This is a genomic window from Clostridium beijerinckii HUN142 (assembly GCF_000621745.1).
GTDB lineage: Bacteria > Bacillota > Clostridia > Clostridiales > Clostridiaceae > Clostridium > Clostridium beijerinckii_A.
This window is the reverse complement of sequence record NZ_JHXK01000011.1, coordinates 1-115343: the sequence shown is the minus strand read 5'-3', so window position 1 is coordinate 115343 and position 115343 is coordinate 1. Positions and strand designations below refer to the sequence as shown.

General features: G+C 29.4%; 103 protein-coding genes and 2 pseudogenes. 87 read left to right on the top strand and 18 right to left on the bottom strand.

The window, feature by feature from the left end; genetic code table 11:
• Positions 1-279: 279 nt before the first annotated feature.
• The 6 genes from T483_RS0106100 to T483_RS0106075 all read left to right on the top strand — a co-directional run bounded on the left by T483_RS0106100 (position 280) and on the right by T483_RS0106075 (position 6929).
• Positions 280-1266, top strand: coding sequence for a polysaccharide deacetylase family protein (locus T483_RS0106100; RefSeq protein ID WP_026886045.1), 987 nt, complete (start codon positions 280-282; stop codon positions 1264-1266).
• Between the two features lie 187 nt (positions 1267-1453).
• Positions 1454-2155: a hypothetical protein gene (locus T483_RS0106095; protein ID WP_026886044.1), complete on the top strand. Its 702-nt coding sequence runs from the start codon at positions 1454-1456 to the stop codon at positions 2153-2155.
• Between the two features lie 203 nt (positions 2156-2358).
• The gene (locus tag T483_RS0106090; RefSeq protein WP_026886043.1) at positions 2359-3612 is read left to right on the top strand and encodes a hypothetical protein; all 1254 of its coding nucleotides are present in this window, start codon (positions 2359-2361) and stop codon (positions 3610-3612) included.
• Positions 3613-3623: 11 nt separating this feature from the next.
• Positions 3624-4310, top strand: a complete 687-nt coding sequence (locus tag T483_RS0106085; protein WP_026886042.1) for a response regulator transcription factor — start codon at positions 3624-3626, stop codon at positions 4308-4310.
• Between the two features lie 4 nt (positions 4311-4314).
• Positions 4315-5694, top strand: coding sequence for a sensor histidine kinase (locus T483_RS0106080; RefSeq protein ID WP_026886041.1), 1380 nt, complete (start codon positions 4315-4317; stop codon positions 5692-5694).
• A 143-nt stretch (positions 5695-5837) separates the two neighbouring features.
• Positions 5838-6929, top strand: coding sequence for a leucine-rich repeat domain-containing protein (locus tag T483_RS0106075; RefSeq protein WP_026886040.1), 1092 nt, complete (start codon positions 5838-5840; stop codon positions 6927-6929).
• Between the two features lie 585 nt (positions 6930-7514).
• On the opposite strand, the gene T483_RS32055 is transcribed toward T483_RS0106075, so the two are convergent.
• Positions 7515-7829 carry a hypothetical protein gene (locus tag T483_RS32055; RefSeq protein ID WP_242841812.1) on the bottom strand — a complete coding sequence of 105 codons (315 nt, stop codon included), beginning with the start codon at positions 7827-7829 and terminating at the stop codon, positions 7515-7517.
• 409 nt (positions 7830-8238) lie between these two features.
• Between T483_RS32055 and T483_RS0106050 the strand changes: the two genes are divergently transcribed.
• Positions 8239-8976, top strand: coding sequence for a hypothetical protein (locus T483_RS0106050; RefSeq protein WP_026886039.1), 738 nt, complete (start codon positions 8239-8241; stop codon positions 8974-8976).
• 299 nt (positions 8977-9275) lie between these two features.
• Here T483_RS0106050 and T483_RS0106045 read toward each other — a convergent pair whose 3' ends face one another.
• From T483_RS0106045 to T483_RS0106030, 4 genes are all read right to left on the bottom strand, one after another.
• Positions 9276-10205, bottom strand: coding sequence for a metallophosphoesterase (locus T483_RS0106045; RefSeq protein ID WP_026886038.1), 930 nt, complete (start codon positions 10203-10205; stop codon positions 9276-9278).
• A 103-nt stretch (positions 10206-10308) separates the two neighbouring features.
• Positions 10309-12048, bottom strand: a complete 1740-nt coding sequence (locus tag T483_RS0106040) for an ABC-F family ATP-binding cassette domain-containing protein (protein ID WP_026886037.1) — start codon at positions 12046-12048, stop codon at positions 10309-10311.
• 373 nt (positions 12049-12421) lie between these two features.
• Positions 12422-13138, bottom strand: a complete 717-nt coding sequence (locus T483_RS0106035) for a hypothetical protein (protein ID WP_026886036.1) — start codon at positions 13136-13138, stop codon at positions 12422-12424.
• A 558-nt stretch (positions 13139-13696) separates the two neighbouring features.
• Positions 13697-14788 (bottom strand): glycerol dehydrogenase, encoded by a 1092-nt coding sequence (locus T483_RS0106030; RefSeq protein ID WP_026886035.1) that lies wholly within the window; start codon positions 14786-14788, stop codon positions 13697-13699.
• A gap of 454 nt (positions 14789-15242) precedes the next feature.
• On the opposite strand from T483_RS0106030, the gene T483_RS0106025 reads away from it, so the two are divergent.
• The 24 genes from T483_RS0106025 to T483_RS0105905 all read left to right on the top strand — a co-directional run bounded on the left by T483_RS0106025 (position 15243) and on the right by T483_RS0105905 (position 39850).
• Complete coding sequence (locus T483_RS0106025) at positions 15243-18638, top strand: DUF4132 domain-containing protein (protein ID WP_026886034.1); 3396 nt, start codon at positions 15243-15245, stop codon at positions 18636-18638.
• An 85-nt stretch (positions 18639-18723) separates the two neighbouring features.
• Complete coding sequence (locus T483_RS30915; RefSeq protein ID WP_155268455.1) at positions 18724-18894, top strand: hypothetical protein; 171 nt, start codon at positions 18724-18726, stop codon at positions 18892-18894.
• Between the two features lie 301 nt (positions 18895-19195).
• Positions 19196-19894: an ankyrin repeat domain-containing protein gene (locus T483_RS0106010; protein ID WP_035790042.1), complete on the top strand. Its 699-nt coding sequence runs from the start codon at positions 19196-19198 to the stop codon at positions 19892-19894.
• A gap of 148 nt (positions 19895-20042) precedes the next feature.
• Positions 20043-20588 (top strand): hypothetical protein, encoded by a 546-nt coding sequence (locus T483_RS0106005; protein WP_026886032.1) that lies wholly within the window; start codon positions 20043-20045, stop codon positions 20586-20588.
• A 68-nt stretch (positions 20589-20656) separates the two neighbouring features.
• A complete protein-coding gene (locus tag T483_RS0106000) occupies positions 20657-21178 on the top strand; it encodes a metallophosphoesterase (protein ID WP_026886031.1) in 522 nt (173 codons plus the stop codon).
• A 134-nt stretch (positions 21179-21312) separates the two neighbouring features.
• Entirely contained in the window at positions 21313-22524 is a 1212-nt protein-coding gene (locus T483_RS0105995) for a hypothetical protein (RefSeq protein WP_026886030.1), read from the top strand.
• Positions 22525-22567: 43 nt separating this feature from the next.
• On the top strand, positions 22568-22723 hold the full coding sequence (locus T483_RS32050; protein ID WP_242841811.1) for a hypothetical protein: 156 nt from the start codon (positions 22568-22570) through the stop codon (positions 22721-22723).
• Between the two features lie 82 nt (positions 22724-22805).
• Entirely contained in the window at positions 22806-23243 is a 438-nt protein-coding gene (locus T483_RS31520; RefSeq protein WP_026886029.1) for a hypothetical protein, read from the top strand.
• 164 nt (positions 23244-23407) lie between these two features.
• Positions 23408-23569: a hypothetical protein gene (locus T483_RS30910; RefSeq protein ID WP_155268454.1), complete on the top strand. Its 162-nt coding sequence runs from the start codon at positions 23408-23410 to the stop codon at positions 23567-23569.
• Positions 23570-23742: 173 nt separating this feature from the next.
• A complete protein-coding gene (locus T483_RS0105975) occupies positions 23743-27249 on the top strand; it encodes a DUF4132 domain-containing protein (RefSeq protein WP_026886028.1) in 3507 nt (1168 codons plus the stop codon).
• Positions 27250-27312: 63 nt separating this feature from the next.
• Positions 27313-27963 (top strand): suppressor of fused domain protein, encoded by a 651-nt coding sequence (locus tag T483_RS28775; RefSeq protein ID WP_051560299.1) that lies wholly within the window; start codon positions 27313-27315, stop codon positions 27961-27963.
• A gap of 57 nt (positions 27964-28020) precedes the next feature.
• The gene (locus T483_RS28770; protein WP_051560298.1) at positions 28021-28302 is read left to right on the top strand and encodes a DUF6892 domain-containing protein; all 282 of its coding nucleotides are present in this window, start codon (positions 28021-28023) and stop codon (positions 28300-28302) included.
• A 149-nt stretch (positions 28303-28451) separates the two neighbouring features.
• On the top strand, positions 28452-28634 hold the full coding sequence (locus T483_RS0105960) for a hypothetical protein (RefSeq protein WP_026886027.1): 183 nt from the start codon (positions 28452-28454) through the stop codon (positions 28632-28634).
• Between the two features lie 29 nt (positions 28635-28663).
• Entirely contained in the window at positions 28664-29467 is an 804-nt protein-coding gene (locus T483_RS0105955) for a DUF2262 domain-containing protein (protein WP_026886026.1), read from the top strand.
• A 168-nt stretch (positions 29468-29635) separates the two neighbouring features.
• Positions 29636-30850, top strand: a complete 1215-nt coding sequence (locus tag T483_RS0105950; protein WP_026886025.1) for a hypothetical protein — start codon at positions 29636-29638, stop codon at positions 30848-30850.
• Positions 30851-30997: 147 nt separating this feature from the next.
• Positions 30998-31492: a DUF6097 family protein gene (locus T483_RS0105945; RefSeq protein ID WP_242841810.1), complete on the top strand. Its 495-nt coding sequence runs from the start codon at positions 30998-31000 to the stop codon at positions 31490-31492.
• A 68-nt stretch (positions 31493-31560) separates the two neighbouring features.
• A complete protein-coding gene (locus T483_RS28765) occupies positions 31561-31764 on the top strand; it encodes a hypothetical protein (RefSeq protein ID WP_026886023.1) in 204 nt (67 codons plus the stop codon).
• 141 nt (positions 31765-31905) lie between these two features.
• A complete protein-coding gene (locus tag T483_RS28760) occupies positions 31906-32112 on the top strand; it encodes a hypothetical protein (RefSeq protein WP_035790053.1) in 207 nt (68 codons plus the stop codon).
• Positions 32100-32843 carry a hypothetical protein gene (locus T483_RS0105930; RefSeq protein ID WP_035790039.1) on the top strand — a complete coding sequence of 248 codons (744 nt, stop codon included), beginning with the start codon at positions 32100-32102 and terminating at the stop codon, positions 32841-32843. Before T483_RS28760 ends, T483_RS0105930 begins: the two co-directional genes overlap by 13 nt.
• A 46-nt stretch (positions 32844-32889) precedes the next feature.
• On the top strand, positions 32890-34005 hold the full coding sequence (locus T483_RS0105925) for an ATP-binding protein (protein WP_035790038.1): 1116 nt from the start codon (positions 32890-32892) through the stop codon (positions 34003-34005).
• On the top strand, positions 33980-36427 hold the full coding sequence (locus tag T483_RS0105920) for a DUF5682 family protein (RefSeq protein WP_026886020.1): 2448 nt from the start codon (positions 33980-33982) through the stop codon (positions 36425-36427). Before T483_RS0105925 ends, T483_RS0105920 begins: the two co-directional genes overlap by 26 nt.
• A 137-nt stretch (positions 36428-36564) precedes the next feature.
• Complete coding sequence (locus T483_RS0105915; protein ID WP_026886019.1) at positions 36565-37695, top strand: VWA domain-containing protein; 1131 nt, start codon at positions 36565-36567, stop codon at positions 37693-37695.
• Entirely contained in the window at positions 37671-39437 is a 1767-nt protein-coding gene (locus tag T483_RS0105910; RefSeq protein WP_026886018.1) for an SWIM zinc finger family protein, read from the top strand. Before T483_RS0105915 ends, T483_RS0105910 begins: the two co-directional genes overlap by 25 nt.
• Before the next feature lie 116 nt (positions 39438-39553).
• Entirely contained in the window at positions 39554-39850 is a 297-nt protein-coding gene (locus T483_RS0105905; RefSeq protein ID WP_026886017.1) for a hypothetical protein, read from the top strand.
• A 508-nt stretch (positions 39851-40358) separates the two neighbouring features.
• Here T483_RS0105905 and T483_RS30395 read toward each other — a convergent pair.
• The gene (locus T483_RS30395) at positions 40359-40499 is read right to left on the bottom strand and encodes a DUF3784 domain-containing protein (RefSeq protein WP_080696929.1); all 141 of its coding nucleotides are present in this window, start codon (positions 40497-40499) and stop codon (positions 40359-40361) included.
• A 139-nt stretch (positions 40500-40638) separates the two neighbouring features.
• On the bottom strand, positions 40639-41127 hold the full coding sequence (locus T483_RS0105895) for a GNAT family N-acetyltransferase (RefSeq protein WP_026886016.1): 489 nt from the start codon (positions 41125-41127) through the stop codon (positions 40639-40641).
• Between the two features lie 379 nt (positions 41128-41506).
• On the opposite strand from T483_RS0105895, the gene T483_RS0105890 reads away from it, so the two are divergent.
• The 7 genes from T483_RS0105890 (at position 41507) to T483_RS0105860 (ending at position 51088) form a co-directional block, all read left to right on the top strand.
• A complete protein-coding gene (locus T483_RS0105890; protein WP_026886015.1) occupies positions 41507-42658 on the top strand; it encodes an ABC transporter ATP-binding protein in 1152 nt (383 codons plus the stop codon).
• On the top strand, positions 42651-43514 hold the full coding sequence (locus T483_RS0105885) for a carbohydrate ABC transporter permease (protein WP_026886014.1): 864 nt from the start codon (positions 42651-42653) through the stop codon (positions 43512-43514). The genes T483_RS0105890 and T483_RS0105885 overlap by 8 nt, the downstream gene beginning before the upstream one ends.
• Positions 43514-44413 (top strand): carbohydrate ABC transporter permease, encoded by a 900-nt coding sequence (locus T483_RS0105880; protein WP_026886013.1) that lies wholly within the window; start codon positions 43514-43516, stop codon positions 44411-44413. The genes T483_RS0105885 and T483_RS0105880 overlap by 1 nt, the downstream gene beginning before the upstream one ends.
• Before the next feature lie 121 nt (positions 44414-44534).
• Positions 44535-45887, top strand: coding sequence for an ABC transporter substrate-binding protein (locus T483_RS0105875; RefSeq protein WP_026886012.1), 1353 nt, complete (start codon positions 44535-44537; stop codon positions 45885-45887).
• 165 nt (positions 45888-46052) lie between these two features.
• The gene (locus T483_RS0105870; protein WP_026886011.1) at positions 46053-46784 is read left to right on the top strand and encodes a glycerophosphodiester phosphodiesterase; all 732 of its coding nucleotides are present in this window, start codon (positions 46053-46055) and stop codon (positions 46782-46784) included.
• 569 nt (positions 46785-47353) lie between these two features.
• The gene (locus T483_RS0105865) at positions 47354-48823 is read left to right on the top strand and encodes a leucyl aminopeptidase (RefSeq protein WP_026886010.1); all 1470 of its coding nucleotides are present in this window, start codon (positions 47354-47356) and stop codon (positions 48821-48823) included.
• Between the two features lie 231 nt (positions 48824-49054).
• Positions 49055-51088: a Na+/H+ antiporter gene (locus T483_RS0105860; protein ID WP_026886009.1), complete on the top strand. Its 2034-nt coding sequence runs from the start codon at positions 49055-49057 to the stop codon at positions 51086-51088.
• Between the two features lie 138 nt (positions 51089-51226).
• On the opposite strand, the gene T483_RS0105855 is transcribed toward T483_RS0105860, so the two are convergent.
• Complete coding sequence (locus T483_RS0105855) at positions 51227-52480, bottom strand: DUF4179 domain-containing protein (protein ID WP_026886008.1); 1254 nt, start codon at positions 52478-52480, stop codon at positions 51227-51229.
• Between the two features lie 530 nt (positions 52481-53010).
• On the opposite strand from T483_RS0105855, the gene T483_RS32045 reads away from it, so the two are divergent.
• From T483_RS32045 to T483_RS0105765, 19 genes and pseudogenes are all read left to right on the top strand, one after another.
• Positions 53011-53265 (top strand): hypothetical protein, encoded by a 255-nt coding sequence (locus tag T483_RS32045; protein WP_242841809.1) that lies wholly within the window; start codon positions 53011-53013, stop codon positions 53263-53265.
• Between the two features lie 116 nt (positions 53266-53381).
• Positions 53382-53789, top strand: a complete 408-nt coding sequence (locus T483_RS32040) for a CPBP family intramembrane glutamic endopeptidase (RefSeq protein ID WP_347460303.1) — start codon at positions 53382-53384, stop codon at positions 53787-53789.
• A gap of 368 nt (positions 53790-54157) precedes the next feature.
• Positions 54158-54481, top strand: coding sequence for a hypothetical protein (locus T483_RS0105845; RefSeq protein WP_026886007.1), 324 nt, complete (start codon positions 54158-54160; stop codon positions 54479-54481).
• A gap of 133 nt (positions 54482-54614) precedes the next feature.
• Positions 54615-54929 (top strand): hypothetical protein, encoded by a 315-nt coding sequence (locus T483_RS0105840; RefSeq protein ID WP_080696926.1) that lies wholly within the window; start codon positions 54615-54617, stop codon positions 54927-54929.
• A gap of 469 nt (positions 54930-55398) precedes the next feature.
• Entirely contained in the window at positions 55399-56838 is a 1440-nt protein-coding gene (locus T483_RS0105835; RefSeq protein ID WP_026886005.1) for an ATP-binding protein, read from the top strand.
• 134 nt (positions 56839-56972) lie between these two features.
• The gene (locus T483_RS0105830) at positions 56973-58916 is read left to right on the top strand and encodes an NAD(P)/FAD-dependent oxidoreductase (RefSeq protein WP_026886004.1); all 1944 of its coding nucleotides are present in this window, start codon (positions 56973-56975) and stop codon (positions 58914-58916) included.
• A 346-nt stretch (positions 58917-59262) separates the two neighbouring features.
• Entirely contained in the window at positions 59263-60894 is a 1632-nt protein-coding gene (locus T483_RS0105825) for a thiamine pyrophosphate-binding protein (protein ID WP_026886003.1), read from the top strand.
• A gap of 4 nt (positions 60895-60898) precedes the next feature.
• On the top strand, positions 60899-61267 hold the full coding sequence (locus tag T483_RS0105820; protein WP_026886002.1) for a carboxymuconolactone decarboxylase family protein: 369 nt from the start codon (positions 60899-60901) through the stop codon (positions 61265-61267).
• Positions 61268-61906: 639 nt separating this feature from the next.
• Positions 61907-64144 (top strand): RNA polymerase recycling motor HelD, encoded by a 2238-nt coding sequence (helD, locus tag T483_RS0105815; protein ID WP_026886001.1) that lies wholly within the window; start codon positions 61907-61909, stop codon positions 64142-64144.
• 375 nt (positions 64145-64519) lie between these two features.
• Positions 64520-65551, top strand: a complete 1032-nt coding sequence (locus T483_RS0105810; protein WP_026886000.1) for a helix-turn-helix domain-containing protein — start codon at positions 64520-64522, stop codon at positions 65549-65551.
• 177 nt (positions 65552-65728) lie between these two features.
• Positions 65729-66097, top strand: a complete 369-nt coding sequence (locus T483_RS0105805; protein WP_026885999.1) for a YkvA family protein — start codon at positions 65729-65731, stop codon at positions 66095-66097.
• A 258-nt stretch (positions 66098-66355) separates the two neighbouring features.
• Entirely contained in the window at positions 66356-67102 is a 747-nt protein-coding gene (locus tag T483_RS0105800; RefSeq protein ID WP_026885998.1) for an alpha/beta fold hydrolase, read from the top strand.
• Between the two features lie 143 nt (positions 67103-67245).
• Positions 67246-67653 (top strand): MerR family transcriptional regulator, encoded by a 408-nt coding sequence (locus T483_RS0105795; protein ID WP_026885997.1) that lies wholly within the window; start codon positions 67246-67248, stop codon positions 67651-67653.
• A gap of 125 nt (positions 67654-67778) precedes the next feature.
• Positions 67779-68588 carry an EFR1 family ferrodoxin gene (locus tag T483_RS0105790; RefSeq protein ID WP_026885996.1) on the top strand — a complete coding sequence of 270 codons (810 nt, stop codon included), beginning with the start codon at positions 67779-67781 and terminating at the stop codon, positions 68586-68588.
• A 68-nt stretch (positions 68589-68656) separates the two neighbouring features.
• Positions 68657-69264, top strand: a pseudogene (locus tag T483_RS28750) (GyrI-like domain-containing protein).
• 62 nt (positions 69265-69326) lie between these two features.
• Positions 69327-69785, top strand: a complete 459-nt coding sequence (locus tag T483_RS0105780) for a hypothetical protein (RefSeq protein WP_026885995.1) — start codon at positions 69327-69329, stop codon at positions 69783-69785.
• A 106-nt stretch (positions 69786-69891) separates the two neighbouring features.
• Positions 69892-70653 carry an EFR1 family ferrodoxin gene (locus tag T483_RS0105775; protein WP_026885994.1) on the top strand — a complete coding sequence of 254 codons (762 nt, stop codon included), beginning with the start codon at positions 69892-69894 and terminating at the stop codon, positions 70651-70653.
• Between the two features lie 214 nt (positions 70654-70867).
• Positions 70868-71323 (top strand): AraC family transcriptional regulator, encoded by a 456-nt coding sequence (locus tag T483_RS0105770; protein ID WP_026885993.1) that lies wholly within the window; start codon positions 70868-70870, stop codon positions 71321-71323.
• A 382-nt stretch (positions 71324-71705) separates the two neighbouring features.
• Positions 71706-72674 carry an alpha/beta fold hydrolase gene (locus T483_RS0105765; RefSeq protein ID WP_026885992.1) on the top strand — a complete coding sequence of 323 codons (969 nt, stop codon included), beginning with the start codon at positions 71706-71708 and terminating at the stop codon, positions 72672-72674.
• A 371-nt stretch (positions 72675-73045) separates the two neighbouring features.
• Here T483_RS0105765 and T483_RS0105760 read toward each other — a convergent pair whose 3' ends face one another.
• Entirely contained in the window at positions 73046-73384 is a 339-nt protein-coding gene (locus T483_RS0105760) for a hypothetical protein (RefSeq protein WP_026885991.1), read from the bottom strand.
• A gap of 239 nt (positions 73385-73623) precedes the next feature.
• On the opposite strand from T483_RS0105760, the gene T483_RS0105755 reads away from it, so the two are divergent.
• Both T483_RS0105755 and T483_RS0105750 read left to right on the top strand, forming a co-directional pair.
• Positions 73624-73911, top strand: a complete 288-nt coding sequence (locus T483_RS0105755) for a putative quinol monooxygenase (protein ID WP_026885990.1) — start codon at positions 73624-73626, stop codon at positions 73909-73911.
• Positions 73912-74476: 565 nt separating this feature from the next.
• Positions 74477-75922 (top strand): lipase family alpha/beta hydrolase, encoded by a 1446-nt coding sequence (locus T483_RS0105750; RefSeq protein WP_026885989.1) that lies wholly within the window; start codon positions 74477-74479, stop codon positions 75920-75922.
• 206 nt (positions 75923-76128) lie between these two features.
• Here the strand turns inward: T483_RS0105750 and T483_RS0105745 are convergent, their stop codons facing one another.
• Both T483_RS0105745 and fliB read right to left on the bottom strand, forming a co-directional pair.
• The gene (locus T483_RS0105745) at positions 76129-76335 is read right to left on the bottom strand and encodes a DUF5808 domain-containing protein (RefSeq protein ID WP_026885988.1); all 207 of its coding nucleotides are present in this window, start codon (positions 76333-76335) and stop codon (positions 76129-76131) included.
• Between the two features lie 326 nt (positions 76336-76661).
• Complete coding sequence (gene fliB / locus T483_RS0105740) at positions 76662-77822, bottom strand: flagellin lysine-N-methylase (RefSeq protein WP_026885987.1); 1161 nt, start codon at positions 77820-77822, stop codon at positions 76662-76664.
• A 373-nt stretch (positions 77823-78195) separates the two neighbouring features.
• Here fliB and T483_RS0105735 point away from each other — a divergent pair, with 373 nt between their 5' ends.
• The 5 genes from T483_RS0105735 to T483_RS0105715 are packed head-to-tail and all read left to right on the top strand — an operon-like array spanning position 78196 to position 83884.
• Entirely contained in the window at positions 78196-80592 is a 2397-nt protein-coding gene (locus tag T483_RS0105735) for a BglG family transcription antiterminator (protein WP_026885986.1), read from the top strand.
• A 58-nt stretch (positions 80593-80650) separates the two neighbouring features.
• A complete protein-coding gene (locus T483_RS0105730) occupies positions 80651-80965 on the top strand; it encodes a PTS fructose transporter subunit IIB (protein WP_026885985.1) in 315 nt (104 codons plus the stop codon).
• Between the two features lie 30 nt (positions 80966-80995).
• Positions 80996-82075 carry a PTS fructose transporter subunit IIC gene (locus T483_RS0105725; protein WP_026885984.1) on the top strand — a complete coding sequence of 360 codons (1080 nt, stop codon included), beginning with the start codon at positions 80996-80998 and terminating at the stop codon, positions 82073-82075.
• 27 nt (positions 82076-82102) lie between these two features.
• Entirely contained in the window at positions 82103-82957 is an 855-nt protein-coding gene (locus T483_RS0105720) for a class II fructose-bisphosphate aldolase (protein WP_026885983.1), read from the top strand.
• A gap of 60 nt (positions 82958-83017) precedes the next feature.
• Positions 83018-83884: a ketose-bisphosphate aldolase gene (locus T483_RS0105715; protein WP_026885982.1), complete on the top strand. Its 867-nt coding sequence runs from the start codon at positions 83018-83020 to the stop codon at positions 83882-83884.
• A gap of 128 nt (positions 83885-84012) precedes the next feature.
• On the opposite strand, the gene T483_RS0105710 is transcribed toward T483_RS0105715, so the two are convergent.
• The gene (locus T483_RS0105710; protein WP_026885981.1) at positions 84013-84549 is read right to left on the bottom strand and encodes an NAD(P)H-dependent oxidoreductase; all 537 of its coding nucleotides are present in this window, start codon (positions 84547-84549) and stop codon (positions 84013-84015) included.
• Between the two features lie 165 nt (positions 84550-84714).
• On the opposite strand from T483_RS0105710, the gene T483_RS0105705 reads away from it, so the two are divergent.
• From T483_RS0105705 to T483_RS0105650, 12 genes are all read left to right on the top strand, one after another.
• A complete protein-coding gene (locus T483_RS0105705; protein WP_026885980.1) occupies positions 84715-85080 on the top strand; it encodes a winged helix-turn-helix transcriptional regulator in 366 nt (121 codons plus the stop codon).
• A gap of 532 nt (positions 85081-85612) precedes the next feature.
• Positions 85613-86779 carry a stalk domain-containing protein gene (locus tag T483_RS0105700; protein ID WP_026885979.1) on the top strand — a complete coding sequence of 389 codons (1167 nt, stop codon included), beginning with the start codon at positions 85613-85615 and terminating at the stop codon, positions 86777-86779.
• 581 nt (positions 86780-87360) lie between these two features.
• A complete protein-coding gene (locus T483_RS0105695; protein WP_026885978.1) occupies positions 87361-87852 on the top strand; it encodes an RNA polymerase sigma factor in 492 nt (163 codons plus the stop codon).
• Positions 87839-88981: a hypothetical protein gene (locus T483_RS0105690; protein WP_026885977.1), complete on the top strand. Its 1143-nt coding sequence runs from the start codon at positions 87839-87841 to the stop codon at positions 88979-88981. The genes T483_RS0105695 and T483_RS0105690 overlap by 14 nt, the downstream gene beginning before the upstream one ends.
• Positions 88982-89312: 331 nt before the next feature.
• Positions 89313-89705: a bleomycin resistance protein gene (locus tag T483_RS0105685; protein ID WP_026885976.1), complete on the top strand. Its 393-nt coding sequence runs from the start codon at positions 89313-89315 to the stop codon at positions 89703-89705.
• A gap of 105 nt (positions 89706-89810) precedes the next feature.
• Positions 89811-90158 (top strand): TIGR04076 family protein, encoded by a 348-nt coding sequence (locus T483_RS0105680; RefSeq protein ID WP_026885975.1) that lies wholly within the window; start codon positions 89811-89813, stop codon positions 90156-90158.
• A gap of 194 nt (positions 90159-90352) precedes the next feature.
• Positions 90353-90868: a GNAT family N-acetyltransferase gene (locus T483_RS0105675; protein WP_026885974.1), complete on the top strand. Its 516-nt coding sequence runs from the start codon at positions 90353-90355 to the stop codon at positions 90866-90868.
• Positions 90869-91638: 770 nt separating this feature from the next.
• Entirely contained in the window at positions 91639-92457 is an 819-nt protein-coding gene (locus T483_RS0105670) for a MerR family transcriptional regulator (protein WP_026885973.1), read from the top strand.
• 379 nt (positions 92458-92836) lie between these two features.
• Positions 92837-93652, top strand: a complete 816-nt coding sequence (locus tag T483_RS0105665; RefSeq protein WP_026885972.1) for an MBL fold metallo-hydrolase — start codon at positions 92837-92839, stop codon at positions 93650-93652.
• Positions 93653-94035: 383 nt separating this feature from the next.
• Entirely contained in the window at positions 94036-94800 is a 765-nt protein-coding gene (locus tag T483_RS0105660) for a CPBP family intramembrane glutamic endopeptidase (protein WP_026885971.1), read from the top strand.
• Positions 94801-95321: 521 nt separating this feature from the next.
• On the top strand, positions 95322-95951 hold the full coding sequence (locus tag T483_RS0105655) for an HD domain-containing protein (RefSeq protein WP_026885970.1): 630 nt from the start codon (positions 95322-95324) through the stop codon (positions 95949-95951).
• Complete coding sequence (locus T483_RS0105650; RefSeq protein WP_026885969.1) at positions 95930-96625, top strand: alpha/beta hydrolase; 696 nt, start codon at positions 95930-95932, stop codon at positions 96623-96625. Before T483_RS0105655 ends, T483_RS0105650 begins: the two co-directional genes overlap by 22 nt.
• 88 nt (positions 96626-96713) lie before the next feature.
• Here the strand turns inward: T483_RS0105650 and T483_RS0105645 are convergent, their stop codons facing one another.
• Positions 96714-97271, bottom strand: a complete 558-nt coding sequence (locus T483_RS0105645; RefSeq protein WP_026885968.1) for a DUF5662 family protein — start codon at positions 97269-97271, stop codon at positions 96714-96716.
• Between the two features lie 589 nt (positions 97272-97860).
• Between T483_RS0105645 and trxB the strand changes: the two genes are divergently transcribed.
• Entirely contained in the window at positions 97861-98769 is a 909-nt protein-coding gene (trxB, locus tag T483_RS0105640; RefSeq protein WP_026885967.1) for a thioredoxin-disulfide reductase, read from the top strand.
• A gap of 45 nt (positions 98770-98814) precedes the next feature.
• A complete protein-coding gene (tpx, locus tag T483_RS0105635; RefSeq protein WP_026885966.1) occupies positions 98815-99300 on the top strand; it encodes a thiol peroxidase in 486 nt (161 codons plus the stop codon).
• A 403-nt stretch (positions 99301-99703) separates the two neighbouring features.
• Here tpx and T483_RS28745 read toward each other — a convergent pair.
• Positions 99704-100293 (bottom strand): annotated as a pseudogene (locus tag T483_RS28745) (acetate uptake transporter family protein).
• A gap of 689 nt (positions 100294-100982) precedes the next feature.
• Here T483_RS28745 and T483_RS0105625 point away from each other — a divergent pair.
• Both T483_RS0105625 and T483_RS0105620 read left to right on the top strand, forming a co-directional pair.
• Complete coding sequence (locus tag T483_RS0105625; protein ID WP_026885965.1) at positions 100983-101999, top strand: pirin family protein; 1017 nt, start codon at positions 100983-100985, stop codon at positions 101997-101999.
• Between the two features lie 139 nt (positions 102000-102138).
• Entirely contained in the window at positions 102139-102429 is a 291-nt protein-coding gene (locus tag T483_RS0105620) for a hypothetical protein (RefSeq protein ID WP_026885964.1), read from the top strand.
• Positions 102430-102751: 322 nt separating this feature from the next.
• On the opposite strand, the gene T483_RS0105615 is transcribed toward T483_RS0105620, so the two are convergent.
• Positions 102752-103369, bottom strand: a complete 618-nt coding sequence (locus tag T483_RS0105615) for a hypothetical protein (RefSeq protein ID WP_026885963.1) — start codon at positions 103367-103369, stop codon at positions 102752-102754.
• A 409-nt stretch (positions 103370-103778) separates the two neighbouring features.
• Here T483_RS0105615 and T483_RS0105610 point away from each other — a divergent pair, with 409 nt between their 5' ends.
• The 5 genes from T483_RS0105610 to T483_RS0105595 all read left to right on the top strand — a co-directional run bounded on the left by T483_RS0105610 (position 103779) and on the right by T483_RS0105595 (position 109147).
• A complete protein-coding gene (locus T483_RS0105610; RefSeq protein WP_080696924.1) occupies positions 103779-104987 on the top strand; it encodes an aldo/keto reductase in 1209 nt (402 codons plus the stop codon).
• A 706-nt stretch (positions 104988-105693) separates the two neighbouring features.
• Positions 105694-106569, top strand: coding sequence for a discoidin domain-containing protein (locus tag T483_RS32035; protein ID WP_242841808.1), 876 nt, complete (start codon positions 105694-105696; stop codon positions 106567-106569).
• A complete protein-coding gene (locus T483_RS32030) occupies positions 106512-107900 on the top strand; it encodes an adenylyl cyclase (RefSeq protein ID WP_242841807.1) in 1389 nt (462 codons plus the stop codon). Before T483_RS32035 ends, T483_RS32030 begins: the two co-directional genes overlap by 58 nt.
• Before the next feature lie 185 nt (positions 107901-108085).
• On the top strand, positions 108086-108262 hold the full coding sequence (gene rpsU, locus T483_RS0105600; RefSeq protein WP_012058882.1) for a 30S ribosomal protein S21: 177 nt from the start codon (positions 108086-108088) through the stop codon (positions 108260-108262).
• Between the two features lie 252 nt (positions 108263-108514).
• Positions 108515-109147: a YkgJ family cysteine cluster protein gene (locus T483_RS0105595; RefSeq protein WP_026885961.1), complete on the top strand. Its 633-nt coding sequence runs from the start codon at positions 108515-108517 to the stop codon at positions 109145-109147.
• Between the two features lie 684 nt (positions 109148-109831).
• Here T483_RS0105595 and T483_RS31515 read toward each other — a convergent pair.
• Together T483_RS31515 and T483_RS0105580 are read right to left on the bottom strand one after the other, a co-directional pair.
• Entirely contained in the window at positions 109832-109969 is a 138-nt protein-coding gene (locus T483_RS31515; protein WP_196244851.1) for a hypothetical protein, read from the bottom strand.
• A 440-nt stretch (positions 109970-110409) separates the two neighbouring features.
• Positions 110410-112665, bottom strand: coding sequence for an SPFH domain-containing protein (locus tag T483_RS0105580; RefSeq protein ID WP_026885959.1), 2256 nt, complete (start codon positions 112663-112665; stop codon positions 110410-110412).
• A 559-nt stretch (positions 112666-113224) separates the two neighbouring features.
• Between T483_RS0105580 and T483_RS0105575 the strand changes: the two genes are divergently transcribed.
• Together T483_RS0105575 and T483_RS0105570 are read left to right on the top strand one after the other, a co-directional pair.
• Positions 113225-114145, top strand: coding sequence for an ATP-binding cassette domain-containing protein (locus T483_RS0105575; RefSeq protein ID WP_026885958.1), 921 nt, complete (start codon positions 113225-113227; stop codon positions 114143-114145).
• The gene (locus tag T483_RS0105570) at positions 114142-114867 is read left to right on the top strand and encodes an ABC transporter permease (protein WP_026885957.1); all 726 of its coding nucleotides are present in this window, start codon (positions 114142-114144) and stop codon (positions 114865-114867) included. The genes T483_RS0105575 and T483_RS0105570 overlap by 4 nt, the downstream gene beginning before the upstream one ends.
• A 187-nt stretch (positions 114868-115054) precedes the next feature.
• Here T483_RS0105570 and T483_RS0105565 read toward each other — a convergent pair.
• The coding region (locus tag T483_RS0105565; RefSeq protein ID WP_026885956.1) for a transposase at positions 115055-115343 on the bottom strand (289 nt) is incomplete at its 5' end.

Sequence of the window (115343 nt, the reverse complement as noted above, 5' to 3'; positions counted from 1 at the left end):
TTATTATGATCTATTAATATTTTTGAAATAAAATCATTTATTGATTGAACGGATGAATTTAATGAAAAGTTTCATAATAATATTGTAACTTTTTTTGATTCATTTAGTGTGGAAAACTTTTAAGCTTTATATAGGTTATATAAGTGTAGGAATAATGAATCCAATATAGTTGCATATTAAATAGTATAAATACAAGTACACTATTAAATTTTCCTATGCGGCATACAAGTATAGTTAAAAATTAAATAGTATTTAATTTCAACTAAGGAGGAGAAGTCAATGAGAAAACAGAGACGATATAAAACAATGAGGAATAAGAATACAAAACTCGCGAGGCTAATAGTCTCATTTATATTTATAGTTTTATTTGTAGTATCTATAAGATCATTAATTGATATAAAAACATTATACAATGGACAAGAAGCGCAAGCATTTGATTTGAATAATATTAATTCAAGTTCAGAGAATAAAATAAATGAAATTTCTAATAACCTAAATAGAGATTTAGGAACTAGTTATAAGAAAGAAAGTACAAATGGTTCTTTTACTCAAAAAAATAAGTTTGAAGTTGAAGATGTTGCTTATTTAGAAAGCTATCTAAGCAAAGAAATAAAAGGAGAAAAATGTGATAGATCATATGGTAAAAAGGTTGTTTATTTAACCTTTGATGACGGGCCATCAGTAACAGTTACTCCTAAAATATTGGATATACTTAAGCAAGAGAACGTACATGCAACTTTTTTTCTTGTAGGAAAAGCTATAGATGATAATAATAATGCTAAGAATCTTGTGAAAAGAGAGGTTGCTGAAGGGCATGCAATAGCAAATCATACATATTCTCATAACTATGATTATTTATATCCAGGTAAAAAGGTTAATTTAGATAATTTTATGTCGGAGATTGAAAAAACAAATCAATCTTTAAGAAAGATACTCGGTGATGATTTCTCGACTAGAGTAATTAGATTACCAGGAGGGCGTATGACATGGAACATTAAAGATTCTGATGGAGTAGGTAAATTAGACAAGTTTTTACACGATAAAGATTATCATGAAATTGATTGGAATTCACTATCTAAAGATGCTGAAGGGCAGCACAAAAATGCAGAGCAATTGAAACAAGAAGTTATAAAATCTGTGGATGGAAAAGAAAAAGCTGTAATATTAATGCATGATACATATGGAAAAGAAGAAACAGCGAAAGCATTATCTGGTATAATAAAATATTTAAAAGATCAGGAATATGAATTTAAGATCATTAGATAAATTAGCATTTAAAGTAAAGAACAAAAAACTGTAACTTTTTTGTAACGCTTTTAGTTTAGAAAACTTTTATACTTTAGGTGGGTTATAAAAAATATTAAAGTATATATATTACGAATTTATAGGTAAATTAATTAAATAAATTTTACTTATGTATAAAAAATAATGAAGATTAGTTAGGAGAATAAGTATGATAAATAAAGTTGAAAAGAGATTTAAAATATTGTTTGCAGCAGCTATAATAGGTGCTATCACTATAAGTTCTGCAAGCATAGTGGGGTGCAGTGCTAAAAAGTCACCTGAAATAGATGCTGAAAATAAGGGAATAGTAGCTGAGAAAGTTTCAGAAAATAGTGATGAAATAGAAGGTGAAAATATATCAGAAGAAGTAGTCCGTATTGATAAATCCTCCAATAATGATGATAATAAAGAAATAACAGATTTACAAGTAAAAAAGAAAAATGATTCAGTTAAGATAACTAAAAATGACAAGCCTATAGCTGTCTCAAAGTCAGACGCTGAAAAGAACAATTTTACAGAATATATAGATCTATTAGGTATGAGCAAAGAAAAACTTGTAGGTACATTAAATGAAAAGCCAAGTTCCATTGGAGAAGGTGGAATAGAATTTGAAAAAGCTGGCATTAGAGTTTGGTTTGATAAGAAAAATAATAATCAGGTAGAGCAAATATTTACTATGAGAAATGATTTGAATTTAAATGGTGCTAAGATTGGTGACAAGATAAGTATATTTAAAGAAGTCTTTGGAAATCCAGTTAGCAATAAAAATGGAGATGCACATTTTAAGTATAACAATATATTTTTATTTGTAAATTATGATACAAATACTGAACAAACGTATGCCGTATATATTTTAAAGAACGATTTTTAGTAAATTGAAAACAGCTTTCCTATTTTAAAATTATAGAATTATAGTTGTAGGTTAAGCATTGAAGCACAGAGAATTTACTGAAAAATACAATAAAAACGCAATACTGTATCTAAATGCTAAAAATTATGGATATGAAGCAATTATATGTCATGAATAAGGTGAAAATAAATAATAATCAGAATGAAAAGTGGGGTATATAAGTTATGAGGAAATATGCAAGAGTTGTAATACTGATTATTTCTTTAGGGAGTATTCTAACAGGTTGTGGGAATATTGTAAATGCAGCTAGTTTAATTCAAGCTCCTATTCTTTCAAATGTGAAAGAAAATGAAATTAATAAAGAGCTAAAAGAAATCTTACTTCCTGGAAGCGAATTCTTGGTTCCTAAGAATTCACAAGAAAAACAAAGCGTTTTTGTAGATGATGTAGATAAAGATGGTAAAAGCGAAGCCTTTGTATTATACAGGGATATGAAAGAAAATAGACAAGTTCATCTATTGATACTCAAAGAAGAAAATGGAAAATGGAATAAAATGCTTGATATAGCTACTAATTTTAATATTCTTGATTATTTTAGGCTTGAAGATCTTGATGGAGATGGGAAAAAAGAAGTGATTTTAGGTGCTTCAATATCAGATTCTGAGCCAAGTAAGCAGTTATTTATATATGAAGTAAATGGAAAAGAATTAGTTGATAAAGTTAATCGTACTTACGAATGGATAGATATATCTGATTACGATGAAAATAAGAAGCCTGATATTCTCATTCTCGATGGAGAAATAAATAAATCGCAAATAGTAGAAATGTCTAATTATGAAAACAAGCAGTTAAAATCTAGTGCATTTATAAACATAAACTCTGAGGGTTTAATTGAAAATGTCGTTAGTGGAAAATTAGCTGATGGGAAGAAAGCGTTATTTATTGATAGTGCACTAGGAGCGCATTCTATGCTAACTGAAATTGTTGCATACGATAGTGGAAGGTTTATTAAAATTGGAGATGAAAATGACGGTATTTTATTTAAGGCATATCCATTATATAGCAGAGATATCAACAACGATGGTATTATAGATGTCGGAGGAATGTATATTCCTAAAGGTTTTGAAGATGCAGCGATGGCGGAAATTCCTTTTATGTATATTTACTCTGATTATAGAGAAGATGGAACACATGAAATTGTAGAAGAAAGATATACAGATAGTGTACAGCATTTCTATATTACAATCCCTTCCAAGTGGCATGGGAAAGTTACAATTAAGAAACTTGATCAAGGTGTTAGACTTATAGATAATGAAAGCCAAGAAAATTTATTTGAGGTAAAATGGATAAATAAAGGTTCATATGGTGAGAACAAAACCAAGCTTGGAGAAACGAAGGATATTATATTTTATGCGGATATTAAAGAAGAACAGTCTATTTCAAAGGAGAATTTTCATTTACTTAAAGATGAATTTTAATGGAGGAAAATATGGAAACAATTCTTGTTGTTGAGGATGAACTATCAATTAGAAGTTTTATCTGTCTAAACTTAAGAAAGAAAAAGTATGAAGTTCTAGAAGCTGAGAATGGAGAAGAGGCGTTATCTATTTTTAACAGTAAAAAGATTGATATTGTTTTGCTAGATTTAATGCTTCCAGGTATCGATGGATTTGAGGTATGTAAGGAAATTAGAAGAATAAACCAATCTGTTGGTATAATTATGCTTACTGCTAGATCTCAGGAGGAAGATAGGGTTAAAGGACTTGTAGAAGGAGCGGACGATTATTTGCTAAAACCTTTTAGTATGGTTGAGCTAGAGGCAAGGATTATCTCTTTAGCGCGAAGATTGAATTATGTATATATAAAGAAAGAAAGTTCAATTATTAAATCGGGACCATTCGAGCTTAATGTAATAAACAAAAAAGTATCTTACCTTGGAAAAGATATTAAAGTAACTCCAACAGAATATTGCTTACTTCAATTTTTAATAAATAATAAGAATAAGGTATTTACACGAAATGATATTTTGGATGAAGTTTGGGGAATAAATTACGTTGGTGATGTAAAAGTTGTTGATGTAAATATAAGACGTATACGAAGGAAAATTGAGAATGATCCATCAGCTCCAAAGTATTTATGTACGGATTGGGGATATGGGTACTTATGGAAGGAGTAAACCTATGAAGCGAAAGATCATTGCTTACTTTATGATCATTAGTTTACTTACATTAAGTCTTGTAATGATAGGGTTTGGAATTGGAATAAGACAATATTATTATCAGGGAATTGCTAATACATTTCAAAGCCAAGCAGAGGCAGTTCCTTCTATATTCACAAAAGAAACTGATTTTACTAATAGTAATTTGATGAAATTTAGCGATAAAATTATCAAAGCTTATCAGTTTAAAGGAGCGGAGTTACAACTACTGAAGAGAAGTGGGAAAGTGATTCAATCATCTACAGGTTTTTATGATGATAAAACTTATTCGGTTGATTCTGATGTGCTAGATTTGAAAACTACGTATAAAATTGAGAAAAATTCATATTCAGGTCAGAAAATTATGGCGATATATACTCCTCTTGTTTTCGATGGCCAAGTGTTGGGGATTTTGCGATATACAACATCATTAACACAAGTGAATGCTTTAATTATGAATCTGTTGATCTATGGGGGAATAATATGCATTTTTATTGCTGTTATTGTATTTCTTGTGAGCTTGCGTTTAGGGAATATAATTGTAGAACCATTAAATGATATTATCAATTTTACAAAGAAAATAGCAGAGGGGAAATACAAGGAAAAAATTAAAAATACTTATCCAAATGAACTTGGGGAAATAGCGAAAACACTTAACTACATGGGTGATGAAATATTAAAAACTGATCGTTTAAAGAATGATTTTATATCATCAATTTCTCATGAGCTTAGGACACCTTTGACAGGAATTAAGGGGTGGATTGAGACAATGAGAGATCCAGACGAATTATCTGATGAGGAATTTCGATTTGGTTTAGCGATTATTAATGATGAATCAGATCGCCTTATCAGTCTAGTGGAGAATCTTTTGGATTTTTCAAGATATCAATCAGATAGAATTAAACTAATTTTATCAGAGGTTAAGATAGAAAAAATTATTAGTGAAGTAACATTTCAGCTCCAAAAGAAAGCGGAAAAAAAAGAAATTAAATTAATTTTGGAAACACATCCAGCAATTATTAAAGCAGATGGTGATAGGTTAAGGCAAGTAATACTAAATGTATTAGATAACGCAATTAAGTTTTCATATAAAAATAGTAAAATTTATGTTATTCAATCAGTTAACGAAGACTCTATTTCTATTAAAATTAGCGATACAGGTATTGGAATTAAAAAGGAGGATATAAAGCATGTTATGGAGTCATTCTATAAAATTGACCCTAAATCTATTGGTGCAGGACTTGGATTGGTCATTTCTAGCAATATTGTAGAGATGCATAATGGCATTCTTAAAATTGATAGTGAATATGGAAATGGAACAACAGTGACAATTTCACTTCCCTTAGAAAAAGTCAGGGGTTAAGAATAAGCCATTAGAATTTACAAAATACTTTACATAAATTATTTTAATAATAGAGATCTAAACAATATTGTGGAATATTATTAATAGTTATGTTAACATACAATAAATTGGAATTTTATGACTTTAAAAGAATGGGGGATAATATGAAAAAATTAAAATTAACAAAAGTAATAGCTAGTGCTTTAGTAGTAGCTTCAGTATTAATGTTAAATCCAATAAGTGCAAGTGCAGAATGGAAACAGAATAAAACAGGTTGGTGGTATTCAGAAGGAAATTCATGGGCTACAGGCTGGAGAGTAATTGATGGAAGTTTATATTATTTTGATATAAGAGGCTATATGTTAGGTAGTACGCCAAATGAGTTTGGGGATGAACATGTAGTTAATAGTAGTGGTCAATTTCAAAATGTCACGATTGAAGGCGCATGGGCTTTTTGTAAAAAAACTGGTGTAATAGTGGCTTATGTAGGTAATGACAGCAATGTTGTAATTCCAGATAAAATTGATAACGTTGCAATAACAGGTATAGGGAATAAAGCATTTTATTTAAATAAGAATATAACAAATATAACTATTCCAAATAGTATAAAAGCCTTAGGAAGATCAGCACTTTTTGGATGTACAGGTTTAACAAGCATAAACATTCCTGCCAGCGTAAAAAGTATAGATGGATATGCATTATCAGGATGCACAAACTTAAAAAATATATCTGTAGATAGCAACAATATAACTTTTAAGAGCGTTGATGGATTATTGTATAGCAAAGATGGAACTAAATTGTTAAATTATCCTGCTGGGAAAGTTGACGAAAAATACGCAATTCCAGATGGTGTGACAGATATAGGGTGGAATGCATTTTCTGGAGGAGTAAATTTAAAAAGCATAGAAATACCTAGCACTGTAACAAGCATAGGAAGTAGTGCATTTGAGGGATGTAAGAATTTAAGCAGTATAACTATTCCTGATGGAGTTATAGATATAGGAATTGGTACTTTTTATGGATGTACAAACTTAAGTAGTATAAAAATTCCTAATACTGTTATAACAATAGAGCATAGTGCATTTCAAAACTGCATTAGCTTAACAAAAATAGTTCTTCCTGACAGTATAACTAAAATAGGAAAAGGAGCATTTAATGGGTGTAAAAATACTTTGTTTAATGTAAAAAGTGAGTCAGTGAAGCAACTTTTAATTAAAGCTGGTGTAGATTATAATAAAATTGTAGGGAATTCCTAAGATTAAACAGTGAGTAGTAAATTAGTTAGTTTTATAGAGTGGTGCAAAAGCTACTCTATTTTTGTTTGATTAAATTAAAATAGAGAATAAAAGATGATTAAACAGAAGAGTAGTTCTTAGTATCTATAAATTAATCTTTTTGAAAAACAATATATTGGCTATTATCATAAAAATGTGTTGCGGTTATTATGCAGCACATTTTTATTATTGGTTTACTTATACATTATCTATGTTTTCGACAAACGACTTATTTTCTATACCATGATTTCTCTTCTTATCACTAAATAATGCAAAAAGTATTCTTGGTAAAAAATTGAAGCACCCACCTTAAATGTAAAACTAAATGATTTAACAGTATATGTCAAAAAAGTATCTTGGATATTAGATACTATTTCTTGTATTTCTTTCTTTTGAGCCTCAAAACTTTCTTTGATTTAATTTTCATCTATTGTTGGCGATAAGGCTAACACAGCAGTTTCTTTTTCATCAATTGTATTTAATATTTCTGAAAGACTAACGTTTTTATTACTACTTACTTTGATAGAAGAAATCATCTGTAGTTTAGCCTCATCATCAAATACAGTATCATTTATTTTGTATTGTTTGAACGACAGATTCCTTAGCATCAGACATCTGGATAGTTATATTTGATGTAAATATAGTTAAAAATAAAGTAACCCCGAGTATAGTTCCAAGTGTTCTTGTCATATTGTTTATTCCAGAAGCTATTCCTATTTTGCCTACAGGAACGTTAGCCATTGTAGAGGCTATTAAGGTTGCGATACTTAAGCCTGTACCAGAGCCAGCAACAATTAATCTTAAAATAATATCTATATTTAAAGAATTTTGAGTAAGAGAACTATTTAAGTAGCAAGAAATACAAAGCAGAAGGATTCCCAATTCACTAGATGCTAATCTATTTTCTAAATATTAATGGGGCACATATAGGGGATATATTAATAATATAAAACTTCTAGTTTACTTCTATGTCTCAATAAATATTACTTAAACAGCAGGATTATATATGGAAGTTCAATGCTAAAAGACTAAAGTTGTATATAAATCTAAAGCGGATGGCTATTATAAAGTGAAATTCTTATGGTTAATTATCTTATGTAAATATATGTTATAATAAATATAAGAAGCTAGAAAAATCTGAAGAGCGGATTCGATGAAAGAAATAATAAATAGAATAAAAAGATTTAAGGAGAAACTTGCAGATGTTATGCCTTATTATATACAGATGTCTGATATTTTAAGTGTAATGAGCTATCATATAAATTATTATTAAAATATGAGGAAAATAAATATGAAATATAAAAGTTATAAAAGATTCAAAGGAAAACTCAAAAGAATTCTAGAAGCACTTAAGATGCTGTTATATTTTATTCTTACTGGAATATTTGTCTTGATAGTATGGCTAATAGAAGAGGCATTGAGAACAAAGGTAACACATATATCTGAATTAAATTTTTCAAAATTTGATACATTAGTTTTTCTTAGTAATTCTTTAAGGTATGACTTTATAGTCGCTATCAGCCTGGGAATTATCTTTGTAACAATTGGATGCTGTTTTTTGAAAAGACGTATATCAAAGTTAGCTGTGACATTGACTTTGATTTGCATTATAACAGGAACAATTGGACTAAATAGCATGCTACATTCATATATAAATATAACTTATGATGGGTTTTATGTAGGGGGAGCTGTATCAAAAGAGAAGAATTATAAATTTGAAAATGTTGATAAAATACAATCATACTGTACAAAGAGAACAGGTAAAAATGGCTCATCATATGAGTTTAAATATTTTATTATAATGAACGATGGAGATACAATTGAATTATCAAAAGATATAGATGAGAATCAAATTTATAAACTTGATAAGGTTCATAGATTATTTGTAGATAAATATAAAATTACTTATTATTGTACAGGCGTAAATGATCCATACTATAATTTATTATTAGATAGACTTTATAATGATGATAATAAAAAGGCTATTAAAGATATATTTGAAGATAAAGTTCAAAGGCCATTAGTATAATAGTGAGAAAATTATAAAATTTAAGTAGAAATCTAATTTATAAAATTGGATGAAGATAGAAGAGCATATATTGTAGTATATTTTATGTATGTAAAAATACTTTGTTTAATGTAAAAAGTGAATCAGTGAAACAACTTTTAAATAAAGCTGGTGTAGATCATAATAAAATTGTAGGGAATTCTTAAGATTAAGCAGCAGTCAGTAAATTAGTAGTTTTATAAAGCTGATATTTTCTTTTATTTAGAAAGTCTCAGCTTTAATAAATAACATGTTTTAGAAAAACTTGATGATGTTATGGTTTATTTCATACTTGTTTTATTATTTCTTAGATCAAATTTTTCAATTTGCTCTGGACCTCTTAATATTTTTCTTTTTATATGAAGAACACCCTCTGAATCAGTTCTGATTCTCCATTCAATCAACATTATTTTTCCATCTACTATTTCAATGCCTTGTATCCCGCTTGCTCTAACACATGATCCGTCATTGAAGTAAGGCAACTCCTTAACTTTTGGAAAATGGGGTCTATGAGTATGTCCGCAGATGATCATAATTTTGTTCATTTTAATCCAATGACTATAAATACGCTCGATTTTATGAATCTTTTCGGAACTCTTTACAGGGCTTGCAGGATTTATGAATCCTATTGAGTGAAGAAATTTCCAAAAATATCTTACTGTAAGCATATTAAAACGCCACAAATTGTCATTCATTCTGTCTCCCTGATGACCATGAACAGTTAGTATTTCCTGTTCAGTATTTTTATGTTTAAAGACTACTGCCTCATATGGTGTAATCCCAGGAAACAACTCTATTTCTTCTTCGTTATATTCATCGTAGAATTTATAATAATTCTTTTCTACAAAATTGCTATATTTTAAGTGTACATTATGATTACCATATAACATAATCAATCTATCAGAATCAAAGAATTTTTTTAATAGAGCATATACTTCATCATGTGCAAGTCTTATATGTTTAAAGTTAGAGTGTTCCCAAAGTTCATCTCCATCCCCAACTTCAACATAAGTATATCCATTATTAAAATAGAATTCTAATGCGAATAAAAAGATATTTTGATTTTTTGCAAATTCATCAGAGGGTGTACCATCACCTCTATGGCAATCACTGAAAAATATGTATTTAGAGTTGTTATCAAAATATTCAATTTTAGCATTCTTATAAGCTTCTGTTAATCGCTTTTCTGCGAGCTTTTTTTCCGCTATCATAGTACACCTCTTTTATGATATTTAAAATTAATTTGATTATATGTAGTTAATCTGCCCTTTTAAAGAAGAATATATGTTAGTGAGATACCATTTTTTATCATGATTAAAGCGATTTAATCAGTGCTTCTAACTCTTCAGATAAGGCTTTTGCACGTTCAAAATCTGTGTTTCTTAGAGAGATGGCTATTTTCATTTCTAAATCTCTTTTCTTTTGTTCAATTTCTAAATAGTCTTTATCAAAGTATTTCGCATAAATCATCTTTCTAAATTTTCTCATATTCATTTTTCTGATTGTTTTATCTTCAATGAGTAAAACATAATCTACGCAATTAATTATAGAATAGTAATCATGAGATATCATTAAAATAGCACCATTATATTTTTCTATGGCTTCTTCAAGGGCCATTTGTGAATATATATCTAAATGGCTTGTTGGCTCATCTAAAAGCAGCATATTTGCTTTGCTTGCAGAAATTTTAGCTAGTTGAAGTATATTTTTCTCTCCACCAGATAAATCTTTTATTTTTTGGTTGATTCTTTCTTCTTCAAAATCATAGTTTGAAATGTAAGTTTCAACATCATCATAAGTTTTAAATCCTGCATCTAGGAATTCTTCAAGTATTGTATTAGACTCATTTAATATTTCTCCTTGAAGCTGTGATAAATATGCAACTTCAATTTCAGAATCTATTTCAATAGCAGGGTTGCCATTTTTATAGATGTCTCTAAGCAAAGTAGTTTTTCCAGTACCATTTAACCCAACAATAGCTACTTTATCGTTAGATTTAATCTCAAAATTAACATTTTCTAAAAGTATCTCATCAAAGCCAGCACTATAATTGTTAACTTTTAGAGCTACTTTTTCTTCAACTTGATTGTTAGTAGTTAAACGGATATAAGGCTGCTTAATCTCAACAAAAGGTCTTTTTATTCTACGTGCTTCTAATCTTTCTAGGAATTTCATTTTACCTTTTAGATACCTTCCAGCAGCAGTTTCCCCTGTAACTTCAGCTCTATCTCTTAGTCGCTTTATTATGCGTTCATTTCTCTCAATTTCTTCATCATCAGCAACAGACAGTTCTTGAAGCTCGATTTTAGTTTGAAGCAATGTGAAGTTATAGTCTATATAGCTTCCATCAAATTCTTGGAGTTCATGATTTTCTAGATGAATAATTTTATTAAAACAATTATTTAATAGATATCTATTGTGAGTAATAACTAACATTATTCCCTTATGAGAATTTATTAGGTTTTTAAGAGAATTAAGATTTTCAAAGTCTAAAAATACATCAGGTTCATCCATAATCATTAAGTCTGGACTATTAAGCATTTCCCTAATTACTTGGATAAGCTTAAATTCTCCACCACTTAAATCAGATATCTTTGAATCCTTAAGTTTACTTAGGTTTGCAAGATTTAATTTCTTACTAAGAGTGCTTTCAAAATCATCTCCACCGATTACGTCAAGAGCATCTAAAGCTTCCTGATATTTTTCTAGTAGGGCATCAATATCAGAAGAGGTTTCCATTAAGCTACAAATAGAAGTTATCTCATTTTGTAGTTTAATATAATCTTCACATAAATATTCGAAAACTGTTGTTTCTTTTGTGTTGTCTACCTCACAGAACTGACTCACATATCCAATCCTGCAATTTGGATCAATCTCTAGAGTACCATCAAACATATAGTTCTCAGGATCCATGATTATATCTATTAGTGTACTTTTTCCACTACCACTAGAACCTATAAAAGCACAATGCTGATCATTTTCTAAAGTAAATGAAATATTATGATATAGATCCTTATTTGGAAATGAGTACGACAAGTTATCAATTTTTATCATTTTATTACCTCGTTTTTCATATGATTAAATTTTATAATCATTTATATTATGTTATATATCGTAGAATTTTACACTTGATTGTATCATAGATTCGGAAGTTTATAAACATTTGTGAAAGATATATTGTATGATATTCTCTTAAAGGAACATTGTTTTAAATAAAACTTTTTCACAATTTAAAAAGTTAAGAATTTAAAAGGACGAAATGTTTTTTGATGGCATGTTTTACAAAATATAGATAGCACATAAGTATTATATTTAATCATATCTATATCCACATTGTAGTCATAGATATGATTATATTATATCAACCAAAGCGTAGCTTATTAAGAAAAAAAGGGATGTACATAGTTTGAATCAATAAGTGGTGTTATTAAAAAATTGCCACATACTGATTATCTAAAATAAACATATTATTCTTCCACTTTAGGGTATTTAAAACATAACCTAAAGAATCTGCGTTATATCTTCCAGCTATCCTTTGATAGGCTAGCAGCTCATAAACATTATTTGAATCAAAATCTACTGGATATAAGCCACTCAAAGGATTTACAAATCCACTAATTGGACTTTTAAGCTTACCGTTCTCATAATATATTTCATGTAAATATTCATCATCTCTACTATTGGATATATCTATAATGTAGTTTTTATCATTTTGTCTACTGACAACCTCAACCTTATAGTTATCCTTATAAGTAACATTATAGTCGTATTCCTCATTGTATGAATTAAAATCAAACAGCAATTGTGGATTATTGTCTATAAAGGAATAAATATAGTAATACATTATTCCGCCACTTCCACCTGAATTAATACTTATGAAAATATCATATATACCATTATCGGTAAATTTACCTAAAGAAAGCTTTGGACTATATTCTGAATTGTCAATGAGAGGAACGCTTATAAATCTGCTTGTTTTTCCATCCTGTATTACAAGGGTAATGTTTTGAGTAAATGGACTATCTGATGTTTTTATACCTGTTAAATACACATTATCAGGTATTCCATCACCATTTACATCTCCACGTACTAAAGAAACAATACTGGGAGTTGCCATATCATCCCTCAAATAACCATTATGCATAATTACTCCTTTACATTATAGTTTTTCATATAAGTAGTTTATGAACTAAGAGGTGATATGCTACAGATTTTAATTTTTAGGAACCTATACATCTTTTCTGGAAATGAATGTAGTAATCGTAGGAGTGAATTTGCTCAAACGAATTTATAGATGCTTTCAGTCTGAGCTGAGAAAGATGGTATGTCTTATCCTAAGGCGGAAATCGATTTAATATGTAAGACTTTTTTAATTAATCTGTTCCATGATATTTTGCCAGAATCAGCTATTAAAGAAACATACGGTGTTATAAAACTTAAGTATGAATAAATTAAGAATAAAGTTGAAGATTTAACTAATGAATGTTTAAATAATATATATAAAATTTCTGAAAGATGTGTTTAGGCTAATATAAAGAAGACTTAAAGTGAGCAAATATTTACTTACTTTAAGCCTTTTTTTATTTTATAGGAATTTATATTCTAGTAAAACCTATAGACAACTTAAAAAAATTTATTGAATAATTTTTATATTCCAAAAAGAACAAAAAAGAAATCTTATCCGCCTACAGTTTTTTAATTCTTACATGTATTCATGTCCTAATTTGTTAGCTGTTAAAATAGCAGCGTAAACATCTTCAGGGGTAACTTCAAATGGCATGTTATGTGCAGTATCTTCTTTTGAAGTAGCAGCTCTTGCAACTTCCATAATTTCTTCTGGTTTTATTTCATCGATACCTAATTGTTTTAAAGTAACTGGAAGACCAACCCTAGTACAGAAATCTAATACTTCTTCAATTTCATCCATTGGAGCATTTTCAAGTACTAATTGAGCTAATGTACCAAATGCAACTTTTTCACCGTGGTACATATGATGGCAAGCTGGCAATACAGTTAAACCATTATGGATAGCATGAGCAGCTGCAATACCACCGCTTTCAAATCCAAGACCACTAAGAAGAGTATTAGCTTCAACTATTTTTTCTACTGATTTTGTACAAACTCCTTCTTCTACAGCAAGTTTTGCCTTATATCCTTCAGTAATTAATGTATCATAGCATAGTCTAGCTAATGCTTGAGCTGTAATAGTAGTAGTACCAAAAGCACATGTTCCAGCATTGGATTTTTCACAAGCTCTTGCTTCAAAATATGTCGCTAAGGCATCACCCATACCAGATACTAAAAGACGAACTGGAGCTTTTGCAATAATACCAGTATCAACCAAAACTATATTAGGATTTTGCTTTAAGAATAAGTATTTATCAAAGACGCCATCATCAGTATATAAAACTGATAAAGCACTGCATGGAGCATCTGTAGCAGCTATGGTAGGTACAATTACAACAGGAAGATTTGCATAATATCCAACAGCCTTAATAGTATCAATAATTTTTCCACCGCCAATACCAATGAGAACAGTTAATTGATTTTCATCACAAATTTTGATAATACGATTTACTTCAGTTATAGAGCATTCTTCGTTAAATAAATCATATTTTACACCTATATTTTCAGTCTCAAAACTTTTGTCTATAGTATCTTTTACCCTTTTTAAGCCACTTTCACTAATCAAGCATAATGCTTTTTCACCAAGTACAGATACGTATTCTGCAATATTTTTTAATTCACCATTACCTTGAATGTATTTACTTGGTGCAATCATAATTTTTGCCATAAAAACTCCCCCTTAACTCTTTAACAATGTATATTAATTATTATGTCTTAAATTATACCATTTTTATCAATTATGGTAAAGTTTACATGTGTTAAAAAGGTAGTAATTAAATGGATGTTACATAATGGAATCATCGATAATCAAATATTAAGTGATAATGAGGCTTTGATTGAGTAATAATGCACATTTATTTCGTAAAACTTACTGAACTTACTATAGACATGCTATTTTTAAACAAGACAAACTATATAGAAATTTATAGGAAAACCATTGAGAATTTAAGAAAGAACAATTTAACATATTTTAGTTTAAACTACAATTATTATGATAAATAGAAAGGTATGGTATAATTTTATTCATATAAATATCTCAGATTAAACTTGAACTTATGAATATAGTTCGCTGAAATAAGATTTATTTTAAATTTTAGAATAAATAAATGGGGGAAAAATAAATGGATGAATTATTAAATTTACTAAAGGTTAAGCTTTGTAACTGTACTATAAAAGATGAAGAAATTATAAAGATTAAAGCTTATATTGAAAGTGAAGAAAATTCTTTAAATTTAGAAGAATTTCATAAATATAATATGGAAAAGGCTCTTAGAAGTCACTATAACATAAGAGCAGATTTTTGGAAGCTAATGGACGGTTTTATAGAGAAAGAAGAAATTTTTAATAGAATAATAAATGTATTCTTTGCTATAGGAGGAGAAAGCTTCTTTCAAATAATAAATGGAAGATTTTATTCTGTATCTAAAACTGTAAATTATTTAAAACCTATGGAACATAAAGAAAAGCTTCTATTATGGCTTATAAAAAATTGTCTTTATCGTAGAAATGTAATAGAAGTAATTACAATCGTTGAAGAAATGGTATCAGAAGACAAGGAAATATTATCAAAAACTTTTTTAGAAGCAGAAGACGAGTTTACTAAATTGTCATTAGCAGCCTTAGCAATTAAAAATGGCTGTAGTTTACCAGAGAATGAAGAAGAATTTATAAAACATAATTTTGAAGATGCAGATAATATAAATAAATATTTAAAAGATAAGCAAACAGCTCTAATTGATTTTTTCTCTTATGCTTGCGATAAAAATGAGGATTTAAAGGAAGTTGTCAGCAATATCATTAGTAAAAGCACTAATAGAAGAATGTTATTTTATGAATTAGTAGAATTTATTTGTTTTTATGATAAAACAGCACAAAGTTATGATATTGCAAATAGATTTAATATTGATAAAAAGCTATATGTACATAGATTAATAAGTATATATGTTAGAGAAGAAAATAAGAAGATACGTGAAGAGATAGAAGAAAGGATAAAAGAAATACCTTTAGTTTTTAGAGAAACTTTTGAAGCTTTAAAGAAAAAGAAGCTTGGTCAAGATAATTTTCATGATTTAGAAGTATTCTTACTTGCTTATTTTATTTATAGCTACTCTAAGGAAGAAGCAGATCTTGAAAACTTAAAAAATGTTATAGGAATAATTTTGAATCTTTTCATATGTACTGATAGAACATTAGAAATTTTAGAGAGAAAAGAAAAAGCTAAAATACTAGAGTATGTATTAGAAGGCAAAAATGAAGATTTATTAGAGGACTTTTTTCATAGGACTGAGAAATTTGATGGACATAGTGGTTATATATGGCGATATCATGGTCTCTGTTTTCAATTAATGTATTCTATAGATGAAATTAGAGATATTATACATAGATTTATATATATATCAGTTAATATTGGAGAATATGCCTTAGTAGCTTCAGTTATATCATATGTAACTGGATATAATGATATAAGTTACATAAGTTTTGCAAAAAAACTTTTAAGTGAAGGGATAAATGAAAAGCACTTAATTCTAGTTGCTGATGCAGTTTTAAATCCAAAAGCCAAGGAATATTTAAAAATGTTATGTCATGAAGAAAATACTGAGATTATAAATATTGCAGAGGATTTAAAAGGTGAGTCAAAAGAAGTTGTACTTGAGGCTTTATTTAAAGTTAATAAGGAAAAATATTCTGAGATTTTAGTTAGAAGTTTATCAGATAATTCAAAGTTTATTAGAGATAAAATTGCAGGACTACTTAGTTCTTATGAAGGATGCAAAAAGCAAGTTTTATGGATATTAGCAAGCAAAAAGACAGCAACCCGAGAAATTGCTGCCAAAATATTAATGAATTTTGATATGAGAGAATTTAAAGCAGAAATCGAAAAATTTGCGGAGAAAGAAAAAAATGAAAAAGTTAAGATTTTACTTTTAAACATTGTAAATGCAGATTATTTAGACGCCAAAATACTTGAAAGTGCTAATAGTATAAGTAGTTACTGCAGTGAGAGGCTCAAGAAAACTTCGTATACTGCACCAGAATGGATGGTTGTAGAAGGTTTCACAGACGTAAAGTATGAAGATGGAAATGTTTTATCAAAGGATGTAATAACTTATATTATAAGTAAATACTCTCTTGAAAATGTGGTAGAACGAAATCTTATAGCAGAAAAGGTAATAGAAATGTGCAATAAGGCTGATTTAGATGCCCTTGGAAGTGAAATTCTAAACCTTTGGATTAATAATGGTGCAGATACAAAACAAAAATGGGTACTAGCTCTAGTTTCAGCAATTGGAGGCTTCAATGTAGTAAACACATTAAAAACTCAAATAGATGTTTGGTCAAAAACTTCAAGAGGAGCTATCGCTTGTGAGGCGGTAAAAGCTTTAGCTTTAAATGGCAGTGATGATGCCTTGATAATAATAGATAGTATAGCTAGAAAATTTAAGCATAAACAGATTAAAAAAGCAGCAGCAGAAGCTTTTGTGTCAGCAGCAAAGATGTTTAATTTAACTGAAGATGATTTAGCAGATAAAATAATACCAGATTTAAGTTTTGACAAAAGGGGAGAAAGAGTATTTGATTTTGGAAGCAGAAGTTTTACTGTAAGTTTAGGCTTAGATTTCTCTTTGAAGATTACAGATAATACTGGAAAAATAATTAAGACTATGCCAAAACCAAATAAATCTGATGATGAGCTAAAAGCTAAAGAGGCAGCAAATGAATTCAAAGCTTTAAAGAAACAGATGAAAACTATTGTTTCAGCCCAAAGCTTAAGACTAGAAATGGCTCTTGCAGTAAACAGACTATGGAAGAAAAAAGATTGGGAAAAACTTTTTGTAGAAAACCCTATAATGCATAATTTTTCTCTTGGTTTGGTATGGGGTATTTATGAAGATGGAGAACTAAAGGATACCTTTAGATATATGGAAGATGGTAGTTTTAATACAGTTGATGAGGAAGAATATAATCTTATAGACAATTCTTTTATAGGACTTGTACACCCTTTAGAACTTGATTCAGAAATATTAGAAACTTGGAAACAGCAATTTGAAGATTATGAAATAGTACAGCCTTTCCCACAGCTTCAAAGAAAAGTTTATACTGTGACTGAAGAAGAAAAGGAAATGAAGAATATAGAACGTTTTGCTGGAACTAAGATTAATGGGCTTTCACTTGTAGGTAAGCTTACTAAAATGGGATGGTATAGAGGTTCAATACAAGATGCAGGATGCTATTATCAGTTTTATAAGGAAGATGAAAAAATAGGAATAGGTGCAGAGCTTCAATTTGAGTATCTTGGAGTTGGTTATGAAGATGAAGAAACTACTATTTATGAACTTGTTTTCTACAAAGCAAGTACAGTCGAAAGAGGAAGCTATGTTTATGATGAAGTAACTGATGAGAATACAATTGTACCAATGAAGGTTCCCAAAAGATTCTTTAGCGAGATACTTTATGATGTGGACAGAACGTTAGAAGCTAAGACTGGTTTTACAGCTAATTGGAAAATGGATAGGTAAAAATCATGAGATTATATTTTAATATAAAGCAGGCAGGTTCACGTAAAAATTTTATAACAAAAGAGGAAGTGGTGTTGTCCATAAGATGGGAAGCGGTGCTATTAACATAATTCCTATTCATTCTGGACAAAGAGGAAAATTATTCTTACCACTTATAGACAGTGATCCAAAGAGTGCGGAAATAATATCTAAAATTGCTATTTTAGCAGAAGATAGTAAAATAAAAGATCCAAGCATACTGGAGCAAGTTGTATAATTTTCAAAAATTTTAACTTGCGGAGTGGTGCTGAAAATCAGTAACACTCCGCAGAATAATTGATGTTGCAATAATTAATAGAGAATAATACAACATTCCCAATATATATAAAGAATTTTTATTAGAAATCAATGGAGCAGAATTAAAATACCAATTGTAATTGTGTATCACGATGCTGAATATATGAAAGTATTATCTAAAAATATGGAAGATTTCATTTTTAGAGGCCTTTTAGAATGTGGCAAAAATATAGAAGATAATGAAATTGAGTAAAGTACGCATTAGTGAAAGAGGGAATTATATGATTCAAAAATTGATTAAAGAAAAACAATATGATGAAATTATTAAATATTATACGAGTGAAAATATTAATGAAACAGATAAGTTTGGAAGAACAATACTACATAATTTAATTATTAATAAATTACCACTAGATATATTTAAAGATATGATAGATAAAGGAGCCAATCCCTATTTAAAGGATAAATCTGGACAAAATGCTATGATAAAAGCAATTAAATTTAAAGATGTTGATGTCATTAAGTATTTGATAAACTATGGATTTGAACTTAATTCAGACATTGGAATCATTGATACACCGTGGTTTTTTGCAAGGAATGATTGTAATATAGCAGATTTACTCATAGCTACACATAATTCCATTCGTCTTAGACTCTATGAAGAGGAGAAACAATTAATTGATGATTTATTATATGATGAAGAATGTTTTAGTAAGCTTGATAAATTGAATACTTCAGAACTTATTCATGGTTATATTTTAGGATTTAATTACGATGATGATCTTAAACCCATTAAATATTTGTTAGAAAACGCTATATGCAAAGAAATTACAGCAATTGAAGTCTTTCAATTGCTTGATGGGAGATATTTGCTTGAACATGAGAAATCAGAGTATGATGAAAATTCATATGAGCTAATCAAATATATACTATTAAAATATCCACAAATTAATAATTATTATGAACTTGGGTACTTGTAAAAGTTATATTTGCTTAGAACTAAACTCTGTAATTTTGCTATAAGTGATGAGATTGTATGCAAGTCAATTGATGAATTAATTGAAAAAGAATTTGCACGAGATAATAGAGAAATATAAAAAACTATTAGAAGATTGGAGTGAATAAATAATGAAAAAAAGCATTTTACCAATACCGACACATCTTAAAAATATATTAATTCCTAAAGGAGGCAAGAATGATGAATTTTTTGTGGCAGGAGATATTGCTTGTACATGCGGAAACAAAGAATTTTCTTTAAGTTACCTTGGAGCATATGAGAACGAAATTATTACATTATGTGAATATGAAGGCGTTTTTTATTTAGCAATAGAATACAAATGTAAAAAATGTGGGAAAGTACATTTAATATTTGATGATAATCTTCATGGTTGGAATGGATTCGTTTGTGGTGACAAATCTGGATTTAAGGGATATGAAGATTTTCCAATGGAAAAATTTAAAAAATTATGGAGATGCCCAAAATGTAATGACGAGCACCATGAAGTATCAGTAGCCATTTCATCTGGAGGTAAAGAAGATTTCTTAGAAAATTGTGAAGATACAGAGTTTAGTGAAGAGGAATGGGTAAATGCTTTTAGCTGGATTACAATAAGCACAAGGTGTACAAATTGTGGTTTTATAGATGAAACCTGGATTGATTATGAAACTATGTAGAAATTGCCTAATATATTAATGTTAGAGTGGTAAATTAAAATAGTATATTGGCGGATCAGGAGAGAAATATGATTTATTTTACATCAGATTTACATTTTAATCATGAAAAAATCATCAAGCACACAAACAGACCATTTCATACGGTAGATGAAATGAATGGAAGATTAATAAAAAATTGGAATAATGTTATAAGACCTAATGATGAAGTTTATATTTTAGGGGATTTTACTATGAAAGGCGGCATAATTGCCAATCATTATTTACAATTATTATGTGGTACTAAATACTTAATAAAAGGAAATCATGATAATTTTATTGACGATAATGCTTTTAATAAAGACTTATTTCAATGGATTAAAGATTATCATGAAATTGAATATAGAAATTATAAATTTGTACTGTTTCATTATCCTATAATGGAATGGAACAAAAAAGGGCATGGTTCTATTCATTTACATGGACATATACATTCAGATATTACATATAATCTTGAAATGCTAAAAAATGAAGTAAAGAGATACGATGTAGGTGTTGATGCAAATAATTATATGCCTATATCAATCGAGGAAATTATTAAAACATTAGGGTAGAAGATTATGAAGATATTTATATTCAAAACAAGTTTTAGCAAAGGTAGCACTTAAAAATGTATTGATTTATTGTTCTCAAAATTTTAATTTTATAAGCAATATTTCTTATATTTAATATATTAGGAGGGAAGATTGTGGAAGATTTAATTATAGATAACAATATTTTTAAAATCAGCAATTATCATATCAATGAGTTTTATGGTATATATATTGATGCTGATTTCCGACTAAGCACAGGGCATATGTACTATTTACCATCAAAGAATCAAATATTCTTTAGTATAAATAATTATAAAGATGTATCTAATATTGCATCACATTTAGATCAGCTAGAGAAATATAAAGATAACTTTTGCTATATTAAAATGGATGTGGAAACTTTACAAACCACATGTTACTGCGAATCTGAAGGAGTCCCATATGATCTGTTCCAATGGCCAAATGATGAAATTTGGTGTGTAATTGGATATTCGAAAACTTCTTTAAATAGGGTTGTATGTCTTCCTATAGGAGATAGAAAGGATATCGAGGATTGTAAACCAATGGCATCAGTAGCTGAACATATTTTTAGAGATGGAGATAAAATATTATCTTATACTGATGGAACTTTTAATAAAAAAACTACAAAGCTAGGAGAATACAAATTTTCTAAGGATAAGCACTTCCAGTCAGTAAAGCGTGTGAAAATAGAAGAGCCATTAGTAAGTAGATGCTTGTATAACGAAGAAGGAATACACGCTTTTTCAACAATTGATGAAAATGTGATATTGCATCGCTTGCTTGATGATAAAGGAGTATCTATTAAGGAACGTAAAGTTTATGTAGAAGGTATGTTTTTTGATGCATATTTTGAAAAGAATAGTCCTGTTATCAATTGGAAAAATTATGAGACAGTTGAGGTAACAGCAAATGGCGGAAACATATTTCATGTAGAAAGACCCAGCGAAATATTCTATGTAGTTTATGGCATTGACGGTGAACGGATAGAAGAAAAGAAGTTATTTGAATTTACAGAATTATGTTCTATATATTATATGGAAAGTGTGAAGTTAGATAACGATACATATGCATTAACTTTTACATATGGCAGCGATGATGAACCCATAAAAGGAGGTAACGGCTGGCTTGTAGTTAAATCTGGAGAGCTTCTTGAATGTTGGTTACAGCATATAGATAAAAAGAGTTATATTGATCAAGTTACAGGCAGAAAGATTACACTTAATATGAATAATGTAATACTTCGTAAATTGAAGGCTTGTGGTAGTAGTTATTCATTATATTTTGATGGAATAATTGATAGTAAACATAGAAATAGAGCGGCAGTAGTAATAAAGAACCTTATTTAATATAAAATTGCCTTGTTAAAATTTAACAGTCAGGAATGATTCAATGTATATAAAGTTCAAATGGGAGTGGTTTGAGAATGGAAAAGAATACGATACGTATATGGAAAAAGTAAATGGATATGCTGAGAGACAAATAATGATACGTGATAACGGATATATAGCCTCAAATAGAGAAGATATGGGATTTTTCTTAGCATAAGGCTTAATTGAATCAAATGAATTGGATGAAATAGTTAGCAAAAATGAGTTTGAAGAGGTATAGTCTAATGGGGAGGTGTTTAATGGAAATTACAGGATTGTGGTCTGTAGGAAGTATTTATTATGGAAGTTTTGAAGAATCCTATGTGGGATTTATGGAGAATAATTTGGGTTTTATTTATTACATGAATATAGAATATGATGAAATTGAATTATTTAAATGGGAAATAGACAATTCTAAAGCTTTAAGTATAAATGGAATTGAGGTTTATTCATTTGAGGATGAGGTTTTAAAGGAAGTTAATAAGAATAATGTAACAAATTTGAAAAATCTTAAGGTTAAAAAGTATAAGAAAACAGCATTTAATAACAAGGAAATTGAAGTGTTAGAATTTTCAAAGCCATTAGTATTAGAGGATATGGAATTTGGATTAGAAGAAAAAAATGTTATAAGTAGCCATATTTATAAAAGGTTAATTCAATTGATTGGAGACAAGTTACCAGAAGAATATAAATTATAATAATATTTCAGATTTAATATATTGGTATGTTGTTGTGGAATATGGTCATGAGCTAAGTGCAAGATAAATTGCAGAGAAGGCTTTTAAAATAAGGAAAATTAGAGATTTATACGGTGAGAATATATAAGTAAAAAATACACAATTAAATAAGTTGGAGAAAAAGTATGGAAAGGAAAGAGAGAATGAGAGAAACTATTGTGAATTTAACCCTTCCACAGGAGACAAAAGAATTCTTATTAAAAACAAAAATAGAAGAAGATGAAGGTGTAGCATGGAAGTTATCAATCATGACAATTTATAGCGATGTAACAAATAATGATATTTAAAAGATATTTCCTAAAATACTGAACTGATTTTAATCATAATTATCAATATTTCAGTAGAATCTCAAAAAATAAGATATAGACAATACATAATTGTTAAGTAGGGAAAGTAAGATGAAGATAGAAGGTATAAAAATTATTAATGAAGTATAGGTAGATGAGGAGTGTTAAGTAAAATGGGATTGGAACAGCATTTAACGGAAAAAATAAGTAATGTGTTTTTAGATTTAGGCTTAACGTATGAAGTTATTGATGATTTTAAAGAATATGTGGAAGGCAACATCAAAGAAGAGGATTTCTTTAATAAACTTCCTAGTATAGATATGAAACAGTTAAAGATTGATGTACTAGATGCTGTAGTTAGTGTATATCATTCTTTAGTCAAGCATAAAGCTAATGATTATTTATCAAAATATTTAAGAATACTATTTAAAATGGGCAAGTCTTCATTATTCTTTGCTTTAGATAAGACAAGTTATTATAAACCAACTTCTTATTATAAAGAGTTTTTAAAATACGGTTTAAGCCCAGTCTTCGTTATAGCTTATTACGCAACATCTATTACTGAGCAGGAAAGAACTTTAGATCGTGGATTTATATTGTTTTATGATAGTCTTTATGAAAAGCATAGAGATTCATTTTTAGAAGCTATTAAGATAAGCGAAATAAATGAAAAAGCTATAATAATAACTTATTTAGCTTACAAGGAAAAAGATAAAGAATATTTCCAGTGGTTAGAAAATGACATGATTGAATCCATAGGAAATTTATTTAATAATAGTATATCTGAAATGCAGAAAGATGCATTAATTGAATATTTAAAAGAGGGAACTTCAGATTTAAAAGAGATAGTGGAAACTTTAAAAAATGACAGCAGATTAGTTTTGAACCTTAATAAGTATGTTTTCAGGTTTTTTATAGGAATTAGTTGTACTATATGCGTTGAATCTGAAATAGCAAGAAGATTTACTAAATTTGCTGCAGAATTTGATTATAAAGAGTTCTTTTACGATTTACATAACTATCTAAAATATAACAGATATAATGTAATATCAAACCTTGTGGATGCGCTTCAAATTAAAAGAGAATCATACATTGCATGGCTTGGAGCATCTAACAATTTAAATTATAACTATACCTATGGAAAAGAATTAAAGGAAGAAGCAGATAAACACATAGGAGAATTTAAAAAAGCTACAGAAATGTGTTTTGGCATGAATAAAGCTTATATGGCCTTCATCCTTTGGCAAAAAGGAGAAGGTAAGGAATTCCTAAATGATGCAGAAGATGCTTTTATACATGAATTTTCTACGTTTATGGACAAGAATGGTATTGAAAGAGAGGTTTACGAAGATTTTATACAATACTTAGAAGGAAATATCTCTTTTAGTGACATAGATAAGTCTTTGGAAGGCTTATTTGGAAAACGAGATATGTACATGTCTTCATTTAATTTTTCTAAAATTCTATTTTGGTTAAAAAATCAATCTTCGATGTTTTCAAGGGCCATGGATATATTTATTGCCATAGGAAATCCAGACATATTAAGAAATATGTATAATGATTATCTTAAGTACGAGGGAAAAAAAGCATCGGAAGATGATTTGAATTCTTACATTGAACTACTTGTAAGTTGTGGAGCATCTATTAAAAACTATATAAGTTATTTAGGACATTGTGCATTTGGTAATTACGTCAGAAATAGCTTAAGTAGCCAAGCCGTTAAAATTATAGAAAAGTTAATTGAAACAAAGGAAGAAGAGGTAATAGAAAATATCCCTAATTGTGATGCTGAAAGTAGAAAGGGAATTTTAGAAACTTTAAATAAAACTCTTGAGGAGACTAAAAGTGCAAAAACTCTTATAGAGTATTTAGGCGATTCCTCTAAAGTCGTAAAGGAAACAGTAATAAAGCTTTTAAGCTCAAGCAAGATAAAGCAGCAGATGGTGATAACTAGCTTAAGTTCAAAAAAACAGGCAGTTAGGGAATCGGCAGTAAAGGTGCTTTTAAAGAGCAGTGATGAAAAAGTTTTGGAAGCCTTAAACAAAGCCTTGGAAGTAGAAAAAAGTGAAAAGATAAAAGCTCTTATAAGGGAAGCTTTAAATCTAGAAAGTGCTTTGGAAGAAAAAAATGAAGAATTAGATATTTTAAAATACTGTAAGCAGGGTTTAAAAGGGAATAAAGCAGCAACTCTAAGATGGCTGAATTGTGATACTTTGACAAAGGTAAAGTTTAAGGATAGTGAAGCTTATGCAGAAAGTGAAATTATAAAATATATGCTTGTATGTTATGCTTCTTGTATTGAAATTGGATTAAGTAGTGAAGCTTTAAAGGTAGGAGAACTTTTAGATAAAAAGGACTTATCTAAACTTGCCTTAGAAATTCTACAAAGGTGGCTGGATGCAGATGCAGAAAGTAAGAAAAAATGGGTACTACCATTTGCTTCAGTTTATGGAGACTATGAAGTAATAAGTTTAATTAAAAAGAATATAGAAGAGTGGCCTAAGAATTCAAGAGGTACAATAGCTAGTGAAGCAGTTAAGGCTCTTGCTCTAAATGGAAGTAATGAGGCTTTGATAATAGTAGACAATATATCAAGAAAGTTTAAATTTAAGCAAGTTAAAAATGCAGCAGCTTCAGCTCTTAAATTTGCGGCAGAGCAAATTGGAATAGACATAGAAGAGCTTTCTGATAGGATAGTTACAAATTTAGGCTTTGATGTAAGGGGAGAAAGAGTTTTTGATTATGGAAATAGAAAATTTACAGCATCACTTACTCCAGAGCTTACTTTAGAAGTAACTGATGAAAGTGGCAAAAAGCTTAAAAGCCTGCCAACTCCAGCTAAGAAGGATGATGAAGTTAAGGCAAAGGAAGCTTCTGAAGAATTTAAAAATTTAAAGAAACAGTTAAAAACAGTTGCTAATATACAAGTGATTCGTCTAGAAATGGCCTTATCTAGCAATAGAAAATGGACAAAAGAATCTTGGATAAAACTTTTTGTTGAAAATCCTATTATGCATAAGTTTGCTATAGGTCTTGTTTGGGGTGTTTATAAAGACAATGTTTTAAATGGAAGTTTCAGATATATGGAGGATGGCAGCTTTAATACTAAAGATGAGGAAGAGTATGAATTACAAGATGGAATGATAATAGGAATTGTTCATCCTATTGAATTAAATAGTGAAGACATAGCTTTATGGAAAGAACAATTTGAAAACTATGAAATTAAACAGCCTTTTGAACAGCTAAATAGAGAAATATTTACTGTTACAGAAGAAGAAAAGAAGAAAAATACTGTGGAACGCTTTGGTGGAACTATGTTAAATGGTTTGTCCTTGCTTGGCAAGCTAACAGACTTTGGTTGGATTAGAGGAGCCATTGGAGATGGTGGCGGTTATTATGCTTTTTATAAAGAAGACAGTAGTTATAAAGTAGAATCTGGGCTGAATTTCAGCGGCGTATCTGTAGGCTATGAAAATGAAGAAGCAACAGTTTATGATTTATGTTTTTATAAATTAGGAACTATGTCAAAATATGCTTATATGGATGAGAAAACCTATAAGCAAAATATAGTATCAATAGAAACACTGCCTGAAAGATTCTTTAGTGAAATTCTTTATCAAGTAAACAAAGCATTAGTTTCTAAAACAGGAACTAATGATAAGTGGAGAGAAGAAAAATAGTTTGAGAATTCTCTTATTTTTATAAAAGTTTAAATGTATCTATAGAAAGGTGAGGTGTATAAATTGAGCAGCAAAGATTATGAGAACTATGAAGAAGATATGATTGAAGATGATGGAGATGTTGTTGTAGAGCATATAGAAAAATATTTAGGATGTATTGATTCTAGTATATATGAAATAGTTCCTGGAAGTAAAGTATCCATACAAGTAAATGTAATTAAGCCAAGTAAAGAGAAAAACTATTTTACATTAGTAACCACTGGAATGTGTGAATATCCAATGGGATTTTCAACAGAAGACAACCAATACAAATATGCTGAATTATTAATTAAGTTACCATCTGATTGGAAGTTGGATCAAGAATCCTGCAAAGATGAAGAAAACTATTGGCCTATTAAAATGTTAAGGCTAATCGGCCATTTACCACATATATATGAAGGTATTGTAAATGAAGAAGTAATCATTCCTAATGGGCAGAATGGAGGAGCTGTAATTCCATTTAAGAATGGAACTGAGTTAAGTAGAATTATGATATGCGTATCTGATGATATTCCGCCATATGTATTTGATGATGGTGCGAAGATAGATTTTTATACATTAGTTCCTATAACAGAATTAGAAGAAGAATTAGTGAGAAGAAATGGGAGTGATGCCGTTATGCATATGCTCAAATCAAAAGATGTGGTGGATTTGGATAGGGAATATTTAGTGTGAGAAAGTTGAAATATAAGTATTATAATATAAGGTATAGCGGTAAAGGAGCTTTTTTGAATGGCAGAATATATAGATAAATCAGGAATATTTGAAGACTTTAATTTCAAGCTTGTAGTGATTGATGCTTTATTAGATAAGAATCCATCATTTGAAAAAGAATTAGAAGTATTAGTTGAAGAGTGCACAGAGAATTACGAATGGTATACAGATGCAGGTCCTATAAAAGAAATACTTGAGTTTTTGTCACAGTTAAATATAGAAAAGAAGGTTAAAGGATATTTAGAGGAAAACAAATTATTATCAGATGAATATCGTAAAAATGCATATTTGAGATGCTAAAAATGAGAGCCTATTAAATACAGATGATTTTAAGTATTTTACAGAATTAGAAGGTTTGAGATTTATGGATTGTTACATTGAGATTAATAAAATTGATTTCTTGAAAGATTTAAATAAGCTTAGACGATACAAATTCCATAATTGTTTTCATGACATCAGAAAATCCTGAAGAAGATGTAAATGACGTCTTGGAAATTCTAAAAAATGAAAAGTTTTTAGATAATGACATTTATAAATCAGGCATTGTAGCTATTGCACATGGTAATGGTGAAGATGAGAATGAATATAAGGTAATACATCCTGGCAATTTTAATGAGAAATTTCAGTTATAAGTATAATTTACTTAAAATAGGAGGAATTCATGAGTAAAAATAGTGAGATAAAAAAATTTGATGAAAATTTTTCAGATGAAGTATTCGAGGCAGCTGCTATAACAGCTTCTAGTGGAGTTGGTGCAGGAAAGGGAGGGAAAGACGAATTATGGAGAGCGTCTATAAACCTTATTGCTTGGAAGGATTTAAACAGCAATGAGCCATCAGTAAAAGAGGAGATTAATTTATCGTGGCTTACTGATAACGAAGGCTTAAAGGAATGGCAAAAGACTATTAAAGGAAATTCAATAATTAAACTTAAGCTAAGAAAAGGCGAAAGAGCCTTCATGCTATTAGAACTCATAGATGCAGACTATAAGGATGAAGAACTTCAAGACATATTAGTTGAAGAACTAAAGCCAGTATTTTATGAAGATGAGATCCTTGGAAAATTTGAATTAGATAAGGGAATTAAGACTTTTCAAACTGATATCACATGGGCAGAGGAAAAAGGACGATTGTATTTTGATCTAGATAATAAAGAAGAAATGAAAGATTCTCTTAAAACTGCTCATGAACTTTTCCAAAATCAAAAGAGTTGGAGTGTTAAAGTTAGAGCTTATGCTGCAAGTGAACTTTTAGAACTTGCTAATGATTGGATTGATGAAGAAGCAGAAATTGAAGAAGTTTCAGAAGAAATGTTTATTAAATCCATAGAATTAGATACTATAAGCGTTTATCCTAAAGGTGAGTTTGAGATTTTCTTTTATGATGGAGACTTGTTTGCAGGGCACTGTATCATAGTTTGTGGAAATATCGACGGAAGTTTTGAATCAGCTGATATAGCAGGATAAAAGAATATATGTTGACGAGGGAAACATGCGGTTTTAGGTTACTTGCTATGTACAATGTTTTGAATATACCTTTTATATAATAAATGGATGAAATAATTTTGTAGATTGGTTTGAAGAAATAGCAAATAAGTGGTTGATATAATTAGATTGAATTTAGGAGGGAAAACTTTGGAGGATTTAATTATAGATAATAATATTTTTAAAATTAGCAATTATCATATGGATGAATTTTATGGTATATATATCGATGCTGATTATCGCCTGAGCACAGGAGATATGTGTTACTTACCATCAAAAAATCAAGTGTTTTTTAGTATAAATAATTATAAAGATGCAACTGATATTTCATCACATTTAGATGAAATAGATAAATATAAAGATAACTTTTGCTATATTAAATTGGACTTAGAAAAATTACAAACCACATGCTACTGTGAATATGATGGAGTACCATATGATTTGTTCGAAGGACCAAATAATGAAATTTGGTGTGTAATTGGATATAACAAAACATCTTTAAACAAGGTTGTATGCTTGCCCATAGGGGATAGAAAAGATATTGAGGATTGTAAACTAATGGCATCAGTAGCTGAGCATATTTTTAGAGATGGAGATAAGATATTATCTTATACTGATGGAACCTTTAATAAAAAACCTACAAAACTAGGTGAATATAAATTTTCTAAGAATAAATACTTTCAGTCGGTAAAGCGTGTGAAAATAGAAGAGCCATTGGTAAGTAGATGCTTGTATAATGAAGAAGGAATACAGGCCTTTTCAACAATTGATAAAAATGTAATATTGCATCGCTTACTTGATGATAAAGGAGTATCTATTAGGGAACGTAAAGTTTTAGTAGAAGGTATGTTTTTGGATGCATATTTTGAAAAGAATAGTTCTGTTATCAATTGGAAAAATCATGAGACAATTGAGGTAACTGCAAATGGCGGAAGCATATTTCATGTAGAAAGGCCTAGTGAAATATTCTACGCAGTTTACGGTATCGATGGTAAACATATAGAGGAAAAGAAGCTATTTGAATTTACTCAATTATGTTCTATATATTATATGGAAAGTGTGAAGTTGGATAATGATACATATGCATTAACCTTTACATATGGCAGCGATGATGAACCAATAAAAGGAGGTAACGGATGGCTTGTAGTTAAATCTGGAGAACTTATTGAATGCTGGTTACAGCATATAGATAAAAAGAGTTATATTAATCAAGTTTCAGGGGAAAAGATTACACTTAATATGGATAATATAATACTTCGTAAATTAAAGGCCTGTGGTAAAAGTTATTCATTATACTTTGATGGAATAACTGATAATAAGCATAGAAACAGAGCAGCAGTATTAATTAGGAGGAAATCTCCATGAAGAAGGCGTAATTGAACAAAGGTTTGGAAAAGCTATACCTTTAATAATACAGAACTTGAATATTATGATTTGATTGCAGAACAAAACAAGCGAGCTAATCCTGAAGAAGTTATTAAAGAATTTACAGATTGGGTTTTAAAATAGTAAATGAGGGAAAAAGAAAATAATTTTATTGAATTACATGGAGGTAGATTTGTGGGCTTTGGAAAAATATTATATGAAACTTTAGAATTCAGTAATGAGTTAGACATTTTACATAAGCATATTACTAAAAATAATCTTCAAGTTCAAAAAAGTGATTCCTTTGACAAACAATGCTTTTTGTTAGAGCGCTATATTGGTGAGGAGCACTTTCAATCTATTCATAAAAAAATGAATATTGTTAATATTATGTCAGGAGTTTTTGCATTTCCTGTTTTTATTATAATTTTGATGGTTTACGTATATGCAAAGTGGATTGATAAAAAATTTGACGTGTTCGGATTCTTTCTAAATAATCCTGTACTATATATAATACCTGCTATTTTAATTGGTGTTACTATAATTCTTGCTATTTATCATTCTATTTTGAGTAAAAATCTTTACTATAAGATTTATCCAGAATTGAAAAGAAAACTTGCCATAGGAGAAGTTACTAGATAAGGAATGATTGAGCGTATATAAAGTTCAAATGGGATTGGTTTGAGAATGGAAAAGAATATGATACATATATGGAAATAGTAAATGGACATGCAGAAAGACAAATAATGATAGGTGATAACAGGTATATAGAATCAAATAGAGAAGAGAGAGATATGGGATTTTTCTTAGCAGAAGGCTCAATTGACATAAGCGAAATGGACGAAATAGTAAGTAAAGATGAGTTTGAAGAGGTATGTGCAAAGGTAAAAGATTATGATGAAAAAAATATGTAAATAATTCTTGAACATGCCAAAGTGCAATAATAAACAATCTTTTTAAAAGCTGCAAATTATAATGTTTTATTAAGGTCTCATATAATTGGGATTGTTGTTAAAACTTAGAGTAATAAGAATAAAAAAAGTTAGGGTGATAATATGAGTAACTATCCAAAAGAAATAGAAAATTTTCATAATACAATTTTAAAGTTAATGGGAATTGTCTCAATAGAAAGTGGTATTGATAGTTTAGAAGAAGTAGACGCTGAATTATTGCAAATATCTCAGTTTTCGCATCTTCCTCATGCAGCTCTTCTACGTACAAAAGGAGGGCTTAAAAATGAGGTGGCGAAATGTATAATTTAAGTGCAAGAGCAATTAATATGCTTAATAAATCAAAAAGGCATAAGGTACCGCAAGATGAGGAAGTTATAATTAAGGTTCTAAAAGATATTGGATATCCATTGTATGATAGTGTAATAAGATTTCAAAAGCTTTATGCTGGCATGTCATATAAATTAGGAAAATCCTTTGAAGGATTTTCTTTAGATATGATAGGCTCTCAATTTAATCCACGTACAATGGATTATGATTATTATGTAGGTGCAGAGGAAATTGATGAAGAATATTATTTTACTTGTGCAACTTTTCACTATAATGAATCAATATACATGGTAATTGATTCAAAAGGAAAGATTTATGGCAAAGAGTATAATGACAACAAACCATATTTATTGGCAGATTCAATTGAAAAATTTATTGAAAAAGATGCAGTTAAAAACTATTTTTTAGAAAAGCAGCCACAATGGGTTAGTGCAAGTTTTGAAGACCATGATTTAAATGAGTGGAAGACTAACAAAGAATATTCTTTGATACAGATAGATGAAGCTTGTGACAGCTGTAGTACTTATTTAAAGGATAAAAATGATGAATTTTTTCTAACAATACAAAGATATGAAGATGGGACAGAAAATAAACTTGTTTATGCATCTTCTATAGAACTAATTAAAAAATTATTTAACGATAAATTAAAAGTGGCTATTGGGTATCCCAGATATGAAATATTTAAGTTTGAAAATAAAGAAGGGAGGATTTAGTGAGGGCTTGATAATTTTTAGTATACTCTCTCACTAAATATAATATATGAGTGAAATAAAAGCATTAAAACCTACCGTTGAAATATTATATGCAGATGAATTAGCTGCATTAGAAGCTAACGATGACGGGCCTAAACCAGAAAACTGGAGATTATCTCCTAAGGCTGTAAGGACTTTTATTTTAGGAAGAAGTAAGCCTTTAAAGCTAAAAAGAAAGAATGTTAATATTACAAAGAAATTTTATGGAGATGATACTCTTATTGAGAGATGTATTATAACTTTAGCTGGAAATAGGGGACTTATGCTGGTTGGAGAGCCGGGAACAGCTAAAACCATGTTAAGTGAGCTTTTATCGGCTGCTATTTGTGGATGTAGCACAAATACTATACAGGGAACAGCAGGAACTACAGAGGACATGATTAAGTATACTTGGAATTATGCTTTGCTTTTAGCTAAAGGACCAGTTAAAGAAGCATTAGTTCCTTCTCCTTTGTATGTAGGCATGAAAAAGGGAATTATAACTAGATTTGAGGAAATCACTAGATGCCCAGCAGAGGTGCAAGATAGTTTAATCAGTATACTTAGTGATAAAGTTTTAAATATACCAGAGTTTGGAGAAGAAGGACTGCTTTGTGCATCTCCTGGTTTCAATGTTATAGCTACTGCTAATACTAGAGACCGTGGAGTTAATGAAATGAGTAGTGCCTTAAAGAGAAGATTTAATTTTGAAACTGTATTCCCAATAAGCGATGTTTCTTTAGAAGCTAAGATTATAGAAGGAGAAGTTGAGAAGCTTATTAAGAATTCAAATATTGATATGGAAGTGGATAGAGATGCAGCGGAAATTCTTGCTACAACCTTCCATGAATTAAGGGAAGGAATCTCTTCTGAAGGTAGTAGAATTGACAAGCCTTCTGCAGTAATGAGTACAGCTGAGGCAGTGTCAGTTTATTATCAAACTCTTATGAGCAGCTTTTATTATGGAGATTCTAAAATTGATATGAGTACTATGGTACAAAACATACTAGGTTCTGTCCTTAAGGAAAGCCGTGAAGATGTGGATAAGCTAAGGAGTTATTTTAACATTGTAGTTAAAGGTAAAAGTGCAAAAATGGGTGGTAACTGGAAGGATTTCTATGAAGCTAAAAAGTGGATTAAATAAGGGTGGAGCTAGCATGGGTAAAAATATAGACAATCAGAATATAGATAATAAAATAAAAAACTATGTGAAAAAAGCTTACAATTTAGAAAGCAAAGTAATGTTTTTCCCAGTAAGACACCATAGTCCTGCCTGTAGCTTTCATCTGAAAAAGGTAATAGAGAGTTATAATCCTGAAATTATATTAATTGAAGGGCCTGCAGAGGCTAATAAAGTAATAAAGTATATAGCTCATGAGGAAACGAAAGCCCCTGTATGTATTTACTATAGTTACTATGATAGAAATGCGCTTATAGAAGAAAACAAAGAAAAGTATAGGTGCTATTATCCCTTTTTAGATTTTTCTCCAGAGCTTTTAGCATTAAGAGAAGGAAAAAAGAGAAATATTGCCTGTGAGTTTATAGACTTATCATATTCTGAAATACTTATAAACAGCAAAAAACTAGAGATCATGGGAAAAGCTCAGGAGAAAAATACCTATAATGATGATTATTTAATGAAGGAAAGTATTTTTATTAAAACCCTTTGTGAAAAGGAAGGCTGCAGAAATTATAATGAGCTTTGGGAAAAATTATTCGAAATAGATGGACTTAAGATAAGTACTGAGAAGTTCATAGAAAATATGATATTTTCCTGTTATCTTTCTAGAGCAGGCTATAATGAACAAATGCTTAAAGAGGATGGCTGTCTTTCTAGAGAAACATTTATGAGTATTAAAATAAGAGAAGCTGTTAAAAAATACAATAAAGTTCTTGTAGTAAGCGGAGGCTTTCATACTTCTGCCCTTATTGATGGACTCGAATCTAATGAGGAAATAACTCTTCATAATATAGCTCAAGAGGACACTGGAGTATATGCCATGGCTTATTCTTTTGAGGAAAGTGATCAATTAAATGGTTATGCCAGCGGAATGCCTCATCCTGCTTTTTATCAACGAGTTTTTGAAAATATTCAGAAAAAGGTGGATAAGCCTTATGAAGATGCTGTTCTTAATTATATTGTACACTGCGGGAAACTTATAAGAAAAAATCACGGAAATCTTTCTACAGCAGATGAAATTGAAGTCTTTAATATGGCAAAGGGACTTAAATCTCTAAGGAACAAGTATGAATGTGGAGTTTATGAGCTTAAGGATGGCATAACATCTTCTTTTGTAAAAGGTGAAATGGATGCAGAGGCACAGGTTTCTTTAAAATATTTGAGAGACCTGCTTACAGGAAATAAAATAGGTAAGTTATGCGCATTAGCAGAAGTGCCACCTATAGTACAAGATTTTAATGAATTGTGCAGAAAGTTTAACATAAAAAACACTAATTTAGAAAATGAAGTGCCATTAAGTATTTATAAGAGTAAAAAGCATAGGGAGCAAAGTAAGTTTTTTCATATAATGAAGTTTTTAAATACTAGCTTTTGCTTCATGGAAAAGGGACCTGATTTTATTAAAAGGAAAAATACCAATTTAGTAAGAGAAGTATGGAAGTATAAATGGACTACTAAACTTCAAGCTACACTTATAGAACTTTCAGTGCATGGTGGGAGCTTAAAGGAGGCAGCAAGTTCTATACTTGCAAAGAGGTTTATCTCTTGTGAAAATGTATCAGGAGAAGCTTCACTGCTTTTAATAGAAGCTGCACTTATGGGCGTTGAAAGCAGTTTTCAGGGACTTCTTCCATCCTTTGGTGAGATCTTAAATGGCGATGAAGATTTTGTATCAGTTACAAATTCTTGTTACAATCTAAATTTTTTATGTAATTCAGAGGATTTGCTTAATATTAATATAAATGGAAAGCTTAAAGAATTCTTTAATGCTGCTTATAATAAAGCTGTGTCTCAAATAACAAGTTTAAGCACTGTAGATTATGACAATGAAAATGAAGTTATATCTAAGCTAAAAGATATTTATCATATTTCTAATAAAGCTGATTTTGATAGTGAAACTTTAATCGACAGCTTAAAACTGCTTATTAATAAGAAGAATCTAAACAGCGCAGTTGAAGGAGCAGCATTAGGTATATTATACGGATTAAATTCTATTAATTCTAAGGAAGTAACAGATAAGGCAATGCAGTATCTTTATGGAACTGGGGAAAAACTTATGAAGTCAGGAAGCTTTTTAAAAGGACTATTTTCTACAGCTAAAGACTTATTACTTATTGAAGAGGATTTACTTAATGGAATAGATAGCTTTATGAGAAACATAGAAGAGGAACACTTCATGGCGCTTCTTCCAGATTTGAGATTTAGTTTTACATTCTTTAATCCTTTTGAAATTGACAGCATTGCTAAAGAGGCAGCAAAAGTGTACAGCACTGATGATGATAATATTCTATATGAAAAGGCATTAAAAGAAGAGGATATAAACCTAGCAGTATCATTAGATAAATATGCAATGGAGATTTTGAAGAAGTGGAATATACATCCATAAAATACCAGGTGTAAGATTCTAGATAAAGTGCAGATTAAATAACTTATATTGTGGGAATTGGTTTGAGTTAACAGTTATATGAGGTGAAATAATATTTGCTAAGTGTAAGTTTTACTTTAAAAGAGAAAGGGTAAGGTATGAATGAAGATTTAATTGGTTTAAATAGATGGCGATTAGTACTTGGAAAGTTTGCAGAGGATAGAATAGGATTTTCGGAAGATAGCAGCAATTACTCAGAGCTTAGTGATTTGCTAGAGTTCTTATATGATAGGGATTATGATGAAGAAAGAGGAATAAGAGTAGATGACCCAAGAGGAGGAAGAGGAAGTTCTAAGTTTACAGTGCCTTCTTGGATAACAAAGGTTAGAACCTTATTTCCTAAAGAAACAGTGGAAATATTAGAAAAGCATGCTCTAGAAAAATATAACATGAAGGAGCTTTTAACAGATAAAAAAGTGCTAGAGGCCATGGAGCCTAATGCAGAGCTTTTAAAAAATATATTGCAGATGAAACATTTAATGAAGGGAGATGTTTTAGATACAGCAAGAAAAATAGTTAAAAAGGTAGTCGATGAAATAACTAAAAGTCTAGAAAATGAAGTAAAGCTTACTATTATAGGAAAAGTGGACAGAAACAAAAGAAGTGCTGTGAAGTCTGCTAGAAACATTGATTTTAAAAGAACGATAAGAGCTAATTTAAAAAATTATGATAAAGAAGAAGAGAGAATAATTGTAGACAAAGTTTATTTTTATGGTAGAGTAAGAAAATATAATACTTGGAACATAGTAATTGCTGTAGATGAAAGTGGCAGTATGCTCTCTTCTGTCATTCACAGTGCTATAATGGCAGGCATATTTTCAAAGCTCCCTATGTTAAAAACCAGCCTTTTTATTTTTGACACGGAAATAGTAGACTTAACTTCTTATGTGGATGATGCAGTTCAAACACTTATGAGTGTTCAGCTGGGAGGAGGGACTAATATAGGAAGGGCTTTAGGTTATGCAGAAAAATTGATAGAAAGTCCTTTAAGAACTATGGTAGTAATGGTGACAGACCTTTATGATGGGTATAATTACAACATAATGTATGCAAGGGCTAAGGCAATAATTGAAACTGGAGCTAAGCTTATAATTCTTACAGCTTTGGATGATAAAGCGAATGGCTTTTATGATAAGAAGGCTGCAGGTAAAATGACTGCACTTGGAGCAGAAGTTGCAGCGATGACGCCAGGAGGGTTAGCTAAATGGATAGCAAAGATAATTTCTTAAGTAAGTTAAAATCTTATATTCTTTCTATTAATGATGAGTATCTTATTGGAGTTACTAATAAAGGTATATTTAATAGAGCGTCAAAGGACTTAAACTCTGATGCTGGTGTTAAAATTACAGTGGAAGAAGCATCTGTAAAATGTGAACTGCCAGATGGAAATTCATGTAGCGTAAATGAAGATATCCAAGCCTTTAAGTGCAGCTGTCCATCAAGGAATATTTGTAAGCATGCTGTAATGAGTTATTTATATATAAAAAATCATATGGAAGAAATCTTTGGAGAGTCCTCTTCTTCAAATGGGGATTCTAGTGAAGAAAGGGACATATCAAAACAACAGAAGGAATTCAGTCCAGATTATTCAGAACTTTTAAATATAACCTTAAAGAGCATAAAAACTGCTTTGGGTGACAGAGAATTTGGAAATATTGTTAAAAGAATGGAGTTTGGATTAAAAGCAGATATAAAAGAAGAAGCTCTTCTTGAAGTAGAATTTGCAGGAGAAGCAATTGTAAAGTTTATTTCTGTGAATGGCGAAAAAAAGAAATATATATCCATAAAGGATAGCAGTATAGTCAATAATGCTTTATGCAGCTGCAAGAGTAAAGCACTTTGTAGACATAAGGCAGAGGCAGTAATTCACTATGGTCTTTACAAAGGCATGTTAAAGAAAGAAGAGGTTACTTCTTTAATTGCTAAGGACAAAATTGTAAGTAAAGAAACTTTAGAAAGATGTATAAAGGAAGTTAGAAAAACTATAGATGAAATATATTTTACAGGTCTTGCAAGAATTCCTGAAAGTTTTTTAGATAAGCTGGAACAGGTATCAATTATTTGTCATAATAGTGATATTCCAAGTATTGAGAAGAAGATAAGAGCACTTCAAGGAAAACTCAGATTATATATTAATAAAAATGCTTCTTTTTCTGTAGAAAGTTTTAGGTATTTGCTTCAAAGCATTTATGTTTTGACCATGGTTATTGAAAACTGCAGTGATGAAAAAACTTTAGTAGAATTAATGGGAGAGCATAAAAGTTCTTATTATGAAATTCCTCCTATAGAACTTACAGCAGTAGGATCTAGCAAGTGGATAACAGAGTCAGGCTATGAAGGAACTACATTTTACTTTACAGTAGAAGGCTTTAACAAATGGTTTACTTACACTATATCTAGAAATTCATCCTACAATAATAAAAACAGCTGTAGCAGAGAAAGCTGTCCTTGGGGAATTGCTTCTGATATAGAAAGCTTCTCTAAATCTAGAATAAAGCTGGTTAATGGAAAGATAAATGGAGATTTTAGGTTATCTTCTAGTGAAAATAGCAAAGGGGAAATTGTAGGTACCACAGATATTCAAAGTATTTATCTTAAGGACAAGACCTTTAATTCTTGGAAGGATTTATTTTTAACAGTTTCTAAGAACTCAGGATTATATTTTAATGAAAGAGAAGAAAATTATAATTTATTTCTTATAAAGCCATTGAAGTTTGGAGAAAGCAGCTTTGATAAAATACAGCAGCTCTTCAAAATGCAATTATATGATGAAAAAGAAGAATCTGTAACCATTGAAGTCAAGTATTCTAGTCATAATAAGAAGCTTATAGAAAAGCTGGAGAGAATGGAAAGAATGAAAAACTATCCATTTATGCTCTTGACTAAAGTATTCAGTAACGAAACTGGACTTACAGCAATCCCTATAACAGCTTATTATAAAAATGGTACGTTAATGAATTTGACTATATAGATGGTAATTGATTTAACTTGCCTTATCTTCTTATCTTACAGAAAAGACAGCGTAATATAGCTATCAATATGTATACAGTAGTTTGTTTAATTCAATTACATAAAGGATGTGATTTTATGGAAAATAATCAAGACTTGAGAACTGTGATTGATGATATAGAGGTGCTTTTGGATGGAATTTTATTAAGTGGAGTAAGCGTAACTTTAGACGGCAATTTAAGAGAAGTGAATAGACTCGCAGTAAGTTGTGATAAATTTGGATTAAAGGAAGGAGTATCTATGCTTTTTAAGCTGGAGGAAGCTCTAAAAATGAAAAGACATTCTTTGAATTTTGATCTGGATGAAGTGGTGAAAATTCTTGCGGTGCTTGGAAGTTATTTTAGCTTGATTAAGGAGAAGATGAAAAAGCTTTAAGTTTATAAACAACATTAGATTTATGCCATACTACACCGAAAGCAGAAACATTATTATTTCGCAGGACTATGAAAATTTCGCTGAAAGTGCTAAATTACAGTTTGCATCACTAATGCTTGCTCCCAATTTCGTGACAAGCATTAGTAGAACAAACTACAATTAAGAACTTTTAACAGCTTATTTTCAAATGCCTACTGCATAAAAATGTTTCTGCTTTCTATTTTGCTATATTTCATAGTTTTTCGGAACAAAACATTTATTATTTCGGTAAGCTACAACATAAATCTAGTTTTAAAGCTAGGATCTATATATCACATTTTATACTTTAAATTTTTCATCAAATTTCTTATAGCGTATATAAATGTGATATACTAGGGCAATTGTTAAAAGTAAGAATGCAAGTTTCATTCCAGTTCCATAATAGAAGTAATCCACAAGAGCTCCTATGATAAAGAAAACTGACCATATCAAAATTGTTTTCCCAAAGTAGTTACAAATTTTCACTTCGTCATAGTTTTTTTCTTTCTTCTGGAGATGCAAGGTTATATCCTGAAATAAAATAACAACCTTTTCCATTGGATTTTATAAATAATATACCTATAATTACAAATACAGCTGCAATTAATAAATCAATTGACATATATGTCATGGCGTCACCTCCCTATAGTACATTAGTTATGTACAACATAACTATAAATATTCAAATTTTTTCATAGATATATATAATGTTTATCTAAATTTAAAGTCATTTAATTATAGATAAGAATATTTAAGTATATTCTTATTTTTTATAGATTCAGAAATTTTTCATATCTAATTTGATCTCTATTATCAATAAATACTCTGTCTACAATCTTAAAATCATTGCTTTCGTAAAAGTTTCTTAGCCTGTCTCTAAATGTACCACAATTTAACCTTAACCAGTTTACATTGTGCTCTTTGCAAATTAATTCAGCAGATTGTATTAGTTTGCGTCCATATCCCTTTTTTACACTTTTTCTACAAACAGCTAATTTGTGCAGTATTCCAGATTCATTCTTTTGTAAATTTGCCCAAAATAGAGGATCATACCATTGCAAAATATATACTCCAATTAAGGTTCTGTTCTCGTAGCATAATTTCATATCATCGATGCTATATTTCTTTAGCAATTCTTCACTTGTTATATCTTCATACTTCCACATTGGTTGATTTATAGAATTAAGCCATGTGGCAGACTCATTTAGAACATTTGAAAAAATATCGATACTTTTGTGGGTTACATTTACTACTTCCAAATATATTCCTCTTTTCTATATTGCTTTTAATTTGCCTCACTTATAAATTTTGAAAAAATTATATTATTGATTAGATTATAGCTTCATATAATAATTATTATATCACTACCAAATGAGATAGGCTTATAAAAATAGATTATTAAAACTACAAAATTGCCATTATTTTTAATATGTAAGCATTGTGCTAAATCAATATATTTAGTACAGTGCTCTTTGTTAAATTAAGGTAAAGGTATTGGCATAAAACTGTAAAGCTTAGGTTAATACTATGTAAATACTCATGTTAAACGTTTCCTATAAATTGACTTTGAATTTTTACAATGATAATATTCAAATTGTTGGAAGATTTGTTAAAAGTAATGTTTAAGGAGGAAAACTAGTGTCAAAATTATTGCTCAAAAACGTATGTAAAAAATACGATGATGAATCATATGCAGTCAAAAATGTCAATTTAGAAGTTGATGATAAAGATTTTTTGATTTTAGTTGGGCCATCAGGATGTGGTAAATCAACAACACTTAGAATGATAGCTGGTCTTGAAGAAATAAGCGAAGGCGAAATGTGGCTGGACGGACAGTTTGCAAATTATCTTACTCACAAAGAAAGAGATTTAAGCATGGTATTTCAAAATTACGCACTATATCCAATGATGTCCGTTTATGATAATATAGCATTTTCTTTAAAGGTGAGAAAAGTTGATAAAGCTACTATAAAAGAAAAAGTAAATAAAGTTGCAGAAATTTTAGAAATACAAGAATTATTAAAGAGAATGCCAAAAGAATTATCTGGAGGTCAGAAGCAAAGAGTTGCGATAGCAAGTGCAATAATTAGAAACCCTAAAATTTTGCTTATGGATGAGCCTTTGTCAAATTTAGATGCAAAATTGCGAAACCATATGAGAGTTGAAATGTCAAAACTTCATAAAAAATTAAACAATACAATTATATATGTAACGCACGATCAAACAGAGGCAATGACACTTGGTACCAAAATAGTTGTATTAAAAGGTGGAATAGTGCATCAAGTAGATACTCCAGAGCAATTATATAATAATCCAATCAATAAATTTGTTGCAGGTTTTATAGGATCACCGTCAATGAATTTTATAAAATGCCAATTAAAACAGGAACATGATGAAGTGTATTTCATATTTGGTAATGAAAAAGTGTACTTACCTAAAAGTAAAAGTAAGTTATTAATAAAAAAATCCTATGAAAATAAAAATGTAATTATCGGCATAAGACCCGAGCATATTACGCAAAGTGCAGATATAAAGGACGAAGATAAAGAATATGTATCTTCAGTAATTAATATAAAAGTGGAATTAAGCGAAATGCTTGGAGACAAGACATATGTTTATTTTAAAATTGGAAATAGTGAGCTGACAGCAATTTTTAAAGATAGCGTTAGCTTAAGCACTGGGGATGAGGCTCAGATTCTAATAAATACAAAAAATATTTGTATTTTTGATGAAACCACAGAAAAGAATATTTTGCATGATGAAGTTAAAGGAGGCCTATGTAATGAATAAAATAAAAAAATTTGAAATTGGACCATATTTGTTTATTATACCAAGCCTTATAATTTTTATATTATTTTTATTTTATCCATTTTTTAAAACAATATATTTAAGTTTATATAAAACAGATAAAATGGGACAGCCTAAATTATTTGTAGGAATTGAAAATTATACAGATTTATTTTCATCATCATCATTTTATAATAGCCTAATTGTTACAGTTATATTTGTAGCAATAGTTGTTTTAGTAAGCATGGCTTTAGGACTTATAACAGCCTTATTATGTAACAAAACCTTTCCGGGAATACGAATTTTTAGCACTGCGTATGCTCTTCCAATGGCAATTGCATCTACATCAGCATCAATGATATTTAAAATTATTCTTCACCCATCTGTAGGTATTGTAAATAAAATTCTCAATGTTAATATAAATTGGTTAACTGATCCTAAGTATGCATTAATTTGTGTTGCAGTATTAACTGCATGGCTTAACAGCGGTATTAATTTCCTGTATTTTTCGGCGGGACTAAGCAATATTGATGAATCTATATATGAAAGAGCATCAATTGATGGGGCAAACTCACTTCATAAATTTTTTAAATTAACGTTACCTGGACTTAGTCCAATTCTATTCTATACGCTCGTAGTAAATATTATCCAAGCATTTCAAGCATTTGGACAAGTTAAAATATTAACTCAAGGTGGACCAGGGGAGTCAACCAATCTTCTTGTTTATTCAATTTATAGGGATGCATTTTTCAATTATCGATTTGGTAGCGCAGCCGCACAATCAGTTGTACTTTTTGCAATAATAATGATACTTACATTAATAATGTTCAGAGTAGAAAAGAAAGGAGTTAAGTATTAATGGAAGCTGTAATTAATGAAAATATAACGAAAAAGGAAATAGAAGATATTCAAACTAAGATGAGAAGAAGACATAAAAATAGAAAAAGAATTAACTCTTCTTTGAGACTATTAATTAATTTGATTGTTGTTTTAATTGTACTTCTACCTCTTTTATATGCTTTAAGCATTGCATTTATGGAATCAAGTGAGGTATTTTCAGCAGATTTAAATTTAATACCCAAAAATCCTACATTATCGAACTTTTTAGATGTATTAAAAAAAGTTCCATTATTTAAATTTGTATTTAACTCATTTTTAGTAGCAGGATTAATAACAGTTGGGCAAATAGTATCGTGTTCACTAGCGGCATTTTCATTTTCATTCTTAAATTTTAAAGGTAAGGAATTATTGTTTATGATTGTTATGTCAACAATGATGATACCAGGAGAAGCAACGATCATTTCAAATTATTTAACAGTAAGTTCATGGAATTGGCTGGATTCATATCAAGTACTTATAGTTCCATATTTGGCATCAGCAATGGGAATATTTTTATTTAGACAATTTTATTTATCCTTTCCAATTGCACTTTATGAATCAGCAAAGATTGATGGATGCTCAAATATAAAGTTCATATGTAAAATTTTAATGCCTCTTACAAAATCATCAATAGGTGCAATGGCAGTTTATACATTTATAAATGCTTGGAATATGTATATGTGGCCACTTCTAGTAACTGGATCTGATAAAATGCGAACAGTTCAAATTGGTATAAGTATGCTTAATAGTATTGACTCACAGTCCATAACAATGATGATTGCAGGTGTTGTAATGGTAATAATACCATCACTATTAATCTTTGTTGCAGGGCAAAAACAACTTATAAGAGGTATGTTCTCTGGTGCTGTTAAAGGCTAAATCGAACAGTAAGATTTATTAAAGTACAGATAATGGTTAAAAAACAGCATTTAATTAAAAAATATAAGCTGTTTAAATATAGGAATATTATGATTTTCAAAATTGAAGGGAGAAAATAGAAATGAAATTAAAAAAATTCTTACCACTTGTTTTAACGGCTACAATGGCCCTGACTTTACTTGCAGGATGCGGTGGCGCTAGTAAAGAAACTGTGAATAACTCATCTAATGGTAATAATAAAGGAAAAACAACAATAACGTTTTGGCACTCTATGGGAGGCGTAAATGGAGATGCTCTTACTCATTTAGTAGATAAATTTAACAGCGAAAATGATAAAGGAATTTATGTAGATGCACAATATCAAGGAGAATACGATGATTCAATAAATAAACTTAAAAGTGCACAGCTTGGAAATATGGGAGCAGATTTAGTACAAATTTATGACATTGGGACTCGTTTTATGATAGATTCAGGGTATATAGTTCCGATGCAGGAATTAATTGATAAAGATAATTATGACATTTCGAAAATCGAACCTAATATAGCCGCATATTATACTGTAGATAAGAAGTTATATTCAATGCCATTTAATTCATCAACCCCAATACTATATTATAATAAAGATATGTTTGCTAAGGCTGGTATTAAAGATGTACCCCAAAGTTTTTCTCAAATTGAAAACATTTCAGGCGATTTAAAGTCTAAAGGTGGAGCTGCTAATGCAATTTCTCTTGGTATTTATGGCTGGTTCTTTGAAGAATTTATTGCTAAACAAGGGCTTAAATATGCAGATAACGGAAACGGTAGACAGGGTGCAGCAACTGCAGTTGACTTTGACAAAAATGGTGCGGCTTTAAGTATTTTAAATTCATGGAAGAGTTTATATGATAAGGGATGTACATCTAATGTAGGACGTGGCGGAGATGCAGGGCTTGCTGATTTCTCAGCAGGAAAATCTGCAATGACATTAGGTTCAACAGCTTCATTAAAACAAATTTTAACTGATGTTAATGGTAAATTTGAAGTTGGTACTGCATACTTTCCAACTGCTGTCGATGGTTCAAAAGGTGGAGTTTCAATTGGAGGTGCATCTTTATGGGCATTAGATAATAAAGATGACGCTAAAAAGAAGGCCACATGGGAATTTGTAAAATTCTTGATTTCTCGAGAATCACAAGCTTATTGGAATGCTAACACTGGATATTTCCCTGTTACAGCTGATGCTCAAAATGAACAAGTATATAAAGATAATATTAATAAATTCCCACAATTTAAGACAGCAGTTGATCAGCTTCACAGCTCATCACCAGAGTATGCAGGAGCACTGTTAAGCGTATTCCCAGAAGCTAGGCAAACAGTTGAAACTGAAATTGAAAATATGCTTAATGGAAAACAAACTCCAGAAGAAACTGTAAAAGCTATGGCAGATAGTATTAATAAGTCAATTGGCGAATATAACAAGATTAATAAGTAGCATGATTCATGCGGCAATTTTTGAGCCTTGATGTATAAACTAATTCTGTAGTTTTATAAAATATATTAAAATTAAAGTTTATCAAACATATAAAAAGAGTATCAACAGTAATTAAATACTTGATACTTTTTTGCATTATATAAATTATGTGGAAGGTGATAGAGTATGTGTGATACAAGGATATGGGCACATAGAGGTGCTTCAGGATATGCGCCAGAAAACACTTTAGAAGCATTTGAACTTGCAGTTGTCCAAGAGGCAGATGGTGTTGAATTAGATGTGCAACTTACAAAAGATGGAGAATTAGTGGTAATACATGACGAAACAATTGATAGAACAAGTAATGGAAAGGGTAATGTAATAGACTATGCATTAAATGAACTTAAGAATTTTAACTTTAATTATTCTAATCCTAATTATGATCATGCTGAAATTCCTACTCTCAGGGAAGTTTACGAGCTTTTAAAGCCAACCAATTTAAGTATAAATGTAGAACTTAAAACTGGAATTATATTTTATGAGGGAATTGAAGAAAAGGTATTAAAGTTATCAAAAGATATGGATTTGGAGGATAGAGTAATATATTCGTCATTCAATCATTATACAATAAAGAAAATTAAGGAACTTAATAATAAAGCAAGAACTGGATTATTATATTGTGATGGATGGATAGGTATTTTAGAATATGCTAAAAAATTAGGTGTAACTGCATTACATCCATGTGGCTACAATCTTCAGTATGAAAATCTAATAGAAGAATGTAAGAAGGAAAATATGCGACTTCATGTTTGGACTGTTAATGAAGAAGATGAAATGAACTTTTTATACAAAAACAAGGTTGATTCAATAATAACTAATTATCCAGATGTAGCAAGAAGAATAAGAAACAATCTGTAAATCTAAAACTTGTAAACTAAATTTGCTATATATAAGCATTGTGCTAAATCGATATATTTAGTACAGTGCTTTTCATTATTTAGGAACTACCTATTAAGGCAAAGCTTTCATAAAGTATAATAAAAATAGCTTTACATTGTAGTAAATTATAATTTAGTTAAGTTTGCTGCTGTTGTACTTTATTTGAAGTTATAACTTATATAATATGATTTTCAATTGTTTTGAAAAGAACCAATTGAATAAAGATGGAAAAAAGTATTCATATTCGTATTATATGGTATAATAACTACAATAAAAGCGTAACATTAATGATAGATGTTAAGGCTTAAATAAATTATATCTATACTGTTTACAATTTTAATATGTATATTATAGTCAAGTTTCTAAATTTGAATCTTAAGTGAGCAATTAGTGCAGATTTATTATTTGAATATAGATAACATATAAAGAGTTTATGATTGAAATAATAAACTATAAAGGAATGAAATATTTCCAGTGCATGTGCACGTAGTGAACAGTGAATATAAAATTGTGAATATCAACTAACTTTTATAGATGGAGGGAATAGTATGGAATTTAAAATTAATACAATTAAAGCTAATGAAGGTGACTTAGTTATGCTTCCTGTTTATAGTGAAAATAAAGATTTGCAAGATGAAAAGCTTACAGTGATATATAAGCATTTTAAAGAAAGCAATAAATTTAAAGGTAATGCTGGGGAACTATGTGTGGCTACTAATGTAGTTGAAAGTGGAGTTCAAGACATAATATTTATTGGACTTGGAAGCAAGGACGAGTTGACAACAGAAATTATAAGAGGTTCTTTTGGAAAGGCAATAAAAAAGGCAATTGAATTAAAAGCTAAAAAAATAGCATTAAATATGATATCTAATGAGAATTTATCAGTTGAAGATATTACAAAGTCTATGGTTGAAGGAATTGGTTTTGGAGAATATAGATTTGATAAATACAAGACTGAAGCTAATGAAACTTCGGAAATTGAAGTAAGTATCTGCACTGATGAAAATGGAAAGCAAAACTCAATAGATGAATATATAGATGAAGCTTTGATACTTATTGAAACAACCAAATTTGCAAGGGATTTAGTGAATGAACCAGCTAATGTACTATATCCAGAAACTCTTGCAGAAAAGGTTATTGGTTCTGGAAACAAATATGGATTTGAAGTTGAAGTATTTGATGAAAAGAAAATTAATGAACTTGGAATGGAATCTTTCCTATCAGTAGCTAAAGGATCAGAACTTCCTCCTAGACTTATTGTAATGAGATATTTTGGAGATGAAAGCAAAAAGGACGACATATTAGGTCTAGTTGGAAAGGGAGTCACTTATGATTCAGGTGGATATTCTATCAAGCCAACTAGCAGCATGGATTCAATGAAATCAGACATGGGTGGAGCTGCATCAGTTATTGGAGCAATAAGTGCTATAGCAAAGAAAAAGCTAAAGATAAATGTTGTAGGAGTAATTGCTGCATGCGAGAATTTAATATCTGGCAAAGCATATAAACCAGGAGATATAATTGGTTCTATGGCTGGTAAATATATTGAAGTTTTAAATACAGATGCAGAAGGAAGACTTACTCTTATAGATGCAGTACATTATATAATAGAAAAGGAAAAAGTTAATAAGGTTATAGATTTAGCTACATTAACAGGAGCTGCTTTAGTTGCACTTGGAGATACTACAACGGCTGTAGTATCTAATAACGATGAGTTTTATAAAGAGTTAGAAAGCGCATCACTTAAAGCTGACGAAAAAGTTTGGAGATTACCTAACTTTGATGATTATAAAAAACTTATTAAGTCCGATATAGCAGATTTGAAAAATACTGGAGGCAGGCATGCAGGAACTATTACTGCTGGATTATTTATAGGTGAATTTGTACAAAATAAGCCTTGGTTACATTTAGATATTGCAGGTACAGCATGGACTGAAAAGGAAACTGGTTATTGTTCTAAAGGTGGTACAGGAGTTGGCGTAAGAACTCTTTACTATTTAGCAAAGAATAAGTGTTAAAATCAGTAAAAGTATTCTTATAGTTTATATTAAATTCTTCGAGAAAATAGAACTTATTAGCTTCTAAAAAGCTAATAAGTTTTTTTATATTTATAGGGCAGACTAGAAGTAAGATTACAAGGATTACATCCCCAAAATACTAATTTATAAAAAGTGTTATTGTTGAGTAATTTTATCATGTATAATAGTAATAACATATAAGTTAAAATAGACCAGAGGAGGGGATATGAAGTGGATTTACTAATGACGATATTATTACTTATGGGATGTTTATTGATTTCAAATATTATTAGTCACTATGTTCCATCTATACCTACAGCTTTGACACAAATTGTTTTGGGTGTAATTATTGCATTTGCATTTAAACATACTTCTTTTGAATTAGAAGAAGAATGGTTTTTTCTATTATTCGTAGCACCGATTTTATATAATGATGGAAAATACTTTCCACGAGAAGAGTTATGGAAAATGAGGCGTTCAATATTTGGAAATTCTTTAATATTAGTTTTATTAGCAACTATAGGTGGAGGATATTTTATTCATTGGATGATACCAGAAATTCCGCTTGCAGCTGCCTTTGCATTAGCAGCTATTTTATCACCAACTGATCCAGTGGCTGTGAATGGTATAGCAAAGAGAATTCATATACCTGAAAAAGTACTAACTCTTGTTAAAGGAGAATCTTTGATAAATGATGCATCAGGTATAGTAGCCTTTAATTATGCTATAGCTGCTGTAGTAACAGGCTATTTCTCATTAAAAGACGCAATTTTAAATTTTTCGTATTTATTTTTAGCGGGGGCAGTCTTAGGGTTGATTTTTGCCTTGATTTTGACATTAATAAGATTTAATTTGCGTAAAGAGGGAATAAATGATGTTGTCTTTCACTCCCTTTTGCAGATATTAGCTCCATTTGTAATATTTATAATTACTGAAGAACTTTTGCACGCATCAGGAGTAATTGCTGTGGTGGTTGCAGGTATTGTTCATTCACTTATCAGCAGAAGATTTGAAACTAGCATAGCGGAAGAGCAGGTACTTACAGAAAATATATGGTCAATTATTTTATTTGTGTTAAATGGAATTGTATTTTTATTATTGGGATTAAATATTCCTTTATCAATGAGTGACACAATAGCTGATCCCTATATAGGAAATTTAAAAGCTATCGGGTATGTTATTGCAATTGGATTTGTTATTTTGGCAATTCGTTTTATTTGGTCTTATATTTCAGCTTTTTATGAATATCGTTTAAGCAAAAGTAAAAATATAGAAGTGCCTAATGTAAGGATAGCGTTATTAACTAGTTTAACAGGTGTTAGAGGTACGGTTACAATGGCGGGAGTTCTATCAATACCTTTTTTCTTGGATAACGGAGATGCATTTCCAGAACGTTCACTGATACTTTTTTTAACTGCTGGTGTAATATTATTTACATTAATATGCGCAACAATATTTCTACCATTTTTATGTAAAGGCGAATTAGAAGAAGATAAAAAGATTGGGGATAAAAACCTAATCGAAGCCAAAAATAAACTTTTATTTGCTGGTATTAAAGCTATTGAGTCAGAAATAAATGATAAAAATGAAGCAGTGGCTTATGAATTAATTCATGAATATAAACATATATCTCAAAATCTTAGATTTGAGCAAACTTCAAACGCAGTCGAGAGAAATTTTAATCAACAAGAAATGGTTGAAATACAATTAATAGCGTTAAAGGCAGAACGAAAATATATTAATGAATTAATGGGTAAAAGTGAGATTGATGAACAAGTATTTAAAGCACTTGACAAATCTTTAGATTATAGAGAAGAAGTCTTTCTAAGAAATCCTAGTCAAGATACTATGTTTCTTGTAAGAAAATTAATGAGAGCAACGAAAATTTTTTACAAAAAGTCCAAAAAGAGAAAAGAAATCAAGCTAAATAATTTGAAATTAGTAAAAGATATTCAATTGAAATCCTTTCAAGCTGCAATTGAAGTCTTAGAGGAATATCTAAGAAGTCATGAAGGATCAAACGCTGCACAAGACATAATTCTATATTATAGAACCATGATTAATAGATTCAAAAGAAACGTAGTTAAATATAATGAGGAAAGCATAAAACAAAAGGAAGAACTAAGAATTAAAGCCATGGATATAGAGCGTTCAGCAGTTCGTAATATGTATGAATCAGGAGAAATTACTAGAGAAGAATCAAATGAATTAAGAAGGTATATAAATTATATTGAAAGTGTGATTTTATATAAGCATGCAGAATAATTCATATAAATAACTATGATAAAACAGTTTTTATGGTATGGCATGCAATGGGTTATGCTTTTCCATGTTAAGGACAACAGTGAAACAAAGAGTAGAATAAAGCAGTAGCTTGATTAGATGCTGCTTTATTTCATTATTTTATTTAGAAATTTGTATTTCACTTCCTAGATTATATCTATCTATTTGTTGTATATTATCTCTAGAAATTATATCAAATGCTTTATCTTTTTCTACATTATTAAACTCTACGATATATCCAAGAGCAACATTTGGGTCTTTATAGAAACTCATATTTTTATCGCTATCATAATTAGAGTAATAAACTTGACCTTCTGTAAGATGATAATACATACTCATGCTACTTGCCATTAATAAACTTGCTTTTTCTGAACTTCCCTTACAATATACTTTTACAGTATTATCATTTCTTTCAATATTATATATTTCCCCTTTACTTCCATCAGAAAAATCGAAAGATTTTGAATAGGTTACATTATTAGTTGTTTCTTTATTTGTATCTTCTTTTTTATTACCATTTTCATGTGTTTTTCTAAATTCGTCCCAAGTTATATTACAAGTTAAAGGCATTATGCTTATATCTTTCTGGTCTTTAAGAATATCATAGGTGGCTGTATTTGATTCATATCTCCCTTTTATTACTTTATCATCTGAAGAACTTCCAGAAGATCTTAACTTATACATTTTATCTCCAACCTTTAAGATCATTGAAGAATCCATATACCTATCATCATGGTCTTTTTGAGGTTCGCTATAAGTAACTGTTGTTCCTAAAACATCAGATTCTAATTTATCTAAGGTCCTGTCAGATCCAGAAATTTTTGTTGATAAATCTTTTTCAATTATGTTATTAAAAGATCCTGAAAAATCTGCGTTTGCATCCATCCCTATGTTAACTTTATAATTGGGAAATACTACATCTAGCCTTAAATCACCACTTTCAGGAAATTCTTCGTCGTCATTGTCTTGATCTATAGTAATTAATAGAGTTTTATCATCTATAAAATCAGTGGACATACCTTCTCCGCCCCGGTGAGTTTCACCATAAAGTAATTGAAATATTGAATTATCATTGTATTTAGTTTTATCAAAAGGTTGTGTGCTTTCAACTTTAATCACTGCATTTAACTTATGCTTTGTTACAACTGCCTTTTCTAATGTTACCTTTAATCCATTTTGAGTAACGCTCTTATTTATATCAACTGAATAATCTTTATAAGTAGCTGCAGCCGAAGTTGTACTACTTGTGTAAGAAGAAATTGCTTGTACATTATCAGCTGCTAAAGCTGGCATTTCTAATGCACCCATGGTTAACATAAAGCCCATAATTCCAAGAGCTGGCCCTAATAATTTACTAATTTTTTTGTTTATCATTGATAATTTTCCCCCTAACTAATAAGTAATAAATTGTGAGCGATAAGTGATAAGTGAGAGTCCAAATTTTACATTTGGTTACTCGAACTTAGCTAACAATAGTATGATATTAGCTTCCTTTGTAGTTCTTTTGGTGTATAAAACTTAGGTCATGATATTTAATTCGACTAAGTTTGTTTTTTTATCGCACAATTAATTATATCCCTATAATGGAAAACAATCAATTAATTTACATTGGAGTTCGAAAAGATGGTAAGATATTCATAAGGCTATTTATGGAAGACTTAACTACAATTCATCAGCACATAATCTGTAAACATAAGAATCATGTGTAGTACAAAACCAGTAAATCACTTATAAAAAATAAGACCATCGCTTAGTGTCGAAATGTAGTATTCATAAACGCTATTTTTTAGTTGCTTTCAAGCAAGTTTTCAGAAATAGGACTAAGAAAATAGATACACAAAATGTTACATTGCAGATAAAAGTTTTTAGTAAAGGTACATCGAACTTAACAAGGAGATGATTTTGTGAATCTAAAAAAAGTTATTGCCTATATTACAATTTCTTATAGTTTTACCTGGACATTGTGGCTGCCATTACTATTAAATAGGCACTTTGGTATGAACTTGCCAATAATATCAGGACAATTTTATATTTCTTCATTTGGACCATTTATAGGAGCAGTAGTAACGTCACTAGTTATGGGAGGCTTTAAATCTTTAGGCGAGTGGGCAAAACGTGCTTATTCTATAAGGTTTAAATCTAAATGGGTTATAATATAATTGGCTTTTCATTTATTCTTTGAGATTATAGCAGTAATGCACATAGAATTGTTGTAGGCATATGGCCAGATTTTACTCGATTTGGGTTAACAAATAAACTGCTTGGATTAAATTTATTGGAAACAACTATAATTTGGATCTTGACTTTTGGTTTAGGAGAAGAATCAGGCTGGAGGGGATTTTTATTGCCCGAGCTTTGTAAGAAATTTTCTATTAAAAATAGTGCATTAATTGTTGCTGCCATTTGGCTCTTTTGGCACCTGCCTGCCTTTTGGTTCAATGAAAATTATATGAATATGGGCCTTGGAATCATAGGTTGGGGGATAAGCCTTACTTTTGGATCAATATTTTTAGCTTGGCTATGTCAAGGCAGTGAATTTAGTGTTATTCCAGTTTTAATTTGGCATGGTGGTTTTGACCTTTTGACAGCTAGTGATCAGGCGGCGCAAGTTATGGCAATGGTTTGTAGCGTGTTTGTGATAATTCAAGGTGTATATATTAGCAGAAAACTACCTTCACGCTGAATGCTTCATTGTATTTAATTATAAGAGATATTTAAGAAAATATAGATTTAAAACACTTTTTAACAATAGTATATTTTTATTAAACTTTTTATATTAAGAAGTATATATAAGAAATATATATAATAGTCTATAAAGTTAAAAATGATCTAAGAATAAATTATCTTAGGTCATTTATTCTTAGATCATTTTATTATATGCAGTGGGAATTAATCTAGTCTCTAATAAAATCCTCCTGAAAGTAGAGTTGAAATTTAATTGCTTTACCGGGGATATATAAAACAGTAAAAGTAAATAGAAATATTTACTTTAGTTTAATATGTATATTATTATCAGCCATACGTATAATAAATTTGAAAGGTGGTCGTATAATGAGGAAACACTCTGCTTTAGTAATGATTTTATTATGTCTTTTATTTGGAATGTTTAAGCCAATTCAGGTATATGCTGTTAATAACTTTAAAGAAGGTGTTTATAAAGCAGTAGATTTAAACTTTTCTCCCAATAGTACTTATTTTATTCAAAATATTTCAAACACAGATAGCATTCGTGTGTTTATATTTGATGAGAATCAGCTCGAAATACAATCTATACAATTAGAGCCTACACAAAGAAGATATAATTTAGTTCCTCTGAAACCTGAATACAGAATCGCATTAGTTGGAAAGGGAGAAGCCTATATTGATGTTGGCTAAAGAGAGAGTTATATATTACTTTTTATATGTGTTCAGAACTAACTATTTTACTTAATGTTTATTTTAGATTAATGAAACAGAATTATAATGTAGTATTTAGCTATATATGATAAATTTGAAAGGTGGTTCAATGATGAAAAAGTTAACTACTTTATTAATAATAATGACTCTTTTATTTAATATATTTTTGTTAACACCTGTATTTGCTGTTACTAATTTTAAAGAAGGTGTTTATCAATTATCTAGTTTTAATATTACCTCAGATAATCTCTATAGTATTGAAAATATATCTTCTAGCGATGCTGTTTATGTGCTCATTTTGGATGAAAATCAACGTACATTGCAGGCACTACGTTTATCTGCAAATTCTCAAAAGTATAATTTAATACCACTAAAGCCTAGCTATAGAATTCTAATTGTTGGTAATGGGGAAGTGGTTATTGTTTAATTAATTACTGCAGCTTTTTTTGCATTGTAAGCTAATTTTAAAAAATATTTTTTAAATGAACATAGTTTTAAATAAAACTTTTTTTAAATTTAAAAAGGAAAAAAGTTAAGAATTTAAAAACAAAAAAAGTTAACAATGTTACAATTTATATTAGAGGTATGGTTAAGATGCATTAAAAGGTTTTCTAAGAGACAAGTGTTATGAAATATGATAATAATAAAGATGGTTGGAAAATTATTTTTACAAATTTGAATTATTTTGAGCAATATTGGTTGCACTTTTACATTTTTTTGCGGCTTTATGAATGCAAAATATAAATTATATATGAATTTATTGTAAATTATGAAATTAATTAGAATAAATATTCCGATAATATAAACTTAGTGATATAATAGGTGAGTAAATTATGTAAAAAAGTGAATCAATATACATAAATTACTAAAGTTTTCTTTTGAGGAGGCAATATACGTTGCAAGATATAGATGAGCAAGAAGCAGATTACATTATAGAGTCAAAAAAGAAGTGTAGAAAATTAGGATTAGATCCTAGTAATCCCAGAATGTCCCTAAATGCTATGTCAAAATTAGAGCTTGCCAGAAAGAAAGATATGTATAAAGAAGTTTTAGAGGTTGTAGAATTTTTTAGTGATAAAATGATTAAATCATTAGAGGGTACTCCTATATTAGTAACTATAACAGATGAAAATGGATATTTATTAGAGATTCTTGGCGATGAGACCATAGGTGACATAATGTTTAAATTGGGAATTAAGCCAGGCATTCAATTCAGTGAAGAAGATATGGGGACAAATGTGGTTAGTTTAACACTTAAGCAAAATCATCCAATGGAACTAATAGGAAAAAGTCATTTTCATAATTATTTACACGGTTGTGCTTGTTATGGAGCACCATTTCATTATTCAGATGATGATAATCTTCTTGGAACTATATGTATTATGACTGCTGTTATACTTCATAATCCCTTTTTCTTAATGACATTAACGACTGTGGTTGATGCCATAGAACGAGAACTATTACTTAGAAAACAAAACCGTAAAATAAATAGACAAAAAGAACTATTATATGAATCAGAAAAAAAGCAAAGAGAGATATTAGAAAAAGATCTTGTAATGAAGGATGAATTTATAACCCTTATTACTCATGAATTCAAAACTCCAATAAATGTTATTTATTCAGCTATTCAACTGATTGAACAAGTATATATTAATCAGATTCCTCAATCAGTCAAAAACTTAATAGCAAGTATAAAGCGAAATGCTTTCAGGCAGTTAAGGCTTGTAAATAATTTGCTAGATATTACTAAGTTAAAAGCAGATCAATTTAAATTAAACAAAAAAAATATAGATATTGTATTTATAACACAATTAATTGCAGAGTCTATAAAAATATATGCAGAACAAAAGAAAATCGTGTTTGAATTTAAAACTAATACATATAGCTTAAATACTTCAATAGATGATGAAAAATATGAACGCATAATTTTGAATCTTTTATCAAATGCAATAAAATTCACACCAGAAGGTGGAAATATAACTGTTGAGATTACAGAAAATATGAAGAATAAAACAGTATCAATTGCTGTAATTGATACTGGGGTAGGGATTCCAGAAGATAAGCGTGAAGTGATTTTTGAACGATTTGGACAAGTTGATAATAATCTTTCAAGACAGGCAGAAGGTAGTGGTATTGGTTTAGCATTAGTAAAGATGTTGGTAGAAATATTAGAAGGAAGCATAGAGGTAGAAAGTGAATTGGGAATTGGCAGTAAATTTACAATAACGCTACCTATTAAAGAAGTTACATTTGAGGAGAAAAGCAATGCATTCATATCTTCAGATAACGGATTAGTAAATGCCATTAATGTTGAATTTTCTGATATTTATTTTTAAGATGGAGATCTATCAAAATAATCTGTAAAAAGTTGTTTAGAGTTTAATTATTAGTTAATAAATAAGCAATTTATCTCATGTCTGTTAAACAACTTTTATATTGTGAGTATAGAGAAGGGAATGACAGAACTATTATGGACTATAAGAAGTTATTTACACCATTTAAGATTGGAAACATGGAGGTTAAGAATAGAATAGTTTTTTCGCCTATAGGAATTAATGCATCTAATAGCAATGGTACTATTTCAAATGATGAAATTGATTATTATGAAGAGCGTGCAAAAGGCGGAGCTGGACTTATAATTATGGGCGCTCAATTTATTTCACAGGATATAGCACAAGGTCCTCTTTCAGGTATACTAGATCATACGTATGCAATACCAAAACTTACTACTCTTTGTGAAACTGTACAAAGATACGGAGCAAAAATAGCTGCTCAATTATGTTGTGGTACAGGACGTGATGCACTTCCAAACGAATATGGAGAGCCACCGATGTCAGCATCACCTATACCAGCAGCATATAATAGAAAAGTTAATTGTAGGCCTATGAGTCATGACGATATAAAAGAAATTATTAAAAAATTTGCATGTTCTGCCAAAATCGTTAAAAATGCAGGTTTTGATGCGATTGAGATACATGGACATGCTGGAGATTTAATAGATCAATTTATGTCTCCAATATGGAATAAACGTGAGGATGAGTATGGTGGAACAGATGAAAAACGTGCTAGATTCCCTATAGAAATTGTTCGTTCAATAAGAAATGCTGTTGGACCACATATGCCAATATTATTTCGAATATCACTTGATCATCGCTTTGAAGGTGGGCGTACTATTGAAGATAGCATGCATCTTATTAAGCTACTAGAAGAAGCAGGAGTTGATGCCATAGATATAGATGCAGGATCGTCTGAAGCAATTGATTATGTTTTTCCACCTTCATATCTAGGAGATGCATGTATGGAATATTTATGTGAGCCTACACGCAGAGCTGTTAATATTCCAATACTTAATTCTGGCAATCATACACCCGAAACAGCAGTTAGGTTAATAGAATCTGGGAACGCTGATTTTGTCATGTTTGGACGTCCTCTAATTGCAGATCCAGAAATGCCAAATAAGCTTATGAATGGTAATCGTGAAGATGTAAAACCATGCATTCGCTGTAATGAGGGATGCATAGGACGTATTGCAGTTCGATTTACTAAGTTAAGCTGTTCGGTGAATCCGCAAGCTTGCAATGAAAAACGTTTTGAAATTAAATGTACTAAAACTCCACAAAATGTCGTAGTTATAGGAGCTGGACCCGCAGGGTTAGAGGCAGCACGTGTTGCTGCAATTGAAGGACATAAGGTTACTCTCTTTGAAAAAGAAAAAGTAATTGGTGGACAGATAGCAGCAGTTTCAACACCTGCTTTTAAGAGTCAGTTGCGTAGATTAATAGATTGGTATGGTGTTCAGCTTAAGAAATTGAATGTTAAAATTCAACTAGACACAGAAGTTTCAGCTGCTGATGATATATTAGCAAAGTGCGATAAAATAATTATAGGAACTGGTGCAGTTCCTTCTAGGCCTCAGATTCCTGGTATTGATAGTTCAAATGTTATTAATTTAATTGAGGCACATAAAAATAAAGAATTATTAAAAGGTGAAAATATTGTTATATGTGGTGGCGGCTTATCAGGTTGTGATAGTGCTTTAGAATTCGCTACAGAAGACGGTAAGAAAGTTACGATTATTGAAATGTCAGATGCAGTTGCAAAGGATGCTTTGTTTGCTAATGCAGCATCATTAATACCCATGATTTATAAAGTAGGAGTAAAAATTTATACAAATAGTAAAGTTACATCAATTGATAGCAAAGGTGTATATATAGAAAGATGTGATGGTACATCTGAATTTATAAAAGCTGATAGTGTGATTAATGCATTTGGTATGATAAAGAACAATAAACTAGCAGAAGAAATAAAAGAAAAATATTATGCAAAAACAAGAGCCATAGGCGATTGTGAAGAGGTGGGTAATGTAGGAAAAGCTGTACATAGGGGATTTTATGCAGCGCTTAGTTTGCAATAAAGCTAAACTTGATTCAGGTGAATTATTACATGCATTTGAATATTATCTGAATTATAGCCAAAAAAGTACCTAGCAGATCACAAAGTCACAATTTATAATCAACGGCAATATATTTATTGTTCACCCCACTGTTGTCTATAAAGTAATTATATAAGTGAGAGTTAAAATCTATGATTTAGCTACTACTTAATTAACCATTTAATGAATTATACTTATTTGAACTTATTAAGACAAGTTTTATATATAGATCTAGGGTGCTACAGCGGTTGAACATTAGATAAGATGATTAATGTTTTTTAAATTATTTTTTAGAATGTTAATATGAATCATAGAAGGAGAGATACATATGAAAAGAATATCATCTATTTTAGCATCAAATTTTAGGAAGTGGGGAGTTAGTCATGTTTTTGGGATACCTGGGAGACCGATTGAATCTTTAATTATGGAATTATATAAGCAAGATATAAATTTTATTTTAAGCAAACATGAAAGTGGCTCTGGCTATGCAGCGGCAGGCTATTCATTAATAAACAGGAAATTAGGAGTAGCTCTTGTAACTTCTGGACCTGGAGGCACAAACGCATTAACTGCTGCAGGACAAGCGAATGCTTACCATGTACCAGTATTATTTATCACTGGGCAACAATCCATGCATAATGTGGGAAAAGCTATGGGACAAGATTCGACAATTTTTGGTACGGATTTAGTTAGAATGTTTGAATCAGTTACTAAATTTAGTGCCAGAGTAGAGAGAGCTGATCAGTTTAAATTATATCTGCAACATGCATTGGAAAAAGCGTATTCAGGAGTCAAGGGACCAGTCCATTTATCAATACCTATGGATATACTTGATGAAGAAATAGATCAATTTGAACTTGATTTACCGAATAATATGGATAAACTAATATCCTCAAGATTGGATGAGTTTGTTAATAAACTTGATAATGCTAGAAAACCTGTGATTTTGGCAGGTAAAGGTATTCATTCTAGTTTAGCTTATGAAGAAGTTAAAAGTCTAGCCGAAATTTGGGACATACCAGTTATGACGACTCCAGGGGGAAAAGGAACATTTGCTGAAAATCATCCGTTATCACTTGGTGCATTAGGTTTAGGCGGTACAGATAAATCAAGTGAATATATAAAGGAAGATATAGACTTAATGATAGTAATAGGAAGTAAACTATCTGATATGTCTTTAGTAGGAATATCACCAGACAATTATCCTAAAGAAGTAGTTCATTTAGATTATGATAATACATTCATAGAAAAAGCATTACTAGTTCAAACATTACCTATTACTGGTGATATTAAAGCAAATCTACAGCTAGTATTAGATGAAATTAAAGATAGGAGAAGAAATAAATATACTTTATTAGAAGAAAACTATGAATTTAAAAATAGTATTAAAGGAAATAGTAAGTATCTTTCATCTGCTCATTCTATGGAAATAATAAGAAAAGGATTGCCAGATGATGCTATTGTTTTTGGTGATGATGGAAGTCATTCTTTTTACGCAATAAGATATTTTAATATCAGAAAACCAGGTACATTCTTTTTTGATGATGTATTTGGAGCTATGGGGCATGCTATAGGTTACTCAATTGGAGCACAGCTAGCAACCTATAATTCTAGAATTATCTGCATAACTGGTGATGGATGTACTTTTATGCAGGGAACCGAAATCTCAACGGCAGCAAATTATAATATTCCAGTTACTTTTATAATAATAAATAATGGAAGACTAGATATGGTGGATAAAGGTATGAAAAAGAATTTAGGACATGCAGTTGGAACAACATATAGTGTATCATTAAATGCTAAAAAATTTGGTGAATCACTAGGCGTAAAATCATATAGATGCTGCAATGAATTTGAATTAAAAAAAGCGTTAGAAATTTCGAATTTACATAAGGAAGCAATTTTAATAGAAGTTATGGTTGATCCAAATGAAATACCACCAACTATGAAAAGGGGATAGTAAAATGAATAAAGATTATGAAAACGGAATCAATATGTTAAAACAAATGACAGATGAAAATGGTGAACAAATGATAAACTCTGTGGGAGAAATATTTCCGGATTTTTTGGATAAAATGATTTCTTTTGGATTTGGTCAAATATATGCAAGACCAAATTTGGATTTGAAAACAAGAGAAGTTGTAACTATAACTGCACTTATAACACAAGGTGCATTTGAACAATTAGATTTCCATATAAAAGGAGCTCTTAAAGCTGGATTAAAACAAGAGGAGATATTAGAAATTATTTTGCAATGTGCAGCATATGTAGGTTTCCCTAAAGCTTGCAGCGCATTAGGAATTGCAGGAAAAATTTTCGCTGAAAAGCACTAAGTTGGAGATTACTTCCATGACTGAATTTTCCAACTTTTAATGTGGCAAGCAGTAAATGAAACAACATTTAACTGAAATTCGGCTCACGTTCGTTGCTAAGTAAGTGATTCTTACACAATAAAAGATTTTGGTTATCTTATAACATATTTCTGCATGCTCCTAAATCATTAAGATAAGTACTAATTATTTTCAAATGTTTGTTTTATATTATGATTTTCGTGATTGGAAAAATGCATGTGATTTCTGGTATGGGTGCACACAAAAAATGTAACAATAATAGATAGTATAAAGATAAACAAATTATAAGCTAGATCTAGACTATGAAATATACCCTTGTTTCAGCAAGCTATGTGCATAAATTCAGATTTCGCTTGGTTTATCTATAATTCAGCATATAAATTTAATTTATAAAGTAGCAGAAAGTTAATAAAGGGAGTGCCGAAAAAATTAATCATTCTTCGACACTCCCTTTACTATTGACACAACAAAATAAAAACGATACAATAAGTTAGATATCGCTTTTGTGAAGTGTTATGTATAAAACTCTAATTATATTATACACTTCAGAAAAAGCAATGTCAATAGAGTTTAAAAATAATTTTACAAAATTATTTTATCATAAGGAGTGAAATATAAATTATGAACAATAACGACTTTGAATGGAAACTTGAACGTGAATGGCTGCAGGAGGTACTTAAAGAAGCTCAAAAACAACTTGATGAAAAACGTAACTTTAAAGAAAAATTTAGAAGTGATGCAATTGAAATGCAAAAGGAGTTATGGGAGAATGTTGGATCTGTTTCTGTAAATAATGGATTAGAACAGATTGTAGAATTTATGCAGTCTGTTAATACCATGAAAATACAGAAGAGAACTCATGAGTTCACAAGAAAGCTTGAGCAAAAATACGAAAGAGTACTTTTATCCCCATATTTTGCAAGAATGGATTTTAATGAAAAAGGGGAGGAGAGAGCAGAAAAGTGCTATATAGGAATATCTAATCTTATTAATGAAAATTTTGATTTTCTAATATATGACTGGAGAGCGCCAATTTCAAGTATGTTTTATGATTACGAAATTGGACAAGCAAAGTTTAAATGTCCTGAGGGTATAGTAGAGGGTGAACTTACACTTAAAAGACAGTATAAAATTAATAATGGTAAAATTGAATATATGTTTGACAGTAATCTTAAGATAGATGATGAAGTATTGCAGGATATCTTGAGTAAAAGTACCGACACCAAGATGAAAGGGATAGTAACAACTATACAAAGAGAGCAAAATAAAGTAATTCGTAATGAGGAATATAAAAATTTGATTGTTCAAGGACCAGCTGGAAGTGGTAAGACTTCTGTCGCTCTTCATAGAATTGCTTATCTTTTATATAAGCATAGGGATAAAATAACTCCTAAAAATATAGTGATATTCTCGCCAAATGATATTTTTAATGAGTATATTTCTGATGTATTACCTGAACTTGGAGAAGATAATATGTGTCAGACTACATTTAAGGAATATATGCACAAAGCCTTGGGCAGTGGACTTAATAAGGAAAACTATAGCGAAATGATGGAATACATTTTAGCATCAAAGAAGGAAGCTGATTATCAAATAAGAATCAATAATATAAAGTTTAAATCATCAATGGAGTTTATAGATATATTAAAGCGTTATGTAACCTTTATGGAAAAGGAAGATACAAGCTTTAAAAATATCACATTTAGAGGAGAGTTAATAATTTCTTCGAAGGATTTAGAAGAATTATTTTTCAAAGATTATGTAAATCTTCCGCGAAAAAGGAGGCTTCAAAAGATAAGAGAGAGATTTTTATTTCTTTTAAAGCCTTATGAAGAACATCGTATAGAAGAGGTGGCTGATGAACTTAAAGATTCAGGTTCTTATTTAGATAAAGCTGAAATTATAGAACATAGTACAGCTATAGTAAAGAATGAGCTGAACCAGGTTTATCATGAAATAAATAGAGCGACAAAATTTGATTTATTGGATATTTATAAAAATCTATTTGAGAATCTTGAGTTTTTCTTGAAAGATTCAAATATTGAATTAAGTGAGAAGAAAATTAATGAAATAAGAAGCTATACTTTAGAGAAAATAAAAGTACGCAAGCTTAATTATGAGGATCAGCTCGCCATTCTATATCTAAAAGGTGCTATGGGAGATCTTCCTAAGACCTCAGAAATCAAATACGTTATTATTGACGAGGCCCAGGATTATTCACCGCTTCAGTATGAAATTTTTTACCAGCTTTTTAACCATGCAAATATGACTATGCTGGGGGATTTAAATCAATCCATACACCCGTTCATGAATGTAGGAGACTATAAAAATATATCTCATATATTTGCAGAAAATAATACCTGCATAATAAACTTAACAAAAAGTTACAGATCAACAATGGAAATTACTAAATTTTCAAGAAGGTTCCTTAATAAGGAAATTCATGCTCAATGCGTGGAAAGAAGTGGAGAAGAACCTTTGCTTCTTGGTTTTTTTAATGAAGAAGCTATAAAAGAAAAACTTCTTGAAGATGTAAAAATATATAATCAGAAAAATTATAAATCTATTGGAATCATAACAAAAACTGCAAAGGAAGCGAATGAGGTATATAATTTCTTAAAAAATAAGACTAATGCTAGAGCAATAATGAAGGATGACGATGAATATGTGAGTGGCACATTGGTAATCCCTGCTTATCTTGCTAAAGGATTAGAATTTGATGTGGTGCTTATATATAATGCAGGAGATGAAAATTACAGTTGCGAAGAGGAGAGACTTCTGCTTTATACTGCATGTACCAGAGCACTTCATGTTTTACGAGTATACTACTCAGGAAATATAACACCATTACTTAAGTAAAATTATTATTGAGTGTTTAATAACCTTGCGTGAGAAGTTTAATAAAAGGCAAAAGAAGACTATGACCAAAATTATATTAAAATCAGTATGAAGTACAGATGAATTAAAAAAATAAGACTGACATCTCATGCTGATATTTTAAATGGTGATATTATATAAAAAATTAACTATTGGTTAATTTTTATTAATAAAAGATGAAAAGTCTTCAATTGCCCCAATTATGTAGCTTTGATATCATTTAATTATAAGGTTCTGAGATGATAGTGAAATTTATATAGATATCGGCCGAAATTGAGATATTTCAAATTTTCAATGAGGAACCTAATATTATTTTAGTTAATCAATAAGAACATAATAAATAGAGGAGTTAATTTTATGATGATAAGTGAAGTTATTAGGCATTATAGAAAAAAGGAAAATCTTACTCAAGAGCAGGTTGCAGATTATTTAAATGTAAGTACTCCAGCAGTAAATAAGTGGGAAAATGGAGTTTCATATCCAGATATAACATTGCTACCACCTCTTGCACGTGTCTTAAAAATAGATGTTAACACTTTATTGGCATTTAATGAGGAATTAACAGATACGGAAGTAAAAAAACTTACAAAAGAGGTGGGTGAAACTGCATCAAAAGAGGGAATTAAAAAAGCTTTTGAGAAAGGCAATGATTTAATTAAACAATATCCAGGCTGTGATGAGTTAATATTAATGATATCAGAAGTGTTGAGAATATATTTATTAGGATCTCAAATTGAGGAAAAAGAAAAATACGAAAGAAAAATTATTGCATGGCTTGAGCTCGTGGCAGCAGGCAACAAAGAAAAGACTGCTTCAATGGCAAAAATAGATTTATCAGCGATTTATAGGGAGAAAAAAGAGTATGAAAAAGCTCAAGAAATATTAGATAAAATTCCAGAAGTAGATGTAGATAAAAAAATTCAACAAGCAATATTATTTGAAAGTATGGGTAAAATAGATGAGGCTTATGTGGTTTGGGAAAATAAATTATGGAAAAATGGACATGATACATTAACTGCGTTATCTTTTATAATAAAGCTACTATATAAGGAAAAAAGATTTAGCGAAGCAGAAACATATGTAGAGCGTGCTAAAGCGGCTGTAGAAGTATTTGATTTTGGACCATACCATAAGCATGAATTAGACTTATGGCATGCAATAGAAAATCATGAAAAGGAAAAAACAATAAAAGCAATTATAAATATGATAAATGATGCAGATGCCATGGGTTATGCAATTAAATCAAAACTATACACGCATATTAAATTTGATGTAACTAATAATTGGACTAAAGATAAATATAAAGATTTAGTAAAGAGGGGATTAAAAAAGAGAAAGAATATTGATTTTGTTAAAGATGATCCAAGAGTAAAGTCTCTGTTGGAATAAACAATATTAAGTCTATTTTATTTTAAAATTAGAAATAAAATGGACTTAATATTTATCTAAGTGATTTTTAATTTTGCATAAATTTAAGGATATTGAAGCATACATAATATAAAGTAAAAAAGAATTGTATTACTATAAGTTTGTAGTAAAAATAATCTTATTAAAGGAGATTTAAATTTGGGACTAAAAGACAGAGTGAGAAAATTAAAATCAGATATACCTGCCGTATACAGATCATTAAGAAAGAAGGAAACCCCAGTAATTGCAAAAGTCTTTGCAATGATTACAATTATATATGCGTTATCACCAATTGATCTTATACCTGATTTTATACCTGTTATAGGTTTGCTGGATGACATAATTTTACTTCCAATACTTATTACAATAACAATAAAATTTATACCAGAAGAAATACTTAGAAAATGTAGAATTGAAGCAGAAAACTTATGGATTAACGGAAAACCTAAAAGGTGGTATTTTGCCATACCAATTTTATTAGTATGGATAGCGTTAATATTTCTAACATTAAAACTTTTTACAATTTAAAATAGAAAAAATATAAGAAGAAAGATGAAAATACCAAATATATCAATAAAATAAGAAGCGAAATACAATTGAATTAACAATATATGTTATAATAACTATAAAGATAGTAGCTTATTATAAAACGATAAGTTATGAGATAGGAGGTATTATAATGGGAATTTTTAATAGGATTTAATAGTCTATATTTTAGAGTAGTTACTAATTCTCCGGTGTAGACTATAAAGAAAGTTTCTAATGTTTATTACTGGGAGGTAAAAGATGTCTTATTTTAAATATCAAAATTTTAATATTTTCTACAAAGTATATGGTAAAGGAAAACCTTTAATTATAATACATGGGGATACAGCGTCTTCGAAAATGTTTATGCCAGAATTAAATTTTTATTCTAAAAACTTTAAGGTGATCTTGCTAGATTTAGTAGGACAGGGCAGATCTCAAAGAGCAAGCGAATTACCTTTAAATTATTGGCATTTTAATGCAATGCTAGTTATTGAATTATGTAAATATATAGGTATTGAAAATGTTAATTTATTAGGAACAAGCGGCGGTGCTATTATTGCTTTAAATGCAGCGTTAGAGAACCCAAACTTATTTGATAAAATAATATTAGATAGTTTTATGGGAGAAAACTTATCCTGTGAGTTTGCTCAAAAAATTTTGAATGATAGACAAGTAGCAAAAAAGAAGTTAAGTTCAAAGTTATTTTGGTTTATGATGCACGGATTTGATTGGAAAAATGTTATTGATCAAAATACAAATCTAGTCATGAAATTTTCAAGATATAGAGGCGATTTTTTCGAGGCCAGTCTTAACAATATAAAAAATCGGACTCTAATTACAGGAAGTTTGAAAGATGATATAATACCCAATATAGAAAATGTATTAAAAAACATCAATTTGAAAATAGAAAATTCTAAATTAGTATTTTTTAAGTATGGAAATCATCCAGCTATGTTTAGTAATAGAAAAGAGTTTAGAAATTTAGTACTTAACTTTTTGATGTAAATTACAAAAATGTTACGTCATTAAAACCCAATATGCATAAATCAAGATGCCACATTATTCATAATGAGTTTTGTGGCATTTTTTTGTAATGCGAATGATGTTTGTAATAGATGCTATAATTGGTGTATTGAGGAAGATGAATTATGAAAAAAGACGAGTGCAATATTGGAAAATTAGTTAAGGAATTAAATATCAATAAAGAGACTATAAGATATTATGAAAAAATTGGATTGATCTCTGAAACTAAACGTGATAAAAACGGGTATAGGTTATATTCGGAGGAAGATATAGAAAAGATTAAATTTATACTTATTATTAAAAAATTTGGTTTCTCATTGAGGGAAATAAGTACATTAATGCATAATGAAGTTTTATGCGGTGATATTACAAGAATTAGGGAACTTGTTGGAAATAAGATAAATGAGATTAATAGTAAAATGAATGAGCTTATAGAAACAAAAAATCTGCTTGAAAAGGTAAAGAAAAATATATTAGATAAGAATTTAGGATGTTGTGGTGATATGGAAGTTTATTTGAAAATTAAATCTTGACTGTGTAGTATAGTACATGCCTTAAAATATCATTAAAAACTAGTATATCTATTTAAATATGATAATTTTTATAATAAGAGTTCTAAGGAAATTACTTGATTATGAAAATGAAATGGGAGGTTTTTATGATAATAGAAGAGGAAACAATATTATATTTTTCAGGAACAGGTAACAGCTTGCAAGTAGCCAATGATATAGCACGTGAATTAGGCAATTTTAATTTGTGCAAAATAACTTCACTTGTATCAAAAGAAAAAATAAAGATTGAAGGAAAAACACTTGGAATAGTTTTTCCTGTAATCTATAATCGTTTGCCATTGGTTGTAGAGAGAATTATGAAAAATCTAGAAATTAATAAAGATACGTATGTTTTTGCGGTAGCAACTCATGGTGGAACACCAGCTGAAGTGTTAAATAAACTAAAAAAGTTATTGCAAAATAATAATATAATGCTTAATTCTGGTTTTTTAATCCATATGCCATTAAATAATATTTTTGCTTTTGGATCAATTTCTATTGAAAAACAAAACAAAATTTTTCAAAAAGAAAGATATAAAGTAAAACATATAGCACATATAGTTGCAAAACACGAAAATTACAAATGTGAAGTTAGCCCATTAATATTTGATACATTAATTGATAAGATTTTTATCAAAACTACCGACAAGATAGTGAAAAACCTACATCTAAGAGATAAAGATTTTTGGGTTGATGATAATTGTAATGGCTGCAGATTATGTGAAAAAATTTGTCCTGTCAATAACATACAGTTTAATATTAATAAGCCAATATGGAAACATAATTGCGAGCAGTGTGCAGCTTGTATTCAATACTGTCCGAAAGAAGCAATTCAATGGAGAACGAAAACTAAGAAAAGAAGAAGATATAGAAATCCTAATATAAGTATTAATGAACTTATAGGGTATTGGTATTAAAAATTATTTATAATATGCCAGACTGTTGTCATATTTAACAATTTATAATGATTATGGAGGTGTTGATTTTGAAATATGAATGGAGAAAAGAGGAAAAAGATATCTATCTGCCAAAAGAAAAACCAACTTTAGTTAAAATCCCTAAAGCAAAATATTTCTGTATTAAAGGAAAAGGAAATCCGAATGATGGAGATTTTTCTAATAGAATTGCTGTAATATATTCTCTTGCCTATGCAGTAAGAATGATGCCTAAAAATGGCTTTATACCTGATGGATATTTTGAATATACTGTTTATCCGTTAGAAGGATTATGGGATATAAATGAAGGTGGTAAGAGTAGTAAAGTATTTAATAAAGATGAACTTATATATACTATAATGATAAAACAACCAGATTTTGTGAACGAAGAAGTGGCTAAGAAAGCTTTTGAAATTGCTAACAAGAAGAAGCTAGATAAATTATTAGAAGAAGTTTATTTTGATGAAATAGAAGATGGATTATACACATAGGTTCTTATGATACTGAACCAGAAACTTTTAGTAAGATGAAAGACTATATTAACGAAAATTATTTAAAAATAAAAAGCTTAGTTCATAGAGAAATATATTTATCAGACGCTAGAAAATCTGAAAGAGATAAATTAAAAACAGTATTAAGATATACGGTAACTAAATAGTAAACTTAAATTTATACAAGAGTTAAAATTAATAATCATTTATATAATAAAGGAGAAATATTATGGCATATAAATTGAAAGAAATAACAATAAGAACAAATAATTCTGATAAGGGAATAAAAATGATTGATGAACTATGGGGGGATATTGCAAGTGGTAAATTACCTCTTCTTTTTGATAGTGAACATATACTTCAAAAAGATGCTTCTCCAATTTCAAAATATAGTAACTATTCTAGCGATGAAAGAGGAGATTATGACCTTACAATAATGAATGTAACACCTGATTTTTTTGAGAAAATGGAAATGAAAGTGAGTACAGGCTTATATAAGAAATACGATGAAAAAGATGAAGATGGAAAAATAGATGTGTGTGCAAAAAAAGCATGGGAAAAGGTATGGAGTGAACAAAGTGCGGGAGATATAAAGAGAGCATTTACTGAAGATTATGAGAGTACCGTGCCTGGTGAGTATACGAAAGATGGAAAAGCACATTGCTATTTATATATTTCTATTAAATAAAATATAAAATAAGATTGCAGACATAATCCTAAATTTATAAATTTAGGTCTGAGCAATATTTATAAATTAATCTTATATTAGAGGAAAGAAGTGATGGAGCAAAGAGATGTTAGGAATATATTTTAGTGGAACAGGTAACACAAAACATTGTATTGAACTGTTCGTAAAAGAACTTGATGCGATAGCGAAAAGTATTTCAATTGAAGATGAGAGTGTGCTAGATGAAATGCAAAAAAGTGACTTTATCGTTCTAGCGTATCCAATTTATTTCAGCAACTTACCTAAAATAATGAGAGATTTTATTTTGCAGAATAAACAAAAGTTTATTGATAAAAAAGTTTTTATCATTGCTACTATGGGATTGTTCAGTGGCGATGGGGCAGGTTGTAGTGCAAGGTTACTTTCAAAATATGGTGCAGAGATTGTTGGCGGGCTTCATTTAAAAATGCCTGATTGTATAGGTGATGAAAAGCTATTAAAGAAAACATTAGAGCAAAATAAAGTTATTGTAGAGCAAGCGCATATAAAGATAAAAAAGTCTGTAAATCTCGTAAAAGAAAATAATCCCACACAAGATGGTATTGGGTTTATCTATCATATTGCAGGTCTTTTTGGACAAAGACTTTGGTTCTATGGAAAAACAAAAGAATATTCAAATAAGCTTAGAATCAACAATAAGAAATGTGTTGCTTGTGGTGTCTGCGTAAATCTATGCCCGATGAAAAACTTATCTATTATAAATCAGAGCTTAGTTCAAAAAGGAAGATGCACCATGTGTTATAGGTGTATTAGCAATTGTCCTAAGCAGGTAATTACTCTGTTAGGAAAAAAGATATATGAGCAATGTAAAATAGAGAAATATATCTGATGAACAAAATGAGAATATACGGCATAGTACTAGGCAAATAAATATCTAAGTTTATAAAAATATATTGCATATATCTAAGTTTATTTAGATATATGCAATATATTTTTATAATAACTGTTAATTAGTAATTTTAAAAAATAAGTTGAAATACATTTTAAATCATTATAATATGAATTCAGGCACCGGTGTACTTTATTAATGAAGAAGGTAAAGTATGAATATTAATATTGAAATGATACCAGAATATAAAATTGCTTATATGAGAAAAGTAGGTCCTTATGGTTTAGAAAATGTGCAAGTAATGGAACAATTGAAAAGCTGGGCTACAGAAAATGGCTTGTTTAATGAAAGGTCAATAATCCTAGGAATAACTCAAGATAATCCTGAGATTACAGAACCTGTAGATTGCCGCTATGATGCATGTTTAGTTGTTTCAGATGAATTTGATTTTGAAAGTACGAATATTAACGTTGGGAAAACTATTGGTGGAAGATATTGTGTGTTTAAAATAAATCATACAGTAGATGCTATACAAAAAGCATGGATTGAAATATTTTCAGAGTTATCGAAAAGAAATTATAAAATTGATGATAAAAGAAAGATTATTGAACGATATACCATGCAAATGATAAGTAACCATTATTGTGAAATTTGTGTACCTATATTATAAAAAATTCTAGTTTACCTAATAAAATAATATGAGAATAACCTGCTTTAATTGATTTTGGATTTTAATATAATGATAAGAGTTTAAGACTTAGAATTAAATATCTGCATATTAGGAAGAAGTATCTAAAAAGGCAAAGATACTTCTTCTTTGTGTAGATAAATTGATATTTTACATATATATTGGAAAAACAGAGAAATCATCATAAGCATGATAAAATATGACGGATTAATTAAGAATTTATTAATTCTTATGGCTAAAAGCTTTTTGTACTTAATGCTATGCTATACTTTAGGAAGTATTTATAAGTATTGGAGTATAATGGTGATTTATTATAGCTATTTATGAATGAAAAAATTATGATATTTTTAGGGAGTGTCTATAAATGTACTTTAATAAATGGAAAAATAAACAAAAATACAAAACTAAAAGAATATCCATAAAATACATGTTTTTAAGTTCTATTTTACTAATTTTAGCTGTAGGCTTTACTTATGAAAAAACAGGTGAATATAGAGATGCAAAAAAATTTCCTGTAGTTGGAGAAATGGTTGAAGTAAATAATCATAAGATTAATATTTTTAGCGAAGGTAAAGGAAATTCAACTGTTATTTTTTGTTCAGGTCACACGGAACCTAATTCCTATGCAGATTTTTACCCTCTCTATAACGAAATTTCAAAGTACGCTAAGGTAGTAACTTACGATAGACCTGGTCATGGCTGGAGTGAAATTACAGATGAACAAAGAGATATAGATACTATAGTGAAAGAAATGCATGATGTCCTTGAAGAATCAGGACAAAAAGCTCCTTATATACTAGTTGGACATTCATATGCATCGTTACAAGTAATAAGATTTGCACAGATGTACAAAAACGAAGTTTCAGGAATAGTTCTAATAGATGGTGGTAATCCAGAGTACTATGCGGAAAATGGACTAGAAATTTCTAAGAGCATAGCTTATACCTATAAGTTTTTAAAGTCTATAGGAGTAGCAAGGCTAGTAGTTAATTGCACAAATAATTATTCTAAGAATCTTAATTTACTACCTGATAATTTACAACAAACATATTTATCAATGATTTTGAAGACTATGTATAATAAAAATATTATTGATGAAGGTGATTTGGCAGAAAGTAATGCAAAAACTGTATTAAAAAATGGAACTTTAGGTGATTTGCCTATGAAAATTTTAACAGCTCCAGATGATGATGTATGGAATAATAGTCAAGCCGAATTAAAAGATTGGTCAACAAACAGCGAGCAAATAATAGTTAATGGCGCAGGACATGCCATATACCATACACATCCTGAGGTAATAAATAATGAGATATTAAAACTTTTAGAAAACTGAATATAAAAAAATAAAAAAATGCCGTATTATTAATTTACGGCATTTGTTATATGCAATACTAATAAAGGTACATTGTTTTAAAGAAAGCTTGTTAAAAATAATTGAATTTTTAAAGTTTTCATTAAACATTCATTTGAATGAATATTATTTTAAATAAACCTTTTTTAAAATTTAAAAAGTAAAAAAGTTATGGAGGTCAAAACAAAAAAAGTTAACAATTTAACTTAAGGTGAATCTATATCTAATTAAAAAAGCCCCTATACTGGGGGCAAAATAAGCACTTTAACTTAATAGGAAATAGACTTATCATAGTATTTAATAAATTTTAAGATATTTTTACAATAAATTATCGTAAAAAACCCAAAATATTATTATGGAGTTATGCTTGTTGGAGTAAAAACTAATTGACCATTACCTAATACAACAAAATTAAAATCCTCTTTCATTGGCCTTAAAACATAATGTATTGAGTTACCTTCTAATCGTATAGATTGCTGTATTACTTTGCTGCCATCGAATATAATTAAGAAAACTTCAGTAGGGGAAATATTCTGAGCAGTATACGCAACATTTGGGAGCAGATTCAAATCCTTCATTCTGTAAATACCTTGTGAGAATGTTTTTTGAGCTGGAGACGCAAAAGAAAGAATTGTATTTAGGTTAAGCGATAAGAAAAGAAAAATGGAGCAGATAAATATAATTTTTTTCATCGATTTGCACCTCTTCATAATTTTAGTAGCTAAATTTATTATGTGAAGGCGCAAGGAAAATATTCATATTAGGAGATTTAAATGTTATAGTAAAAAAGATTAAAAAATGGCTAATAAATAAACAGTTTATAAAGTTAGAAAATGCTATACATCTATCTGTAAGTAATAATTAAATGATTACCTAATATGCTATAATTAATTTATTAAAATTTAATTTTGTATATAAAGGGGATTTAATTATGATAGTAAAAAGTGTAACAATTTATGTGAAACAAGAGAACATAGAAAAGTTTATTAAAGCAACTAAAGAAAATCAAAATAATTCATTGAAAGAAAACGGAATTGTATGCTTTGATCTTTTTCAATCCAAAGATGATTCAGCTAGGTTTTTACTTTACGAAGGCTATAAATCGGAAGACGATGTGAATAAACATATGGAAACCGAACACTTTAAAAAGTGGATAAATATAGTTGAACCGTGGTTTTCAGCTCCAAGAGATAAAGCAACATACATACCTGTTCCATAAATAGTATGAACATTCAAGATAAAATGATTACTTTATTTTACGTTAATAGAGAAAATAATTCTTATTAAGTCTAATTTTAGGCGTTGCGAAGTAGTAAGAATAAATTGAGCTAAGCTAAGATTTTCTTAAATTCAGAGAATTTTAGCTTTAAATATTTCATCTTAAACATCAATATAATTAAAACCTATTTCAAGATTATCATAAATATTAAACTGATTCTCCTAATTAAAATAATATGAATACAAAATGCTTTTATAATCATTTGAAAGATAAAATATTAGGTTATTAGATATATAAGTAATAGATTATAGAGCGTTATGCATAACTTGAATCAAATCACAAATTTCCTCATAACATTTGAAAGGCTAAATATATAAGTAAATCTTAGTGACACAAAATTTGTCTACAATTTGCTTCTTTTTAAGTTTTACTTAATCAAAAGATGAGATGTAAGATAGTAAATTTAGTTGCATATATATATTTTCTGAGAACTATAGGGTTTTATCACATAATATGGTAAAATTTAAGTGTTTAATAAGAGTTATGATGAAAGAAAGGAGAAAATATGACCGAAATTATAGTGATTTTTGCATTAACACTAATAACGCTTAGTGCCATATTCTTGGATATCACTAAAAGATTAAATTTGCTACATAATATTTTAATGTATATATATTTTATCTTTGCTCCACATATTGTTGTGTTAGGAGACTTTTTTATCTACAATACCAAATTTGGACAAGATAATTCTATATACAGATGGATTATTTTAATAGAGATAATTATTTTTATTCTATATATTTTTATAAAAGTAAACATAATTCCAAATAATAAAAAGCAAATAGTAAACTTCAGATTAAGGATAATGTTAGGCGGAAGAAGTCTCGTTTTATATGGATTATATACAGCATTTGTTCAAATTATTATATATTTAATAGGAAATACAATAATGCAAAGATTAGCAATTCCAGAACACATAGTAGTAATTGATAGTATTATTGTTGTGTTAAACATTATTATTTTAATTATTAATGGAATGCTAAGAATTTTATGTACTTCAAGGAGATTGAATATTGTAAAAAGACTTATAGTAGGCTTTTGGAGTCTTATTCCAATCGTAAATATTTTTGTAATGTTATATGCTTGTCACATTGCAGCAATAGAGTATGATCATGAGTGTTATAAAGTAATTAATCATGAGGCACGTGTTGATTCAGAAGTATGTAAAACAAAATATCCTCTTGTATTAGTTCATGGTGTAGGCTTTAGAGACTTAAAATATATTAATTACTGGGGGAGGATACCTAAAGAGTTAATTCGTAATGGAGCCACAGTTTATTATGGAAATCAAGAAGCTTGGGGAACAGTTGAGTATAATGCAAAAGATATTAAAAATAAAATATTAGATATATTGAAAGAAACAGGATGTGAAAAGGTAAATATTATTGCGCACTCAAAAGGTGGACTAGATTCACGTTATATGATTAGCAAATTAAAAATGGGAGATTACGTTGCATCATTAACTATGATATCATCTCCACACAGAGGATGTAAGTTTGTTGATATTGCTTGCAAAATTCCTGATAGAATCTATAAATCTATTGCAAGATTTTTTGATAAGCGTTATAGATTTCTAGGTGATAAGAATCCTGACTTTTATACTGCAAGCAGACAGTTTTCAACTTACCATAGTAAGAAATTCAATGAAGAGGTAAAAGACGTAGAAGGGGTGTATTATCAAAGTTACACATCTGTAGTAAGAAATATATTTAGTGATTATGTTGTTGCAATACCGTACATTTTAGTAAAGTTAACAGAAGGTGAAAATGATGGTCTGGTATCTATTGAATCTGCTAAATGGGGAGAATTTAAAGGTGTATTGAGAAATAAACGAAGGCGTGGAATCTCTCATGGGGATATTATAGATCTAAGAAGAGATGACTATAAAGACTTTGATGTAATAGAAAAATATGTTGAAATTGTATCAGATCTTAAAAATAAGGGCTTTTAGGTAGTATAATAAAATTTATATGGAGCATTATAGCTAATGAATAAAGGATTAAAAATACTAAGGCAGGTTTAATTAACTTCGCTTAACATTTTTAATCCTTTATATTTTAAACATTTATATTTTATCGCCTAAAACCAATATTTATTACTTCTTAAACGTGTTATTATACAATTATATTCTGATTCAAACTTTGAAATTTTGTATTATTAAAAAAATCTAAAAGCAACAAATATTAATAATATTATTATAACTGGAATAGATAAAATGGATGCCATTATACGTCTACCAATTTTACTGCCAAAATTAATAGTGCTTCCTATACCGTTTCTCTTATCAACAGATTCAGATGGATTAGTTGGATTATAGTAGAAAATTCCAAGTTTCCAATGTCTAGGGTCATCATCTTTATTCACTAGAAATACATCTCCTTATATTTATATACAAATAGTTAATTTTTATTTGTTTAATTATATACCTTTAATTGTAAATAGTCAAATGCTTAATGTACCTACATATAAATTTCGTATATTGCTTTTGAAAACAGGATTCAAAACTAAAAATATACGAAATGCATAGTGTATTTAATCAAAAGACTCTGTATAGATCATTCTTCAACTGAGAATACTGTACAAGGTTTTAAAATTTTGGCAAATAATCAATAATAGTCAAAAATGAGAGTATAGCACCAATACTAGACGTTACTGTGAAAGATAAGTATTATGTATACTCTACATTATTTCTAATTCATTATTAAAATAAGTAATTGTTCTAAATCAAATATTCTGCTCGTATTAAACATTTCCCCAAGGTCATAAAGTGTTTTTTCTGAATTTTCTACTTCCTTAGAATACATATGTATTATGTCTATTTGATCATTTATATCAAAGTTATAATTATTATCAATCCAACGTACTACATTTAACTCTTTAATAATGAGATAACTCATAACAGCTAGTGTAACTTTAGAGTATAATTCTTCATCAAAAGTAGCTTTCATAAAATATTGGAATATAAAATATACCATTAAATGTTCATATTCATAGATTTTTGTTTCATAATATTCATTAAAAGCATCATATTGTTCTTTATAAAAAGTAACGTCGTCTATTTTATAAAAACAGTCAATAGCATGATCTAGTATTTGTGGCCAGTTATCATTAATAGGATTGAGGTTTTTATACACATTCATACATTTAAGCATATTTTCATACTTATCAGATTGCTTTATTTTATACTCATCAAATTTATTAAGGAGTTCTTTCTTATAAGATTTGCTAGAATAGCTATTTATTATATTTTTAATTTTGGATAGCTCATTTTTATTTATTTCTTCTTGAATATCATGAGCAAAATTAATTACTAATGCAATTCTATGATTTAAATCTATAGATCGATCTTGTAGAATATCTAAGATCGTTTTCCTAGCCGATATTAGCTGCACGGAAATATCAAAATTTATATCATCATATGAATTTTTTATTTCATAATCGTCTGAAACTTCAAAAGTAATTGGATTAGGATCTTGAAGAATTAATCTTGCAACCTCAGGACAGGACAAAGATACCCCCATTTCACGTAAATTACTATATTCCTCTATTGACCTTGGGTATGTTTTACATGTATAACATAAGCTTTTTTCTCCAAGTTCAGTATAGATATCACACAGGTTATTTTTATTTAAAAATGGGCAGTTATTATTTTGTAATATAAAACCAGGCTCGCCATCTTCATATAGTGTTAAATTTGATCTTAATCTTTCACCAAATTCACCATTTACCTTGTTATAATTCTCATATGTTTCATCATCAATTATAATTTCCCACCCAGCACAACAAGTATCAGTACATTTTGAAGCGATGCATTTAAAATCTTTATAATAATGGGGTACTATTGTTTTCATGTAGATTACCTCTTATGTTTATTAATTAAATTCCATTATAATATACCACTTAATTTAACATTTAGAAAAGTATTTTAATAAGATCACGTTTGTAAATATATTATAAATGATTTGAATAAATTAAAAGACATGCGCATTTTTATTTTGTAACTTCACAAAGTTTTGATTTGATGCAAAACTTACAATAAAATTCTGTTTTAATCCAATGTTATTATACAAAGCTCTAGTGTAATACTTTTGATATCTCATGTTAAGGATGAATGATACATAAATTCCATTTTAAAGGGAACATATTTGTAGTTTTACTGCATGAGAATATATGTTATCGTATACACAAGGAAGACACAAAAAAGAAAAGTAAAGGGGGAAAAGAATGTATAACCTAAATACTAGGCAGGTTGAATTTATAAATTTGTTATTGGATGAGAATCAATATAGGCCAATTAAATATTATGCAGAATTCTTGAATGTGTCTGATAAAACTTTAAAGAAAGATTTAGTTGCAATTGAAGAATATTTGAACAAATTTAATGTTGAATTAGATAAAAAACATAGCATTGGAATAGCGATAAAAGATGTTATGAATGCAAAACTAATTTTACGCAATACTCTTGAATCACAAAGAAATAAAAATAAGAAGATTTCCATTAATGATAGAAGAATTGAGATCATTAGAGACATGCTCATTAATTCTCATAATAGTACTTCGATTCAGAAGCTTTCTGATAATTATTATGTGAGTAAGACAAGCATAATTAATGATTTTAAATATATAGAGGAATGGCTTCATTCTTTTAACTTAAAATTAGAAAAAACAGTAGAGGGAACACAAATAAAAGGCTTTGAAGTTGATATCCGTAGAGCTATTGCATCCTTGCTATTTGAATATTCAAAAGATGGAAGAAATAAAAAAACTATTGAAGAATTAGTAGCACGTTTAGATGTAATTACATTAAATGGATTGTCAGAGTTGTTTGAAAAAGACAAGGTGATATATGTTAATAAACTTTTACTTTACTTGGAAAATAAATACAACTGTAGAATAGACGATCCATATTATATTAACTTACTTACTCATATTTTAATTTCAATGGAAAGGGGTTCAAAGGGGAGGACAGTATACAAAAAGGATGTCATCGGAGAATTTAAATCAGAAAAGGATTATAAAGAAGCTCTCTTATGCATTAACAAAATTAATAGAGATTTTGGGATGAAATTAGATGAGAGTGAAGTTTATTACTTATATCAATATTTCGTATCTTTTGGATTAATTAAAGATGTAATTGAAAATGAAGATAAAGTGCTAAACAAATTAGATTGTTTAGCAATAACCTATAGAAATAAGATGACACAATGCATGGAAGAGATCTTACAAGTAAACATTGCAAAAAATCAAAGTATAATGGAAAAATTATTACTTCATATACGTCCTATGCTAAATCGTATGGAGCACGATATTCAAATATCAAATTTACTTATGAGTGATATAAAAGACCATTATCCTATTCTTTTAAATGTGTGCAAAGCCGCTGCACTTATGGTATCTCATGATATGAAACTAGAGGTTATTCCTATAGATGAAATTGGATACTTAACTTTGTATTATCAGTTAGGCTTGGAGGAATGTTATTCTGAAAGGAAACGAGTTCTAGTTGTTTGTCATAGTGGATATGGAACATCCAAGCTCTTAAGTACAAGACTTAAAAGATATTTCCCAGAATTTGAAATTATAGAAAGCACTTCTGCAAATAGGCTCATGAATAGAAAGCTTGATGATATTGATTTTATAATCTCAACAGTTCCATTAGATTTAGAAAGTAATTCTTTCTTATTAGTATCAACATTCTTAAATGAGCATGATATTAAAAATATATCTGAGTTTTTACTAAATAATAAAGAGAGATTTTCTAAGATGCCGGTCGAAACTAAATTTATTGGAGAGTATCTATGGGAGAATTTAATATATTTTAATAAAAACGAAAGTGACATAGAGAAAGAAATAAAAAAAAATATCAAGGTGAACATTAATTTTAGTGAAATAGATATTAATAGAAATTTAAAAATACAATTAGGGTTTTGCAAGGAAGAATGTATACTTGGACTTTCTATAAATGACATAGAAAATAATGAGAAGCAATTAGTATTTTATGTTGCTATGGACGATATTGAGCTAATGACTCACATTTTAAGAGAAGCAGTAAATTTTAGTGTTAAAGAAAGTTATGCTAATTATTTAATGAAATGTAAGAAAGAAAAAGATATAAAGCAATACTTTAAATTAAATAGCGAAGGTGGTACAGAAATGGAAGCAGATTTAGCAAAAGTAATACAAAAGGAAACAATAAAACTAAATATGAAAGCGACTACAAAGGATGAAGTATTAAGAGAACTTACGGAATTATTATATGATACAGATGCACTTTCAAATAAGGAAGAATTTTTAGAAGATGTATATTACAGAGAAACTTTAGGTTCAACAGGTATAGGCAATGGAATTGCAATTCCACATGGAAAATCTAAATTTGTAAATAAAACATCCATAGCTTTTGGTAAAACCAATTCGGATATTAAATGGGAGACTTTAGACGGAAAGCCTGTGAATTTCGTTATACTATTTGCTGTAACTGAATCTGATAAAAATAGTGTTCATGTTAGGTTACTTTCCAAAGTAGCAGCAAAACTTGGAGATGATGAAGCTTGTGAAGATTTATTAAAAGCAACAACACCAGAAGAAGTATATGAAATATTTACAAGAACAGAAGAAATCTAATCATAATGCTTAAAATTAAAATTTATATAAATAAAAAATTAAAGGGGGACAACTGTATATGAAAATTGTAGGAATAGCAGCTTGTACATCTGGAATTGCACACACTTATATAGCAAAAGAAAAATTAGTACGTGCTGCAAAATCATTGAACCATGAAATCCATATTGAAACACAAGGAACAATTGGGACAGAAGATGAACTTAGTCTTAAAGAAATCGAAGAAGCAGATGTAGTGATTATCGCAGCAGACATTAAAGTAGGAGGGAGGGAGAGATTTAAAGGAAAGAAAGTTATTGATGTTTCAACAGATATTGTAATTAAAGCTCCAAAAGCACTTATTAATAAGATTCAACAAGATTTAGGGTCAAAGTAAAAATTTTGTGAAAAGGGGAGAGAACTTATTATGTTAAAAAGTTTACAATTAAAAAAACATGCTATGACAGGTATATCATACATGCTTCCACTAGTTGTAGCATCAGGTCTATTAATCGCCATTGGTAATTTAGCAGGGGGAAATCCATCATTAATTTCTGATTATAAAAGTTCTTATAATGTTTGGCAGGCTGCAGTTTCACTAGGTGTATTTGGTATGGGATTGTTACCTTCAGTTATGGGTGCTGCCATTGCATACTCTATTGCAGACCGCCCTGGTATTGCACCTGGTTTATTAATGGGTATGGTAGCTAATGCTATGGGTGCTGGTTTCTTAGGTGGAATGCTTGGAGGTTATCTTGCAGGTTATTTTGTAAATTATCTAAAGAAAGTCATAGTTGTACCTAAGTGGGCGCAAGGGTTATTGCCAATGATGATCATTCCATTAATATCTTCTGTAGTCATAGGATTAGTTATGTTTTTTGTAATTGGCAGGCCTATAGCAGCAGCTTCAGCTGCACTTACAAATATGCTTAATAACATGCAAGGGGGATCAAAAGCAGTGTTTGGTGCTATTATGGGTGCTATGGCAGCATTTGATTTTGGTGGTCCTGTTAATAAAGTTGCATCTCTTTTTGCAGATGGACTTCTATTACAAGGAGTTTATGGTCCAGAAGCTATTAAGATTTGTGCTTCTATGATTCCACCTTTTGGAGTTACATTATCATGGTTAATAAGAAGATCCAGATATACCAAGGGCGAGTCAGATAATATAAAAATAGCATTTCCAATGGGTATATGTATGATTACTGAAGGTGTTATTCCTATTGCAGCAGTTGATCCACTTCGTGTAATTTTCTCTTGTTCTTTTGGTGCAGCTGTTGGCGGTGCGTTAATCATGCTATTAAATGTTGGATCTCCAGTTCCATCAGGAGGAATGTTTATTGTACCTGCAATGCAAAATCCAATTGGTTTCTTAGTAGCATTAGGTGTTGGATCAGTTATTACAGCAATTTTACTTGTAGCTCTTAAAAAAGACGCTAAAGAAAAAATATATGAAGAGGAGGAAGAAGAGGAACAAGTGGATTTATCAGGTATAGAAATAAAATAAATATTCGTATAGATAAGGAGAAGTGCTATGTATGTTTCTATGAGAGAAATGCTGAAAAAAGCAAATGAAGAAAATTATGCAGTTATGGCTATTAATTGCTTTAATTTGGAGACAGCAAGAAGCGTAATTAAGGCTGCAGAGCTAGAAAATGCACCTATTATAATCAATTTATATCAAGAACATTTAATTGATCATTGTGATAGTGAACTAATAACACCTATTGTAAAAACACTAGCTAGTAGAACATCTATAAATATAGCCTTAAACTTTGATCATGGACAGGAAGTTATATTTTTAAAAAAAGCAATAGATGATGGTTTTTCATCAGTAATGGTAGACGCATCACGCTTTGGATTGCAGGGAAATATCGACATGACAAGAGAAGTTGTAAATTATGCTCATCCAAAGGGTGTTAGTGTTGAAGGTGAAATCGGGTGCTTGGGTGCTACAGAAGGACGTGCATTTACGAATGATGACATGTATACGAATCCAGAAGAAGCATTAAAGTTTGCTGAGGAAACTGGAATCGATGCATTGGCAATATCAATTGGTACGTCACATGGAAATTATCCAGATGGAATGATACCAGAATTTGATTTTGAAAGATTGAAAACTATTAAAAAATTAACAAAAATGCCGCTAGTTCTTCACGGAGGCTCTGGCTCGGGAAGAGATAATATTTTAAAGGCTGTTAAATATGGTATTAATAAAATTAATGTTGGCTGTGACTTTATGAATGCAAATGTTGAAGCTATAAACGCAATACTGCAAAAAGATCCAAACATTAACTACTATGCTCTAATGCATAAAGTTGAACGAGAAAGTATCGAATTGGTGAGAAGCTACATTAGATTATCAGGATCGAATAATAAAAACCAGTAGTAAAAATGCTCAATGTAATAATTTTAGAATACAAATTGAAATAAAAAGGAGAATGATATTATGTTAATAAATATGAAAGAGTTGTTATCTGTAGCTCAAGAAAATAAATTTGCTGTACCAGCTTTTAATACAAGCAGCAATATGATTTTAAGAGGTGTAATGGAAGCTTGCAAAGAAAAACAAGCTCCAGTAATTATTGCAATACATCCAGATGAATTATCATTTGTAGAGGACAGCTTTATAGAAAGTGTAAAGGAAGAAGCTTTTAAATCAAATGTACCAGTAGTTATTCATTTAGATCATGGTGGAACTTTTGAGCAGATTTTAAGGGCAATAAAATGTGGGTTTACATCAGTAATGATTGATGCTTCACATATGTCCTTTGAAGAAAATATTGAAATTACAAAAAAGGTAGTAGAAGCAGCTCATCCAATTAATGTTTCGGTTGAAGCAGAACTTGGAACTATAGGTACAACTGGTAATGGCGGAGAATATGGAGCTGATGAAATAATTTATACAGATCCAGAAAAAGCAAAAGAGTTTGTTGAAAGAACTGGGGTAGACACTTTAGCAATTGCTATTGGTACATCTCATGGAATTTATCCTAAAAATATGAAACCAAAATTAAAGTTGGATTTATTAAAAATTATAAGAGAAACTGTACAAATTCCATTAGTATTACACGGAGGATCAGCTAATTCAGATGATGAAATTGCTGAGTCTGTAAAATTAGGAATATCTAAAATAAATATTTCTAGTGATATAAAAGATGCATTTTATAAGAAATGCCGTGAAATATTAACAGAGGATTTAGGCGCTCGTGAACCAAATGCAATTTATCCTCCATGTATAGAAGCTATGAAGGAGGTTATTTATCATAAAATAAATTTATTTAATGATGAAGACAAAGTAAAATACTACAAATAAAAGATAAAAAAGCGAATTCAATAAATAAATTTTCCATGTAAATAGTCTGTATCCACTTCATTTCAGTATTTAATTGATGAAATAAAGTAGACACAGACTATATTACTTTCTTCAAAAAGTTCTAGCAGCTAATTGTTGTTCTCATTTAAAATATAATTTACATAATCTTTTGCACTTTGTTCAATTTCTTCATTACTAGCATTAAAGGATGAACCGAAAATCGAAAAATAAGGTAATGAAATCGCTCCAACATGGATTGCAGTTGCTTTAAATGGTGCAATAATTTCATCAACAGTAAATGTTATAGGGCCTTCTTTAGAGTAATTAGCCTTTTTATCACCAATAGACATGGCTATGCCAAATTTTTTTCCTTTAAGTTTGTCACCTTTAGATCCATATGCCCAGCCATAAGTAAAAACATCATCTAGCCATTTTTTTAATAGAGGTGGATAGCTATACCAATATAAAGGAAATTCAAATACTATTTTTTCATATGTTTCAATTAAATTTTGTTCTCTAAGGACATCTATATTCCAATCAGGATATTCTTTATACAACTCATGAATGGTAATTTCATCAGGATATTTAATTAATTCTCTCTTCCATACTTTATTTACTTTTGAACTCTCTATATCAGGATGAGCTAAAATAACAAGTGTTTTCATATGTTTTCTCCTTTTCACATTAGTATTTTTATAATAATATTTTATGATGCCTGGTTATATATGTAAATACACACAATAAAGTAACAAAGTTACTTGAAAGTAAGTATAGAAGAATGTTAGTATGTTATCAAGAAAAGTACACTATAGATAGCAGGCGAGGGAAATATGAAAAAATACAATCTAGGAATAGAAGCTACATTAGAAATCATAGGAGGAAAATGGAAAGCGTTGATTATTTGCTTTCTTATGCATGGAAAGAGAAGAACAAGTGAATTGCAACGTTGCATTCCATCAATAACACAAAAGGTTCTTATTCAACAATTACGTGAACTAGAAGCCGATGAAATTATAGGAAGAACTGTATATAATCAAATGCCGCCCAAAGTTGAATATTATATTACTGAATACGGCAAAACCGTAAATAAGATTATTGATTCAATGTGTTCTTGGGGAAGGGATAATATCGAAAGAAGACAGATCCAGGGAGAAGATATTGAATTATTAAATAATAAGTTTGAAAATGTTGAATAATTTAATTATGTGAACAACATAAATTTGATGTGAAAATAATAAATGTAGAAAGTCTTAAAACATATCATTATTTATATATAAGAAGTTCATTAAAATGATAAGCAATAAGTAATGAACTTCATATATGGCTTTTTTATTTACTTAATAATAGTAATATAAAAAAGCTCTATCATATGACTATTAAAAAATATACATAAAAAATCTTTGATTCAACAACAACCTAAAAATTTTTATAAAAATTTTAATTTTTTTGCAACACTTCTCTAAGTTGGATTGTATTACTAATATAAAGGCAATTAAAAAAATAATTAGTCCATCTGCCAGTTTATATTCAATCATGCTTTTTAGGCAGATAACACTAATATGTCCGGTCCACTATGAGTGATATCCGCTTTCTTGGCGAATGATATACCCATGGCAATTTTGGACTTGTTATTTTCTTTCAAGTGCCTAAAATGAAAATTTAAGATGCAAGCACATAAAAATAAATATAATATTAGATTGTGCAAGCTTAGAAGGAGAAGATAAGATTATGAAAAAATTAATGATAGTTTTATTAACTGCAGTAACAATTGTGGGGATATCAGCTCAAGCATTTGCAGCAGATGATATATCAAGGCACAAATCTAATCCAGCGAATATCATTGATGATACTGTTCCAATATCAAACTATGCACCTAAGGATGTTGATATAAACAAGGTAGCAATATGCGGAAAAAATATTGAAATTGGAAGAAGCGGAGTTTCAATATATAAAGGCAAAATTATGGTTCCTCTGAAATTTACAGCAGAGAGTCTTGGTTTTAAAGTTGAGCCAGATAAGGATAATAAAGTTATAAGCTTAGATAATGGTACAATTAAGACAAATGTTTATGTGGGACAAGATAGTTATTATTATTCAAGCAGCAAAGCAATAGGATTAACTATGATGCATGAATTAGGTGCAGAGCCTATAATAGAGGATAATATGGTGTATGTTCCAATTAATTTTTATAATTTTCTATTCAGTGATCAAAAAACAGTAGGAAGCTTTTTTGTAAGAGATAAAGATGGACAATGGATTTATTCAGCTAATGGAGAGTTATCAGTAGGATGGAAATTAATAAATAATAAGTGGTATTTCATGAATAATAATGGCATAATGCAAAGAGGATGGGTTCAAACTAATGGCAATTGGTACTATTTATTAAATAATGGAGAAATGGCTTCAGGTACAGTAACTCCAGATGGATATAAAGTAGATGAAAATGGAAAATGGGATGGTAAACCAGCTGCCACTGTAGTAAATAAACCTGAAGATGCAGATGATATAATAAGTCCTATTGAAAGGTTTGATACTATAGACCAAGCTCAAAAAGCATTAAAATTTAAGATTACAGTGCCAAAAGAATTATTAGGTAAATACAATATAAAATATATAAATACTATATCAAGAGATTTATTTCAAATATGCTATGTAAACAAACAAAATGACATTATATTTAGAATGGGACAAGGAACTTATGATATAAGTGGTGATTATAATGACTATAAAATTAATAATACTGTAAATATAAATGGAATCAATGTAAAATTAAAAGGAGATGACAATCTTATTAAGGTTGCTGTTTGGAGCGTAAATAATATGTCATATTCTATCTCACTAAATGATGGTATGGAACAAGAGGATATTATTAATATTATAAAAAGTACTTTTTAGTTATACAGAAAATCAACACAAAAACCTAATTTGTGCCTCAAATGATAGAAATTCAATACATATTTGTTCATATGGATTGATGAAATTTTTACTGGAATGTTCTAAGAAGAAGGTTGTATCTATTTATGCATATTTCATAAATAAGTTTTAGAGAGGCAATATCTAGGACAACCTCTATCTAAGGATATTTATAAGATTAATTTTAAGTAACACCATAGCAAATATGTATCTGGTTTCTATGTAGAGGTACATAACAGGTTTTGTTAAAAATATATAGATATATATATTCTAGCAAATAATTTTCATTACATATTACTACAATTACAATTAAATAAAGTAAGTTAATTTGAACTTGTATTAAAAAGAGATTTAAACAATAAGTAACATAAGTAGAGACATGAATAATAAGTAAGAGTTTATTTTGGGAGTATAGATAAGCAGTTTGCAATATAGATTTAAGCAATACTATAAATTTTGATATGGTATTTATTGAAAATTATAAATCTGATTTTTAAAGTGTTTATTTGAGTAAGTTTTATTAATACATTGTTGTGCTACTGGATGGAAGGATGAGTTTTTTAATGAAAGATGTTTCATTGCGTACGGATGAAATTATTTCACAAGATTTAGATCATTATGGAGATATGCTGCTGAGACTTGCATATTCATATATGAAAAATATATACGATGCAGAAGATGCTGTTCAAGATGTTTTTGTACAATTGCTTAAAAATATAGAGATATTTGAAAGCGAAGATCATAAAAAGCATTGGTTTATTTGTGTTACCAGAAATATCTGCAAAAATAAATTGAAATCAGTATGGTTTAAAAAGCATGTGGAGTTAATTGACATGCCTTATTACGATGAATACAAAGATAACAATGTTTTAAATCAGGTTATGAAACTCCCACTGAAATATAGGGAGATTGTTCATTTATATTATTATGAAGGCTATACTACGGTTGAAATATCAAATATTGTAAATAGGAAAGAAGCGACAGTAAGATCATTACTTAGCAGAGGAAGAAATATGCTGAAAAAAGAGCTAAAGGAGGAGTATGATTTTGAGTAAAAAATATAAAGAAGAACTAAATAAAATAGTGATGAATGATGATATGAAAAAAAGAATACTCCAAAATGTTTTGGCTGAAAATAAGAAGGATAACAATGAAGAAAAAGAAATAAAAGTAAAAACTACTATGTCAAAAGTAAAGAAGTATAATGCTAAAAGAAATATGCAAATGGCGGCAGCCTGTGGTGCAATACTTATATGTCTAAGTGTAGCTAAAAGTTATCCTATGCTTTTCAAACATCCGTCTAATGATTTAGAACAAAATGAAGTGGAAGAAAATCCAGAGGATAAGAATAATGATTTAAAATCTAGTGATGATAGTGAATTAGTTTATAATAAAGATAGTAAAGAAGCATCTGACAATGATCATAAAGAAGATATAGCTGTAGGTCAAAACAATACAAATAATAACAAGAATGTGAATAACTATAATAATGGCAGTAGTCATGTGAACAAAAATATCAATAATGCCTCAAAAGCTGGACAGGAAGGAAAAGAAAACTTACAATCTAACTCAGGCTCAGAGGAAAAGAAGAGGCAGACATCAGGTAATAATGATAATAAAGCTATAGAAAATTCAAATACTTCTTCAAAAACAAATCATAAAGATGATATTAATAATAAAGAAAGTAAAAATCTAACAAGCACAGATCAAAAAACATCTCCAGAAGATGTAAAGGAAAATAAAATATCTGGCGATAATACAGATGATAGTGTCTCTAGTACATCGGTTGTAACAGATAAAGCCGTAAATTATAGTCAAGAATATACGACACTAGATGAAGCTGAAAAATCATTAAATTTAAAAGTGAACCCATTAAAAATATTACCTAATGGATTTAAAGCAGAAAATGTTAGTGTTATATCAAATGAAATAATACAAGTAGAATATAACAATGGTAATAACAATATGATTTTCAGAGCTGGTAAAAGCACTGATAACATAAGTGGAGATTATAATACTTACCAAGTTAAGAATATAGTAAAAGTAAATGAAATAGACGTAACTCTTGAAGGAAACAAAAATGAAGAGTATAACTTAGCAACATGGAAAAAGGATGGAATATCATATTCAATTTCAACTGAAGATGGTATTAATGAAAAGACGGTACTAGATATGATAGTGTAACCACACTATTTTTAAATCTTATAAAACCATGAGGTATCTTATAATGATATTTCATGGTTTTAATTTATTTGAGAACATGTATAGGTGTTTATATAATTTAAGAGTAATTACAGCACTAACCTATAAATGATTAACTTTAAGTTTATAATAATATTGCCTATTAAGAGAAGTAATGTGCTGGCATTTTAACAATGTGGTATTTACAAAATATGTTATAATTGTTCTATAAGTAAGTATTGGCTTTAGGAATAATTAGTACTTTCAAACAAATAAACATAATGGTAAAAGTCAATAAAAAGATTATTAATATAATGTCTTTAGGAGAATAATTATGAAATTTAATGCATTAATACCAGAACTATCAGCAACTAATATTGAGTATACAAAACAATTTTATATATCTTTTTTAGGGTTTAAATTGGAATATGAAAGAATCAACGAAAAATTTATATTTTTATCTTATAGCGGAAGTCAGTTCATGTTTGAGGAAATTCATTCAGATGGATGGAATGTAGATACTTTAGAGTATCCACTAGGAAGAGGAATAAATTTCTCTATATCTTGTAGTGATGTTGAACAATTATACGAGGTCGTTAAAAGCAACAAAATCGAAATTTATAGAGAATTAAAAGAAACAACATATCTTTGTGATGGAGAAGAGCACATTCAGAAAGAGTTTCTTATACAAGATCCAGATGGTTATTTGTTGAGATTTACAGATTAATATGCAATGACTCTCACAATATTTAAATGTTATGAAAAAAACTATTACAAAAATTGTAAGCGAAGTGATATAAAGACGAGTAGAATTAACATATGGAGGGTAATTATGAAAAAATGGTATGATGAAGAGTATGAATGGGAAATTGAGGTGACAGGATTTCTTCGAAGTGACCATACAGAGAGGTATTGCCGAAACGGCGAGGAAGTTGGAGATAAGTATACTTGCACCTATGGTTGTCCTGTAAACAATGATGGACAAGGCATCTGTTCAAAAGTAATGATGATTATGTTTCCAATCATGGAGGCTGTCAGAAGTGGTGGAGATTTAGAGAATATTGGTGGAGATAGTAAGTATAGCAAAGATGTTGTGTGTCCAGATGGCTGCGTTATATTTAGAATGACGGCGAAGAAACTTGAAAATGAGAATATTTATAAGGGAAAGTTTTTCGATTAGTTTAAATTTATATTATGTCAAGCTTAAAGATGGTCAAAATATATAAATTTCAGTTTAGTAATCTGGAAAACAGGAGTTGAAATTTGAATTTTATTTTATTGTGAGGTAGCAGAATGGAAAATGTACCTTTGAATACTGGTTTTGTAAACATTTAATTTTGAACATTATAAATAGTCATTTGGAGGTGAATTGATATGAATTTAAGATTGGCTAATTTAAATGATTTACCAAAACTCAAAGCTGTGTATGGAAACATAATTGATGATATGGACAGAAACAACATACTAATTTGGGACGAAATATATCCGTGCCAGTATTTCAGCAAGGATATTAAAAATAATCGCCTTTATTTATTGGTTGAGAATGATGATAATATAGTTGGCTCCTTTGCATTATGTGAATCAAATGCTGGAGAAAGTTGTGTAAAATGGGAAAATCCCAATGACAAGGCATTATATATTGAACGCTTTGGAGTTAATGTTGATTATTCAAGACAAGGAATTGGCAGTATAATGCTTAAGCATGCTATTACACTAACTAAGCAGATGAGAGCTAAATATTTAAGGCTTTTTGTTGTTAATATAAATAAACCAGCCATAAATTTATACCTAAAAAACGGATTTACGCAGGTTGATGGAATCTATGAAGAAATAATCGATGCAAACCTTCCATTTCATGAATACGGATTTGAAATGGAAGTATTAAATTAATAAATGCAGTTTTCATGTAGTAAGAATAGAGAATCCAAAAGATTTGGAAGAAGGAAGTTTTATTTTAAGAAAAGTGATTTCATAAAAGGAGCATCGTACTTATTAAAATTTAATTTGTACGATGCTCTCTCTTTTATTTTTTAAAATGTAGTAAATTGTTTATATAAATATTTCTACAATCTTTTCATCTATTATGCCTGATTATTAATAAATGATATGTTCTTTAACAAAAATCAATTTAAATCATATCTGACACCTTAAAATAATATGCTTTAAATTTTATTTTGCATTAGTAAAAGCATTTATTATAGCAGTTTCTTCATTTGAAATTGTTAAAACTATTATTGGAATTATGGTATAAAAGTCTCACAACTTTTTTAAACTGGTTTAATTAACCTGTTACATATAATTTAATATATTAACTTGCACATTTGCTTAACAAATAGAGAATTTTTTTATTTTATTTGTTAAATGAAAGATATGAGCGGAGTATACGTGTTGTTAAAGAGAATATTGTCTTATATACTTAATTAGAGTAGATTGAATTGGAAATATATGCATAAGCTTAGACTTAATGGTAAGATTATAATTATTGAGTTTTAATGAAGTTAAATGAAGTTAAATGATATAAGGTGAAAATTATATGATGAATAAATCAAGAAATATTTTTTATAAGATAAAATTAAAATATAAATAATAAAATTACCTCTTGACTTTAACCTTAACTGGAAGGTTTATACTATGATTGTCAACAGGAAGGAGAATTAATTGTGTACACTATTGGGCAGTTTTCTAAAATTGGGAGAGTTTCAACTAAGACACTTCGTTATTATGATGAGATTAATCTTTTAAAACCTATGTATGTGGACAGTGATACTCAGTACAGATATTATGCATATGAACAGGTTTTAAAACTTCTTTCTATATCTGAATTAAAAGAATATGGCTTAAAACTAGAAGAAATTAAAGCCATTATGGATGAGGAAGATGTGGACTTACTTAAAGAGTTCTTACAGAACAAAATTGTTGAGATTAATAAGGAAGTCCAAAACAGCTTGAAACTCAAAGATTCTATAGAACAAAAAATTAGGAAGATTGAGTTAGGAGGTAATATTATGGAAGTTAAGAAGGATTTAAAAGTGGAATTGAAGGAAAGAAAGTCATTAGTTGTTATCAGCAGGAGAACAATCACAAGCATGAGTAATATAAGTAGTGTTATAGGAAAGGTATTTGAGGATATTTTTAGGATGAATCTTAAGCCATCAGGACCAGTAATGACAATTTATCATGATAAGCAGGAATTTGATGTGGAAAATGCAGATTGTGAAGTTTGTGTTCCAGTAAATAGCAGGGTAAATGCAGAGAAAAATGAAAATATAAAGGAACTTGCAGGAGGTCTAGTTGCATCCACAACTTTTGTTGGGCCTTATTCAAGGCTTGGAGAAGCTTATGCTAAAGTTGTAAAATGGATCGAGGATAATGGCTATGAATATGCAGGGGCGCCTTTTGATATTTATTTGAATGGACCTCAAAGCGTTAAGAGTCCAGAAGAATTTGTTACTGAGGTTTGCTTTCCAATTAGTAAATAATATGTTAATGGGTAATAAAAAATTTACACTTATTTTTAAGTTGTTATAGATTATATGATGAACAATGTATTAGATTTTTAAGAGCTAAGGGGCTTGTCTCACTAGCTCTTTTTGTGATATTGGATTAGTAATTTAATATAATCAACTTTGAATGTTATTCTATATAAAAATAAATGTATTTGTAATTATTAAACCAATTATAGTAAAATAAAATATAAATGAAAACAGAGTAACTTTCAATATTAAAATTGGATTTTTAATTTTTAGAAATATTAAGAGAAGGTGAAACTATGAAGATATTTTTACGTATTCATCCTAAGAATAGAGTATCCTCTGTACAGATATAAAATTGATATTGTACAGAGGAGTGTATATTTAGATGAATAAATTGAAGAAACCAGTTATTACGAAAGAAACAATCAAAGCAATGGAGGATATGTCGTTTTTCATTCATGCTAAGATTTTTGACGATTTGCTTATTGTTGCACAAAAAGAAACAAATTGTTTTGTATTAAAGACGAGTGAGGGACTGATAGTGATAGATGCTATTTGGCCATCAAAAAAAGCCTTTGAAGCGATAGTTAATGCAATTAAATCTGTAGGATGGGATCCTAATACAATAAAAAAACTTGTTTTGACTCATGGTCATGTTGATCATACAGGGTGTGGAAAATGTTTTGTTGATAAATACCATGTCCAAACATACCTTTCCAAAATAGATGATATTTTTTGGGAAGAACATCCAACGAAGCCTAATAGACCAGAAACGTGGAAAAATTATAAAATTGATGTTTACGTTAAGGATGGAGATAAAATAACATTAGGTGATAAGACAATGTATGTTTACAGTACTCCAGGTCATACTCCAGGAGGTTTAAGCTATATATTTCCTGTAGAAGAAGATGGCAGACTTCATATGGCAGCATTATGGGGTGGTACTACACCACCATGGACAAGGAATGAAGTGAAAGAATATCTCAAATCATTGGATTATTTTATTAGTGAAGCAATGCGTAAAAAAGTAGATGTGGCTTTAAGCAATCATACAGTCATAGATAATGGCTTGGAGCGTATTTTGTATTCAAAAGTAAGAATGGACTACATGCCGAATATTTATATCATCGGACAAGAAGGATTTCAAAATTATTGTCAGGTATTTGGGACATTAAGTCATGATATGCTAGAAAGATTATGAATTGTAACATGAAATCAATAAAGTTAAATTTTTATTAGTGCAAACTTTAAAAAGTTGATATATGTTTTTAATATCACATTATTCAAGACAATGTATGAATAGTGTGATATTTTTTTATTATCTAATTCTAAAAACGCATTTTGATCTGCTGCGCCCACTAGATGAAATGAGGTGATAAATAATGTCGACATTAAGTAGAGCAGCAGAAAAATTTAGAAATCTCTAAATTTAAAGTTGATGTAGTAAATAATAAAAATGTTAATCGAAAATTGAATATAACCATTTTACATAATGTGCTATAGTTAATATATAATGTCAAAATAATTTACATTAACAACATTATAAAAAATATAATTTTTGCAACAGGAATTGGAGATGACATAATGATTATTGATGGGTTAGTAAATGCATTTATTAATATAGGTTTGTTTATAATTCTTGTATTATTTGTAAAAGGAATTCAGGTTAATTTCGATAAAAATTATACACCACTATATTGGATAAGCATAAAAAAACACGATATTAAACTATTATTTTTGGGGATTATTGTGGCATTGCTTTATAAGTCACTCTTAGGATTAATAGGTGTTACTTGTGGGAAGATGGTATTGGAAATAGATAAATCAGGTATAGCTAAAACTATAATTTTTACTTTAGTAAGCAGCTTTGGATTTTTCGGGGTATCATTATTAGAAGAAGGATTATTTAGAGGATATCTTATGCAGGTGGTATTTAAGGAAATTCCTAATTTACTGGCGATAATTTTACAAGGACTAGTATTTGGATTAGTACATTATCATAACTATTCATTACTATCTCATACATGGATACGAATCATTAATGCTATGCTAGTAGGAATAATATTTGGGGCTATTGTAATAAAGACAAAATCGCTTATGTTCGTTATAGGAGCTCATTTATTCTATAATACTGCCGAAGATATATTGTTTCTAGACAACTCATATAAGTTTACGAGATTTATTTCCTTTAACCACTCTAGTTACTTATCACCAAATTTATCAGAAAATCTATTTTGTACAGAATCTATAGAACTAATTATGTTATTTATAATAACGCTCTCATTAATATTCTTGTTTCGAAGATCTATTTTATATAATAAAAGCAAAGGAGATTTTTTAGATACTTAAATATTACTTATTACGTGAATTAACAAAAATAAATAGTAGATCTGAATAACACATTGATTTAATTATATGGTTTAGCATAATTTAAACCTTGTTAAAAATAAATAAATTTTTAAAGTTTCCATCGAACATTCTTTTAAAGGAACATGGTTTTAAATAAAACTTTTTTACAATTTAAAAGGGAAAGAAGTTAAGAAGAAAAAAAGCAAAGAAGTTAAAAATTTGCAGGAAATATCCAGGCTCAGAGATGTTGGAAAGCTTTTAAGAAATAATATAATCTAAAAATTTAGAGGATTAAATATTTATTTTTGGTGCATTTAGCGATAAATATAAATGATCTAATTAATATTTGATACAGTAAATAAAAAAATGTAATACGGAAAACTGAATAGTATAACATTTACAAAACATACTATAACTTACTTATAAACAAACATCATATTCATAGAGTATTAAATAGTGATTTAAGCAACTGAAATCAGGATAATAAATTAGAATTTATATGATACATTTAGGAGGATAATATGTTTCCAAATAGAGAAATGGCTGAAAAAGAATTAGAAATAGCAGGACAATTAAATCAAGGTCCATGGACAGAGCATTCTATAAATGTAGGATTAGCAGCGCAAATGATTGCTGAAAAATGTAGTAATCTTAATCCAGACAAAGCTTATGTGTTAGGACTTCTTCATGATATAGGTAGAAGATATGGCATAAGTGCAAGAAGACATGGCATTGACGGATATAAATTTATGTTAGAAAAGGGTTGGGGTGAAGTAGGAAGAATTTGTTTGACACATTCATTTCCGATTCCTGACTTTGACAAAGAAATAGGAAAAAATGATATGAGTGATGAAGAAAGTGAATTTGTTAGAAAATATATTAATGATTTAACTTATGATGACTATGATAGACTTTTAATTCTTTGTGATTCACTTGCTGACGCTCAAGGTTTTTGCATGCTAGAAAAGCGATTTGTTAATACGACAAGGCGCTATGGAACATTTTCATATACAGTAGAACGTTGGAATGCAACATTTGAAATGAAAGAATATTTTGAAAAGCAGATGAATTGTTCTATATATGATATTCTTCCTAATATAAAAGAAACTACATTTATGGAGGCGCCATTATGGAAACCACCAGTAAAATAGAAATAGATAATATTCCGGCGATCTTATGGGGAGAACCTTCAGACAAAATATATATATTTGTTCATGGAAAAATGTCTAGCAAAGAAAGTGCACATGAGTTTTCACAGATAGCATCAGAAAGAGGATATCAGGTTCTTAGTTTTGATCTCCCAGAACATGGTGAAAGGAAAGATAAAAATTATCTATGCAATGTTTGGAATGGAGTACATGATCTTGAAAAAATTGGAGCATATGTACAAGAAAATTGGAAAGAAATAAACTTATTTGGGTGCAGTCTTGGCGCGTATTTCAGTTTGCACGCATATAAGAACCTTCCAATAAAGAAATGCTTATTTCAATCACCAATTGTTGATATGGAGCATCTTATATGCAAAATGTTTAAATGGTTCAATGTTACAGAAGAGTTACTTAGAGAAAAAAAGGAAGTATATACTCCCATTGAAACTCTTTCATGGGATTATTACAGCTATGTAAAAGAACACCCAATTAATAAATGGAATATACCTACTGCAATTATTTATGGATCAGAAGATAATTTGCAAAGTCATGAGGTTATAGATAATTTTTCGAAAAAATTTAATAGCGATTTAATCGTATCAATTGGTAGTGAACATGATTTTCATACAGAGGAACAATCACAAGTTATCACAAAGTGGTTGAAAAAATACATCTAAAAGCAAGCTGGGATTTGCATTCTACAAATCTCAGCTTATAAGAGGCTATAACCATATTGGGTAGCAGCTGAAAGAAAACAAAAATAAATTAGAGTGTTTTACTGTAAAATTTTTCTGTGTTTTTAAGAATGTTGTTTTTAACATATAAAAAAGTTTTATATTCTCCTTCATTAGCAAGTTTATTAAGCAGAGTTTCCAAAAGAGCACGTACATCTTCATGTAATACATAATAATGTTTTCTGTTTTCGTAATAACTAAGAGGACTTTCATCAGTATACTTTTCTTTTAAATAATTTTTTGAAGCACAAACCCTGTCTATAAACATTTCTACAACATAATTAACAGGCATTTTCATTCCTTTGAGACCTTCTGATTCATTTACTCCATAATCAATCCAATACTCGAAATGATGCTTATTCCTACCCTTATGATGTAGCCATGCTGATGAATATCCTTCAACAGCTTTTTGAACACCATTAGGACTTACATACCCCTTATAATACTTTATCCCAGCTGAAAACTCCACTAACGAGTACTTTGACAAATCATGAAGTAATCCTTGTTTATATAAACCTACTTTAAAACAATATTTCATAACTAATAGTTTATGGTTAGTTATAGTTTTAAAATGATTAATAAAATTCATAATTCTTATTTTCTCCTATCTAAAACTAGGCTTATGTTTAAATCTAATGAAGTAATAAATATTTTTACTACGAAATACCATTAAAATATTTATCACAAAATTATATTACTAATTTCGGTGAGTTATATGTATAGGCCTAGGCTATAGTTTTGTTATATATTTTGCAATGCACATTTCCTAATTCACTATTACGGATAAAATTCTTGTAATATTTTTAGAATTATGATGAAGTGTTATTTTTGCAATATATATATTATATATTTTTTGTGTTTAAACTTAAAGAGATAAAACTCAGAATAAGAATAATGAAAATATCTAAGAATTAACTATAGATATCAAATTTAAGAGTGTGATTTACAAATGCATCTGATTTAAATAAGCAATAATTTTTTAATAAATATTGAATTTTTTATTGCAAAATTGTTGACTAATTATATTATTAAAGTTAATATAAGATTATAAAATAAAATCTAATAAAATTTAATTGAATAAAATTAAATTATTAAATTTAGAACAACTTATTGGAATTTTTATAAATTATATATTATCAAAGAATATATAAATGATTAGTAGGAGAGGTGTTGGTAATATGAAAGATATTATTATAATTGGAGGAGGACCAGCGGCCCTTACAGCAGCATTATATGCAGGTAGAGCTGGATTAGATGCATTAATGCTTGAAAAACAATATGAAGGCGGTCAGATAGTTACTACAAATGAAGTGGAAAATTATCCTGGTTTTCGCAGCATAACAGGGCCAGAACTTGCCAATACTATGTATGAACATGCAAAAGATTTTGGAAGTATTATGAAATATGAAGAAGTAATAGATATAAAAATCGATGGAGATATAAAAAAAGTTGTAACTGGTGTGAATACTTATGAAAGTAAGGTCATAATCTTATCAATGGGTGCAAAACCTAAAAAAATAGGAATTGATAGGGAAGAGGAACTTACAGGTAAAGGTGTATCATACTGTGCTACTTGTGATGGCGGCTTCTTTAGAAAAAAAATAGTGGCTGTTATAGGCGGTGGAGATACAGCAGTAGAGGATGCACTTCATCTTTCAAGAATTGCTGAAAAGGTGTATGTAATTGTCAGAAGAGATTCACTTAGAGCAAATAAATCTGCTCAAAAAAAGTTATTTGAAACAGATAATATAGAAATAATCTGGAATAGTGGAGTTACAAAGCTTAATGGAGAAGAAAGATTAAGTGGTATAGAAATTAAGAATAATAAAGATGGTAAGATAGATAATTTGGAAGTTAATGGCGTTTTTGTAGCAATTGGAAGTGACCCATCGTCAGAATTAGTTAAAGACTTAGTAGATTTGGATAAAAATGGTTATATTATTGCTGATGAAAGCTGTAAAACAAACGTAGATGGTATATTTGCCATAGGAGATATTCGAACAAAAGAAGTTAGGCAAGTACTTACAGCAGCTTCTGATGGAGCCATTAGTATATATGGGGCAGAAAAATATTTGATAAACCACTAAGAAAATAGTTAAAATATAATATTAATAATTTAGGAGGAATGAATTATGAAAGTTAAATTTCAAGGAAATGATGTGACATTAGAAGGAAGAGAAATTAAAGTTGGTGATACTGCACCAGACTTCGTAGTAACAGATAATGGTTTAAATGCTGTTAATTCAAAAGATTTTACAGGAAAGAGAGCATATGTAAGTGTTCCATCAATAGATACACCAGTATGTGATTTAGAAGTAAGAAAATTTAATGAAGAAGCTGCAAAATTAAGCAATGTAAAGATATATGTAGTATCAATGGATCTACCTTTTGCACAAGGAAGATGGTGCGGAAATCAAGGTATTGATGCAGTACAAACATTATCAGATTATAAGGATAGGAGCTTTGGTAAGGAATTCGGAACTTACATTAAAGAATTAGGTCTGCTAACAAGAGCAGTATTTGTAGTTGATGAAAATAACAAGGTTACTTATGTTGAATATTGCGAGGAAGTAACATCAGAACCAAATTATGAAGCTGCTTTAAATGCATTAAAGTAAAGTGAATTTTATTCGCGCACATAGATGTTATTATAACTTTGCATCCTTTGTGGACCTATAAATGCTTTCTAAAGAAGAAAAACCAATAAAGACTAAAATTCTCTAATATTATTTATATATCAGAAAATTTTAGTCTTTATTTTTATTCTCTAAAAAATTATATCGTTGGATAATTTGTGGACATTATGCTTCTTGTAGATGAATTATGAAACTTAATTATTCAGAAAGTTACGTTTTACTAGAGAATAAAAGAGAAAATATATTCACCTTCTAGATTTTTCTCACATGCTCTTGAAAGTTGAGATGCGTAAAAAGATCTCAGGCTGCACTTGAACCTGAGATTTTATTCTATGTATACATTTACTTTTTAGTAAATAGATTAGTATGGTTAAAGTGACGATATCTATTTAATAATTGGACCTGGTGAAGGGTAGACTTGTCTACCAAAAGCGGTATTAACAATAATTGCGGCTGCAAGATAAATTCCTAAAGTACCTGCTATTAATAGTCCAAAGGCGGGTATATTTGAAAAAATCTTTGGTAGCACGCCTAAATCAATTAGAGAAATACAAAGTGAAGATAGATCTAAAGCGAAAACGATTAGAAATAACACTGAAGGTGTTTTAAGGAATGCTGGCGTCCACATAATAAGTGAAATACTAAGTACCAACCATCCATACGCGTATCTAGAGAAATTCCGTTAGTTATTGCATTAAATTTAATGAGCATTTCAATTCCACCTGTTAACATAAAAAATGCACTAAAGAATAAAAATGTGTTTCCTCCAGTAGTATTACCACCTTTTAAATCAATTAAAGCAACTACAACTTGTACTACAAATCCTCCAATAAGCCAGCATCCAAGAAGTGGCAAGGCTCCGCTTGTTACTCTTCCTGATAATAAGGCGAAAAAGCAGAAACTTGCTACTGCTAAAGCAACTAGGCCTGCGGGACTAGGATTAGACCAGTCTTTTGTTCCGTTTACCTGGTTCAATATGATACCCTCACTTTCATAATATTATTTTAAAGTTTGGAGAAAAGATTATTTCCTATCCTTTAAAGATAATTATATAGAATATATTACAATTAATCAACATTTTTCGAGCAAAATTGTTAATTTTTTATCACCTGCAATAACCTTTTTTTACTTTATAAGTTAATTGTATAATATTTAAACTAAAAACATTAATATATATGTGTGGTAACTACTTCGTTGAAATTAAAGGGGAAAATTATTGATATCTAATATTAAATAATTCTATGAAAATATTATCTATTTTTACTATAGCATAGAAGGAGTGTTTTCTATTGTTAAATTTTTCTCAATTCATTGTATTAAATATAAATGACCAGATATTTCTAATGAACTTATAAGTATTGTGAAAATATGTAATATAGTAGAGAAATATTTCCTGATATATTAAGTGCCAATAAAATGTAATAAGTTATTAGAGATAATATACAAATTATGAAAGCTGTGCTATAATTCAATCAATAAATAATAATTATTATCAATTAATAAAAATTATAAATATGCTTGAATTTACAGAAGTTACGCATAATAAATGGAGAACATTTAATCAATATATTTTCTTTTAATTAAGTGAATCCAATAATGCCTAATAGTATACGATAATTATTAAGAAATTATATATTATATGAAATATCAAGGGAGGTTATGAAATGAGAAAAAATAATATACTTAAAATAAGCAAGTTGAGTTCGCAGTGGCAGACAAGTGATCCTTTCATATTTTGTGCGCATCATAAGGATGACTATCCAAAGGGGAATAGTGAGATGGGACCAGATGCTTCTTTGTATGGTAGAACTATTGGCAGCGACTTTAGAGGGATTGATGGGTGGAACATGTATCATGGAGATACCATTCCAGGATTCCCTCAGCATCCTCACAGGGGGTTTGAAACAGTCACTATAGTACTAAATGGTTATGTTGATCATGCTGATTCAGCTGGTGCTACAGGCCGTTATGGAGCCAATGATGTGCAATGGTTGACTGCTGGTAGAGGCTGCAATCATACAGAAATGTTTCCTTTAGTTAATACCGAGAAGGAGAATCCACTAGAATTATTTCAAATCTGGCTCAATCTACCTAAGAAAGATAAATTCGTTGAACCACATTATAAAATGCTTTGGGCGGAGGATATACCTGTTATAAAATCCAAAGACAATAATGGAAAAGCGAGTACTGTAAGAATTATTTCGGGTACTTATAATGGGACTAATAGCTTAGAACCTTCGCCTAACTCATGGGCAAGTAAAGAGAATAATCATGTAAGAATATGTCTTATACGCATGGAGCCTGAAGCAAGTATAGAGCTTCAAAAGGTGTCCTCAACATTAAATAGGACTATTTATTTCTATGAGGGAGAGACAATAAGCATTGAGGAGACTGATATTGATGTTTATAATAGTATAAAACTTGCAGGTGATGAGGTAGTAAAAATAGAAAATGGCGCTAAGGAAAGCTGTATTTTACTTTTAGAAGGAGAACCTATTGGAGAGCCAGTTGTAAGTTATGGACCTTTTGTTATGACGTCAGATAAAGAAATTATGGATGCTTTTGCAGACTATAAGAGCACTGGTTTTGGAGGTTGGCCATGGAAACGCGATGATTTTGTTCATCCAAGAGAAAAAGGGAGATTTGCACGATATCCTGATGGAACAACAGAATTTAGATAATAGTTTTTTGAATAAAATACCTAAAATATTTATAATAAAAAACTTTAGAAATAATATACAAATCATGAAAGTTATGCTATAATTTTATTAACAAATAATTATTATTAATTAATAAAGCTTTGCGAATGGAGTGAGATGTATGAAAACAATGGATAGTTTTAAATTCTTTTCAAGGTTTTCTGAAATAGATGGAATAAAAGACGTATATGCTAACAGTAAAAAATTGAGAGATTTAATAGATTATGATGATGAGGTTTGCTTAGGACAAAGACAAGTAGGCGAGAGAAGTTACCATATCTTTTATTTAAATAAAAGACAATTTTGTGTTTACTATCATGGTGGCGGTACAGATGCGATGTGCTGTTCAAAGAAATTAGATGATGTTCTATGGTATGTAAACAGCTTAAAGCCTGAAGATTTCAAAAATTAGTAAAATTAAATTCCGAAAGGAAGCCTCAGGCTGTCGATAACATCGACAGCTTTTCATTTATACATAGAGAAGTATAAAACATTTATTCTGAAATTTAGTTATGTTAACGGCTCAAGAAGTATGAAAAATTACATTCTGAAACCTAGTTATAGTAATGGTTCAGCAGCAGAAAAAGGAAAAATTTATTAGTATTACCACGAGGTAAGGGGTAGCCGCTCTTTTCTTCATAAAGAAAAAATCAAAGGCGTCTAAATTTATTAGACGCCTTTGATAAATGGCCAAATATAGACTATTTATATAAAAGATATAATTGAAATATCTTTTATAAGTTGTCAGAATCACCAATCATTTCTGATGAAACTTTAGTGTTTACTTTAAAATTTTTGTAAGTGTAAATACCAGTAAATAGAGCGCCTATACTCCCGCAGATAATATCACCCATAGTATCCACTAGACTATTATTTTGGCTTCTTAGACCAAATAATCTATCAGTTGTAAACTCATAAATTTCCCAAATTCCAGCCATAGCAATTGCAAAGAAAAGGCTAAAAAGAATAATTGTTTTTATATTAAGCTTATTTGTTTCATTTTTATTTATAAGCTCCAATATTAATGAACCTATATAGAAGAGTATGCCCCCTGAAGACAGATGTTCGATTTTATCAAGATAAGGTATAAATGAATATCCCTTAAATTCATTAGCAAAAAACATAGTAACAAAAATAAATGCTAAAACTGAAAATCTTAAACCAGTCGAAATTGGAATTCTACTTTTCTTTACTAATACTTTTATAACGGTTAACACTAAGATTATTAATATAGGTTGAAGTGTTCTTTGCATATCTCCTCTGATAAGAAAATAAATAGAACAAATAGCAGCAAGAGCATATAAAAACAACTCAAAGTAGTCATTAAAACTATATTTTCTTCTAGTTCTCATTTTTTTGTTCTCCTGTCTTAAGAATTTTTATTTATATATTGCGATTAAGTTTATACATTTTAATTTCAACTGAACACTTGCCTTATTAGGAATTTAAATGTAAATTCATTGTTAAAATAATATATATTAGAATTATTCTTTATAAAGAGTATCAACACCACATGGCAAAATTATACAGATAGTATTATAGTACCTTCTCTATGTTGTGTTTATGGTGCCAATGAAAAACATAAGTGTTCACTGAGCGGTATCAACAATATTAGACTAAAATTAATCAACAAGCAATTATATTTTAGAGTCATATTTACCATATTCTGCTTAACGAAAGAATATTAGATCTGCTATTGGCAAAAAGTTCAATTTGTTATAATATACATATATTATATAAATTGTTGATGAGGTGGTTGCAATGATGGATTCTGTAGAGGAATCTTCAAAAATGAAATATAGAGAAGATAAAAATGGAAATAAGTTATCAATATTAGGTTATGGCTGTATGCGTTTTACTAGAAAAGGAACTAGCATTGATATAGATAAAGCAGAAAATGAACTTATGGAAGCAATAAATAACGGCGTGAATTACTTTGATACGGCTTATGTTTACCCAGGTAGTGAGGCTACACTTGGAGAAATTTTAAAAAGAAATAAATGTAGAGATAAAATATTTATTGCAACAAAGCTCCCACATTTTATGGTTAAGTCAAAGAAGGATTTAGAAAAGTATTTTAAAGAACAATTAAAAAGGCTCCAAACAGATTACGTTGATTATTACCTTATGCATATGCTTACTGATGTGCAAACTTGGAACAGGTTAAAAGCATTAGGCGCTGAGGAGTGGTTAAAGGAGAAAGTTGAAAAAGGACAAATTCGTAATGTTGGTTTTTCTTATCACGGCAATACAGAAACTTTTCTTCAGCTATTAGAGGTTTATGATTGGGACTTTTGTCAGATTCAATATAATTATTTAGATGAACATAGTCAGGCAGGAAAAAGGGGATTAAAGGCCGCTAATAAAAAAGGTATTCCTGTAATTATAATGGAACCTCTACGTGGTGGAAGATTAGTTAATTTATTACCAGAAAAAGCTAAGAATATAATAAAGGAAGACCCAAGAAAACGTACTCCAGCAGAATGGGCATTTCGTTGGCTTTGGAATCAGCCTGAGGTTACGTGCGTATTATCTGGAATGAACTCCCTTGAGATGCTTCGTGAAAATATAGATATTGCAAGCAATGTAGAGATTGATGAATTCACGAAAGACGATTTTGACTTAATAGAACAAATTAAAAATGAGCTAAATAGAAATATTAAGGTTGGCTGCACAGGCTGTGGATATTGTATGCCATGTCCTAAGGGGGTAGATATACCTGGAACTTTTCATTCGTACAATCTTATGTATTCTGAGAATAAAAAGTCAGGCAGGCATAATTATCTAATGTGTACTGCGGTGCGTAAAAATCCAAGCAGTGCTTCACAATGTGTGGAATGTGGTAAATGCGAAAAGCATTGTCCACAGCACATAGAGATTCGAAAAGAACTTAAAAATGCAAGTAGAGAGCTTGAAACACCTATATATAAAATTGCAAAAACAGCAGTGAAATTATTTAAGCTATATTAACATTATAGAAAGTCATCCAGTGAAATGGATGGCTTTTGCATTTTTATAAGAATTAAACGTACATTTTTAAGAATAAAAAGAATATTTATAAAAAACATACTGTAGATTTGCGTTTAATTCTAAAATATGTATGTTTAGAGAAATTGGTGTTTACTTTGTTTTTTTATCAGAGTATTATCAAGATATAAGGTAAAGCTTACACATCGCAACCAGCATATCATAAAAATAATTCTTTACATAACTATAAAATTCTTATTTATAATAAAATCATCAATGAATAAAAGTAATATTATAAATTATTATTGGAAATGACAATAAAATTTACTGCATATATAAAAGAATAAATAGTGAAATTTAGTTTATATCAGAATAAGCTTTTCAAATTTTGTTCTTTAGTAAAGGAGAGTACTTTGTGTATACGTTTTAATTAAGTTCACGGCACAAAAACTACTTCTAGTTACTAATTAAATAAATTCAGTTAAATAAGTTTAATAATATGATATTTATCTTCATTTTGCTTAATGCTAAGGCGCTTTAGTATTTGGTATTAAATGAAGTAAAATATAAAACTTAACCTTAAAACAGTTAAGTAACTTAATGTCTTTGTTGCAACAAAACAAGTAGAATATTTTTAAGAAAGAAACTCAATATTTAAATACATTTTTTAAGATAAGATTAAATTGTATTTTTAGGAGGTAGTTTAATAATGATTAGGAGAAATAAAAGAATTTTATCATTAACTCTTTCAATGGCTGTCTTTACTACTATGTTTATGTCAACTTCATTTATCACAAAGGCTGAAACTGTAAGTTTAGAAGCAAGCAGTGAAATTACCTCAAATGCATCTACAGAAAGTACAGCAGTAGCAACTAATATTGCGTTAAATAAGTCTGCAACTTCATCTTCTGTTACAGGTGGAAACGCTGCTTCTTTAGCTGTTGATGGAAATTCAGGAACTAGGTGGGAGTCTGCTCAAGGCAGTGATCCTCAATGGATATCTATTGATTTAGGTGGAAGTTATAATATCTCAGGAGTAAAACTAAATTGGGAAACTGCTGCTGCAAAAGATTATAAGATACAAGTATCAACTGATAATAAAAATTGGATAGATGCTTATACAAAAACAGGAGGAACAGGAGGAGTAGAAAACATAACTTTTAATTCTACTGCAACTGGAAGATATATAAGAATGTATGGAACAGCAAGAACTACACAGTATGGGTACTCTCTATGGGACTTTGAAGTATATGGTACTCCAGATGGTAATACAGTTAACAATGTTGATTTAGGTCCAAATGTTAAAATATTTGATCCATCAATGCCAAGTTCAGATATCCAAAATACTGTAGATAGCGTGTTTAGTAAGATGGAGACAAATCAATTCGGAAATGAAAGATATGCCTTTTTGTTTAAGCCAGGTTCATATAACGTAAATGTAAATGTAGGTTTCTTTACGTCTGTATTAGGACTTGGAAAGACACCCGATGCTGTTAATATAACTGGTGCAGTACGTTGTGAAGCAGATTGGATGGGGGAAATGCAACTTGTAACTTCTGGAGATCGGTTGAAAATGTTGCTGTAACTCCAACTTATTCTTCAAACAATTTGGCTCCAGCAGGTACTTTAACTTGGGCAGTATCACAAGCTGCACCAATGAGGCGTGTTCACATTAAGGGTGGATTGTCTTTATGGGATCCACTTGGAACTAATTATGATGGAGCTTGGTCTAGTGGTGGATTTATAGCTGATTCAAAGATTGATAATTCAGTTACTTCAGGATCACAACAACAATTCTTTACTAGAAACAGTCAAATGGGATCTTGGAATGGTGCAAACTGGAACATGGTTTTTGTAGGGAATAATGGAGCACCTACAGATGACAATGCATATCCATCAACACCAGATACAGTAGTCAGTCAAACACCAGCTATTAGAGAAAAACCATTTCTTTATATTGATGATAATGGAAATTACCAAGTTTTTGTTCCTGATCTTAGGAAAAATTCTCAAGGAATAACTTGGTCAAATGGTTTAGGACAAGGTACATCATTACCTATAGATCAGTTCTATATAGCAAAACCAGATACATCCACAGCTGAAAGTATAAATGCAGCTCTCAGTCAGGGAAAGAACATTATATTTACTCCTGGAGTATACCATCTTAGTGATGCTATAAATGTAACAAAGTCTAATACAGTTATATTAGGTCTTGGACTTGCAACTTTGATCCCAGACAATGGTACTGCTGCAATGAATTCACCAGTATTATTAAAAGTTGGACAAGATGGAAGTTCTGCTGATCACTCAGCTAATCCTACAAGTCTTAGTGATTTATTCTTTAGAATTGGTGGGGCAGCAGTAGGAAATGCTGATACAAGTCTAAAGATAAATAGCAATAATGTTATAGGTGATGATTTCTGGGTATGGCGTGCAGATCATGGTACAGGAGTAGGCTGGACAGTTAACAATGCAAAGAATGGTGTTATTGTAAATGGTAATAATGTAACGCTATATGGATTGTTTGTAGAGCATTTTAAGGAATATCAAACTATATGGAATGGTAATGGCGGAAAAGTATATTTTTATCAAAGCGAATTGCCATATGATGTTTCAAATCAAGCATCTTGGATGAGTAATAATGGTACTCAAAATGGATATGCTTCTTACAAAGTGGCTGATTCAGTTACGTCGCATCAGCTTTTTGGATCAGGTATTTACTCTTACTTTAGGGATGCTGTAGCAGCAGAGAATAACGGAATAGAGGTTCCGAATGCGTCTGGTGTAAAGGTTCACCATGCATGCTCTGTATTTTTATCTGGTAATGGTGAAATAACACATGTAATAAATAATACAGGCAATACAGCAAAATCAGGTAATATGAAACAATCTGTTACTGATTATCCTAATTATTAAAATTAAAAAAATGCAAATTCCTTAATTTTCGGCGCGTAAAGGGAGTTCTTGGGCCAATATCTCTTTTTATTGGGTTATTAAAGCATTGACAGTGTTTTAGTAAATAATGTATAGTATATTATGAGTTTATATTTGTAAACTATAAATGTGGTTTACAATACAGCGCCGGAGGGAGGGATAAAAGTATGTCAGAAATTAAAGTAGGGGAAAATGAATCTCTAGAGCAAGCATTGAGAAGATTTAAAAAGAAATGTTCAATGTCTGGAATCCTTTCAGAGGCAAAAAAGAGACAACACTATGAAAAGCCAAGTGTAAAAAGAAAGAAAAAGTCAGAAGAAGCTAGAAAGAGAAAGTTTAAGTAATAAATTATAGCGTTACTAATAGTATTAACTATTATAATATAAAACTATTTTACTTACAAAAAAGCGACTTCCACGTTTTGTGTCTCGGAAGCATTCTTGGGGAAATTAAAAATTTACAGGTAGTTATTATTTAACTACCTGAATATTAACAGCCTAAAAATTTTAGCCTAAAGTTGAAAGTATTTTTTGAAAATTTTCTTCTTTAGGCTCTTTTTATTAAGAAAAAATAATTTGAAATTGAGGAACTGTAAAATGAAATTACTATTTGATAGCGAAGGAAAAGTAAATTATGACAAGATTAATAAAAATACAACAGTTAAAGATGTGCTAGATGCAATTGACGTATTTTTAAGTAATAATCCTCTTGATTGTAATGGATGTGAAGAGAGTTGCTGTAAAAAGTCTTGGTCAGTAGAAATGGATAATATCTGCGTAAATAAATTGAGCAATTGGAACGAGGAAGCAGCTTCGAATTTTGTGCAGGAAAAGTTAGTTAAAAAGAGAAATTACTATAGGGATTTTGATCAGTACGTATTAGATAAGAAAACTGACTGTAATTTCATAACAGAAACAAATCTATGCACTATATATGAAGAGAGACCAGTAATATGCAGGCTTTATATCTGTAGTGCGAGAAGTTATAGATATAATGTGATTAGAGAACTCATAGGAAGTACATATTTACAAGCACTTGTGCTTGAAGAGAAGATGAGAAAGAACGATCTCCCAGAACAAACGATTGATAAATATAAAAGAAATCCAGCAGTTTTTGCTAAAGAATACAATATACTTTTAGAAGAAATTTTTGATTATGCAGAAGATGAAGGCTGGCTTTACTCTGATGAAAGAGATGAATTGTACGAAGAAATATCCATAAATCTTTAACACAATTTTCAATATAAAAGCATTGTGCTAAATTCATATATTTCGTGCAGTGCTTTCTTGTTGAGCAAAATTTAAAGAATATATTTAGTTTAGTATAATTATTTAAAAAAGATAAATCCAAAAGTTTTTATTTAGACAAAAGTATTATTTGAATATTTAAACTATTCTAAAAGAGTAGAAAATAATTATAAAAATGTAACTTTAGTGGAAAGTAATTGAATAGAGGTATACAATAGTAATGTACATAAAAAAAATAAATAAAAGGAATTGATGAAATGGAATATCTATATTCAATATCTACAGTATTAAGCTACATATTTTTAGCACTATTTTTTATCAGAGTATTGATAAATAAGAAAGAGATAGACTTTAAAAGTAATAAAATTGAATGGCAGGTAATTGTGAGTTTATTACTCTTAAGTATTGTACCAATGGCAAACACATTCTTGACTTGTTCAAGCATTTATTTTTCAATACTAATGAACCATGATAACTTTATAAAGCTTATGAACAGAGAGCTTTAGAAAAGTTTAATGTTTTTATTGTACAAGCTATAGTAACCCAGCTATTCCGACTTCAGAAGCATCAATGGGATCTTGTTGAAGAAAGAATAACTGAACTTTCTATAAGGAGTTAAAGTAAATTTATTTCAACTCATATTACCGTACTTAAAATAATAGTGTTTTATTGAGTTGTTTTTCCATTATCCAGTAACATTCGTCCAATAACTTTCTTGGGTCTTTTATTATTTTTGTTATTATTTCCTTTTTGTTTTTTTTCTTCTATTAATTTTTTCATCATTTCTATTTGTTTCTCATTCATGTTTAATTCCTCCAATCTAAAGCCTATTCATAAAATAACAAGCCAGTACCGCTCATATATTTTCTTTTATACGCTTAAAATAAATTGCATAATCAAAATATTTTTACAATTTTATAATTGATTGTATCATAAATTCAAAAGTTTATAAACTAAAACAGATGTATTATACTTATTTCTGCTGTATTATAAAAAAATGCATCCAAATAACTTCAAAAATTACTTGGACACATTTTATTCTTTTTAGATATCAAATTTAAAGATTTTACTTATTAGATAAACATATTTATAAATTTGCTAAAACTTTAAGGTCTCATCTTCACTAGAAATAATAAATATTTTCATAGTTTTTTGGAATCAAATACTTGTGATTTCGGTAAGTTATAACATAAGTATAAAATATATGTTGTTTATCTATATAATGCTAGAAGTAAAAATAGAGTTTATACTTCAGGTTCCTTGGCAGAAATATTAGCTTTCTTTTTAGCTGCATTTGACTCTTTAGTAGAGTTGCTGTCTGATTGATTAGTTATCTCAGACTGAGTAGAAGTAATATTATTTACTATTGAGCTATTAGCACTAGCCATGTTAGCTAAAATCATGCTTAAAATTCCTTCCATAGCATTAGGAGTTTTTCCGTCAGTACCGCCCATAATTACTGTTTGTGGTACAAGAGGAGATTTACTTATCTTTAGAGCTTCAGCAAAAGATGTTAATACACTTTGTTGTACTTGTAATTCTGGTCCGCCATAAGCATCAACTAAGGCTTTAGCAGCAGTACCTTTTGCAAGACCTACCTTTGTTTCCTGCTCAGCATTCGCTTCAGCAACTGCTTTGATGTTTAATGCTTGAGCTGCACCAACTTTTTCAAGCTTGAAGGCTTCAGCACCAGCTTGTAATTCTACTTGTTTAGCATTAGCAGCAGCATTAAGCTCAGTAGCTTTAGCGTTAGCAGCAGCTTCAGCTTCTTTTGTATATCTTAAAGCATCAGCTTCTTGAGTTCTTTTGTATTTATCAGCTTCTGCAAGCTTTTGAGTCTTTAAGGCTAATTGTTCAGCAAGTTTTAATTCAGACTTACCTTTGTTATCAGCGACTTCTATATCGATACTTGATTGAGTAAGAGCTGCCTGAGCTGCACTTTTAGCAATTGCTTCATTAAGTTCTCTTTGCTTTTCAGCTGACTTTTGTTTTGCCTCATTTGTTTTAATTTCTTCTAACGCAACTTGTCTATCTCTAAGTTGTGCAAGGATTAGATCAATTCTCTTATCTGTTGAAGAAGCAGCAGGTGTACCAATTAATACTTCTTGTAATTCTAAATCATATAACTTGAATTTTTCCTTCATTTCTTTAGAAGATTGTTCTTGAATAGAACTTCTATCTTGTACTAATTCAATTAAAGTTTTAGTTTGTCCAATATTTTTAAAGTAACCTGCAACCATAGGATCTAGTGATTGTTCAATAAGCAGTTTAATATCACCAAATCTTTGGATTACTGAAGAAGCTTTTCTATAATCAATGTTAAACACTACAGTAAGTGGGAGATTAGGTTCAAAAGCATCTTTAGTTATAAGATTAATTTCTTTTAAGTTATCATCTAATTTATGATCCCCAACCTGACCGCTAATCCATTTTAATATAACATTAGTAGTAGGGACTGGAATGATCTTACCTGCATAAGTATTGAATGGATACTTACCTGGCATCATACATTCTCTCCAAATACCTTTCTTGCCTTGTTCAACGAGTTCTCCATGAGAGTAGTCAGAACCAGATACATCTTCACCTTTTTCACCAAAATAACTAACAACAACGCCGACATAACCAATATCTATAATACTTTTTGGAACTATGTCCACATTTGCAAATAATCTGTTAATAAAATAGACACCGTCTGTTAATACTTGTATCTGCTTACCTTTTCTACCGCCAGCAGCTAAGAATTTTTCTGGCTCCTGGAAGTTACTGTGGTAATATTCGCTTGTAATGCCTTCACCAACTATTGGAGCAATTATAGCTCCATTATCTGGAGTAGGCCCTTCATTAACAGTTACTATACCAATTGTGTCTTTAGTTTTAATATTGTTTCCAAATTCATCTTGTTCAAGATTTTTTGAACTCGAGATAACTACAGGTAGGAAGCCATTAACTCTTAGTAAATCACTTCTCATAGTTTCTATTTGTTCTGATTCATCCTTTGAAGTAAATATTGAATGTACTTTATCCTTTGTAATTATAATGAATTGAGCAAGGTTGAAAGCATAAGTACCTTCACGAAGGATTTGTCTTTGAGGCCCTTTCTGCCCGCCATTATTTAAAAAGGCTACTACGTCTTGAAATGATTTGCACTCTGGAATAACTCTTCCTAAGGTTTGTCCATCAGCAAGGCTTTCTCCTGATCTTGCAAATACATAACCTATCTGCCCTTGTGGGATGGTTACAAGTCTTACCTTCTTAACCTTGTACTTAAAAGGAGTTTTAAAATGCACTCCGGCTCTGAGCACGTGTGGTTGATAACCAGCTTCACCTTTTAATGCAATTAAACCATCAGCAGGCACGGACCCTTTTAAGCTCCACCATTTTTCTACTATACCTACCTCATCAGTCCCGATACTTGTAAATCCTATGCCATATAGTAATATAAATAGCGCTAAGATTCCAATACCTACATAAATTAAAATTGATATTGTTCCTGAATTCATAAAATTCCCTCCATAAATTTATTGTCTTTTTGTAAGACATTTCCTTGTTTAATTGGTATAGATAGTAATATATTATATTAGGCATTAATTGTAAATGTCCAAATTAGTCAAATTTCCTCATTAGATTTGTTGCGGTTACCAATTAGAATAAACTAAACTTTGTTATCTTTCTCAATATCGTTCAATCGCTTTAAATCTACCTCCGATACATTTACTTTTTAAGAATATTTCAATGCATGCTGATTTATGAGCACTTTTTAGTAATTAAACTATCCCAAATCCCTATTATTAAATTTTTTTAATGTTATGTTTGCATAAACTAATACAATTGTATAACTTGCTTTTAAACGAATACCTCTTAGGGCTAAAGGGCCTTTATCTATGGGAATTGTATAGGTTTCAACAATGATGATATAGATTGTATGAATCCAATAAATTAAGGCTTATAAAGTTTTAATACATTATTTTGTTATTTAGGGGTATAATGGGAGCAGGCATGCTGAGAAACAGCTTCTACTTTACTTGGGAATATTTAAGACAATTTGAAGGGAATATTAATATGAATTATATATTAAAAACTGATAATCTAACAAAACAGTATGGAACACAATTAAGTGTAAGTAACTTATGTATTAACATCGAGGAAAGGGACATATATGGATTTATAGGAAGAAACGGAGCAGGAAAAACAACTACTTTAAAGATGATCTTAGGATTGATTCCTGCAACTAGTGGTAAAATAACGGTTTTGGGAAAAGAAGTTGATAAAAAGGATATTTCTTATTTAAGAAATATCGGATCTATTATAGAATTTCCGTCATCTTATGAAAATCTAACTGCTTATGAGAATTTAAAACTTCATTCTAATTATATGGAGTTGGAAGATAAGGGAATAATAGATGAGTGCTTAGATAAGGTTGATCTTTTAAATGATAAGAATAAAAAAGTTAAAGAGTACTCATTGGGTATGAAACAAAGGCTTGGTATAGCGCGCGCAATTCTTCATAAGCCAAAGCTTTTAATTTTAGATGAGCCTACTAATGGATTAGATCCACTAGGAATAAGAGATCTTAGAAATTTCATACTAAGACTTGCTAATGAGGACAATATGACTTTTATAATATCAAGTCATATATTAAGTGAACTAGAACTTACAGTGACTAAGCTTGGTATTATAGAAAAAGGAATCTTATTAAAAGAAGCTTCGATGAATGAGATCAATGATAGTTACGAGGAATATGTTGATGTCAAAGTTGATGATGTAAAAAAAGCACAAAAAGTATTAAATGAAAATTTGAATTTAGATAGTTCATTAATTGATGACAACTATTTAAGGCTTAATATAAAGGGAAAAGAAATGAAAACAAACTATATAAGCAAAGCGCTAGTAAATAATAGTGTGGAGTTATTTGAAATAATTAAACATAAGGAAGGTTTGGAGGATTATTTTGTAAGGATTTCAGGAGGAATAAGGTTATGATGAAATATGTTTTATCAGAGATTTTTAAGTATAGAAAGGCAAAGATCAAATTCTGTACAATAGTTCTATTTATTCCAAATGTTATTGCATTTATAATATATGGCTTTAATAAAAAATATAATTCAATACTTTTATGGGAAGATTATTTAAATACTATATTAACTTTCCTAAATGATATTGTAGCACCCATAGTTTATGGAATAATAGCTGCTTATATCTTTGGACATGAATATGAAACCAAAACTATGAATGTGATGTTCACTTATCCTATTAATAGAATGAAGCTTTTATTTTCTAAGCTTGCATGCATTCTTTATATTATAGCAATTACTTTAATATTAGTATTCTTCACTTCAATAATTTTAGGATTTTTACTAAAGCATGAAAGCTTAAATATGGATTTACTTGTATATTATTTTATATCACTTTTAAAGATGGTAGTATTTCACTTTATGCTTGTTTGTATAATTTGTGCAGTTGCTATCTACACAAAAAATGTATTACCAGGCATAATATTTGTTATTTCAGCTACTTTTGCAAATATAGTAGTAGTCAATACACAGTTATCGGCATTTTATCCATGGAGCGCACCAGTCTTACTAAGTCCACATGAAGGAGTGGGAAGATCTTATATTCCATCTACTTTAAGCATGATATCTCTAATAGTTATTTTTTTAATTGGGCTTGCTATATCAATTAGGAAATATAGATACGTTGAGTAAAGATGATTACTGCATTAATGGATCGAGTAATTTATATAATGATTATAATTATAGATATCCAGATTACGTTAAAAAGACTTAAAGTAACTAACAGATACTTTAAGTCTTTGTTTTTATAAAAATCTAATATTTATGACGAATTAAATCTTAATAATTTATATATAAATATCCAACTTAAGAATTAAACTTATTCATAGTAATTTCTAGCATAGACTAATGACTTAACCATGTTAAAATCTTCATTTAAATGGATATATATTGAATTTATCGATTCAAAAAGCTCATCAATAGATATAAAAGCACTAGTAGTAAAAATACAATTTTTCAACTTATTCCAGATATTTTCCTGTGGATTTAGAACTGGAGAATATCTAGGAGTATTTATTAAAAACAATTCTTCGCTATGCGCGTCAGCGAAGTCCTGCATTATTCTAGAAGTGTGAAATTTAGCATTATCCAGTAAAACATACACTTTT

Bases quoted from the DNA above. Each gene is read 5' to 3' on its own strand.
- T483_RS32035 (WP_242841808.1), top strand. From the start codon at position 105,694: ATGATTAGGAGAAATAAAAGAATTTTATCATTAACTCTTTCAATGGCT.
- T483_RS0105645 (WP_026885968.1), bottom strand. From the start codon at position 97,271: ATGAATTTTATTAATCATTTTAAAACTATAACTAACCATAAACTATTA.
- T483_RS0105705 (WP_026885980.1), top strand. From the start codon at position 84,715: ATGAAAAAATACAATCTAGGAATAGAAGCTACATTAGAAATCATAGGA.
- T483_RS0105795 (WP_026885997.1), top strand. From the start codon at position 67,246: ATGAAAAAAGACGAGTGCAATATTGGAAAATTAGTTAAGGAATTAAAT.
- T483_RS0105685 (WP_026885976.1), top strand. From the start codon at position 89,313: ATGAAATTTAATGCATTAATACCAGAACTATCAGCAACTAATATTGAG.
- T483_RS32050 (WP_242841811.1), top strand. From the start codon at position 22,568: ATGTATATAAAGTTCAAATGGGAGTGGTTTGAGAATGGAAAAGAATAC.
- T483_RS0105865 (WP_026886010.1), top strand. From the start codon at position 47,354: ATGGAATTTAAAATTAATACAATTAAAGCTAATGAAGGTGACTTAGTT.
- T483_RS0105770 (WP_026885993.1), top strand. From the start codon at position 70,868: ATGAATATTAATATTGAAATGATACCAGAATATAAAATTGCTTATATG.
- T483_RS0105820 (WP_026886002.1), top strand. From the start codon at position 60,899: ATGAATAAAGATTATGAAAACGGAATCAATATGTTAAAACAAATGACA.
- T483_RS0105655 (WP_026885970.1), top strand. From the start codon at position 95,322: ATGTTTCCAAATAGAGAAATGGCTGAAAAAGAATTAGAAATAGCAGGA.
- T483_RS0106080 (WP_026886041.1), top strand. From the start codon at position 4,315: ATGAAGCGAAAGATCATTGCTTACTTTATGATCATTAGTTTACTTACA.
- T483_RS0105690 (WP_026885977.1), top strand. From the start codon at position 87,839: ATGATTTTGAGTAAAAAATATAAAGAAGAACTAAATAAAATAGTGATG.
- T483_RS0105775 (WP_026885994.1), top strand. From the start codon at position 69,892: ATGTTAGGAATATATTTTAGTGGAACAGGTAACACAAAACATTGTATT.
- fliB (WP_026885987.1), bottom strand. From the start codon at position 77,822: ATGAAAACAATAGTACCCCATTATTATAAAGATTTTAAATGCATCGCT.
- T483_RS0105615 (WP_026885963.1), bottom strand. From the start codon at position 103,369: ATGAGAACTAGAAGAAAATATAGTTTTAATGACTACTTTGAGTTGTTT.
- T483_RS0105725 (WP_026885984.1), top strand. From the start codon at position 80,996: ATGTTAAAAAGTTTACAATTAAAAAAACATGCTATGACAGGTATATCA.
- T483_RS0105750 (WP_026885989.1), top strand. From the start codon at position 74,477: ATGACCGAAATTATAGTGATTTTTGCATTAACACTAATAACGCTTAGT.
- T483_RS0106045 (WP_026886038.1), bottom strand. From the start codon at position 10,205: ATGATAGCGGAAAAAAAGCTCGCAGAAAAGCGATTAACAGAAGCTTAT.
- T483_RS0105875 (WP_026886012.1), top strand. From the start codon at position 44,535: ATGAAATTAAAAAAATTCTTACCACTTGTTTTAACGGCTACAATGGCC.
- T483_RS28760 (WP_035790053.1), top strand. From the start codon at position 31,906: ATGAGTAACTATCCAAAAGAAATAGAAAATTTTCATAATACAATTTTA.
- T483_RS0106085 (WP_026886042.1), top strand. From the start codon at position 3,624: ATGGAAACAATTCTTGTTGTTGAGGATGAACTATCAATTAGAAGTTTT.
- T483_RS0105885 (WP_026886014.1), top strand. From the start codon at position 42,651: ATGAATAAAATAAAAAAATTTGAAATTGGACCATATTTGTTTATTATA.
- T483_RS0105610 (WP_080696924.1), top strand. From the start codon at position 103,779: ATGATGGATTCTGTAGAGGAATCTTCAAAAATGAAATATAGAGAAGAT.
- trxB (WP_026885967.1), top strand. From the start codon at position 97,861: ATGAAAGATATTATTATAATTGGAGGAGGACCAGCGGCCCTTACAGCA.
- T483_RS0105870 (WP_026886011.1), top strand. From the start codon at position 46,053: ATGTGTGATACAAGGATATGGGCACATAGAGGTGCTTCAGGATATGCG.
- T483_RS0106090 (WP_026886043.1), top strand. From the start codon at position 2,359: ATGAGGAAATATGCAAGAGTTGTAATACTGATTATTTCTTTAGGGAGT.
- T483_RS31520 (WP_026886029.1), top strand. From the start codon at position 22,806: ATGGAAATTACAGGATTGTGGTCTGTAGGAAGTATTTATTATGGAAGT.
- T483_RS0105845 (WP_026886007.1), top strand. From the start codon at position 54,158: ATGAGGAAACACTCTGCTTTAGTAATGATTTTATTATGTCTTTTATTT.
- T483_RS0105880 (WP_026886013.1), top strand. From the start codon at position 43,514: ATGGAAGCTGTAATTAATGAAAATATAACGAAAAAGGAAATAGAAGAT.
- T483_RS0105625 (WP_026885965.1), top strand. From the start codon at position 100,983: ATGAGAAAAAATAATATACTTAAAATAAGCAAGTTGAGTTCGCAGTGG.
- helD (WP_026886001.1), top strand. From the start codon at position 61,907: ATGAACAATAACGACTTTGAATGGAAACTTGAACGTGAATGGCTGCAG.
- T483_RS0105855 (WP_026886008.1), bottom strand. From the start codon at position 52,480: ATGATAAACAAAAAAATTAGTAAATTATTAGGGCCAGCTCTTGGAATT.
- T483_RS0105570 (WP_026885957.1), top strand. From the start codon at position 114,142: ATGATGAAATATGTTTTATCAGAGATTTTTAAGTATAGAAAGGCAAAG.
- T483_RS0105735 (WP_026885986.1), top strand. From the start codon at position 78,196: ATGTATAACCTAAATACTAGGCAGGTTGAATTTATAAATTTGTTATTG.
- T483_RS0105790 (WP_026885996.1), top strand. From the start codon at position 67,779: ATGATAATAGAAGAGGAAACAATATTATATTTTTCAGGAACAGGTAAC.
- T483_RS0105715 (WP_026885982.1), top strand. From the start codon at position 83,018: ATGTTAATAAATATGAAAGAGTTGTTATCTGTAGCTCAAGAAAATAAA.
- T483_RS0105660 (WP_026885971.1), top strand. From the start codon at position 94,036: ATGATTATTGATGGGTTAGTAAATGCATTTATTAATATAGGTTTGTTT.
- T483_RS0105700 (WP_026885979.1), top strand. From the start codon at position 85,613: ATGAAAAAATTAATGATAGTTTTATTAACTGCAGTAACAATTGTGGGG.
- T483_RS0105710 (WP_026885981.1), bottom strand. From the start codon at position 84,549: ATGAAAACACTTGTTATTTTAGCTCATCCTGATATAGAGAGTTCAAAA.
- T483_RS0105780 (WP_026885995.1), top strand. From the start codon at position 69,327: ATGGCATATAAATTGAAAGAAATAACAATAAGAACAAATAATTCTGAT.
- T483_RS0106030 (WP_026886035.1), bottom strand. From the start codon at position 14,788: ATGGCAAAAATTATGATTGCACCAAGTAAATACATTCAAGGTAATGGT.
- T483_RS30915 (WP_155268455.1), top strand. From the start codon at position 18,724: ATGGGAAGCGGTGCTATTAACATAATTCCTATTCATTCTGGACAAAGA.
- T483_RS0105580 (WP_026885959.1), bottom strand. From the start codon at position 112,665: ATGAATTCAGGAACAATATCAATTTTAATTTATGTAGGTATTGGAATC.
- T483_RS30395 (WP_080696929.1), bottom strand. From the start codon at position 40,499: ATGACATATATGTCAATTGATTTATTAATTGCAGCTGTATTTGTAATT.
- T483_RS0105930 (WP_035790039.1), top strand. From the start codon at position 32,100: ATGTATAATTTAAGTGCAAGAGCAATTAATATGCTTAATAAATCAAAA.
- T483_RS0106075 (WP_026886040.1), top strand. From the start codon at position 5,838: ATGAAAAAATTAAAATTAACAAAAGTAATAGCTAGTGCTTTAGTAGTA.
- T483_RS0106040 (WP_026886037.1), bottom strand. From the start codon at position 12,048: ATGATAAAAATTGATAACTTGTCGTACTCATTTCCAAATAAGGATCTA.
- rpsU (WP_012058882.1), top strand. From the start codon at position 108,086: ATGTCAGAAATTAAAGTAGGGGAAAATGAATCTCTAGAGCAAGCATTG.
- T483_RS0106050 (WP_026886039.1), top strand. From the start codon at position 8,239: ATGAAATATAAAAGTTATAAAAGATTCAAAGGAAAACTCAAAAGAATT.
- T483_RS28770 (WP_051560298.1), top strand. From the start codon at position 28,021: ATGGCAGAATATATAGATAAATCAGGAATATTTGAAGACTTTAATTTC.
- T483_RS0105955 (WP_026886026.1), top strand. From the start codon at position 28,664: ATGAGTAAAAATAGTGAGATAAAAAAATTTGATGAAAATTTTTCAGAT.
- T483_RS0105925 (WP_035790038.1), top strand. From the start codon at position 32,890: ATGAGTGAAATAAAAGCATTAAAACCTACCGTTGAAATATTATATGCA.
- T483_RS30910 (WP_155268454.1), top strand. From the start codon at position 23,408: ATGGAAAGGAAAGAGAGAATGAGAGAAACTATTGTGAATTTAACCCTT.
- T483_RS31515 (WP_196244851.1), bottom strand. From the start codon at position 109,969: ATGAATGAGAAACAAATAGAAATGATGAAAAAATTAATAGAAGAAAAA.
- T483_RS0105960 (WP_026886027.1), top strand. From the start codon at position 28,452: ATGACATCAGAAAATCCTGAAGAAGATGTAAATGACGTCTTGGAAATT.
- T483_RS0105765 (WP_026885992.1), top strand. From the start codon at position 71,706: ATGTACTTTAATAAATGGAAAAATAAACAAAAATACAAAACTAAAAGA.
- T483_RS0105730 (WP_026885985.1), top strand. From the start codon at position 80,651: ATGAAAATTGTAGGAATAGCAGCTTGTACATCTGGAATTGCACACACT.
- T483_RS0105800 (WP_026885998.1), top strand. From the start codon at position 66,356: ATGTCTTATTTTAAATATCAAAATTTTAATATTTTCTACAAAGTATAT.
- T483_RS0105720 (WP_026885983.1), top strand. From the start codon at position 82,103: ATGTATGTTTCTATGAGAGAAATGCTGAAAAAAGCAAATGAAGAAAAT.
- T483_RS0105945 (WP_242841810.1), top strand. From the start codon at position 30,998: ATGAGGGAAAAAGAAAATAATTTTATTGAATTACATGGAGGTAGATTT.
- T483_RS0105650 (WP_026885969.1), top strand. From the start codon at position 95,930: ATGGAAACCACCAGTAAAATAGAAATAGATAATATTCCGGCGATCTTA.
- T483_RS0106095 (WP_026886044.1), top strand. From the start codon at position 1,454: ATGATAAATAAAGTTGAAAAGAGATTTAAAATATTGTTTGCAGCAGCT.
- T483_RS0105575 (WP_026885958.1), top strand. From the start codon at position 113,225: ATGAATTATATATTAAAAACTGATAATCTAACAAAACAGTATGGAACA.
- T483_RS0105755 (WP_026885990.1), top strand. From the start codon at position 73,624: ATGATAGTAAAAAGTGTAACAATTTATGTGAAACAAGAGAACATAGAA.
- tpx (WP_026885966.1), top strand. From the start codon at position 98,815: ATGAAAGTTAAATTTCAAGGAAATGATGTGACATTAGAAGGAAGAGAA.
- T483_RS0106025 (WP_026886034.1), top strand. From the start codon at position 15,243: ATGGATGAATTATTAAATTTACTAAAGGTTAAGCTTTGTAACTGTACT.
- T483_RS0105905 (WP_026886017.1), top strand. From the start codon at position 39,554: ATGGAAAATAATCAAGACTTGAGAACTGTGATTGATGATATAGAGGTG.
- T483_RS0105595 (WP_026885961.1), top strand. From the start codon at position 108,515: ATGAAATTACTATTTGATAGCGAAGGAAAAGTAAATTATGACAAGATT.
- T483_RS0105840 (WP_080696926.1), top strand. From the start codon at position 54,615: ATGAAAAAGTTAACTACTTTATTAATAATAATGACTCTTTTATTTAAT.
- T483_RS0105675 (WP_026885974.1), top strand. From the start codon at position 90,353: ATGAATTTAAGATTGGCTAATTTAAATGATTTACCAAAACTCAAAGCT.
- T483_RS0105915 (WP_026886019.1), top strand. From the start codon at position 36,565: ATGAATGAAGATTTAATTGGTTTAAATAGATGGCGATTAGTACTTGGA.
- T483_RS0105665 (WP_026885972.1), top strand. From the start codon at position 92,837: ATGAATAAATTGAAGAAACCAGTTATTACGAAAGAAACAATCAAAGCA.
- T483_RS0105620 (WP_026885964.1), top strand. From the start codon at position 102,139: ATGAAAACAATGGATAGTTTTAAATTCTTTTCAAGGTTTTCTGAAATA.
- T483_RS0106000 (WP_026886031.1), top strand. From the start codon at position 20,657: ATGATTTATTTTACATCAGATTTACATTTTAATCATGAAAAAATCATC.
- T483_RS0105830 (WP_026886004.1), top strand. From the start codon at position 56,973: ATGGACTATAAGAAGTTATTTACACCATTTAAGATTGGAAACATGGAG.
- T483_RS0105760 (WP_026885991.1), bottom strand. From the start codon at position 73,384: ATGAAAAAAATTATATTTATCTGCTCCATTTTTCTTTTCTTATCGCTT.
- T483_RS0105975 (WP_026886028.1), top strand. From the start codon at position 23,743: ATGGGATTGGAACAGCATTTAACGGAAAAAATAAGTAATGTGTTTTTA.
- T483_RS0105680 (WP_026885975.1), top strand. From the start codon at position 89,811: ATGAAAAAATGGTATGATGAAGAGTATGAATGGGAAATTGAGGTGACA.
- T483_RS0106005 (WP_026886032.1), top strand. From the start codon at position 20,043: ATGAAAAAAAGCATTTTACCAATACCGACACATCTTAAAAATATATTA.
- T483_RS0106035 (WP_026886036.1), bottom strand. From the start codon at position 13,138: ATGCATAATGGTTATTTGAGGGATGATATGGCAACTCCCAGTATTGTT.
- T483_RS0106100 (WP_026886045.1), top strand. From the start codon at position 280: ATGAGAAAACAGAGACGATATAAAACAATGAGGAATAAGAATACAAAA.
- T483_RS0105825 (WP_026886003.1), top strand. From the start codon at position 59,263: ATGAAAAGAATATCATCTATTTTAGCATCAAATTTTAGGAAGTGGGGA.
- T483_RS0105695 (WP_026885978.1), top strand. From the start codon at position 87,361: ATGAAAGATGTTTCATTGCGTACGGATGAAATTATTTCACAAGATTTA.
- T483_RS28765 (WP_026886023.1), top strand. From the start codon at position 31,561: ATGGAAATAGTAAATGGACATGCAGAAAGACAAATAATGATAGGTGAT.
- T483_RS0105910 (WP_026886018.1), top strand. From the start codon at position 37,671: ATGGATAGCAAAGATAATTTCTTAAGTAAGTTAAAATCTTATATTCTT.
- T483_RS0105920 (WP_026886020.1), top strand. From the start codon at position 33,980: ATGAAGCTAAAAAGTGGATTAAATAAGGGTGGAGCTAGCATGGGTAAA.
- T483_RS0105810 (WP_026886000.1), top strand. From the start codon at position 64,520: ATGATGATAAGTGAAGTTATTAGGCATTATAGAAAAAAGGAAAATCTT.
- T483_RS0106010 (WP_035790042.1), top strand. From the start codon at position 19,196: ATGATTCAAAAATTGATTAAAGAAAAACAATATGATGAAATTATTAAA.